Source organism: Altericroceibacterium endophyticum (genome assembly GCF_009827595.1).
GTDB lineage: Bacteria > Pseudomonadota > Alphaproteobacteria > Sphingomonadales > Sphingomonadaceae > Altericroceibacterium > Altericroceibacterium endophyticum.
Genome location: NZ_WTYT01000003.1, coordinates 1 through 115,343, shown reverse-complemented (window position 1 = coordinate 115,343; position 115,343 = coordinate 1). Strand labels below are relative to the sequence as shown.

Sequence of the window (115,343 nt, the reverse complement as noted above, 5' to 3'; positions counted from 1 at the left end):
CAGCGAAGATGCAGTTTACGTGGGCTCACTCAAGAGCAGCCAGAATGTCGGGCAAATCGTCAAACAGCTGAAGGCAGACCGCGAGACCGAGGCTCTGGCCCGCGAACATCCGACTATTTACCGGCCATGGGGTGGGTACACTTCCATCGTGAAGGGGGAGCGTTTTCAGGCCAAGCGTATTTTCGTGAAGCCGGGCAAGCAGCTTTCGCTGCAAAAACATCATCACCGGGCTGAACACTGGATCATCGTACGCGGATCGGCTGAAGTGACGGTGGATGACACGGTGAAGCTGCTGAGCGAGAATGAATCAGTCTATATCCCCATCGGCGCGACACACAGGCTTAATAACCCGGGCAAGATCGATCTCGAATTGATCGAAATTCAAACCGGGGCCTATCTGGGTGAGGACGATATTGTTCGGTTACAAGACGATTTCGGTCGCAATTGATCAGCAGTAATTCGGCTAACGCAGCGCCGGCTGGCAATTTTCCTCTGCTTGAGGATGATTGCCAGTAAGTCTGATCACCAGCCTGATATGTATAGCAGACACAAAAAAGGCGGCCCGCAGGCCGCCTTTTCCATATTCGCAAGTGATCGTGAGATCAGCGCTTCGAGAACTGGAAGCTACGACGTGCTTTCGCACGGCCATATTTCTTACGTTCAACGACACGGCTGTCACGCGTCAGGAAGCCAGCGGTCTTCACAGTGGAGCGAAGGACCGGCTCAAATTTGCTGAGTGCCTGGCTGATGCCATGCTTTACCGCACCGGCCTGGCCCGAAAGACCACCACCGGTCACGGTGCAGACCACGTCATACTGGCCAACCCGTTCGGTGATTTCGAAGGGCTGGTTGATGATCAGGCGCAGTGTCGGACGTGCGAAATACACTTCCTGGTCACGGCCATTCACAGTCACTTTGCCGGTGCCGGGCTTCAGCCACACGCGGGCACTGGCATCCTTACGGCGGCCAGTGGCATAGGCGCGGCCCTGTGCATCCAGTTCCTGTTCGCGCAGCGGCGCGGTAGGAGCAGCAGGAGCAACGGTTTCGCCGGAAACTTCGTCAGCCGCAGGAGCATCGCCAGCGATGTTCTTCAGATCGGCAAGATCGGAAACGGTGTTATTTTCGTCGGCCATTACGCGGTCGCCTTGTTCTTGCGGTTCATCGAAGCGATGTCGAGCACTTCAGGCTTCTGAGCTTCATGGGGATGCTCGGTGCCAGCAAACAGGTGCAGGGCCTTCATCTGCTGACGGCCAAGCGGGCCGCGCGGAACCATGCGTTCCACAGCCTTTTCAAGCACGCGCTCGGGGAAACGACCGTCGAGCACCTTGTCGGCAGTCACTTCCTTGATGCCGCCAGCATAGCCGGTGTGCTTGTAATAGACCTTTTCATTGCGCTTCTTGCCAGTGAACGACACCTTGTCGGCATTGATCACGATGACGTGATCGCCGCAATCGACATGCGGGGTGAAGCTCGGCTTGGTCTTGCCGCGCAGTATATTGGCGATGATCGAAGCGACACGGCCAACAACGAGGCCTTCGGCGTCAATCAGGTGCCATTTCTTTTCCACCTCGGCCGGTTTGATCGACCGGGTGGTTGTGCTGAGCGCCTTCATGGCTGTTCAATCCTTAGTTTCGTATTTCAATTTCGCCGGGAAGAATCGGTGATCCTTTCGGTCGAAGCGGCCGCCATTTGCGCTGAGATCACGCGCAAGTCAAGCAAATCCGGGCTTTACGCGGAAGGTAAAATAATACCTCTTGTTGTAAGCGGGGCTGCTCAGCCGGCGGATGAGCCCAGCGGATTGGCCAGCCAGCTGCGCGTCGCGGGTGTGGTTTCGTCTGCATTCCAGCCAATAATGGCGGGTGTGTCATAGGGATGAATCTCTTCAAGCCGCGCAATGGCAGTAATCAGGCTGGCCGGTGCGGTCTTGAACAGCGCGCCGCATTCCTGTGCCTCGCCCTGTTCGCCTTCCCAGATATAGAGCGATTGCATGTCGGGCATGATATTGGCGCAGGCGACCAACCCTTCGGATAACAGAATACGCGCCGCCTGACGCGCATCCTGTGCATTTTCGAAAGGGCACCAGATCAAGGCTGCGGGAGGGGAGATGTCCGCCATGTCTGCCCTAGATGCCCGGTCGGCGGCCGATGACATGCGCGGCCCAGACGGTCGCCACCACCAGCAGAGCCCCAACCAATTGATGCAGTACGGCGATCCACAACATCACGCCGGTCAGCACGGTCAGAATGCCCAGCAGGATCTGGGTGCCGAAGGCGCTATGCACCGCAATGGAGGACAGGCGATGGCCCTGCCGTTTGGCATAACGCGCCAGCACAATCAGCACCGCCACAACCACCCAGGCCCACCAGCGATGGACGAAATGCAGCAAAAACGGATCATGGGTGAAGGCCCAAAAGGCGCCGTTCGACCAATTCACCTCCGGAAAAATACGTCCCTGCATCAGCGGCCATGTGTCGGAAGCCAGCCCCGCATTCAGACCCGCGACCCATGCGCCCAACATCAACTGAATGAAAAGGATGACGCCGGCGATTACTGCCAGCGGCCGCAAGCGCGCGGGGCGCGCCGAGGGATCGCGTGCGAGCAGCCGAAGGTCGAGCGACGTCCAGACCAGCCCGGCCAGCGTAAAGAGCGCGGTGAGCAAATGGATGGAGAGCCAGAAATGGCTCACATCGGTCATGCTGGTCGAAAGACCCGAGCGCACCATATACCAGCCAAAGACGCCTTGCAGTCCGCCGAGTGCCAGCAAGGCGACCAGACGCGGTTTGTAGCCCGGCGGGATGGCTTTTTTCGCCCAGAACCAGATCAGCGGCAAGGCAAAGGCCAGACCAATCACGCGGCCCAGCAAGCGGTGGAACCATTCCCAGAAATAGATGAACTTGTAATCACTCAGCGTCATCCCGGCCGGACCGTTGATCTGCTGATATTCGCCAATCTGCTGATAGCCGGCGAATTCGGCCTGCCATTGCGCCTCCGACAAGGGGGGCAGGGCACCGGTGACCGGTTTCCATTCGGTGATCGACAACCCGCTTTCGGTCAGCCGGGTAATGCCCCCCACGGCCACCATCATGGCCACCAGCGCTGCCACAATGAATAACCAGCGAGAGAGGGCGAGAGGGCGCAAAGCTGACAATTGGCCCGGCACCTGATCCGCAGCTGCGCCGCGATGAATAACCGTCTTGCTCATGCGCCTGCCCTGCCCCCGGAGACAAAAAATCTCAAGAGGAACAAGAGACTCTCTTGTCAAATGATATGTTGTCACATAAATGACGCTGCATGAGCGCCCCACATCCTTCATCCTTGCGCACCTGTCTCGACCGGGCTGGCATGTGGCTTTCGGGCCTGTGTGCTGTGCATTGTGTGCTTGGCGTTGTGCTGGTCGCGGTGCTTGGCCTGGGCGGCGGTGTCTTGATGGACCCGTCGATTCACCGCTTTGGGCTGGCCATGGCGGCGGTGATTGCCGGTCTTGCGATCGGCATTGGCATGGTCCGCCATCGGCGCCCGGGACCTCTGCTTATCGCCACTGCGGGCCTGCTCTTTATGGGCGGTGCGCTGGTGGTTGGTCATGGTGTGGAAGAGGCCGTGATGACCGTTATCGGAGTGGCTTTGGTGGCATGGGGTCATCTGTCTAACTTGCGCCACGGATAAGACACGCTATCTCGCTTGCATGACTGCAATCCACACATTGACCGTGAACGGCGAAACCCGCCGGAGTGAAGCCCCCACCATTGCCGCCCTGGTGCGCGAGCTGGACCTGACGCCAGAGAAAGTGGCGGTGGAACATAATGGTGTGGTTGTGCCGCGCTCGACACTGGAAGCCGCCGCGCTGGCGGACGGCGACAACCTTGAAATCGTTCACTTTGTCGGCGGCGGGCAGGGGGATGTACCCGCCGCGTCAGACGATAGCTGGGAAGTGGCAGGACGGCGTTTTCGCTCTCGCCTGATTGTCGGCACCGGGAAATATAAGGATTTCGAACAAAACGCAGCTGCGGTCGAGGCCAGCGGAGCGGATATCGTCACCGTGGCCGTGCGCCGGGTGAATGTATCCGATCCCAAGGCCCCGATGCTGACCGATTATATCGACCCCAAGAAAATCACCTATCTGCCCAACACGGCCGGCTGCTTCACGGCCGATGACGCGATCCGCACTTTGCGTCTGGCCCGCGAAGCCGGTGGCTGGGATCTGGTGAAGCTGGAAGTGCTGGGCGAAGCGCGCACGCTCTATCCCGATATGCGTGAAACGCTGAAAGCGACGGAAGTGCTGGCCAGTGAAGGTTTTAAGCCGATGGTCTATTGCGTCGATGATCCGATTGCCGCGAAACAGCTGGAAGAAGCCGGCGCGGTCGCGGTGATGCCGCTGGGCGCGCCGATCGGTTCGGGGCTTGGTATTCAGAACAAGGTCACCATTCGCCTGATCGTGGAGGGTGCCAATGTGCCGGTGCTGGTTGATGCCGGGGTCGGCACGGCGAGCGAGGCAGCCGTGGCGATGGAGCTGGGCTGTGACGGTGTGCTGATGAACACGGCCATTGCTGAGGCAAAGGACCCGATTCGCATGGCACATGCGATGAAGCTGGCCGTCCAAGCGGGCCGCAATGCCTATCTCGCCGGACGTATGGGAACGCGCAAATATGCCGATCCCTCCAGCCCGCTGGCCGGATTGATCTGACAAATCGGGCCTGTCTGCATATCAGCCAGGCAGGCCTTTACCCAATGCTAACCTGAATGACCGATAAGCGTCCTGTAATCGAAACGGGATGACAGGAATGGCACGGGCCCCAATGGACTCTCTGGCAATTTCGGAATTGCGCGAATTCGCCAGTTTTTCAGAAAGCGAACAGCTTTTTATTCAGCGTCGACTGGCCGCTTTGCGCGCGTCGAGCCGGATGCAGAGCCGCGGCTTGTGGGAACGTCTGGCCGCCTTTGCCGAATCGGAAGACGAGCAAAGCGACCCGGCCCGCTATGCTGACCTGCGCCCGTTGATTCCTCTGGCAACGGAGCGATCCGATTACGGAGAATTCCTGTCCCGCCTGATCGTCATTTCGGTCGAGGATCTGAGCGAAAACGGGCTGGAGAGCTTTTCCGCCTATCGTTTTCTGTATGAGCGGCTGCTGGGCGCGCGGGCGCGACCCTGGCTTCCATCCGCCTTCTGCGCCGCTGCCGCAGCTCCGCAAATGGCGCCTGATCGCCGTAAGGGCCTGCTCCATTCACTCAGCGAATCTGCCGCGACAGCGGTGGCATGGTCCGAGGCCGAGCCGCGCTTCTACCCGGAAGAACTTGACGCTGCCTGACTGCAGCCTCGCTCGATATCAGGAGCGATAAAGGCCGTTCAGCCGGTCACCATAATGATCGCGGATCTTGTGCCGCCGAATCTTCAGGCTGGGCGTCAATTCATGGTTCTCGATGGTGAAACCGTCATCGGCCAAGGTGATCCGCCGTACTTTTTCGGTGACGGAGAGGTCCTCATTCACTCTGTCGACCGCTTTGCGCAAGCTGGCCCGAAACGCCTCATTATCACGCAAGCTTTGCAGATTCGGCACTATGCCCTGACCCGCTGACAGGCCCTGCGCGGCGGCCCATTCCGCCATCCATTCCGCATCGGGGACGATGAGCGCGACGATATAAGGACGCTGTTCACCATGCACCATCGCCTGCCCGATTTCGGGCTGCAGCGTCAGCATGCTTTCGATTTTCTGCGGGGCGATATTGTCGCCCTTGTCATTGACGATCATGTCCTTTTTCCGGTCCGTAATCACGATCCGTCCGGCGCTATCCAGATGGCCGATATCGCCCGTATGCAGCCATCCATCCTGCAGCGAGGCGGCGGTTGCGCTGGGGTTGCGCCAATATTCATGCATCACCAGCTCGCCGCGCACCAGAATCTCACCGTCTTTTGCAATGGCAACTTCGACCCCGTCCAGCGGCGGGCCAACCGTTTTCATATCGATCCCGGCACTGGGATAATTGCAACTGACCACGGGCGCGGCCTCTGTCTGACCATAGCCCTGCAGCATCACCATACCCAGTGCCTGAAAGAAATGCCCGACCTCAGGGTTGAGCGGGGCCCCGCCTGAGACCAGCGCCTTCAACCGGCCCCCAAATCTAGCCCGAATCTTTGGACGTAAAGTGTGATTGAGGATTAGGTTTTTGACTCCGTCGCTCAGCCTCTCATCGCCGTTTGTCTGCCGTTCTTCGAGATCGAGCGCCATCTCCATCAGTCTTTCGGCCAGTTTGCCCTGCTGACGGACCTGTTTGATTATTTTGGTTCGCAGCACTTCGAACAGGCGCGGGACGACAACCATCAGCGTGGGTTGAGCTTCCTCGATATTGCCCGAAAGCTTGTCCAGACCTTCACTATACCAGATTTCCGCCCCCATCCCGATGGGCAAGAACTGGCCAGCCGTATGTTCATAGGAATGGCTGAGAGGCAAAAAGGACAGGAACCGCTCCTTATCCCAACCAAAATCATGCTCCAGCACCTTGGCTGCGCCGTAAACATTGCACAGAATCGCACCATGATGCTGCTTCACCCCGCGCGGCGCTCCGCCCGTACCGCTGGTATAGATGATACAGGCCGTGTCCCGGCGGCGCAGGGACTGCACCCGGCTTTCAGTGGCATGTCGAGCGATGCCGATGTTGCCTTGAACCAGATCGCCCCATTGGTGGAAGGTGACATCACCCTTCTGGCCAGCGCGCAGTTCTTCGATGCCAATAAGATGCTCCGCCACCCCGGCATGCGCCATTGCGCTGATCAGCGGCTGGGCCAGCTTGTTATTGGACACGATAACAGCCCGGGCCCCGGAATCGTCCAGAATATGCACATGGTCGCGTCTGGTATTGGTGGTGTAGGTCGGCGTGGTGATGCAGCCTGCCGCCATAATGGCCAGATCGGCCAGACACCATTCTGGCCGGTTTTCCGAAACCAGCATCACCCGGTCGCCATCCTGCAGGCCCATATCCCGCAGCGCCTCAGCCAGCAGGCAGACTTGCCGCGCGGCTTCTGTCCAGCTGATCGCGGTCCAGACGCCCTCTTTTTTCGCGCTTAGAAAAGCAGCGTCGCCAAGTTCATCTGCGCGGTCCAGAAACAGCCGCACCAGATTATCGGCGGATTGAAAATCCGACAGCTGCAAACCACTGATCCTCTTCCCCTCAGCCCCGAAAGGCCCCTAGATACAGCAGGATTAGAGTGCGGAGAGCCTCCGGGCAACCCGTGGAGATATATGTTGGTCAGGCGGCGGTCATCGCGCCGTCACGGATGCGCCACGGCGCCTTCGCTGCGCGGATCGGCCGCGCCCACCCACTCGCCATCGACACGCTGCGCGGCATTGGCCTTGAAGGGCATGGACCGGGCGGCAACCGTATGCCCCATCGCCTCCAGATCAGCCTGCATTGCGGTGAGCGCCGTGCCCGGTTCAATATAGACAGTGTCGCCGGGGGCATAGAGGCCGGGCAGGGCGATGGCGCTTTCCACCGACAGATTGAAATCGATCACCCCGATAATGGCCTTGGCCACTTGCACCGGAATCGTCCCGCCACCAGCGGCGCCAACCACCAGCACCATCTTGCCTTGCGGATCGTATACCACGCTGGGTGACATCGAACTGCGCGGGCGTTTGCCGCCTTCCACACGATTGGCGACGCTCTTACCGTCTTTTTCCGGCGAAAAGCTGAAGTCGGTCAGTTCATTATTGAGGAAGAAGCCGCCAAACATGTGGCCGGAGCCGAAGGGCCCTTCGACCGTGGAGGTGTAGCTGACCGCATTGCCATCATCGTCGATAACCACGAAATGCGACGTCCCGTTCTCCACCGGTTCGTCACCATCGGCCCGACTGATTGCTGCGCCTGCGGGATGTCCGGCTTCGACTTTGGTCAAGGCATGCTTCGGATCGATCAACAGGCCGCGCCGGGTCAGATAATTCGCATCGGTCAGGCCGGCGACAGGCACATCGACAAAGTCGCTATCGGCGAGATAAAGCTCGCGATCAGCATAGGCGATCCGCTGGCTGTCGGCAAAGACATGCCAGAACACCGGAGAATTCGGCCCCATCGCGGCAAGATCAAAGCGTTCGAGCTGTTTCAGAACGGCATAAACCGTCGTCGCGCCAGAGGAAGGCGGGCCCATCCCGCAAATGCGATAGAGGCGATAGGTGCCGCAGACAGGTGTGCGCGCTTTGGCTTCGTAACCGGCAATATCTGCCGCGACCATCGCCCCGCTCTCAGCTCCGGCCTCGCCTAACCGGCGCGGTGTGACGGAGGCGATTTTTTCGGCCAGCGCCTGCCCGTGCGGACCTTCATAGAAACTGTCCGCCCCTGCTTGTGCAATCCGCGTCAGCGTTTCTGCCAAGTCGGGATTGCGCAGGGTCGATCCGGCCGGAATCGCGCTGCCATCAGCCTGATAATAAAGGGCAACGCCGGCGGGGTCATTGGCGGCGCGGTCCTTCACCCGTTCCAGATAGCCGTGGAGCCGCGGCGTTACCGTGAAACCGTCACGCGCCAGCGTGATCGCCGGGGCGAACAGATCCGCCCAGGGGAGCTGCCCATGCTTTTCATGCGCCAGCGCCGCCAGCCTTAAATTGCCGGGGACACCGATGCTCAGGCCCGTGAGCACAGCCTCTGGAAAAGGCAGCGGAGTGCCGCTTTCGTCAAGGAACCATTGCGGATCGGCCCCGGCAGGCGCCGTTTCGCGGCCATCGATCGTTTCAACTTCGCCCTCTGCAGTGCCGCGAACATAAAATCCGCCCCCGCCAATGCCCGAGCTTTGCGGCTCAACGACATTGAGCGCCAGCATCGTCGCAATGGCGGCGTCCGTGGCACTGCCCCCGGCGCGCAGGATTGCGGCCCCGGCCTCGGCCGCACGCGGATCCGCGGCGGATACCACCGCCTGTCCGGCGTCAGAAACGTCAGGCGCCGTGCTGGACGGATCACCGGCCGAGGCGGTCGCGGGCGGGGTGAGGGGAGCCGTGCTGCACGCGCTGAGCAGGAGCGGGATGGCCAACGAAGAAAGGATGCGGCGTAACATGACTGGGATATCTATTCGCTTCCGACAGCTTCAGCAATGGATGCGAATCCATCACGCGCCAGGCGTTGGTCCAGGCCGCGGCAAATCACGCGGGCGATTGCCGGTCCTTCATAAATCATCGCGCTGTAAAGCTGCACCAGACAGGCTCCGGCCCTGATCCGCGCCCAGGCATCATCGGCACTGGCAATACCGCCGACCCCGATCAGGGCGAGCGCCCCGCCGGTTGCACGGCGAAAATCGCGCAGCCGCGTCAGCGCCATATCGCGCAAAGGGGCCCCGGAAAGACCGCCGGTTTCCGCCGCCTTGGCTGATTTCAGCGCTGGACGTTCAATCGTCGTATTGCTGATGATCAAGGCGTTCAGCCCGCGATCCATCGCGATGCGCGAAATGGCATCGACGTCCGCCGGTTGCAGATCAGGTGCCACTTTCAGAAAGATCGGCGGTCCAGATGGCCCGACAGCTTCAACAATTGCATCCAGCAATGCCCCTAGGGCACCTTCATCCTGCAAGGCGCGCAGGCCCGGTGTGTTGGGGCTGGAAATATTGACCGCCAGATAGGATGCCAGAGGCGCCATGATACGCGCCATGGTCGCATAATCCGCGACCCTGTCGGGGGAATCCTTATTGGCGCCGATATTGATCCCGACAATGCCGCCGCGCTGTTGGCGGCTGGCCAATCGCGCCGCAGCGTCTTTGGCACCGCCATTGTTGAACCCCATACGATTGATCACCGCGCGGTCTTCGCTTAGCCGAAAGAGGCGCGGCTTGGGATTGCCCGGCTGGGGCAGCGGAGTGATTGATCCCACTTCTGCAAAGCCAAAGCCGAGGCCCAGCAGGGCGTCAGGCACCTCGCCATCCTTGTCGAAACCTGCCGCCATGCCCACCGGATTGGGAAAATCGAGTCCGGCCACATTGCTGGCTAACCGTGGGGATGCGGGAGCTGCAGCCTTCTGCGGAAGGTATTTCAGTGCGTTCAGCGCGAGGCCGTGGGCACGTTCCGGGTCGATTTGGAAAATGGCGGGACGAAGCAGGCGATAGATCATGCGCGGAGCTATGGCAGAGCCTCCTTAGCCTGTCACGCCGCACGGCGGCCGCGCATTTCAAGATTCTACGTAACACACCGTGTTAGGCCATTGCTGCACAAACTTTTGCAAATATGTCGTTTTCTTACAATAGACGAATCAACAATCCCGCTATTCCAACATATGCGACCCGAAGGGCTCGAAGCAGGAATGCAACGAGTTCTCGACTTTTAGGGCGGTTCCGACAAAGGGACCGCCCTTTTTTTATGATTTGTCCCGGCGGTTCCAGATCTGTCGCTTTATGGGGCGAAAGCCCTTCTGATTTGAAAAAGCCCCGCAGAATCCCTAGATGCACAAACAAGACTGATTCGGTCCGATTTTAATCGGATGCGATGAAGGCAGGCAAAACGGGATGACCAATGCGACTAAGTTCCATGGCCGATTATGCGATTATCACGATGAGCGCTGCTGCGCGTCATTGTGGCGGTGTGCGCGTGTCGGCGGCGGAACTGGCGCAGGAAACCGGGCTGCCCGTGCCGACCGTGCAAAAGGTGGTCAGCCGCCTGACATCCGCCGGTTTGCTGCGGTCGCATCGCGGTATTGGCGGGGGATTGCAGCTGGCCCGACCGGCCGCCGCAATCACCGTCGCCGATATTGTCGAGGCGATTGAAGGGCCGATAGCGCTGACGTCCTGCGTTGAGCCTGCCAAGCATGATTGCCTGCTTGAAAACCAATGTTCGGTGAAACCGCATTGGCCAATGATCAATGAGGCTGTACGCGGCGCGCTGGCCGATGTTCCGCTCACCCGCCTTGCCCAGATGAAAGTTCCCGCATGACTGACCAGATCGACACCAAAACCATGGCGGAACAGCCGCAAATGGACCAGGAGGCGCGCGATGCTGCCAAGCGTCTGGAAACCTATGAATTCGGCTTCCATTCCGACATTGAGCAGGAATTCGCGCCCAAGGGCCTGAATGAAGACATCGTGCGCTTCATCTCGGCGAAGAAGAACGAACCCCAATGGATGCTGGACTGGCGGCTGAAGGCCTTCCGCCTTTGGCAGACTATGGAGGAGCCGGATTGGGCGAAGGTCGGCTATCCTGAAATCGATTATCAGGATGCCTATTATTATGCCGCGCCCAAGCAGAAGGAAACGCTGAAAAGTCTGGACGAGGTCGATCCGGAAATTCTCTCTGTCTATAACAAGCTGGGCATTCCGATTGCAGAACAGGAAGTGCTCGCCGGCGTCGAAGGCGCGCGCAAGGTCGCCGTGGATGCGGTGTTCGATTCCGTATCGGTGGCCACGACGTTCCGCGAAGAGTTGAAGAAGGCCGGCGTGATCTTCCTCTCGATCAGCGAAGCGATCCGCGAATATCCCGATCTGGTGAAGAAATATCTCGGCAAAGTGGTGCCGCAGCAGGATAATTTCTTCGCCACGCTGAATTGCGCGGTCTTTTCCGACGGGACCTTCGTCTACATTCCCGAAGGCGTGCGCTGCCCGATGGAGCTGTCCACCTATTTCCGCATCAATGCGGAAAACACGGGTCAGTTTGAACGGACTTTGATCGTCGCGGAGAAGGGCTCCTATGTGTCCTATCTCGAAGGCTGCACCGCGCCGATGCGTGACGAGAACCAGCTGCATGCCGCCGTGGTCGAGCTGGTCGCCATGGAAAATGCGGAAATCAAATATTCGACCGTCCAGAATTGGTATCCCGGCGATTCCGAAGGCAAGGGCGGGATTTACAATTTCGTGACCAAGCGCGGTCTGTGCCAGGGCGCGCGTTCGAAGATCAGCTGGACACAGGTTGAAACCGGCAGCGCCGTCACCTGGAAATATCCCAGCTGCGTGCTGAATGGAGAGGATTCGGTCGGCGAATTCTACTCGGTCGCCGTCACCAACAACCGCCAGCAGGCCGACACCGGCACCAAGATGATCCATAATGGCAAGGGCACCCGCTCCACCATCATCTCCAAGGGTATTTCCGCCGGGCGCAGTGACAACACCTATCGCGGGCTGGTCCGCATTGGTCCCAATGCGGAAAACACCCGCAATTTCACGCAGTGCGATTCATTGCTGCTGGGTGACGAATGCGGGGCGCATACGGTCCCCTATATTGAAGTGAAGAACCCCACCGCGCAGATCGAGCATGAGGCAACCACCTCCAAGATCAGCGATGATCAGCTGTTTTACGCGATGCAGCGCGGTCTGGATGAAGAACAGGCCGTGGCGCTGATCGTGAACGGCTTCGCCAAAGAAGTCTTGAAGGAATTACCCATGGAATTCGCGGTTGAGGCGCAGAAGCTGCTCGCCATTTCGCTCGAAGGGAGTGTCGGGTAATGACCGAGCGTAAAACTCTGCAACTGCGCGATGCTGATGCCGGCGGCGAACCCGCGATCAAGAAACGGGGGCGCGGCTGGGAAATTTCGGACAAGCGGCTCGATGTGCTGCATGACCGTGCGCGTGAAATGAAGCGTGATCCCTCCGAAGCGCATAGCGCGCTGGCGGAACGGTTTTCCAAGGCCGATTTCGGTCGTTATTCCTTCAAACGCTTTGCCGTTATCGGATCGGCGATTGTCGATTTCTCCTGCCACCAGCTGGGCATGGCGATCGTGATTGATGAAGATGACGCGCCTGAAGCCCTTGCCCGCCGGCGGGATAAGAGCCTTGAAGCGGTGGGGGTGCGCGTGATGCATATCGCGGCGCAGGATATTCTCGAAAATATGGATGAGGTGCTGGTCCGCATCACCGCGGGTATGCGTCTGCGCATAGCTGACAAGCAGGAAGCGCGGGCCGCGCATCGTGAACAGAAGGACAGGGCGCGGTCCGGCCGTTACCCGCATTCCAGGACATAATCATGCTGAAAATTGAAAATCTCCACGCCGAAATTGACGGCAAGAAAATCCTCAACGGCCTCTCGCTCGAGGTGAATGCGGGCGAAATCCATGCCATCATGGGCCCCAATGGTGCGGGCAAGAGCACGCTGGCCTATGTCTTGGGTGGCCGTCCGGGCTATGAAGTTACCGAAGGTTCCGTGACGTTCGACGGGCAGGATCTGCTCGATCTGGCTCCGCATGAACGCGCCTCTGCCGGCATGTTTCTGGGCTTCCAATATCCGGTCGAAATTCCCGGTGTCTCCAACGTCCAGTTCCTGCGCGAGGCACTGAACTCTCAGCGCAAATATCGCGGTGAAGAACCGCTGAGCGGCGGCGAATTTCTGAAGCTTGCCAAGGAAAAGGCCGGTTTGCTCAAACTCGACATGGAAATGTTGAAGCGCAATGTGAATGTCGGCTTTTCGGGCGGCGAGAAAAAGCGCGCCGAAATGGTCCAGATGGGCATTCTCGATCCCCAATTTGCCGTGCTGGATGAAACCGATTCCGGGCTCGATATCGATGCGCTGCGCACCGTGGGCGAAGGGATCAATTCGATCATGCGCACGCCCGAAAAATCCGTGTTGCTGATCACCCATTATCAGCGCCTGCTGGACTATGTGAAGCCGGATAAGGTGCATGTGCTGGCCAAGGGCCGGATCGTCACCAGCGGCGGGCCGGAACTGGCCTTGCAACTTGAAAATGAAGGTTATGAAACGGTGGCCGCCTGATGGCAGACACAGCAAACTATCCCACGCGCAAGGCGGAGGAATGGCGTTATTCCGATGTGGACGCGCTGCAGACGCTCGACCTTGCGGCAATCAATGACTGGCGCAGTGTCACTGTGGCAGCGGGTGAAACCTACCGCGAATTCTTCCATCTGGATAAGACGGATGATGTCGAACTCCACCGCCTGCGGGTGCAGGTTGGTGACGGCGCGCGGTGTGAATTATTCGCCGTCAATGCCGGCAGTCAGCTCGGCCGCGTCGAAGTGGAAGTCACGCTGGGCAAAGGCGCGCATTTTGAATTTGGCGGGGTAACACTGGGCGGTGAACAGACCACCCGCGAATTCGTTACCCGCACGATTCACGCCGAGCCGGAGGCGACCTCCAACCAGACCATCCGCGCGGTCCATTGGGGCCGCGGTGTGGGCAATTTCCTTGGCCGGATTGATGTTGCACGTCACGCGCAGAAAACCGATGCGGCGCAGGATTTCAAAGGCCTGCTGCTCGAACGCGGGGCAGCGGCCAATGCTGTGCCGCAGCTGGAAATCTTCGCCGATGATGTGAAATGCGCCCATGGTGCCACCGTCGGTCAGCTTGATGAGCAGGCTCGGTTTTACATGGCGGCACGCGGTCTTTCACCGGAGGAATCGCGCAAATTGCTGGTCCGCGCATTTCTGGCCGATGCCTTCGCGGCGCTGGATGACGAGGACAAGCAGGGCGAATTGCTCGACCAGGCGCTGAGCGCGGTTGGAGAGAAATTGTGAGCGACACGGCCACCATTTCCCGCAAGGCTGACTTCCCCGGCATGGTGACGGCATCGGGCGCGCCGTGGCACTATCTCGATACCGGCGCCACCGCGCAAAAACCGCAAGCGGTGATCGATGCGGTGACGCAGGCGATCGGCGTGGATTACGCCACCGTCCATCGCGGAGTTTATGGTCGTTCGGCGGAAATGACGCTGGGATATGAAGCCGCGCGCCGCCGCGTGGCGGAATTCATTGGCGGCAAAGAGGCTGAAATCGTCTTCACTCGCGGTGCGACCGAGGCGATTAATCTGGTCGCCTATAGCTGGGGTGAGATGCATCTGAAAGCGGGCGACCGGGTGCTCCTGTCGCAATTGGAGCATCATTCCAACATCGTGCCCTGGCAATTGCTGCGCGACCGGATCGGTATTGAGATCGATGTCTGTCCGCTGACCGCCGATGGCGTGATTGATCTCGACGCGATGGAGCAGATGCTCACCCCGCAGCACAAGCTGGTGGCGCTCGCGCATGTCTCCAATGTGCTGGGCTCCATGCTGGATGTGAAGCGTGCAGCCGGTCTGGCGCATTGTGTCGGCGCGAAGCTGCTGCTGGATGGTTGTCAGGCCGTTCCGCGTCTGCCGGTTGATGTCGCATCGCTGGATTGCGATTTCTACGTCTTTTCCGGTCATAAGCTCTATGGCCCCACCGGTATCGGTGCACTGTGGGCCAAGGCTGAGAGTCTGGATAGCATGAAGCCGTGGCAGGGCGGCGGGGCGATGATCGACAAGGTCACCTTCGCCAAGACCACCTATGCCCCCGCGCCGCAGCGTTTTGAAGCGGGCACCCCGGCGATTGTCGAGGCAATCGGACTGGCTGCGGCCTGCGATTATGTGTCGCATATCGGTCTGGAGCAGATCCACGCGCATGAGACGCGGCTGGTGAATCAGGCGCGAGACGCTTTGCGCGGCATGAACGATTTGACGCTGTTCGGGCCCGAGGAATCGGCGGGGATTATCAGTTTCGCGATGGACGGGGTTCATCCGCATGATCTGGGCACCATATTGGATGAAGAAAATGTCGCCATCCGGGCCGGGCATCATTGTGCTCAGCCATTGATGGAACATCTTGGCGTGACCGCCACGGCCCGCGCCAGTTTTGGCCTCTATAGCGATGAAGAAGATGTGGCGGCGCTGATCCGCGGCATCGAACGGACGAAAAGGATTTTCGGATGAGCGAGACGAGCGAAAAGAAGGATTATGTCGCCGCGCCGCCGCCCAATGAGGAAGTGGCTGCCGTGACCAAGCCGCCCCGTGCGCGGGTAGAGGACATTGCCGAAAGCGCCGACGTCCGATTGCCGCCAGCCGAGGAAGCCGCGTCCGACAAGCTCAACCGCAAGAAAGACTATCTCGAAGGCTTTCTGTCCAAGACGCCTGAAACGGCGAGTGCGGGCGAACCCGGCGGTGCACTTTACGATGCGGTGATCGAAGCGCTGAAAGATATTTATGACCCGGAAATCCCGGTGAATATCTATGATCTGGGTCTGATCTACGGCGTCGATGTCGCTGAAGAGGCCGATGTGGTCGTGACCATGACGCTCACCACGCCGCATTGTCCGGTGGCTGAAACCATGCCGGGTGAGATCGAATTGCGGATCGGCAATCTGCCGGGTGTCCGCGATGCGCAGGTCAATGTGACGTGGGATCCGCCTTGGGACCCCTCCAAGATGAGCGACGAAGCGCGTCTTGAACTGGGGATGCTGTGATGAGCGAGACCAAAACCCGCCAGATTCCGGCTGCGGTCACGTTGACCAGCGCCGCGGAACAACGCGTGGCCGATTTGATGGCCAAGGCTCCTGAAGGCGCCATCGGGGTGAAATTGTCCACTCCGCGCCGAGGCTGTTCGGGGCTCGCCTATTCGGTCGATTATGTGGATGAAGAGCAGGGCTTTGACGAGAAAATCGAAACGCCCGGCGGCACATTCTATATCGATGGTGCCTCGGTGCTTTACCTGGTCGGGTCGGTGATGGATTGGCGCGAGGACGATTTCACCGCAGGCTTCGTGTTCGATAATCCCAATGCGAAAGGGGCCTGTGGCTGCGGCGAAAGCTTCATGGTCTGACGGCTTCGCTCCTACGCTAACGCATGAAAAACCCCGCCTCGGAAGTACTCCGGGGCGGGGTTTTGTTTTGGGGGGGGGCTTAATCGATTGGCGGGACGGGTTGCTGCGGAGCATCCGCATCCCGCTCATGCACTTCCATCAAGCCGCGTCCGACATGGCTCTTGCGATAGCCATAGGCGTAATAGACCAGCAGACCGATCCCGCCCCAGATGGGCAGCACCAGCATCGCTTCGATCGGCAGATTCACAAACAAGGCGATGCAGCCGAGCATGGAAAGCGGCGCGATCACCCATACCAATGGTGTCCGGAAAGGGCGTTTGCGGCCCGGATCACGAACGCGCAGCAGCAGCACCGCCAGCGACACCATGAAGAAGGCGAACAGGGTGCCGGAATTGGAAATGTCGGCCAATTGCCCGACCGGCAGCAAAGCGGCGGCAATTGCGACGAAAATCCCGGTCATCAACGTCACCACATAGGGCGTCTTATATTTGGGATGGATGGTTGCCAGCCTTTCGGGCAGCAGGCCGTCACGCGCCATCACGAAGAAGATGCGTGTCTGGCCGTAGAGCATCATCAGGATCACCGATGGCAATGCCAGATTGGCGGCCAGGCCAACCAGATCACCTGCCCAGCTATAATTGATGGCGCGCAGTACATGGGCCAGCGCTTCGTCCGAACAGACCAGCGGGTTCTGCCCCTGCGCCGCCAGAGCCGCGCATTCCTTGGCAAATTCGGCGGAACCGGGCTGAACGCCCAGCGCGGTCGGCTGCGCACCGATGGTGCCGATGGCGCCAGCGGCGACCAGCAGATAGAACACGGTGCAGATGGCGAGGCTTCCGATCAGGCCGATCGGCACGTTACGCTGCGGATCGCGGGTTTCCTCTGCTGCGGTCGATACGGCATCGAAACCGACATAGGCAAAGAAGATTGACGCGGCAGCGCCGACGATTCCGAGCCCGGAAGTGCCTTCGGGACCGAACCAGCCATTGGGTGCGAAAGGTTGAAAATGCGGCGCGTCGGCTTTCGGCAGAGCCAGCACGATAAACAGGGTGAGCGCCACGACCTTGATCGCCACCAGAACGGCGTTGGCAAAAGCGGATTCCTTGGTGCCACGGATCAGGAGTGCGGTCACCGCCATGGCGACCACGATGGCTGGCAGGTTGATAATCCCGTGGCTGAAATCGGGGCCGGACATCGACCATGCCGGGCCGGATGCGAGCGAGGGGGGTATGGTCAGCCCGGTCCAGCTTTCCACCAGTCCCATGAAATAGCCAGACCAGCCCACCGAAACCGCCGAAGCGGCCACGGCATATTCAAGGATCAGCGCCCAACCGACCATCCAGGCCAGCAATTCGCCGACCACGGCATAGCTGTAGGTATAGGCAGAGCCGGAAACCGGCACCATTGAAGCAATTTCGGAGTAACACAGGGCGGCGATGGCACAGACTGTGCCTGCGATAATGAAACTGACAATCATACCCGGCCCGGCCTTTTGCGCCGCGGCGGAGGTAAGAACGAAAATGCCGGTGCCGATAATGGCACCAACGCCGAGCAAGGTAAGTTGCACGGGGCCGAGCGTACGCTCGAGCGATTTTTTGCCGGCTGTCGCCAATATGGCGTCGAGCGGCTTTACGCGTTTGAACATGGGCGGTCCTTCAGCAGGCCAGATTGGCTGTTGCGGAACATGACGGGTTCTGGGGAGAATATTCTATGCGCGCGGGTGATGCATGCTGGGCAAGCCGGCCAGATCGGGCCGCATGTGTCAGAAGCGATCAGAAGATTGCCGCGCAATTATGAATTCCGTCGAAAGCGATTGCTATTGCCCACCGGAAGCGGTGGTCTGGACAGGAATTTATACCCATTTGGGCGCTTTGCCTAATCAAATATGATGCGAGGAAACATTATATATGCATTCACCGCATCATTATATCTCGCTCAGGTTTGAAATTGTTCGGTCGCCAGAAAATCAAGCAAGGCCTGATCATAAGGATCAATACGTCCGTTGGCGTCGATATGCCGGGTGAGCCACGATTGATCCGTATTGCCGCGGGCTGAAATGCCCGGTTCCGGTTCCGATTGTGGTGCCGCTTCGTCAGCTTTGCCCGCGGCTGGCTTGCGGGCGAAAAGGAGGTTGAGACTCTGGGGGGCCTCCTGCGCCGCACGGGTCAGAAAACCGCCGATACCGCGTGATCCCGAAGTCATGAATTGCTGCAATTGCGCGGCTCTTTCACGGTCCATCTGCGCATCTCTGGGAACATAGGTCATCAAATAATTGCCGACACCCTGGACGAACAGGGTCTGCCAATCTTCGGCATTATCCCCTTCGATACAGGCATCCTTGACCCTGAAGAGCATTTCCGCCTCACGCTTGCTGACGGCGGCCGGGCGGTCGCTGGCGGGGGCGAAAATAATGCGCCGAATCATCCGGCACTCTTCCTGCGTGACATGGCAGGGCACGGGTTCTGCCGCGCTGAGCGAACGCCCGCTACCAAGGAGTACGGCATCTTCCAGAGATTTCAGGACATAGGTTTTCAGCGTTTCGGGGACATTTTCCGCCCGTTCGATCAGCCGGGTCAGCAGCTCCAGCTCGGTCATGGTCGCGGCCGTGCTGCTGCTGCGGATCTGCTCGATCAGCCAATCCGCCTGTTCATCCGCGACAAAGCCGCGCGGTTCCAGCGTTTCGAGCACGTAATGGCTGATCGCCTCGACAAAAAAGGCGGCCCATTCCGGGCTGCTGCTCTGCAGGGCATTCTCCAGATCGAAGAGCGCCTCCGCCTCCGCGCGCGAAATCACGCCATCGGCCCAGCTTGCGGCGCGCAACGCAGCCAGCTGATCCGCGTCGATATGCCCGCTGGTGGCGGCATGCCGGATGATGTCGGCAATCTCGGTCATAATTAAGCACCCCTGTTGGCCACCTCAAGATAACCGCAAGGGGTTTAAGGCAATGTTACGATGCTACCTACGCAATGCCGAAACACAGGCGGCGCGGTCCACTTCGCGCCCGTCACTGGCGCGGCGGGATTCGACATAGGTTGCCACTGGCTCTGCGCCGGGCCGCAGGGGGTAGAGGAATATATCCAGCACGCATGCTTGCCCCGCAAATTGCAATTTGCGCATATCGCCTTCCGTCACGTCCAGCCGGGGCGATCCGAATTGGCGGATCAAGGCGGAGCGGTCCTGCTGGATAACACCCTCCAGCCCGGGCGCGCGCAGAATTTCGGGCACGCGGAACTCGCCGGTGGGCGGCGGTGTAGGAATGCGCGTTGGGGGGACATAGCCGGGGGAGGGCCGCGCGGGGGCTGATGAAGGCGGCACGATGCCGCCTGACGCGCAGGCCGCCAGCAGCGGCAGCAAGATAAGCGCTGGGTTAAACCTCATCAATCGGGCCTTTCATGCGGTGCAGAAGGTGGGTTGCCGCCGCCGCGCCAAGCAGCGGGGCAAGAAAGCTGACAAAGGGCACGATGAGCATCCCGGCAATGATCAGGCCAAGCATCGTGGCCTGCATAGTTGAAATCGGGGAAGGGATGCCGGGGGCACTGCGATGACGCAGCCAGACCATTTCGGGCAATTCGCGGCCGATCAGCCAGCCATTGACCAGCCATAACAGGATCGCGCTGCCTACGCCCGTTACCAGCAGTAAAATGACGAAGGGCAGGGCCAGCAAATTAACCAGCAAGGCCCGCGCTGTGGATTTGAGGGCGGACCGGATTTCTTCGGCCAATGGCACGTTGCGTGCCGTAGCAGCGGCGGTGGGATAATGCCGTTTTTCCACCAGCACCACGACATCGTCGGCAAAGAACTGAATGACCGCCATTGCGATCAGCCTCCAGCCCAGCCACAATCCCGCGAAGGTCAGCAACAGCGAAACCAGTCCGCGCATTTCGGCAGATCCGGAAAAACGCGCATCGCTCACCCCTGCCAGAGCAAGGATACGGTCGAAAGCAAACCAGCCGCCAATTGCCAGCAGGATGAAGGAAATGAGCGTTATGGCCACGCTCTTCAGCAGGATGCGCAGCATTGCCGGGTCGGTAAATTGCCCCAGAGCGCGCGCCAGACTGTTGATTATGCTTGCCATGTAGGGTTGCGATTAGGTGCGATTAGCTTCAAGTCAACGACGCCTTACCCGCAAGAGAGGAAATTCATGACTGAACCCAGATACGATGTCGTCGCCATCGGCAATGCTATTGTCGATGTGATGTCCCCCTGTGAAGACGAACTGATCGAAGAGCTTGGCCTTGAACGTGGAGGCATGACGCTGGTCGATACGGATCGTGCGCGGGAGCTTTATGCAGCAATGGGACCGGCCCAGGAAATTTCGGGTGGTTCAGCTGCCAACACTCTGGCCGGCCTGTCCTCGCTCGGCGCGCAATGTGCCTTTATCGGTCAGGTGGCGCAGGACCAGCTCGGCGAAGTGTTCGCGCATGACATTCGCGCCGTCGGGATCGATTTTGATACGCCCTCCCGCGAAGGGGAGCCGCCGACCGCACGCTGCCTCATTTTCGTGACGCCTGACGGGCAGCGTACGATGAACACCTATCTGGGCGCGACGCAGTTTCTCCCGCCTGAAACCATTGATCCCGAGCTGATTGCTGCGGGCAAAGTGCTGTTTCTTGAAGGCTATCTGTGGGACCCGGAAGAACCGCGTGCGGCCATGCGCCGGGCGATCGAAGCCTCCAAGAATGCCGGGCGTGAAGTTGCTTTCACCCTGTCGGACCCCTTCGTCATCAGCCGGCATGGCGATGATTTCCGCGAACTGATTGATCAGGGGCTGATCGATATCCTGTTCGCCAATCATCATGAACTGGCCGCTTTGACGGGCAAGGATGATTTTGATGACGGGCTGGCCGAGCTGGCGAAGAAAGTCCCCACGGTGGTTGTCACCCGCAGTGCCGAAGGTGCGGTTGCGGTCAAAAACGGCGAACGGGCTGAAGTCCCGGCCGAACCGATTGCCAAGGTCGTGGATACGACCGGAGCGGGCGATTTGTTCGCCGCTGGTTTCCTTAAAGGCCATGTGAAGGGTGATGATCTCGGCACATGTCTGCGGATGGGCGCCATTGCGGCTGCCGAAATCATCTCGCATTACGGTGCACGCTCCGAACAGGATCTGGCCGCGCTGATGACCAAAAAGCTCGGCTGAGATAGCGACCACAGCTGAATGCCATAAGGGGGAGCAGGGCTTGGCCAGGCTCCCCCTTATTTTATGCGACGATAAGGTCCATTTTGGCCATCAGCCCTGTTCGCGTTCCACTTCGCGCCAGCCAATGTCGCGGCGACAGAAACCGCTCGGGAAATCGATCAGATCCACGGCCCGATAGGCTTCCTGCTGTGCCTCCTGAACGGTTTCGCCGAGTGCTGTGACGGTCAGAACGCGGCCACCATTGGCCATCAGCACGCCGCCATCGGCCGCTTTCGTTCCGGCATGGAAGATTTTGGCCCCATGCGCCTCGGCTTCGGCCAACTGGCCAATCTGGCCGCCTTTTTCCGGCGTATCGGGATAGCCATTAGCCGCCATCACGACCGTTAGCGCGGTCTTCTTGGCGAAGCGTGGCCGCTCCATCTGGGCCAGACTGCTTTCGGCGCAGGCCAGCATATAGTCGCCCAGATCGGCCTGCAGGCGCATCATCAGAACCTGGCATTCAGGATCACCGAAACGGCAGTTATATTCGACCAGTTTCGGGCCATCTTCCGTCAGCATCAGCCCGGCATAGAGCACGCCGGAATAGGGTGTGCCGTCTTCGGCCAGAGTGTGCACGGTGGGGGCAATGATGCGCTGCATTGCCTGGGCGCGCAATTCCGGCGTCAGCACCGGGGCCGGGCTGTAAGCGCCCATGCCACCGGTATTGGGGCCGGTATCGCCTTCGCCTACGCGTTTGTGGTCCTGCGCGCTGCCAAAGGCGAGGATGGTGGCCCCATCCGTGATGGCGAAGAAGCTGACTTCCTCACCCTCCATGAATTCCTCGATCACCACTTCGGCGCCGGCTTCGCCAAAGCGGCCGTCGAACATGTCGGCCAGTGCGGCTTCGGCATCGGCGCGGTTTTCGGCAATGACCACACCCTTGCCTGCGGCGAGGCCATCAGCCTTGAGCACATAAGGGGCGGCAAAGCGGTCCAGCGCGGATAGCGCCTGTTCCAGCGATGTGGTGCGGACATATCCGGCGGTCGGGATGCCGGCTCTTTCGCACAAATCCTTGGTAAAGCCCTTGCTGCCCTCCAATTGCGCTGCCGCGCGGGAGGGGCCGAAGACTGCCACCCCTTCTGCCCGCAGCGAATCGGCCAGGCCATCCACCAGCGGAGCCTCCGGGCCGACCACCACCAGGCCGATGCCCTTGTCGGCGCAGAATGCCGCAACCTGTGCATGGTCGGTTACATCGAGCTTGACGCTTTCGGCATGCTCGGCGATGCCCGGATTTCCCGGTGCGGCAAAGAGGGTGCCCGCACCATCGGCCACCAGCCGGGATTGCGCCAGCTTCCAGCTAAGCGCATGTTCGCGTCCTCCCGATCCCAGCAAAAGGATATTCATGGCCGGCTCTTCCTTCGACAGTGATAATTTCGCTGGCGGGCTCGTAGCCAAGGGCGCGCCCGGCGACAACGCTGCTCCGCTATCCATCACCGAAATTTCGACTCTGCTCAAGCGGACTGTGGAGGATCGCTTTGGCCATGTGAAGCTGCGTGGGGAGCTTTCCGGGGTCAAACGCGCGGCGTCAGGCCACCTCTATTGCGCCTTGAAGGATGATAAGGCGGTGATCGACGGCGTGATGTGGCGCGGCAGCACGCAGCGCCTGTCATTTGTGCCCGAAGACGGCATCGAAGTCGTCGCCACAGGCAAGCTGACCACCTATGCCGGACGTTCCAAATATCAGGTGGTGATCGAGAGTCTGGAGATTGCCGGTGAAGGCGCCCTGCTGGCGCTGCTCGAACGCAATCGGAAACGATTTGAGGCAGAGGGTCTGTTCGCGCAGGAGCGCAAGCGGCCACTGCCTTATATCCCGCAGGTGATCGGCGTCGTGACGTCGCCAACCGGCGCGGTGATTCGCGATATTCTCCACCGTCTGGCTGACCGGTTTCCAAGCCAGGTGCTGCTGTGGCCGGTCATGGTGCAAGGGCAGGGTTCGGCTGAGCAGGTGGCAGCGGCAATCCGCGGATTCGGTGCAATCACAGCGGGCGGCGCGGTACCGCGCCCCGATTTGCTGATCATTGCGCGCGGCGGCGGTTCGATCGAGGATCTGTGGAGCTTTAATGAAGAGGTGGTGGTGCGCGCCATTGCCGAAAGCCCCATCCCCACCATCAGTGCCGTTGGCCATGAAACCGATAACACGCTGGCCGATTTTGCCGCCGATCGGCGCGCGCCCACGCCTACTGCGGCCGCGGAAATTGCCGTGCCGGTGCTGCGTGATCTGGCGGCGACGCTGACTGAATTCGGTCTGCGACAGCAACGTTGCGCCTTGCGCCCGGTTCAGCTGGGACAGGAGCGGCTTGATGCGCGCATTGCTCGCCTGCCGCGTCCGGATATGCTGGCTCAGCCGTCGGAACAGAAACTCGATGATTTGCGCGAAAGGCTCCGCCGCGGCCTGTCTGACCGTGCGGCACGGGCCGAACGCGACCTTAACCAGAAGGCTGGCGGTCTGCGTCCTGCGGTCGTGCAACGGCGTGTTGCGGAGGAAAAACGCCGGTTGGAACGGGTGGGGCTGACACCCGCCTTGTTGCAGCGCCGGCTTGGCAAATGGCGCGATGATCTTGAAAAGCTGGCCCGCGTCCTGCCGCAACTCGATCCCAAATTGCCTTTGGAACGCGGCTTTGCCCGCGTTGTTGCGCCCGATGGCCAGACCATTGGCAGCCGCTCAGCCGCCGTGGCGCAAAGCAGCCTTACACTGGAATTTCGCGACGGTGAATTGCAGGTGCGCACAGATACCGCCGACACTTCCGCGCCCCCTGCCTCCGGTCCGAAGCCCGCGCCCGCTCCGAAAACCACGAAAAAGGCGCGTGCCGATGCTAAGCCGTCAACCACTCCATCCGCCGCGCCGCCGAAGCAGGGCGACTTGTTCTGAGTGCAACTGGCGGCAGGGTGCTTGCCCGATGCGCGCTCGTTTCCTACATGGCTGGGCATGTTGATGTCTTCAGATGATCGCCCCGCAACGCTGATTTATGGCCCCAGTGCCTTCCGCATGGTCAAGCCCGGCCAGTTCGTAACCTGTGCCGTCACCGGCGAACGGATCGATGTGGAAGAGCTGACATATTGGAGTGTGGAGCGTCAGGAACCCTACGCTTCGGCTCAGATCGCCACTCGCCGTATTCTCGACGGGGAGTGATCAAGATGCGGGGTGAAGGCTGTTTGCTGTTGAGCGGGGCCATTGCCCTTGCTGCATGTGTCCCTCAGGCGAGCGAACCCGCCGATACGCCGGCACCTCAGGCAGCCGCTGCGGCGCAACCCGTCACACACGCACCTGCCCCGGCACCCACACCAGCTCCCGCTCCCGCCAAACCGGCCGTGTTCTCCTATTCTGGCGAATTGACGCAAGGCGGCTGGATTCGTGGTGAAGCTCCGGCTGGCACGACAGAGGCCTGGCTCGGGGAACAGAAGCTTGATCTCGACGCGGATGGGTCCTTCTTTGCGGCCTTTGACCGCGATGCAGACCCCAGTGCGATGCTGAAGGCTGTGCTTGCCGATGGGCGCGAAATCACCCGTCAGATCATCGTCTCGCCCCGCGACTGGCAGATCGAACATGTGAATGTGGCGCGCCGCTCGGGGGGGGCGAGCGAATCCTTCATGCGTATTCGGCGCCCTGAGCTGGAACAGATCTGGAAGGCGCGCGCCGTCCATGCGCAAAGCGATGGCTGGTCGCAGGATTTCATCTGGCCGGTCACTGGCCGCATATCCGGCCGTTTCGGCTCGCAGCGGATCTATCGCGGTGAACCGGGCAGTTATCACACCGGTCTGGACATCGCGACGGGTGAGAGCGGAACACCGATCGTCGCTCCAGCCGATGGTGTCGTTGTGTTGGCGACCAAGAAACCTTTCAGTCTTGAAGGCAATTTGCTGATCATTGACCATGGCAAGGGTCTCAACAGTGCATTTCTGCACCTGTCCCGGATGGATGTTGCGCAGGGTTCGCAAGTAAAACAGGGGCAATTGATTGGCGCAATTGGTTCCTCCGGTCGCGCAACGGGCCCTCACCTCCATTGGAGCATAAAGTGGAATGACGCGCGGCTGGACCCGCTCCTGTTCCTGCCAGAAAAAGGCGGTTGATATTTTATTTCAATTGAGGCGATCTGAGTAACCATAATGCAACTTTTTCGCTGGTTTCTCATGTAATCAAGTTGCTTATGGGTGAGAAACTCTTGAGCTTCCAACCAATTTTGGCCGCGCTGAAGCACTGTGGCAAATTGGTTACATTCGTAAGTCAATGTAATCTGGCGTTCATAAACATTTTGCTCACAACCCAAAAAATGGGTTGATTGGGCCCCATCATCTTCTCGACTGGATTCGAGCGCTTCGGGTGCCGGATCATCTTTCTGCGCAAGGCAGATCGGTCGGGTAAGTGTTTGGGGGATCGCCACAGTTCCGATGGCGATTCAAAATAAAGGGACTGGAACGTTGAAAACACTCCTCAAGAAATCAGCTCTTCGCAGTGCAAGTTGCCTGCAAGCGCTCGCACTGGTCGGCGCCGGCGTCGGCATGGTCGCCGTTGCGGCGCCTGCTGCGGCACAGGATTACACCGCTGGCGCACTGACGGGCACCGTAGTGGACGAAACCGGGAATGCGGTTGCCGGTGCCACTGTCACCATCACATCGCAGGCACAGGGTTTTAACCGTACAGCGACCAGCGGACAGAACGGTAATTTCCGTTTCACCGGTCTTTCCTCTGGTGCCTACAATGTTGAAGTTTCGGCACCGGGTCTCGCCAATTACCGCGCTGAAGGTCTGGCGATCGGATCTTCCCAGACCACCAATCTTAGCGTCACCCTTTCCACGGGCGGCGAAATCGTCGTTACCGGTGCGCAAATCGTCACAGACTTTGAAGGCACAACGACGGGCTTGAACGTCGATCTGGAAGATCTGAGCAGCCGCGTTCCGGTTCAGCGTGACCTTACCTCGGTCATCCTGCTTGCTCCAGGCACCACCATGGGTGACGATGGTTTTACTACCGGCGGGCGCAATGCGCTTGCTTCCATCGGTGGCTCGTCTGTAGCCGAAAACGCTTACTACGTTAACGGCCTCAACGTCACCAACTTCGACAATTATCTTGGTTCGGCGCAGGTGCCATTTGAGTTCCTGAAATCGGTTGAAGTTAAAAGTGGCGGATATTCGGCCGAATTCGGCCGTGCGACTGGTGGTATTGTCAACCAGGTAACCAAATCTGGCTCCAATTCGTTTGAAGCGGGAATGCATCTTAACTGGGAGCCCAAATGGGGGCGCTCGGATGCGAAAGATCTGACCGAATGCGATGAAGCTGGCTGCTACCCGTCGACTTCTCGAGCAACCGACTACACCACCGAATATTCAGCTATCGTAGAAGCCTCCGGGCCTATTATTGAAGACAGGCTGTTTATTTATGGCTTGGCGGAGTTCCGGAATCAGGAATCTCGCCGCGTTTCCGTTCCAGCAAATACCGCTGTTGAACGTAAGAATGACGATCCCTTCTGGGGTCTTAAAATCGACGCCTATCCGATCGATAGTCAGCATCTCGAATTCACGATCTTCGACACGCGAAACACTACGGTCCGTAATGACCGCAGCTTCACGAGCGCCGAGGGTCTTGGTCTTTCCAAATCAACCACAAACTATAGCTACGGCGGTGTAAATTTTGTCGGGAAATATACCGGCAATTTCACTGATTGGCTCACTGTTTCCGCAGCTTATGGACGGATGCGGGATCGTAGTGAGGTCGTCGGCGTGGCAGGGGCTGCGGGTCTTCCTTTTGTGAGGAATGATAGTGGCTCCACTGTTGACGGCGTTTTGCCGGGCGGTTTCTTTAACGATCAGACGATCTCCAGCGCTGAGGTTCCCTACCGCTTGGAACGCGAATTCTATCGCGGTGATGTAGATCTCTATTTCAATGCTTTCGGCGAACATCATATTCGTGCTGGATTTGACGTTGAAAATAACACATTGGAAAAAACGTCGGTTCGCACAGGTGGTGCATTCCTGTTCTCCAATGGTTATTTGAGTGAAGAGGCATATGGCGGGAATGCAGGTGCGCTTTACTTAATTCAGCCGAATGGCCAGGTTCAGGTAAACTACTATAACAGTGGCGGTGTTTTTGACGCTGAGAACAAAGCGTTTTACATCCAGGACGAATGGAGTGTCACTGATCGTCTCACTTTGAATCTGGGCTTGCGCCGCGATGACTTTAAGGTGAATCGTGCCGATGGGGAGCCTCTCGTCATCCAAGACGAAAATTATGCTCCTCGCCTCGGTTTTACTTACGATCTGTTCGACGATAATTCCGGCCGGATTTACGGTTCGTACTCTCAGTATTACTTACCATTTGCCAGCAACACAGCTTTCCGCAACACCGGTTCCGAATTCTACTTCCGTGAACTTTGGACTTATGATGGCTTTGATGCCAACGGTATTCCTCAGCTGGGTCAGCAGGTCACTAACAATGCTACCTATCAAGGGAATTGCCCGGTCGGTCTAACTCCAACGTCGAGCGGAGAAAATTGCCTTGTGACGGGCGATGGCTCGGTTCCGCCGAGTGATTCCACGATTGCCCGTGGCCTTGATGCTACCAAGAGTAGCGAATGGATTATCGGATACGAACAGCGTTTGGGGCAATTCAAGGTTGGTATCAACTACACTCACCGTTCGCTTGATGAGGCCTCTGAAGACGTCGCGGTCGATGCAGCCGTCCTTAACTATTGCGATGAGAATGGCATCGCAGGCTGTGACGATATCTGGACTGGCTTCCATCAATACACCTTTGTCAATCCGGGCGAAGATGCGACATTCAACTTGTACGGCTTGGATGGGCGAGAAGTTACATTTACCGCGGAACAGTTAGGTTATCCGAAGCCGAAGCGTACCTATGATGGCGTCACATTCTCGTTTGACCGGGAATGGGACGGCATCTGGAGTGTCGGTGGTAGCTACACCTGGTCTGAATCCAAGGGTAACTATGAAGGCTTTGTGTCGTCTGACTTCGAACAAGACGACGCCGGGGCGACACAAGACTTCGATCAGCCTGCTCTGACGGAATATGCCTATGGTTATCTCCCGAACCATCGACGTCACCGCTTCAAGCTCTTTGGTGCGGTTTCACCATGGGAAGGTTTGCTGCTTGGGGCAAATGCCTATATTGATTCGCCACGCAAGTTGAGCTGCCTGGGCTGGCATCCGACAGATGCATTCGCGGGTGCGTATGAGGACTCTTCCCACTATTGTGGGGGCGAACCATCCCCACGCGGAACTGCGCAGGAAACCGACTGGGTAAGTCGCTTCGACGTACGTGCAGCCTACACAGTTGAAGCTCCGACCGGACAGATGTTCACGTTCCGTGTCGACGTCTACAATCTACTGAATGCGCAAGCTGTTACGGGCCGTGACGAATTTGGCGATCAGAATGTGGAATACGATGATGATCAGAACATCATCGGTTATGTTCCTAACCCAAGCTATGGATTGGCGACAGGTTACCAGACGCCGCGTTATGTGCGATTCGGTATGGATATCGCCTTCTAAGAAAGGTGGTCACAAATTGAAGAAAGAGGCGGGCAAAGTCCCGCCTCTTTTTTTACGCATTCGCCAATTGCTGTGGCGCTGCTATGTCATGCATCATGATGAAGCAGAGTGCCCCGACACAGCGGCGGATCGCCTTTTTTGTAGACAAACTGAAGCGTAAAGACCGAAAGGGTGTACGCCAGGCCGTGGTTGCCATGGTCGAGGCGGAAGATGCGCTAGGGCGTCAGTGGCAATCGATCGCACAGGCGATGCTCAATGATGGCGAATTCGAACTCGCGCGCCGAGCGGCAGAATTGTTACGCGGACAGCTTGGCGGTGATGAAGCAAGTTTCCTGGCGGCCTCCATCCTTGCAAAAGCGGGCTATCTGGAGCGCGCTGGAGCAATTATCGGTTCCATCCCGATCACCGTGCCAACTATCGCCGAGAATGCCTATTTCAGGGGCACTCTGGCTCTTGATTCCGGAGATCTCGATGCCGCACGGCAACACCTGCGGCGCTGTCTAGCAGAACGACCGGAAACTGGTGAAGCCTGGCTTGCACTTGCCATGGCAGGCGGAGTTTCAGATGCCGAACGCATGCGCTTGGAGCAGATAAGAGCGCGGACTGTTCAGCGAGGGCAGGATCACTCACCAGCGTTGCTGGCAGCTCTGGGGCGCATATATGAACAGAACGAAGATCATGACGCTGCCTTTATAGCCTATCGTGATGCCGGCCGCGCTTTGAGCGAAAAACGGGCGTATGATCCCGAGCGGGATAAGGCGGATGTGCGCAAGCTTATCGCTGACTGGCGAGGGCAGAAGCAGACCGAGACTGCAACGGCAACGCAGGACGCACCAATCTTCGTCACCGGCCTTCCTCGTTCCGGTACCACGCTTGTGGAACAGATTCTGGCCAGTCACCCGGCAGTGGCCGGGGGCGGAGAGATGGAATTGTTGCCGCAAATGGCGCGGATTATGGGTGGCAAGGCGCCCGCCGATATTTCTGCCTTCACGGCGCGCGGGGGATCGCTCGCGCAGGTGGCGGGGGAATATCAGCGCATGGCGCAGGAGCGCTTCGGTGATGGGCGGATCGTTGATAAATCGCTCAGCACGCCGCGCATGGTGGGACTGGCCATCACCCTGTTTCCGCAAGCGCGTTTCATCTGGCTGCGCCGAAATCTGGAAGATTGCGCCTGGTCCGCCTTCCGCAGTCACTTCGCGCGTGGGCTTGCCTGGAGCCAGGATCTCGGCTCCATCGGCACGCATTTTGCCCTGGAAGAAGCGCTCTTCGCCATGTGGAAGGATGTGCTGGGTGAGCGGATGATGGTTGTCGATTATGGCGAGCTGGTTGATCAGCCCGAACGCCTGATACCGGATATTGCAAATCATTGCGGCCTGGATTTCGACCCCGCCATGCTTACCCCGCATCGCACGGAGCGCGTTGTGACCACCACCAGCGCTGCGCAGGTGCGTCAGCCGATCAATCGCAAGGGCCTGCAGGTGGCAAGGCCCTATCGTGATCGGATGGAACCCTTTCATCGCCAGTTTGACGCCGAGATGCAGGCATTATCGGTATGAAGCTGACGGGGCGAGCGCTGATAGCTTGCTTTCCCTTAGTGATGCTGGTGGCGCTTCTGGTGCTGACAGGACAATGGACAGGGGCACCTCTGCCCCTGTCCAAGACACCGCATCGTGTCACGGTCCGTCAGCTGGACGGGGAGCGGGTGTTACAGAGCAGTGGTGACGCGAAGCTGACCCTGGTGGGCCAGTGGGCATTAACCGGCGACGGGCAGGAGTTTGGCGGCTTCTCTGCACTGGTCGTGCCGCACAGGGACAGGCTGATCCTGTTCAGTGACCGTGGCTGGTGGCTGGGGATCGGAACTCCCGACACTACGCTGGAGCCCGTCTGGTGGAATCGCCAACCGAAGCCTGCCGAGATGAAAAGATGGAGCTTCGACACGGAAAGCGCGACTCTCGACCGCGAGAGCGGACAAATCTGGCTTTCCTATGAGATAACCAACACCATCTATCGTTTGCCCATGCTGACTGGCGAGGCGGATGATGCCTTTGCGCAGCCAGCGGCAATGGCAGACTGGCCGTCGAATAGCGGTCCGGAATCGCTCCTCCGCCTGCATGACGGCCGGTTCATTGTGCTGGAAGAAGGCCAGGCCTTATGGGGGATTGCACCGAGCGAAGGACTGCTGTTCCCCAAAGATCCGGTTGAGGCCAGCAAGATGGAAGAGGCCGACCCCAACGAAGCCGAGCGCGTTGGACCAGCCAAACCCTCGCCGAAGGAGGGCGGGCAGGAGGCCGAGCAAGATTTGCCGGTCAGCTTTCGCTTCATCCCCCCGGCCAATTACCGGCCCACGGACATGGCCCTGCTGCCGGATGGCCGGGTTCTGATCCTTTTGCGATCGCTGCATTTGCCGCCGCCGCTTTTCGGCGCGCGGATAGTGGTGGCTGATCCGTCGGCCATCGGGCGGGGCGGAACATGGCCATGGTGTCCGCTGGTGAATTTCGCGGATCAGATCAGGATGGATAATTATGAGGGATTGGCAGTCGCGCCTGCCGCCAAAGGGGAGGCGGTGGATCTATGGATGGTCTCAGACGATAATCGTGCATCGTTTCAGCAGACATTGCTGGTGAAAATACGCCTTACCTTGCCATCCGGTCCACTATGCCGGCTGGATCAAATCGATCCAAAACCATAGCAGATACAGGAAAAGGCGCGCGGACAAGCCACACGCCGTGATTCCCGGTCAGAAAGATGATGTCAGCGGCGCGTTGCAGCGCCGACCGAACCAATCAGGCTGCTGTGGCAGCTTTCTGCAATTCACGCTTCACCTTGACGGCGCGCGCGGACAGCTTGGCATCGGTGGTTTTAAGCAACCAATTGTCCAAACCGCCATTATGTTCAACCGAGCGAAGGCCCTGCGTCGAAACGCGGAACTTGAAGCTGCGGTCGAGCTTGTCGGACAGCAGTGTCACGTTCTGCAAATTCGGCAGAAAAATGCGCTTGGTCTTGTTATTGGCGTGGCTCACATTGTGGCCGGTCTGGCGGCCCTTGCCGGTCAGTTCGCAAATGCGCGACATGGTCTATCTCTCGTAATAAATACAGGCTTTATCGGAAAGGCGCGCGCTTAACGCGCCTCATCCGAATCGTCAAGGTTTCCCTGAGGCATTGCAGGCCGTCATGCAAGGCTTTAGCGCTGGTGACATGTCTCGCTGGCCTCTTCCTGAACCCATGCAACGTGCATTGAAACTGGCGCATCAGGCGGCTTTGGCCGGTGAAGTGCCGATCGCGGCGGTGTTGACGCAGCAGGGACGAATTGTCGCCGAGGCGCATAATAGCCCGCGCCTGTCGCATGATCCAACGGCCCATGCTGAAATCAATGTGATTCGTGCCGCGGCGAGTCAGTTACGCCAGGAAAGGCTTGAGGATTGTGATCTGTGGGTCACGCTGGAGCCATGCGCTATGTGCGCGGGCGCGATTGCCCATGCCCGGATCGCGCGGCTCTATTATGCGGCATCGGACCCAAAGGGCGGTGCGGTGGAGCACGGCGCGCGGGTGTTTGATCAGAAGCAATGCCTCCACGTGCCAGAAATCTATGCCGGTCTGGGCGAGGAAGAGGCGGCCGGATTGCTGCGCAGCTTCTTTGCCCAGCGGCGCTAGGCCGTAAACTCACAAACAGCACCGTCGGGGCGCCCAAATGGCGAACATATCGGGGCAAAGCGCCCGCCGGGAAGGCTGTTTGCCTTTCCAAGGGCGATTTGTTTCGAGAGGGAAGCCATTTGGGCGTCGCAAAGCGATTTGGCCAAAATGGCCCATCGCTGCGTCAAGAAGCCTTGAAATATCGAGATATCCCCATGCCTTCTTTCCTTGCGCTGAGCCATTTTGTCTCAAACCTCGATGGTGCTGTTTGTGAGTTTACGGCCTAGAGCCCGCGCCAGATTTTCGCAGCTTTATCATCAGGCGGGCCGAAGCTTCCGCTATCGCAATGGGTCGGCATGTAATCGAGGCCGTAGCAAAGCCGCATTTCCTCCAGCCATCCCTTTTCGTTCAGCTTGAGCCCGATATGGTCCGGCTCCCAATACGGGTTTGCGGCGGCGAATGTTTGGCGGATCATCCCAGCCGTCAGGCCATCGCGGCGTGAAAGGTGGTCAAAATCTGGCCAGCGCAGGCTGTTCCACAAGATGCGGGTAATCTTGAAATATGTCGCCGGACGCTTGGCCATGCAGCTTCCATGTCTGGCCCATTCATGCGCCAGCAGCCGTACTGATGGGATGACGCACAGGTTTTTGGCGATGTCGTGTGATGTGGGCGCGGCCGGTTTGCGGCAATATTGCGGGTCACCGCGCGGGTTTTGCGGCCATAACCCGTGGACGATAAAGCCGAAGCGCCCGGCCCGGCCCGAACATTGCCGCCAATGCTGTTTGTCATCCTTGCGGAAATGGCAGAATTCCGGCGACCAGCTCAAGGCCAGAACATAGGACGTTGCGGGTACATTCCGCGGCGGTCCTGTCGGCGTGATGTGCGGTGCGGCTGTGGGCACCTGCCCGATGCGGCACTGATAAGCCTGCGCCTGAGCCGATATGGGGGCCAGAGCGATCAGACAGGCGCATGCGGCGAAGAGGGCGAGGCGAAGCATAGGGATTACTCCCAAGCCGCCTCGTCTTGCGCAAGCGGTTTATATCAGGGCTGCAGTTCCAACCATCACAAGGGGGTGAAATCCAGCCCGATATCCGCAGCGGGTGCGCTTTGCGTCAATCGTCCGACCGACACATAATCGACGCCGCTGGCCGCAATCGCGCCAATTGTCTGCAAGGTGACACCGCCTGACGCCTCCGTCCGCGCACGCGAGCCAATCATGGCAACCGCCTCTCGCAGAGTGTCCGGACCCATATTGTCGAGCAATATATGCGTCGCGCCAGCCGATAGTGCCGGTTCGATCTGATCCAGCCGGTCCACTTCGCAGATGATCTGTTGCACCCCGGCGTCACGTGCGCGGCGCACGGCTTCACCAACGGAGCCGGCCACCAGAATGTGATTATCCTTGATCATCGCGGCATCCCACAGACCCATGCGATGGTTCTGCGCACCGCCCATCCGGGTGGCGTATTTTTCCAGCAGGCGAAGCCCCGGAATAGTCTTGCGCGTATCGAGCAGCACGGCGCTGGCAGATCCGATTGCCGCGACATAATCATGGGTCATGCTGGCAATACCGGCGAGATGCTGCACGCTGTTGAGAGCGCTGCGTTCGGCAGTCAGCAAGGCGCGCGCATTTCCGGTAAGCCGCATCAGCGCCGTACCGGGGGTAACCGACGCACCTTCATCAACCAGAATCTCAATCTCCATCGCCGGGTCGAGATGGTGAAAAAAGGCCGCAGCCAGCGGCAGGCCGGCGATGACGGCTTCATCCCGGCTATCCATAATGCCCGCAAAGCGTGCATCGGCAGGGATGACATTTTCCGCCGTCACGTCGCGGCCGCCGCCGGGCCACCCCTCGCCGAGATCTTCGGCCAGGGTGGCGCGCACAAATTGCTGCGTATCAAACCCGTGGAGCGACCAGTCCTGCATATCTTTCCTTCCTGTCAGAGACAGCGCCTCTGCCGGAGGAGGACGCGATCCGTCAACGCTGGCATCCCATTTCCAGGAACGCGCTTATCAATGGACGAAGCGTGCCACCACATCGCGGTACGACCGGCTGACTTTCACTTCTGCACCGGATTCCAGCACCAGGAAGCATTCGCCATTCGTGTGTGGGCGCACCTGACGCACCTGATTGAGATTGACGATGGTGGAACGGTGCACACGCTGGAAGATACGCGGGTCGAGCCGCCGCTCGAGATCCTTCATCGTTTCACGCAGGATCAGCGAATTGTCGCCCGTATAGATGCACATATAGTCGCCGGCAGCTTCAATATGCTCGATCGTATCGATATCCACGCGGAAGATCTGCCCGCGATCCTTGATGTTGATCAGCTTCTCGTAACGGCCGGAACTGGCTTCCTCTTCGTCACCGAGATTATCCATCGCATCGGGGGCGACTTCTGCCAGAACATCCTTCAGCTTAACCGCTTCTTCGGCGGAGCGCTTTTCTGAAATCCGTTGCCGCACGCGTTCAAGCGTGTCGGCCAGCTTGTCTTCATCGACCGGCTTCATCAAATAATTGACGGCATTCGCTTCAAAGGCGCGAATGGCATGTTCCTGAAATGCGGTGACGAAGACAAAGAGCGGGGGATCGAGTTCCATCACGCCCTTCACAACCGAGAATCCGTCAAAGCCGGGCATCTGGATGTCCAGAAATACAAGGTCCGGCTTTTCGGTCTTGATCATGCGGATGGCCTCGCGCCCATTGGCGCAAGTGCCGATGATCTCGACATCGGAACAGGATTCCAGCCGCAGCTGGAGGCCCTGAATAGCCAGTTTCTCGTCATCGACGATGATCGTTCGAATGGTCATATATTTATCCCAAAGCCTGTGTTTCAGGCATGGTTTCAACTGTCGAGGCGGCGGCAGGTTTCGCGTTGGGCTTTTTAATGCCCGCCTGCTCCGCTTCTTCGAATGGAATTTCCACGATCACAGTAAAGCCACCCTCGGGCGGCGACTGGATCTCAAAACGATGGTCACTGCCATAAGCCTGAACAAGCCGATCCCTGATATTTGTAAGACCCACATGGGTAGACACGGATTTGTCATCTCCCTTTCTGGTTCGGGCCCAGTTCGGCTCATGAGCGCTGTTTTGCAATCCCGGCCCGGTGTCGGAAACGGTCATGCGAAGCCTGCGCCCGATGAGCTGCGCGGTCAGTCTGATCCGCGCGCCTTCCTCTTGGGTGGAGACGGCATATTTGATGGCATTTTCGACCAGAGGCTGAAGCAAAAGCGAGGGTAGGCATGCATTTGCCGCTTGCGGATCGATCCTGAAATCGGTGCGCAGACGTTCTTCAAAACGCATGCGTTCTATGTCGAGATAAAGTTTGAGCGTTTTGACTTCCTGCTCGACCGTTACCTTACCGGCTGGTTCCGTGATCAGGGTGTGACGCAGGAAACTCGATAGCCGCGTCAGCATCGCATTGGCCGGCTCCGTCTGTTTCAGCAGCACCAGCGTTGAAATCGAATTGAGCGTGTTGAACAGGAAATGGGGGTTGAGCTGATAGCGCAGCATGGCGAGCTGCGCGGCGGTTGCCTGCGCCTCGAGCCGCTCCAGCCGGTCCGATTGTTCTTCCACCTGGAGGAAGAAATTGATCGCATAATAGAGCCCCGACCACGCGCCGAGCAGCATCATGTCGATATAGAATACGCCCAGCACCAATTGCGCGAAGCTGGCCTCGCTGCCGGATTGGTAAAGGCTGATCGTCCAGGCGTTGATGATGGCCGAAACACCCACCGCGACCGGCAGCACCAGCGTGGTAACGCCCCAGGTCAACAAGGGCCGGCATCGAATAAGCCGGCCATAGATTACCGAAAGTATCAGGCTGATAGAGAAGCCGGTGATCGTCGCGATCAGCACCAGAACCAGAAAGGACAGGGGCTTTTCATTGACGATGCTGGTCATCGCCCGCAGCAGCATCGCGCCGCCCCAGCCGAAAAACTGCAGCCGCCAGAACGCGCGATTCTTGTTGCGGAAAAACGGAGAGGGACTGATGGGCAAAACGGCCATATAGCGGCTTTTAGCGGAATTTCTGCTTAATCGTGAGCATTTTTCGACCGGCACCACCGCTGCTGGCACGTTTTGGGCACAGCGCGTCCCGCCGGTTGCCCTTCACCAGTTCCGGGCTCAGTTTCGTTAACTGTTCTCTTGGCTGGCGGCGATCGCCTCAGCCAGCTTTTCCTTGCCTTGTGCACCCGAGAGAACCTGATCACCCACGACCCAGCTGGGCGTTCCCTGGAAGCCGAGCGAACTGGCCATTTCGATATTGGCCTGCAGGCGCTGATCATATTGACCATTCGCCATATCCTGACTGGCCTGATCAAAATCTATTCCGGCCTCGCGGGCCGCGGCGGCGATGGTTTTTTCATTGGGCGAGCCCATGGCGAACATGGCGTCGTGGAATGCGGCAAATTTACCCTGTTCGGCCGCGGCCAATGCCATCCGTGCAGCGGCGGCACTCTCCGGGGAAAGAATTGGCATTTCGTGAATCACGACGCGCAAATCCGGATTCTCCGCGATCACGGCTTTCACATCATCGACACTCTTGCGGCAATAACCGCAGGCATAATCGGTGAATTCAACGAGCGTGACCGTACCATCTGGGTTGCCCAGCACGGCACCAGGAAAGGGCGTTTCCAGTTTGGTCCGCATGGGATCAAGCTGGGCCTGCTGTTCGCTGCTCCGGAGCACTTCCATCGCTTCGGGCAGTATTTCCGGATGGGCCAAAAGATAGTCACGCATGGCGTCATCGGCAAATCCGGTACGGTCATACAATGCTGCACCGCCAAAACCGGCCAGGGCCGAAACGAATGCGATCAGCAGCCAGCAAGACGGCGCAGAGGAGGTATCTCGTTTCATAGCCTTTGACGCTACTTCCGCTTTGAGCGTTGTTCAAGCTCCGCGCGTGCCTGCATTGCAATATCTTGCGCCCTCAACCAATCGGGTGAGCCTGTCGGCAACCCCTGCTCGGCGACTTCCGCGCTTTGCAGCGCCTGCGCCGGGCGATTGCTCATGATCTGTTGTTCGGCGCTTGCGAGCCGTGCGCGGGGCATATCTCCCTCGCTCGCATAGACAATGCCCAGCTGATACCATGCAAAGGGATTTTCCCGGTCGCGTGCCACTGCGGCGCGCAGCACTTGTTCGGCTTCGCTGAAATTGGCCCGGTCCTCGGTCGCGATCAGCGCGTGACCGAAAGTGGAGGCAATCAACGGAGTATTACCCGTGAGATGGGTCGCCTCACGCAGCGGGGCGAGTGCTTCTTTCGGACGGCCCGATTCCAGCAGCACCTGACCCTCCAGTTCCAGAAAATAAGGATCATCAGGATTTTTTTGCAGCAGCGCCTTGGTTTCAGCCAGCGCCTTATCGATCTGAGCATCCTTGTGATACGCATAGGCGCGCGCATAACGGGCGGGAACACTGTCCATATATTCGGGATAGCTGCGCAAGGTGGCGGAAGGTTCGGCCAGATAACCGTAAAGCTTGGCCTTGATCCGTTCAAAGCGGCGCTGCAAATCCGGATCGGGCGCGGTATTCCATGCCGGATCCTTTTCGTAATCCTGGCGCAGCCGGGTTATCCGATCGCCCGATAGCGGGTGTGTCCGCGCGAAACCGGCCTCGTCGTTCTGGCTATAGCCATAACGGAATTCCCGGTTCTGCAATTTCTTGAAGAATTCCAGCGATCCTTTGCCCGTAATATGGGCCTTGGACAGATATTCTGCGCCCGCGGCATCGGCGCTGGCCTCCTGCGTCCGGCTGAAGGCGAGGAAGGACCCCATTGCCGCCTGTTGCCCCATCATCATCATGCCCATGCCCGCTTCGCCGGATCCGGCCAGTGCGGCCGCTGCGCCCAGCAGCATGGAAAGGATGGTGATGTTGCTGGCTTTGCTGATCCCGTCGCGCGTGCTGATGATATGACCGCCCATGATGTGGCCCAGCTCATGGGCCATCACGCCCTGCACCTGATTGGCGCTATCGGCTGCATTGATCAGCCCGCTATGAATATAGATCCGCTGTCCGCCCGCGACGAAGGCATTGATTGAAGGATCGTTGATCAAGACGATTTCCACCGCGCCGGGCTGTAAACCTGCGGCTTCTGCCAGCGGATCGATCATGTCCTGAAACAGGGCTTCACTCTCAGCATCGCGGAGAATGGACTGCGCAGTGGCGGGTGTCGCAGCGAGCGACAGGGCGGCCATGAAGGCAATGATTCTGGCGAAAATACGCATGCTGCCCAAGACTAAGCCCTTTTGGGGTGAACAGGCAATGAAGCTGAAACGCCGCCAGCTATTTCCCGGCGCAGCGCGAGCCAGTCTTACTCCTCATGTTCGACAGCGCGAATTATCTGTTCTGTCTCGCCACCCGGCGTAAATCCGGCGGCATTCAGGAATTGCTGACCGACGGAATAGTCCTTCGCGAGCCAAAGCGGAACGCTGGCCGCCTGGATGATGGATTTCGCAGCATGTTCCTGAGGCGAAAGCTGGTCAGGGGCGAGCGTGCGGATAAAAACCGCGGCGATGCGGCCCGGATTTTGCTCCACCACTTCGGCATAGGCTGGCAGGTCGGCCTGTGTGTCATCACCGATCAGGGCAAAGCGTATGCCGGGATACATGTCGCAAATCTTGTGAATTGCGTCTCTTTTATGCGCGCCATGGCTGGATTTGCCGAATGTGGAGCGATTGAAGCCCCAATCGCGCAGAAGCAACGGTCCGAGCGGAAGCCCCTTGGCTCGCATGAAGGCAATCAGATAGGAATACAGATTCCAGGGGGAGGAAGAGATGTAGAAAAAGGGGCGCCGCGTTGCGGGGATTTTCTCCGAGGGTTCATATTTGTTCGCCGGGAACAATTTGCCGCCACTCAGCGAGTGATAGAAATCATCGGCACCAGGGGCGGCAATGCGTTCGCAAGGCATTTCAGCCAGCAACCTGCGCCAATTGCGTAGTACGGACCTCACGCCCCCGGTTACGCCCGTTTCAATAATCGTATCGTCAATATCCGAAATCACGCCCAGACGATTGCTGCGTCCGGGGGACAAAACATGGCCCTCCACACATTGCGGGCCATTCTTGTTGGTCCAGTGAAGGGTCACCACTTCCCACACAGGTGCAGGCGGAAGATCCCATTCGGGAATCAAGGCCACATCAAAAGTGACGAAACCTTCCCGATCGGTTTTTCCGTTATATTTGACGCATTTCCCGTCAGGCAGTGACAGTTCGAGCGTAACAGAGAGATTTTCCACTTCGTGAGAGATGAACTGCGACAGCATCAGGCGCAGGTTTTTGACCATGCCCCCTTTTTCGAACAGCGGCACAGAAGCACGCAACGCGCGCGCTGAAAGCACGAGACGGGTGTCATTCCGATAGCCGATATAAGGTTGAACGCGCGTTGGCGGCCGGTTGAATATCATTATTCTTGTTCTGTCACAGAACCAGACCGAACTTGCTTATTGCAGCAGCTAGTTGCTGGTAAGTTTGCATGCGGCCTGTCGTAAAAGGACCTTGTCCTCAGGTATCTCACCTAGAAACTCGATATTGTTGTCGGTGCCGCGCCGCATCATCGCCAACGAAAATTCCGCACCGATAGAGGACATAGATGATAGTGGCTGGCTTTCCATCGCTCGCAACTGGTCGAACATCGCATCTTCATCCAGCCCGTCGTATTTCCATGGCGCATCGGCCCATTCCGTACAGGGCGCCAGCGCCCGGCGCGGTATGGGCTGGGCGGCTTGCTCTTGCGTAGCGCGGCCCGCCACCATGGTTCCTGCTGGCGCTTCTTTCCAGCTGATTACGCCGTACAGATAATCGATCGAATCCTCTTTATCGGCAAAGGGCAGCAGGATTCCGCGATAGAGGATGGATTTACCCGCTTCATTGGTGAATTCGGCGGCGAAACCGACCGGTGCGTGATTGTCGACTATTTGCAGGCAATGCGCTGTCAGGTGGCTGAGTAGGGATTTTTCGGGAATATCGGCCACGGAATGGAGATCATCAGGCGTCAGACCGCATTCGGCGCACAATTTTTGCCCGACGCGCCAGATTGCCGGATTATCCATACCTGCACGCAGGTCGAGCAATATCGATATATCGTCCCAATCCGCCAGCCGGCCATGGTCCAGTGCAGAGATATGCGGCACCGGAGCATCGGTCAGCAAATCAACCCAGAGATTATACGCGCGAATCTGCAGCCGTTTTTCATCTTCGCCAGCGAAGGAAATTGTCGTTCCATTGTTCGGCCGGCCACCGCCGTGAGTATCTGCCGAATTGTCATCTTCGGCATAGTCGCTTAGCTGACTATCCATCACATGCTCCCTTTGACGCACTGCAGTGCACCATTATGCACGACCATGGTAAATCAAACGTAAACGACGCACGGGGCCTTTGAACTTATAAGATATACCGTGTTTTTATGGTTTGTTTTACGGGCGTTTTCCCCACGGTGAAGGCGGCTTCTTCGAATTTGGGCGGGCCCATTTTAATCTTGGCGTCCTGGGAAAAACCAAAACCTTCCCGCGGAATCACCAGCATTCGGTCCATTTTTCCATTGGAATTTTCATCATGCAGCAAAGCCACGGCGTAACGGCCAGCTTTTACCTTGGTGAATTGCAGTTTTACGTCTCCGCTGGCCGAAACCGTCATGCGATAGGCGTCCTCGCTTTTGCCGGGACAATCCGGGAATTCATCCGGATGGGACGTCATGCAGGCCTGAACCAGTCCATCATGTGAGCGAAGGCCCGTTACAATAATGGTCACCTGCGTGTTGGAGAGGCTATCTGTTCCGGTTTGACCGGGCTGCGGTGCAGCGCCGATCAGGCAGACTCCGGCAAGGGTAGATATCAGGCTTCGGACAAGCCACGATCGGTTTTGCATAAATGATCCCAGAAACGGAAATATAGTCCGTAATTACAACGGTAATTGTCGTGGTGACGCTGGTGATGGCTGGCGGTAATCAGCCAGTGGCCCAAGCGGGAATGCACCAGAGCGCGGGGGAAGATTTCCCACCCCATGTGATTGGTAACGCCCATGATTGTCATGATGGCCAAAACCATACCCAGCATCGCGATATGGATGGGGATGATGAACAGCAGCGCCGGAATTATGACGGCGCCGGTCACGGCCTCCACCGGGTGAAAACTCATCGCGGCCCAGGCCGTGGGCGGGCGGCTGGCATGGTGAACGGCATGCGCGACACGGAAAACACGCGGCCAGTGCATCCAGCGATGTGTCCAGTAAAACCACGTGTCATGGAGGAAGAGATAGGCGAATAGCGATAGCGGCAAATACCATAATGGGTATTCGCCCCAATCGCTGTAGATCCGGGTCCAGCCACGTTCCTGCCATCCCCAGGCAACGACGCCAGCGGGCACGCCATAAATCAGTGCGGATATCAGCGACCAATATATCTCGCGCCGGATCTGCGGGCCCAGATTGCGATAATGGCCCGGGCGCACCCGCGCCGTGGCCCAGGCAAATATTCCGCTCGCCACAATATAGCGTGTGCCCACAATCAGGCTCATCGCGAGGGAGGAAAGCAAAATAGCCCAGAAAGTAACCATGGCCGGGCTTATGCCTGCTGTCAGTGGGTAGCGGCAAGGCGCAAGCGTGCCCGCTGCGATAAAAACCCGTCTGTTTGCGCCCGAATGCCTGTTTTATGCGACTTTTTAGTCGAGACGCTGGCCCCAGATGCTGCATTCCGGATCATTGGCGACCAATTGCCGGCGCAAAGCGGTGCGGGCAAGCCGTTCCAGTTCGGCCCGGCGGCGTGCGGGCGGCAGCGACTGGCTGGGCGCGGGACGGGTTATCTCCGCATCATAGCCGTCCGCCACGATAACTCCGCAGCATGACGGCTGATATTCGGGAAGTTCCAATGGCGCCCGGTCAAGCTCGGGCGGAACGCCCCAATAAAACCGATCGCAAAAATCGAGATAATCCGGCCATTTCGTATCGCCCAGCAAATCACCGCGGGCGGTCTTGATTTCCACGATCACGATCCGCCCCTTGGCATCGACGCCCATCAAATCCGCCCTTCGCCCATTGCGCAATGGCATCTCGGGTAGGCACCACACATCATTGCGGGCGAACAGGCGGCAGATTCCACGTGCGACAGCCAGGGCATTACGCGTGTCGGGCAGGGTCGGGGACAATGATTCGCTCATCAAGCGAATAAGGAACATAATAAGAACAAGGTCAAGCCGTAATGGTACTTATAAGGCTCGGATCGGTTCGCCTTCCGGTGACTTCATGCTCGATTGTTCGGGGATCAGCGCCAGTATCGCGCGGCGCCCGGTTACAAATTCATTCCACAGAGCGCGTGCTGCCGGAGTGGGATTCCCGCCGCACCGAATCACGCCGAGCAAGGCCTCGATCCCCGCTTCCATAACGACACGCAGATCTTCAATCGCACGTTCAGCCAGTTCGCGCCGCCAGCGGCCCGTTTCGGCGATTCGTGTGGGAAAATCATAGGAGTCGATCAACAGCGATTTGCCCGGCAGATCCGCCATTGCGGCAACGACTTCCGCACTGTCCTGCAAAGCTGCCCATTTCAGAGCTGCAGGATAGACGTTGACCTGCCCGGGAACGGCCAGATCATCGGCAATATCGCGAAAAGACTCGGAAAGGGCGTTCATAACACGCAAACTAGTATCATTAAGGTTGACAAAAGATTAGCAAAATTTACCTGAATCAGGCGAGCACAACCGTCTGAAGATGATAAAATCAGCTGCTTTTTGCTCCGGCAGCGCTTTTGGCTTGGCGCAGAGCCAAGCTATTGCTAACCGGCACCCAGCGCACCCGTAGCTCAGCTGGATAGAGCGCTGCCCTCCGAAGGCAGAGGCCACAGGTTCGAATCCTGTCGGGTGCACCATTATCTTCTCATGTTTTATTATTCTGTGCGCAGTGCCATGGGAAAGATCGCGTCCCGGGTTCGGGCCATATTGCATTGCGGACTTACAGCCCTAGCAGAACGCCAAGCGCCAGATTCTATCCCGATCACAGGTGATCAGGACGATATGCGCTGTTGGCGTGTCTGGATCTTTCGCGCGGGGCGAGAAGCGGCAGTACGGGCTTAGCGGGATCGTCCGCCAGCAAGGCGCCACAACGACGTCTTAAAAACGCGTAGCCTCAAGTGGCTGGCAGCAAATTGCGGCCATGGCGCGTTTTAAGATCGATCATCCCGCGGAAGACGGGGCGGTGGGCGTCTGGCTTGTCCGCGCAGGACTGGTATCAAGACCTGCCAGGCGGCGTTTGAAGAGCCGTTTGACGAGCTTGGCTTCAAGAATGCGGCCCACAGCATAGAGCACGCAGAAAATGCCGGCGAAGACATAGGCTGGCGTCGGCGAGGGGCCGCTATTGCCTTCTCCCTCCTCGTCATCGGTCGGTGCCTCAATTTCAGGGGCGGGAGCGCCGAGAAATTTGTCTATCGCATTTTGCGGCAGATCGATGGTTTCATCGGCTTCATCAGGCTTTTCGCTGTCCTGGCTGACTTCGTGACTTGCCTGATATTCGCCGATTAAAATATTCATCTGCGCAAAGGCGAGGAAAAACAACGGGGCCAGAAAGCAGAACAGGAAGGCCCGGCTGACCATATTATAACGGAGCTGGTTACCGCTCGCAGCCTGTTCAATGTAGAGTTCACCGCGATCATAGACAGACATTCTGTCCTGCGCCGGCTGTCCTTTCTTGTCGAACGTCAGCCGGTTGCGGTTGCGTTGATAATTGGTGCCCCGTTCATGGAACAGCGGTTCGAGCCGGTCCATGGCTTCTTCAGGAGATTGTCCGGCGGGCAGCTCCACGCTGTCACGCACATGCCAGATCCAGTCGATATAATGTTTGCTCACATGATCACCATAATATCGGGTTTAACAATCACTCTGCGGGGACGGCGGGCGCCGGATTCCGGCGGAACCGTTCCTTGAGCGACTTCCAGCCTTCCGTGAAAGGATAGACCATGGTTTCTCGGATCGGCATGGGACGTCCGCCTTCCATGCCGAGCAGTTCGGCTTCCCCGTCGACACAGGTGCCGAACATCCGGTCGATGATGATCCAGGTGGCGGAATAATTGCTGCGGCTGGCTTCAAAATCCTGCGAGTGATGGACGCTGTGATGTTCGGTCGTGTTGAACACATAGCGCCACCAGTTTGGCGTGTTGAAGCGCACATTGATATGTTGATAGATTGACACGGCCAGACCCAGTGAACCGGCGAGCAAAGCCGCACGGGGCAGGAAGTCGAAAAACCCGCCAATACCCAGACCGATCAGGAACAGCTCGATCGGATTGCCGACGGCCCCCTTATTGATGTTCAGCTGCGTGATGTAATGATGCGGCGCATGGGTCAGCCACAAGGGGTGCCAATTATGCATCCCGCGATGCATCCAATATTGCCCGAAATCGAAAATGAATGAGATCAGGAAAGCTTGCAAAAGCAGGGGCAGGCCCAGGAACCAGACGAATTTGTCCCATTCAAAGGCGCCTTGAACGGCCCCAGTCATGAAGTCGCTGCCGATATAGCTGCCGATCAGCCGGACCACAGTGTAGCCCATGCCGACATAGAAAAGGTCGACCGCGAATTCTTTCCAGGTGAGCCGCCAGCTGGTGAAGCGCGGGCTTACCCATTCGAGACCTAGCAACAGGATCTTGAAGGCGATGCCCAGCGTGATGGCGGTGGTTGCCGTGGCGATGGAATTAGGGGCGTAATACCAGAAGCCGATCAGCGCGACGAGCATAACCGGCTGGAACCAGGTGAAGACAAATTGCTTCACCGGTCCGCCTTCGACTTTGGGGACGTTTTCCCAGCCGATCGTAACCGGAGCTTCCGCCCCGATAATCCGTTTGCCTACGCGAACTCCGTTCATATGCCCACCCAACTCACATTACGTGTGAAATTCGATCAGCCGCGCTTTTGTGGGCGGCCATAGCGAGTAAAGCGGATGGTAAGTCAGTCAGCAGCGCTCTGGTAAGTGTCCAAACGACGTAGTTTTGCACGAAACCGCCTGTAAAAGTGGCATTTTTACTTTTGCGAAATCATTCCGCAATGACCCGCACAGCCAATGCGGCGGCGGCGGCGCGTGTTTCCACGCCCAGTTTGGCAAATATCTGCTGTAAATGCTTGTTCACTGTTCGCGGGCTGATGCCCAGAATCTCGCTGATCGTGCGATTGGGTTTGCCATAACTGATCCAGAGCAGGACTTCGGCCTCTCGCTGGGTGAGCCCGATCTGTGTTTGCAGCAGAGCCACATCAGCTTCTTCCCGAATTTCTCGTATCCGGAACAGCGTTTCTTCTGGTCGCTCGCTTCTGACGGGCACCAATTCCACTTCACTATTGCCGATTTCAATGCGGGTGGCGCTTCCGGGACGGGGTGCCTCGGCCATCAGGCGCCGCGCGACATCGAGCAGTGGCGCGGGCAGGTGCTGTGCATTTGTACCCCGGTCAGGGTCGATCTGGTTCAGCAATTCGTCTGCCTGCGGGGTGCACCACAGCAGCGCACCGTCTGGATCAAGCGCCACAATCCTGCGGCCGGCACCGTCGAGAGCTATGCGGGAGCGATGCGATATGCGCGCATTGGTCAGATGCACTCGTATACGGGCCAGCATTTCCTCGATCACGATGGGTTTGCGAATATAGTCGACACCACCCGATTCCAGCGCTGCAACCGCGTGTTCCGCGTCGGTCAGTCCGGTCATGAAAATCACCGGGACATGAGCCAGATCGGGGTCGCGCTTTATCTGACGTGTCGTTTCAAACCCGGTCATACCGGGCATGACCGCATCCATCAGGATCAGATCGGGTCGGACATGGGACAGCAGTTCAATCGCGGCCTGTCCACTGGTGGCGACGAGCGCGCCCATACCGCCATGTTCCAGCGTATCGACGATGAAGCGGAGCGAATCGGGTTGATCATCGACCACCAGAATCCGGTCTTTGACCTGTGCTTCATCCGGCATCGCGCAGCGCCCCCTTTGCCAAAGTGACGAGGCCCTGAAGATCGAAGCAATCAAGACAATTGCGCATGTCGTCAATCAGCGGAACCGACCCGCTCTGTAGTCTGGCGATCGCATCGATCTCATTTTCGATTCCACGGACATCGCCCATGCGGACCAGTCGCTCAATCTCGTTCAGATGGGGACGCGCCTCGGCCCACGGCGGCGGGCCGTGTGGGGGAGACGCTTTTGTAGCGGCTTCGCTATCATCCTCGATCTTCGTCCACTGGAGGCGCAATTGCGCGGATATCACGTCCAGTAGAACGCTGAATTCGAATGGTTTGGCGACGAACATATCATTTCCGGCTGCGTCATCGGCGCGCCGTTCATGTGCATCGGCGGAAAGCATGACGATGCGCAGGTCCGAACCATGGATATCCCGCAATCCCCGAGCGGTTTCCCAGCCAGAGCGGCCGGGCATCGTAATGTCGAGAAAGATCAGATCGGGCAGGTCGCGCGCTGCCTGCGCAATGGCGCTGTCACCATCGCTGACTTCACAGATTTCAAAGCCCAGCGGTTCCAGCAAACTGCGGAGCATGGCGCGCTGTGCCGGGTCGTCATCCACCACCATGATCCGGCGCCGGGGGCCGACATATCCGCTGACCGTGGCTGCCGGCGTTCTGTCGGCCGGCTGTGTCATGGGTTGCGACAGCATCAGGCGGACAGAGAAACATGTCCCCTTCCCGGGGCTGCTCTGCACGGATATTTCGCCGCCCATGATGCTGACCAGCGCCTGCGTGATCGACAGGCCCAGCCCGACGCCGGCGGCACCATTGGCCGCACCTTCAGCGCCCTGTTCAAACGGATCAAAAATACGTTCAAGATCGTCTGCGGCGATGCCGATCCCGCTATCGTCTATCTCGAAAGTGGCCAGTTCGCTGCGATAATGGACGCGCAGCGTGACATGACCCTGTGCGGTAAACTTCACGGCATTGGCGATCAGATTGATCAGCACCTGACGCAGCCGTTTCTGGTCGCCGCGCACGAATTCGGGCAGATTGTCCGGCCTCTCAAGATGAAACTGCAGACCTCGGGCGCGGGCCTGCGGCTCAAACATGTCCACCATCTGACTCAGCAGTGCGGGAAAGCGGATGACATCGCGGCTGAGCCGCAAGATCCCGCTTTCAACCTGCGAAAGATCAAGCAAACCTTCGACCAGATTGGTGAGATGTTCGGAACTGCGCCGGATAATCTTTGCCGCATGCACGGCATCGCGCCCATCCTGCCGCTCCAGCAGCTGGGCGTAGCCATAGATGGAATTGAGCGGCGAGCGGATTTCGTGGCTCACATTGGCGAGAAAGCGGCTTTTCGCTTCATTCGCGGCTTCAGCGGCGGCTTTTTCATGCGTCAGTTTTGCCTGCGCGGCCTCAAGCTCGGCAATCCGAGCCTTCAGGGCCGCAATAGACTCGCTGGCGCGCGCGCTGTTCATCCGACTTCCCGATCAGGTGCGGCAGAGTGCGCCGAAAGCGGGTGCTCCACGCATCCCGGTCGGGGACTGAATACAAGCCGCTTCACATTTCGTAATCCGCTTGTCCAATTTCCGACCGAGGTCATTTCATCCCCCTTCAGCCGTTCTCGATAAAGGCGCGCCAGCCACCCAGATGGGTGATGTCCTTTGCGCCATCGAGCGCGCGCGGTTCAGAAACGAACCCTTTGACGCTGCTGCCATCTTCCAGAACCACCGTGCCGATCGCCAGCGGAGCGGGGACTTCTGCCACGAAGCTGCCAAAAGCGGCGGCATCCAGTTCATAGATTTCCACCGGGATGGCGGCACCGTCTTCACTCCAGGCCAGTGCCGGTTTGGGCGGCGTGCTGTCCGCCATGGCATAGAGGCGGTAATTGGGAGCAGTGTGAAACGCGCCCACGAATTCCGCATCGCGCGAGGTGAGCTGCCAGTGGAGCGGCATATCCTTGAGATGCGCACCAACCACGGCGAGTTTTACACGTTCCATTTTTCCCTCCAGATCGAGCGGTGGCGGCGCCGGTAATTCGGCCACATCCAGATAGGCCTCTGCGGCATGCATCAGGCCATGATCGGTATCGGCCGGGCCGATCAGCGTTATGCCAAAGCCCGTACCATTGTCGCGTGTGCCCGCCGGGATGGCGATGGCTGCCATATCCAGCAAATTGACGAAATTGGTGTAGAAGCCGAGATTGCTGTTAAGCGCGACAGGTGCCGCCTGCAATTCCCGTACCCGGTAGGTGGTCGGTGTGGTGGGAAAGGCCAGCATATCGACACCGTCCCACATCGCATCGGCGTTCCGCTTCAGCTCAGCCAGACGGTAAATACCATTCCAAAGGGACACTGCGGTCATATCCTGACCGCCGGCCACAACTTCACGCACCGTGGGGTCGATGGCATCCGGATTGTTGGTCAGCAAGTATTCGATCGCGGCCGTGCGTTCGGCCACCCAGGGTCCACCATAGAGCAGCCGCGCAGCTTCGAGCAGCGGGTCGATATCAAACTCCACGATCTCGGCGCTTTGCGCCAGACGGTCGATCGCGCGATCATAGAGATATTCGGCCTGTACATCGCCAAACCAGACCCGCTGATCCTTGCGCGGGACGCCGATCCGCTTTGGTGTGACGGCACGCTGCGCCAGCGGCTTGGACCACGGATCAGCCGGATCGAAACCCGCGGCAACATCGTCAACCAGCCGTGCGTCCGATATTGTGTCGGCAAAGACGGTGATGCAATCAATGCTGCGACAAGCGGGGACCAGCCCGCGCGTGCTCCAGCGGCCTTTGGTTGGTTTGAAGCCGATCAGATGGTTGAAAGCCGCAGGCACACGGCCCGACCCTGCCGTATCGGTGCCCAGCGCGAAGGGCACCAATCCGGCGGCGACTGAAATCGCTGAGCCTGAGCTCGACCCGCCGCTGACGTAAGCCCGGTTATAGGCGTTACGCGGAATGCCATAGGGGCTGCGCGTACCGACCAGTCCGGTGGCGAACTGGTCGAGATTGGTCTTGCCCACGCAGATCGCACCGGCCGCTTCAAGCTGTTCCACAACCCCGGACGACCGTTCCGGATTATAGGCGAATTCGGGGCAGGCGGCGGTCGTTTCAAAGCCAGCGACATCGATATTGTCTTTCACCGCGAAGGGAACGCCGGCGAGCGCCAGCTTTTCCCCCGCCGCGATGCGGGCATCCACTTTGCGCGCGGCCTCCTTCAATTGGGAAGGGGAGGCTTTGCTGATCCAGATTTGCGGCTGCACCGCATCGTAATCGGCAATACGGGCGAGCGTTTCTTCAGCAATATCAACAGCGCTGGTCTGCTGTCTGTTCACTGCATCGGCAATGGCGGCGACGCTGGTGCGATCCGGCCCGCTCATGCGCTGGGCCTCAGGGCCAGCATGGGCGCACCGGGCTGCAGAGCCTGTGCTTCGCGGATATAGAGCGCCTCTACCGTGCCGCTTGCGGGACTTTCGAAGGGACATTCCATCTTCATCGCCTCGATAATCGCAATGGTATCACCGGCGGTGACCGTATCGCCGGGTTCCACCATCAATTTCCACACGCTGCCACCAAAGGGGGCCTCGATCAGCTGGGTGCCGTCGGGGGCTTCGATGGCTTCAACTTCACCGCCGCCAAGGTCGCCTTCCTCGATCAGATCGGAGACGCGGTCGAACTCGCCGGAGCGTTCCCACTGTGCGCGTTCTTCGTCAAAAGCGGTCTGCCGCGTTTCTTCAAATTCGGAGATCGAGGCGGCATTTTCGGCCAGAAAGGCGCGGTGATCGGCCAGACGGAATTCGGAATGTTCCACCTCGATCGACCGGCGTCCATTGGGGAAATCCCGCCGCCATTCGGCCAGTTCCTCTGCCGTGACTTCGAAAAAACGGATTTGATCGAAAAAGCGCAGGAGCCATGGCTTGCCATCGACAAAGGCATCGGTCTGGCGGTGGGTGTTCCATACCTGGATCGTGCGGCCGAACAGCTGGTATCCGCCGGGCCCTTCCATGCCATAAATGCACATGTAGGCCCCGCCAATGCCCACGACATTGGGCGGCGTCCAGGTGCGGGCCGGATTGTATTTCGTCGTCACCAGCCGGTGGCGTGGGTCAACCGGTGTGGCGACCGGCGCGCCGAGATAGACATCGCCCAGACCCATGACGAGATAGCTGGCATCGAAAATGACGCTTTCGACTGCATCGGTATCGGGCAGGCCATTAATTCGGCGGATGAATTCGATATTGTCGGGGCACCACGGCGCGTCATCGCGCACGGTAGCCATGTATTTCTCTGTCGTTTCGATGGTTGCCGGATCGCGCCAGCTGAGCGGGAGATGCACAATGCGCGAGGGAACGGTGAAATCTTCCAGATCGCCCAAGGCATCTTCCGCCTGCATCAAAGCATCGAGCGCGCGCTGCTGATTTAGCACCTTGCCATCAAAATGGAGCTGAAGAGACCGAATGCCCGGCACGATGTCGATCACGCCGGGCAAGGCCAGACGTTCAAGCTCTGTCATCAGGGCATGAACGCGGATGCGCAATTCGATATCGAGCACGATCGGCCCATATTCGACCAATATGTTGCGGTCGCCCTGCTGGCGATAGAATGTCCGCGGGCGGTTGCCCTGTTGCGGGGTCTCGGCCAGAATCGGCGAAAGCTGTGCGATGGAACGCGCTTCAACAGACGGCGCCGGCGGTTCGAGTATGATTTGCTCTGCGGCCAAAGCATCCTCGGCATTGACCGGGATGAAACGCAGGCGGTCGTCCGGGGCGAGTTGCCCGATCTTCCAGCGATCAGCTGCGATGATGGTGAAAGGACAGACAAAGCCGCCGAGAGAGGGGCCATCCGGTCCCAGAATGATCGGCATATCACCGGTGAAATCCACCGCGCCCACGGCATAGGGATTGTCGTGGATGTTGGAGGGGTGAAGCCCGGCCTCGCCCCCATCCTTGCGCGCCCATTCGGGCTTTGGTCCAACCAGCCGGACACCGGTGCGGTTGCTGTTATAATGGACCTGCCATTCGGCATCGAGAATCTGGTCGATATCGGCGGGCGTGAAGAAATCGGGCGCGCCATGCGGGCCATACATCACGCGCAGAGACCAGCTCTTGCCGAAATCCTCCGCCGGCTGAGCTGGCGTAGGGGCCGTTTCATCCGGGTGGCCGAGATGGAGCGTGTCGCCGGCCAGCAACCGCCGCGCGGCATGTCCGCCAAATTGCCCCAGTTCAAAGGTGCTGCGGCTTCCGAGATAAGGCGCAATGTCGAGCCCGCCGGCAAGCAGGATATAGCCGCGCACGCCCCCGCAAGATGCTCGACCAAGTGCCAATGTCTGCCCGGATTTTACGGATATAACCGTGTTGCGTGTGACAGGCGCACCATCGAGCGTGGCACCAAAATCGGCGCCGGTCAGGCAAATCTGGGTCTGATCCGTAAAGGTCAGGGTCGGGCCACTGGCGGTGACTTCCAGCCCGGCCGTACCCTCGGCATTGCCCAGCATCAGATTGCCGATGCGGAAAGAACGGTCATCCATCGGCCCCGAAGGCGGAACGCCGATCGCCCAATAGCCCTGGCGGCCCGGCCAATCCTGCACCGTGGTCGCCGTACCGCCGCTGACCACCCGGATGCAGCGCGGATTATAGCGGACATTTTCCAGCAGGCGGGTGGATACCTCGCCGCTGGTAAAGCCATCCGCACGCACGACATCACGCAGCCAGCGCAGATTGGTTTCGATGCCGTCGATCCGGCTTTCATCCAGGGCATCCTGCATGGCGGTGATCGCGGCATCGCGCGTCGGCGCATGCACGATCAGCTTGGCCAGCATCGGATCGTAAAAGGCGCTGATTTCGCTGCCCGCCATGCACCATGTTTCGGCGCGTATCGTATCGGGAAAGCTCAAGGCCGTCAGCGTGCCGACCGTGGGCCGGTAATCCAGCGCCGGATCTTCGGCATAGAGGCGAACCTGTATGGCATGGCCTTGTGGCTGGGGCGGTTCAGCGTCGAGGAAGGCGAAGTCATTGGCCGCGCCGCGGACCATCCATTCGACGAGGTCAACGCCCATGACTTCTTCAGTGACACCGTGTTCAACCTGAAGCCTTGTGTTCATTTCCAGAAAGAAGAATTCCTGGCGCTGCGCATCGAACAGGAATTCGACCGTTCCGGCAGACAGATATTTTGCCGCCTCGCCCAGCCGTACAGCGGCGGCGATCAATTCCGCCCGCTTGCTTTCCTCAAGCATCGGGGCGGGCGCTTCCTCCACGACCTTCTGGTTGCGGCGCTGCAAGGAACAGTCACGTTCGCCCAGCGGCATGACGCGGCCTTGACCATCACCGAAGATCTGCACTTCGATATGGCGGGCCTGGCCGATATAGCGTTCCAGAAACACGCCAGCATCGCCAAAATTGCCCTGACCCAGACGGGCGACAGCGGCAAGTCCCTCGCGCACAGCGGCTTCGTCTTCGCAGATGCGCATGCCGATGCCGCCACCGCCGGCAGTGGCCTTGACGATGACGGGGAAGCCAATGTCCTTCGCCGCCTGCGCGGCTTCGTCTTCGCTGGTCAGCAGACCTGTGCCGGGGGCGAGCGGTACGCCATGTTCCTCGGCCAAAGCGCGGGCGCTGTGCTTCAGGCCAAAGGTGCGGATATTATCCGGGGTCGGCCCGATAAAGACGATATCATTGGCAGCACATGCCTCGGCAAAATCGGTGTTTTCAGCAAGAAAGCCATAGCCGGGATGGATCGCCCCGGCGCCTGTTTCCTGCGCCGCGGCCAGAATGGCATCGCTGTCGAGATAGCTTTCCGTAGCCGGGGCTGCGCCGATGCAGATAGCGACATCGGCCTGCGACACATGGAGAGAGCCTGCATCCGCTTCCGAATATACCGCGACGGAGCGCAGCCCCATGCGGCGCAGCGTGCGAATGATCCGCGTTGCAATGGCACCGCGGTTCGCAACCAGAACTGTGTCGAAGCTCATGCGGCAACAATCATGCGGACAGGTGTGGGGTTGAAGGCGTTACAGGGATTGTTGATCTGCGGGCAGTTGGACACCACGACGATCACATCCATCTCGGCGCGCAGATCAACCGTCAGGCCGGGGGCGGAAATACCGTCCACAATGCCCAGCGAACCGTCTTCAAGCACCGGTACATTCATAAAGAAATTGATGTTGGAAACCATATCGCGCTTGCCGCGCGCTTCGGTCAGATTGGCTTCCAGAAAATTCTCGACACAGGCGTGCTGGGCCTTGGTGTGGTGGCCATAGCGCAGCGTGTTGGATTCGCAGGAGCACGCCCCACCGATCGTATCGTGATATTCGACCGCCGTATCCGTGATCGTCATCATCGGTCGGCCTTCATTGGAACGCAGAATCGTCCCTTTGCGCAAAAACAGATTGCCCTGTGCCGCCACGGTATCCTGCGCGCTGTAACGTTCGGTATCGTCAGCTTCGGAATAAAGCAGGAAGTCGACCGCCTGATTACCTTCAACATCGACGATGCGCAGCGTCTGGCCTGCTGCGATATGATGCAGCCATGGCGCGCGCGCAGCGACGATCTCGTCATGTATAATCGTGCCGGACAGGCCTGAGAGATCCCGATCGTTGCTCATAGTGGCGCAGGGTCCTTTTTATCTACGGTAGTAATCTTCGACGTTTTCGAACGCGCGCAATCCTTCCGGACTGGCAGTGCGAACAGGATCGTCTGGCGTCGTGATGTCACCGCGCCATGCGGTGGCGCGCAGACGAGTCACCTCGTAACTATCCCGGGGGTCGAGCACGTGGGGGCAGTTCGCAATCACCAGGATCACATCCATTTCCGCGCGCAGCGTGACCGACCGGCCCGGATCATAGGGACCGATCAGCGGGGTAATCGCACCGTCCGCTTCGATCCGCGCACCTTTGAACAGATTGACACAAGGGTGCACATCACGGCGCTGCAACCCATGTTTGGCGGAACCTAGCAGCAAACGATCCCGGCCATTGGGGCAATGGCCGCTATTGCGTCCTTCGCCATATTTTGCCGCATTGGTGTGGGCATTGGAGGTGCCGCAAAACGCATCATGCGTCCCGGCATCATCGGCGATAATGCTCATCATCACGCGGCCCATATCGGACAACAGCAGCTTGCCTTCACCCAGATAGCCGTTCCACTGGATCTTGACGGTGTCAGCGACATTCAGCCGCTCGGTCGGCATTTCGGCATTGTAAAGCAGCAGCGAAGCACAGGCATCGCCTTCAAGATCGATCAGCCGAACCCGTGACCCGCGGGCGATCTTACGGCTGGAATAGCCGCCTGCCGCAATCGTTTCTTCCCAGATGAGGTCGTCTGAATCGACGCCCTTGGGGAGATCCGCTGCTACCGGTGGCAGCACGGGCATAGCATCGGCAACGGTTCCGGCCATTGCGCGAGCATGGTCGCGCGCAGCCATGGGATCGGCGAGATTTGCTGTCATGCGGCAGCCTCTTCCTTCGCGGGATTTTGGGTGGATTCCTTTTCCCCGTCCTCCGTATCGTGCAACGGCGGAAGCAGGGCGGTGGTGGTAACCAGCTGAAGCTGTTGAACGCCGCGAATACCGCGCAGCGCATCGCATAATTCTTCCAGCCGTTTCGCTGGGCCCTGCACCAGCAGGACTTCGAGCGATTGATCATCTTCCAGAAAGACGTGCTGCGAGGAAATAACCTCTTTCAGATAATCGATCTGGGTTTCGGCAAGCTGTTGGCGCACGCGGCCGCGATCACCCTTGTAAACCAGCGTGATTGTGGCGGCGAGCATGTCGTCGGGCCGAAAGCGAGCCTCATGATCGGCCAGCGCATGCCGGATCAATTCCGCGATCAACTGGGAGCGCGACGGCAGGCCGCGTTCTTCGACCATAACGTCGAGCTGCCGGAACAATTCGGCCGGCAAGCTCATGCTCAAACGGGCAAGACTGGTGGTGTCGGAAGCCATGTCCCTATCCTCTCAAGTATTATTATATGTGTCAATCGTAATACTGGTGTTTATGTCGTTGGAAATCCGGCGGACATATCCTCTGTATCGTCACGAGTGGCGTCTGCCCGCGCATTCCTGGTCAGTTCAAGATCGTAAACGGTTGTCGCGCCATAACGATGCGGCGCGTGGGGGTCGTGGCGGCGCTTATCGAGAGTAAGCACGCGTGTTCCCAGCGAGAACGCTTCCTTGATATCATGCGTCACCATGATCACGGTCAAAGCGTAATCCTGCCAAAGCTTGGTCACCAACGCATGCATGTCCGAGCGGATGCCGGGATCAAGCGCGCCGAAAGGTTCATCCAGCAGCAGGATGCGCGGGCGTTTGATCAGCGCCTGAGCAATGGCCAGACGCTGCTGCATGCCGCCCGACATTTCTGACGGATACAGATGCATGCTGTCGCCCAGACCGACTGCAACCAGCATTTCCTCCGCCCGCTCCCTCGCCGCCTGACGTTTGGTTCCGAACAAGCGAGCGGCAAAGGGCGCCTGCGCGCATTCAAGGCCGAACATCGTATTGCCCAGAACCGATAAATGGGAAAACACTGAATAGCGCTGGAAGACCACGCCCCGGTCCGGGCCGCATTCGGGCGGCAAGGCTTCGCCGTCCAGCAGGATGGTGCCGCGAGAGGGCACTTCCTGCCCCAATATCACGCGCAGCAGGCTGCTCTTGCCGGCGCCCGATGGGCCGATGATCGAGACGAAAGAGCGATCTTCGATGTCGAGAGAAACACCCTCGAGCACGATTTTCTCGCCATATTCGACCCATACATTGCGGAGGCTTAGCGTGCTCATCGGTTCGACCTGTGCGCCCAGGGAAACATGGAATGGCTGCTCTTTGTCAGAAGGAAGTCGATGACGACCGCGAGGAGCGCGATCCATGCGACATAGGGCAGGATGACATCCATCGCGAGATAACGCCGAACGAGGAAGATGCGGTAGCCGAGGCCGATGTCGGCGGCGATGGCCTCGGCCGAGATCAGGAATACCCATGCCGGACCGAGCGAGAGCCGCAAGGCCTGAATCAGGCGGGGCATCGCCTGCGGCAGGGCGACGCGGATCATCACTTGCCAGCTGCTGGCGCCGAGGGTTTGCGCCTTGATGATCTGTTCTCGTGGCAAAGCACCGATATGGGCTGCGATGTCTCTGATCATGAAGGGGGCAATACCGATCACGATCAGGGCAACCTTGGCGGTTTCACCCAGACCGAAGGCGATAAACAGGATCGGCAACAGGGCAATTGGCGGGATCACGGCAATGCCGGTTACCAGCGGGCCGAAAACCGCCCGAACCGGCGGGAGAATCCCCAGCACCAGCCCGACAAGCAGCGCCGACAGGGTGGAGATGCCGAGGCCGATACCAAGGCGCGAGAGACTCGCCAGAGTATCGGCCCAGAACAGATATTGTCCCGACAAACGGTCAGGCTGGAGCACCAGCATCGACATTGCTTCCACCATTTGTGACGGCAAAGGCAGAATTTTATCGGCTGGATTGATCGCGTGGCGATTGGCGGCCACGAACAGGTAAAGCAGAATGAGCAGCACGATCGGTATCGCGCCGAGTATTATGGCATTACCGCGCCGGACATTGTGATTTACCCATCTCATGAATTCGGATCCCCCTCAGACCGCATGCCCTCAAAGAGACCCGTCGGCAGCCATCTGCATGTATCGATCGTCAAACCGCAGCGTCACATTCTCAGGATTACCCAGCGTCTTGCCGCCGGGGAAGGACATGCCAACCGCATCGGCCAATTGCGCACCCTGACCAAACAGGCCCTGCGCAAAGCTGAAGTCCCGCACCCGGGTCATCGTGTCGATAAGGTCAGGTGACCGGGCCTCTGCAACGGCCTCTGCGGGGTCAGCGTAGAGATGGGTGGTGGCCAGTTGCTGTTCGAACAATTCGGGCGTTGTGCCCGCCAGCTGCGCCATCGCCGCACGGGCTTCTGCACCCTCGGGGCTGTCCTGCTGGATGATCGACATGGTTTCGTACCAGATGCCTGCCAGCGCCTTGCCCAGATCGGGATTGGCCTCCAGCGTGGCGGTGTCGACGACCAGCAGATCGAGAATTTCACCCGGAATTTGCGCGGAACTGAACACGAGGTTGGCGTCGGGCTCGGCCATCATGGTCGAAAGCTGCGGGTTCCATGCAACCACTGCCGAAATATCGGGCGAAGTGAACGCACCTGCAATATCCGCATCGGCGGTGTTGATCGTGCTCACTGCCGTCATCGGCAGGTCGACTGACTCCAGTCCGCGTGCCAGCAGATAATGTGACACCGAAAGCTCAACCAGGTAGACATCCCGGCCGCGGATTGCGGACAGATCATCCGTGCCTTTAAGCAATATGCCATCATTCCCGTCGGAATAATCCCCGATGATGATAGCGCTGGTGTCCTTGCCCCCGGCGGCTGGAATGGTCAGCGCATCCATATTCGCCACGGTCACGCCATCCAGCTTGCCAGCCGTATATTGGTTGACCGACTCTACATAGTCATTGACCTGAACAAAGTTGATCTCGAGCCCGTATTTATCGGCCCATTTGTCGACGATGCCGGCCTGCTGAGCATAGGGCCATGGCATCCAGCCGGCATAGATTGACCAGCCAATGTTAAACTCGGTTTTCGGCTTGGCCGCTTCGTCAGTGGAAGGTGAACAGGACGCTAAGAGCATAGCGCAGGCGAACAGTGCGGTTCGTCCCAAGTTGCGGAACCCGTTGAGCATAATTCGACTCCTTTCGCCCGATGATCATCGCCGCGAATAGCGGGATTGTCCATCGAAATTATTACTGTTGATCTATTCCGTAATATCCATATGCTGTTCGTCAGGTGGGGCGATTAAGACATAATCGAACACAAAGCGCCATCACGGGATTGGATTGCTTTCAGGCCAGTCATTCTGGGCCGCAATTGCGGCGTTTGGGAGCCTGCCGATGCCACAAGATCTAGCCGCCACGAAACTAACACCCAAACCGAAAACGCCAAAGCGGCGGTATTATCCGAATGGGAACCCGGAGCATGGGTATAATCCCGAGGGTGTGCGTAACACGGACAGCGCCTTGCCACCCGAGCCGCGGCGGCCGGTTATGCATGATTATGCGTGCGATGGTCCCGCGCCGGGCCGCATTGCGTTTCGCTGGATCCACGGTTCCACCGTCGCTGCGACCAACACCGATCCGCGCATCCAGATCATACAGTATAATGAAGACACCTTCGTGCTGCGGCAGAATGTCTGCGTGCATTGGGAGGCGCCGTTCACCTATCTGCTATTCGGCAATAAGGGCGCGCTGTTGATCGATAGCGGGGCGACCGCCAATGCCGACCATTACCCGCTGCGCGACACGGTGGATGCCATCATCAAGCGCTGGGCAAAGATCCGTGGCCGCACCAAAGTGCCGCTTACGGTCGCGCTGACGTCAGGCGAGGATGTCGCGCAGAATCAGGGTATGCGGCAGTTCGCCGGACGGCCCGACACGGTCATTGTTCCCAAGCCGCTGGCGGCGATGAAGAGCTTTTACGGTCTGCTGGGCAACTGGCCCCAGGGCACGGGCCGCATTGATCTGGGCGACCGGGTTATCAGCGTGATCCCCACCCCGGGCGCGCATATTGATGGGGTGAGCTTTTACGATCCCTATTGCGACTTCCTGTTTACCGGTGATCTGCTGTTCCCCGGCAGGATCAGCATCGGCAATGATCGTGACTTCGTCGCTTCGCTTGAAAGGCTGAAGGCCTTTGCCAGCGCCAATCCGGTGACCTCAGTCATGGGCGGTCATATTGATATGATGTTTGCGCCAGGTCAGTTCTATCCCCGCTTCCGCAACTTCAAACCCTATGAACGGACGCTGGAAATGGGGCCGGAACTGATTGAGGAAGCGCTCATCTATGCCCGCGAGATACAGGGGCAGGACAAGATGCTGATCCGGCCCGATTTCGTTCTCTTTAACGGGGTCAGTCCGGACCAGCGCACGCGCGAATGGCCCGAAGGTGTGCCGCGCATCAGCGTTCCTCGTCCGTTTTAAAGCGCTCGCTGCTTTTCAAGCTTCCACGCCCTAATTGAAGAAAGCGAAGTCTCATGGATCGTCGCACATTTCTTGCTTATAATGCCGCCGCCGCCGTCACAGTTTCTGGCGCCGTTGCAGCGCATGCGGAATCGCCCGACAGCCAAGGCCGGCCCATCGATTTCAAGAATAACCTGCCCGCCAAGGGCACCTTCCCTGAAAAGTGGATCTGCGGATCGCCATCCTGCATGGATAACACCGATCCGCCCTGGCAGGTGCATTGGTACAATGAACACAGCGCTATTCTGCGGCAGAACAAAGCCTATAGTTATGAAGCGCCTTTCGCGCCGCTCTATTTCGGCAATGACCGGATTCTGTTGCTCGATGAAGGCTATGTGTCCCTGCGGACCAATTGCGATTTGCGCGGTATCGTCGATGACACGATCGAACAATGGTGCCGCCGCAATGATCGTGATCCTGCCAGCATGGAATTGCTGGTCGCGTTCAGCCATCTGCATTCTGACCATTATGCGGCTGTGAACCAGTTCGCCGATCGTCCGAACACGCGCTATATGGGGCTGACCCATGAAGAAATGGTCGGTTTCTGGGGGATGACCAATTTCCCGGAAGAACGGGTTACGCTTGATCTGGGTGGACGCGATATTCTGATCTGGGGGTCACCCGGTCATGTCATTTCGGAATTCGCGTATTACGACAGCTATACCCAGATCCTTTATACTGGCGACATGTTCTACCGCGGGCGCTGTTACATCAGTTTCTGGGAGCCGTGGTTCGACAGCATGAAACGGCTGATCGAGTTTTGCGACACCCATCCGGTGACCCATGTGATGGGGTGCCATGTTGAAATCAGCAATACAGGCCAGGATTATCCTTACGGCCTGACCTATCAGCCTGACGAAGCGCCAGTGCAGATGACGGTCGAGCAGCTGCGTGACGCGTTTGAATATGCCAAGACGGTCACCGGACCGGGCATTTATTTCACCGGCACGGTGTTCCTCTGCAACCAGACGCGCAGCACGACCACCATCGACCAATATCCCTATCGTTACGGCTGACATGAGCTGGTCTGCAACAGGAGTAAGCGTATGAAGAAACTGGTATTGGCCTTACTATCGGCTTCCGTGTGCGCTTGCACCATGGCGACAGCCGAAGAACCGGTGCAGGCGGGGAATATGCTGGTTGAAAAGCCGCTGCCCGTCCCCGGCTTTGCAGACTTTCTGGCCGTGGATGGCGACACTGTCTGGGTCACCAATGTCGGCCGGGTTGAACAATGGGGCGTGGATGGCAAATTGGCATCCACCGACATGCCGCGCCCGTGCGGCACGATGTCGGTTGCAAATTATTCCCTGTGGGTGGCCAATTGCACCGGCGGCAATCTCTACCGTATCGATGTCGGCACAGCTGAGATCAGCAACATTATCGAAACCGGCATTGCCAATCCCAAGGGGGAGACGAATGTCGTCGCCGGCGCGGGCTCTATCTGGGTGCCGAGCGCCAGCGAAGGTCAAATCGCACGGGTTGATCCTGCCACCAATGCGGTGATCGCCACGGTGTCGGTCGATCCCGATACATTCTATCTTGCATACGGGTTTGATGCGCTGTGGGCGGTAAGTAGCGAACAGCGAAGCTTGCAAAAAATCGATCCGGCAACGAACAGCGTCGTCGCTACGGTTTCACTTGGCCAGCAGCCGGGCTTTCTTGCTGCTGGTGCCGGCGGCGTCTGGGTGCAGGAACAGGGTGATGGCACGGTCGCCCGGGTCAATCCGGACAATGTGGAAGTGACGGGCCGCGTGAAAGTGGGCGAATCCCTTGTCTATGGCGATATCGACACAGGCGGCGGATCGGTGTGGTTGCGCACCACGGAAGATCAGGTTTTTGCCGTGATCGATCCTGCGACGATGGAGGTTACGGCGCGGCTAGGTACACCTGCCGGAAGCGGGGCAATCCGTTACACAGATGCGGGCGTATGGACTTCCGCCCATGACGATCAGACCATTTCCTGGTGGTCGCACTGATCATTTGAACGGCACGGGGCGGGGCGACATGCCTGCCCCGTGACTCGCCCCTGTCCGGTCGCGCGATGATCAGGTCGGGCGGTTGTACCGCGACCAATATTCCAGTCCTCACACCCCGGTTTCAGCACGGCTTCGGGACCGTCGGCTTTTGCGCGCGATTCGTTTTATTTCGCAGAAGCGCGGCAAAAAGTAAGATAAATTTAGCTTCGCAAGCTCTTTCGAAACTTCGAAATTAAATCCGCCAAAAAGGTGTCAATTAATACGCTTGACGCATTTGGTAATATCTGTACCTTTCCCTGTATTCGCCGATAGAGCGACTTGACGGACTGATGAGAGGATTTTCGCAATTGGGCTGGAGACAGCCCGAGAGGGAGATTTTCTATGGATCAACCCCAGTCCGAAACAGGCACCTCGCCAGTGCAGGGAAATGTGTTGGCAAATCCAGCCGGCGCAGCTCGCCAGGACGAGGCACCGTCTTTCTTCGCAAAAATTGCTGATTACCTGCCGCTGGCAACGGTTGTGGCCATCTGTCTCTTCTGGGGATTTGCACCGGATGATGTCACGACAAGCCCGGTCTCGCTTCTGGCCGCTGCTATCGTTGTCATGGCCTGGACACAGGGTCTGGAACTGGTGTTTGAACGCCATGAAAGCTGGCGCATCAATCGCCGCGAACTGGCGACCGACATCTTCTATGTGGTGCTGACCTATACGGTGATCGGCTGGGCGACCGTCACTTTCGCTGAAGCACCGCTGCTTTCTTTAAAACAGGCGCTGGGCATCGCGACACCCGGATTGATGGAGCTGCCCTTCATCGTGCAGGCTGCGATGGTCCTGTTCCTGATCGAGTTCGGACAATATTGGATGCATCGCCTGATGCATAATTTCTATCCGCTCTGGCTCACCCATGCACCGCATCACCATCTTACGCAGCTGAACGCGCTCAAAGGTGCGGTGGGTAATCCGATAGAGCTGTTTCTGATCAGTCTCAGCGTGGTTGCCCTGTTCGATTTCTCTCCGGCGGCGGTGTTCTGCGCGATCAATGTGCTCGGTGTGATTTCGGGCTTTGCACATGCCAATGTCCGCGCTGATCCGCCGGCGCTCTACGGCTTTTTCTTCACCACCATACGCCACCACAGTCTGCATCATACGGCGCTCAGCTATGAAGACACGCGCTGTAATTATGCCAATTCCCTGATCGTGCTTGACCGGATCTTTGGCACTTATCGCGAGGGCGAATCCGCCATCGTCGGACAGGATGAACGCCGGCGCCTGTCCATTTACGAACAGTTTATGTTTCCTTTTCAGCCAGTGATCGATGCCATCGGCACACGGCGCAGCAATGCGCATTCCCGCGGGCGTTTGCAATCTGGCGAAATGCAGGAGTGACACCGGATCTCACCGCCCGATGTTTCTCTTAATTTCGGGCAATAGCGGGCATCTGACCATAAGCCGAAATACGGCAGCAGGCCACGCGCAGATCCACACAATTCAAAACTCGTACTCCTTCGGCCGTCGCGCCGGAGAGCGGGTAGATCATGACCTTTACTGGGGGGTAAAAGATGAAAAATTCCGCGAAACTTCGACTGGGTTTGCTTTCCGCAACGATACTCACGGGCTGCCTCGCTGCACAGGCATCGGCGCAGGATGTTGCGCTGACGCCAACAGCCGTCTCCCCGACGAGCGATCCATTGATGGATGCTATTATCGTAACCGGCACGCGCCGCAGTACGACTATTCAGGACACCCCCATCAACATCACGGCCGTTAGTGCCGAGGAACTGGCGCAGCAGCGGATCGACGATGTACGCGATATTGCCGATTTCACGCCGGGTATGACAATTCTCGACACCGGGTCGGGGTCATCGGGTAATATCGTCCTGCGCGGGTTGAATGCATCGGGTGTGAATGACAGCGGCACCAGCTATGACGATGCGCTGGGCATCTATATGGGCGAAGTTCCGCTCTATTACGATTTCAAGCTGATCGATCTGGAACGTGTCGAAACGCTGCTTGGTCCGCAGGGGACGCTATACGGCCTTGGCACGCTGGCCGGCGCGATCCGCTACATTCCCAATCGTCCCAATACGAACAAAGTGGAAGCTGCCGGTCATCTGCGCGCCTATACAATGTCGCATAGTGATGACGTTGGATATCAGGGCGATGCGATGGTGAATGTGCCGATCGTTCAGGATCACATCGCGTTTCGTTCGGCCACTGGCTATTATTTCGACGCCGGCTTCATCGATTATCCGCTGCTGGTGCAGCAGCCCGGCATCTCCCTGCCGCAGCCAGGCGGAACTGATGGTGTAGAACCCGGCGATTATGCGGACAATCTGTATGGCCGCAAAGATCTGAACTTTGAACGGACATTTACGACCCGCAATCAGCTGCTGATGCAGACCAGCGAAGATCTGAAGCTGATTCTGACCTACGCCTATCAGAAAACCAAAACGGATGGCGCCCAGTCAAATGGCGCCGGCGTGCTGGGCACCGGGCGATATGAAAATGCCAGTCGGTATGCAGAGCCCATTTCGCGCAATGCGCATCTGGCCAGCGCCGAAGTGAATGCGAATATCGCCGATATCGTCGATGTCGTTGCCACGGGTGCCTATACAGAAGTCAGCGTTGCGTCTCAGTCCGATGTGACCGATCTGCTGCTTGATCTCGATTACGGCTATGAATCCTATCCCGCATTCTCCGGTTATACGGATGGGGATACCAAGCGTAAGCAGGTCAATGGAGAGATCCGCTTCGTTTCGCGCCATGGCGGACCTTTCAACTGGGTCCTGGGCGGATTTTACAACGAAAACAAATATCAGAGTGACTACGCGGAATTCATCCCCAATCATCCATGGGTCGACCCGGAAACCAACCCGGAAGCGCGGGAATATGTCAGCTATGTCACGTCGAAAGTGACCGAGAAGGCGATTTTCGGCGAAGGCACGCTGGAAATTACGCCGCAATGGCAGGTGACCGCCGGTGCGCGTTACTTCGATTATGATTCCGAGATTTCCGGGGCTGCCGCCCTCCCGGTTCTGGGCGATCCGCTCAGCCCGTATGATCTGCCAGCCAATGGCGGTGAGGCTGGACAGGATGGCTGGGTCTGGAAATTCAATACGTCTTATGAATTTTCACCCGACTTCATGCTCTATGGTACTTACAGCAAGGGCTATCGCATCGGGGGGCCGAACCGCGTTGCCCCATGTCCGGCAGATATCGAACCGGGGCAGCAGATCATCTGCGCCCTGCCGGAAGAACTGCAATATGGACCGGACAAGACCAAGAATATCGACGTGGGTATCCGCAGCCAGCTTTTCGATCGCAAGCTGAGCTTCAATTTCAATGTCTTCCTGATCAAATGGAACGGTATTCAGGTTAATTCTGCCACTCTTTATGGCGCGACCGGGATCACCGTGAATGGTGGTTCGGCTGAATCGAAGGGCTTTGAAACCTCGTTCCAATTGCGGCCAACGCCTGAGCTTTCGATCCAGGGGACCTATTCCTATACGGATGCGAAGCTGACGGAAGACGTACCTGGCATTCTGACCATTCGTGAAACGCCGGGGGATTATTCCAACCGTTTTGTGCAGCTTGACGCACTTGATGGCGATCGGCTGCCGGGTTCGACCAAGAATTCGGGCAGTCTTGGTGTGACCTACACCACGCCCGTGCGTGATGGTGATATCGTTGCCAACTGGACTGCGGTCTATCGCGGCAAGGTCGCATCGCGGCTGGGCTGGGAACGTGCCTATGGCGAATTACTGCCAAGCTTTGTCACCCATCGGGCATCGCTGACCTATGAAATGGAAAACTATAGTGTCAGCCTGTTCGCCAATAATATTTTCGACAAATACGCTGTCGTCTCGGTCGCCAATGACCGGTCGCGTATCGGCGTGAATGATGGTGTTGCGGTACGGTATTACCGCCAGGTCGTGATGAACCCGCGCAGTGTGGGTCTTGAAGGCCGCGTAAAGTTCTGATCATTTGATCGGATAATCAGCGGGACGCCTGTTCATAGAGGACAGGCGTCCCGTTTGCGTTTCAGACGTTGAAGCCTTGTGCCTCCAGCCAGGCGCGCACGGGTTCGAGCGCCTGTTCATGCGTGCGCCATTTGCCAACTCCATCGGCATTGAGCGGGCGGCGGACCTGTGCGGCGCTGGGCGTGGCAACAGCAGCGCTGTTCTTGTGAAATGACAGGCAGGCCGCATCCCATTCCAGACCGCAATGATCCAGTAGGCGGCGGGTCTGCGCTTCCTGATCCGAGACCAATTTTTCGTAAGATAATTGCAGCACCCGCCCCGGCAGAAGCCGGTCCCACAATTGCATCAGCCGCATGAAGCGCGCGTAATAGCGGGCCGTGTCCATCAGATCATAGGAATAGGCGTAATAGGCGGATTGGGTGGCGAACAAATTCTTGTAATTGCTCCACACCGTATCCATCGCGCCGCGCTGCAGACAGACGATCCGCGCATGTGGCAGGGCTCTGGCGATATGTCCGATATAGAGGAAATTGGCCGGCAATTTATCCGTAAAGCGGATATCATCAGCTGGTAAATGATGCCGTGCCTGCGCCATATAGGCGGCGCCCAGAGCGGATGGATCAATGCTGGCGCTGGCCCGGACGGTATCAGGATCAATGATCGTGCGTGACCGTGTGCCTGACAGCTGTTTTACCGCCAGCGGCATCGCCTGCAATTCTCCGGCAGAGCAAATGTCCGGATGGGACGACAGGATCCGGTCCACCAGCGTGGTGCCCGTGCGCGGCATGCCGACCACGAAAACGGGGCCGCTGGCATCATTGGCGGGGGCCGCAGATGGGGCCTGCTGTTCGAACACGTCCTCAAGCGTGTCGAAAATCGCCGCATCGTGGTCGAAATTATAGGCAATGCTGCGCTTATGCTCTTCATTCGCGGCGGAAAGATGGTCGAATGCTTCTGCATCGCCAATATCTTCCATTTCCTTGGCCAGAGCGTAGCGAATGCGCAACGCATCACCGCCATCCTGTGCGTTGGCGAGGGCGTCTTTCAGACGGGCAACATGGTTTTTACCCTGAGTCTGGCGAGATAAAATGGCCAGCGCGTAATGTGTGCGTGCATGACCCGGATCGGCCGCCAAAATCGCTTCGTAATGCGACCGGGCATCGTCGCTGTGGCCGGTAAAGCCGCAGGCGGCGGCAAGATTATAGCGATAATCGAGATTGTCCGGCTCGATTGAAACCGCTGCTTCAAAGGGTTTCAAAGCTGCCAGATGATCGCCCAGCCGCACCAGCACGCAGCCGATCGTATCCAGCGTCAGAGCGTCGGATGAATCAAGTTCCAGCGCCCGGCGCGCGGCTTGGGCGGCTTCACCATCCTGTTTCAGCAGAATGAGCAAGCGGGCAAGATGGGCGAGATATTCGGCCTCTTCCCCTCGTTCCAGCGCAGCGCGGATCAGCGGCACGGCCTTGCTGATCTGTCCGGTTTCTGCGGCAATAATACCCATGAGGAAATAGCCCGAAGGCTGATCCCCGGCGCTATGCACCAATTGTCTGGCTGCGTCTGCCGCTGCCGGAAAATCTCCCCGCGCCAAGGCGCGTCTCGCTTGCGCTTCAAGCGTCACTGCTACGGTAAAATCCGGAAGGGTGGCACATGCGGTCGGGCCAGTGGAAATGACGCGGCGTTCATGGCGCCAGCATATGCGGTGTCACCCGGCGAAGCAAACCTGTCTTCGCCGGTTTTACCTCCGGAATGTATTGCCGTTCCGCTGGGCGGAACTCAGCCGCTGTGTGACTTAGCGGCTGGAGGCAAATTGCGCGGTTTGTGACTTTTTCGCCAATTGCTGACTGATCTGACTGCGCACATCGGCAATGACGTCCGCTCTGCATTCGCGCGCTTTCTTGGCAGTCGCCAAATGCACGCTTGCCAGACGGTCACCGCAAATTGTGTGCGCGACATTATCCAGCCGAATAGCCAGCCGGTTCTGTCCCTCAGCAGTATCGAAATCGATACCGTCGAGGCGAAGTTCGGCGGATTCATGTCCGAAAGAATTGGGCGCTGACGCCATTGCGGGGCTTGCCACGGCACACGCAGCCACAGCCAAAAAGGCTCTTACCATCATCATCGTCTCCTGCATTTTTTTAGCACCGCTCTCCGGCGGTCATGGATCAAGATAGGCGTTCCGGGGCCAAGAGACAATAATATGCGCGTTTTCGGCCGTGTCGGGTGTATCTTCGGTACTGCCAATTGCCCTGCAGAACGCCCGTCAGGCTCCTCAGCGTGACGGGTTTGCAACCAGCGTGCGAACAAGATCCAGATCGGCCGGTTTATCGACATCGACTGCGGCGAGACCGTAATCGCTGGGAACTATTTGCGCCGAAATACCCGCCGTTTTGCCAAGCTTCCCCAGCGCGTCGGCCAGCGACAGACGGCCCGCTATATAACGCAGCAAGGTTGCAGCGCCCAACCTGCGTACCAGCCGCCAGGGGCGTTTGCGATCCGCCTCTATCTGTTGCCACAGAGATATTGCCGCGCGCGCCTTTGGCGTGGCGAGATAGAACATGTTGCAGCCTGACCATGCACCATCGGCAAAGCGCAGATAGGTGCGCTGTGTCTCCGGCACTGCTGCTTCGATCACCTCCTGACGTGCCAGCAATGCGCATACATCGGCGTCATCCGGTGCGTCGGCCAGAAACTGGCGCACCCATTCGGGTCGCAGCAAAGCATGGTCCGCCGTTGTCACCAGTAAGGGCGCACCCAGCTTTTCAAACGCAGCCATAGTGCTGAGGCTGGGGCCGCTTTCGGCAATGAGCGCTTCTGCGCCCAGCGCTGCAGCATGATCGCGCACGGCCTGTGTCGAGCCGGACACTGCGATGCGGTCCGCCCCGGCGTCGCGCAGTGCCTGAACCACTCGCGCCAGCATGGTTGCGCCGCCAATCTCGATCAGCGCCTTTTCCGGCACCCCGGCATAGCGTGCAACACGGTCCGCTTCGCCGCGCGAGCCCGCCAGAACAAGAGCGGTAAAACTCATTTTTGCTTGCCGCTCTGGCGCCATACTTTCCACATCACGCCGGGCGCGGCGAGTACGGGATGACGCTCTTTCCAGGGGGTGAGGGCAATATCGATGCCAGTGTGACGTTTTATCTTCCACAGGCCGTAACGTGCGGCGCCATCCAGCATGAAGGCTGCCTTCACCAGCCGGGCAGTGTTCAGCACCTTGCCCATGCGCCGGCGTGTGCGCCAGATTTTGGCTACGCGTCGCGCCAATGTGGCGGATATTTCGGGTTCAAGAACGCCCTGATTGTCGTCAAATTCCAAGGCATCGGCCTGCCATGCAAGCCGCAGCAAAGTTTCATATCGTTCGGGATTATAGGCCAGTATCTGGCTTTCGCGCCCCGGCCGTTCGACCCGCAATTCGGTGGCATAGGTCTGCCGGAACAAGGCCGTCCAGTAATCGCTGGCACTCCCGCGCTGAGGCCCAAGCACTGCGGCAAAACGGGCTGCTGTCCGGCTTGCCGCTGCGACCGCATCGGTCACGCGCTGCGTCACCATGTCACTGGCTGACCAGACCAGCGCGCTTGGCTGGACGAAACGGGTCCAGATGGTCGTATCCAGCAAATCGCCGCTGGCCGCTGCGGCAAAACGATCAAGCGGCATGGTCGCAACCTTGGCCCGCAATAGCGTGTCGCCAACGCGCGTTTCTTCAAAACTGATATCGGGCCAGAGATGCTGTGAGACGGTCCCGCGCAAGCCGCCATGCTGCACACCCTCGGTCAAGACGTAGAAATCAAGCAAGCCGGTCAGGTCGTTCGTACGCAGAACCGATCCATAAAATAGCACGGCCACCCCGCCAAGCCGTTCGCCGATGATCTGCGCAGCCTGCTGGATCTCGGCCGACACGGGCTGTGTCAGGCCTTCTTTCACGAAATCGTGAAGCGACGTGGTCACGGGACGAGAAATTCCAGTTCCTTGCCGCGGCGGATGGTGACATCGCCGCCGGCATAAAGCTCACCATCCAGAATGAAGCCGCCTTCCATGGAGAGCGTGAATTCATCGGCCTGACCGCGATGATAGCCGAGGCGTTCGAGCCAGGATGCCTCTGAGCCAGCCAGCAAGGCGGGCGCTGCGATCGGCAGGCGGCGCGGCGGAGCGTCAACGGCGAGCACTTTCAACCCATCGCGCGGTTTGCCGAAGGGTTTGAGCCTCAAGGGAAGCCTGCGCATGGTTGAGCCGCATAACAGATAAAAATCGCGGTCAACATCTACGCCAGGTGCCGTGATCTTCATTCGGTCGCCCGAACGCCAGACATTGGAACTCCCGCCAAAGGCGGTTTGGGCGAGGGCCCAGCCAACAGACAGGCCGACGGCCAGCGAGCTGAACGCGCCGGCTTGATGCGTGCGTTGAGCCAGTCCGGTTGCGCGGACGAATGCGCCTGCGCCAAACAGGAAGCCGCGTAAATCCGGAAGTTCGGATCCCGGGCGAAAGATTTCGATGGGGGAGCGGCACCGGATATGGCCGGCTTCAGCCGCGGCCAGCGCGTCCGCGATTTTCCAGTTCAGCGGAATGTCGAGATCCAGCGCCAGAGCATTGGTCTTGCCGGTGGGGATGAGGGCAAGGCGCGGCATGCCATCCGCAAAAGCTGTGCTGGCGCAGGTTATGACATCGCGCAGCGTGCCGTCGCCGCCGCATACTATCAGCAGCTCGATACCTGCCTCGGCAAACTCCTCCAAGGTGCGCGACAATTCGGGCAGGGAGCGGGGTGAGCGATACAGAACGCCTTTGACTTGTGGGCTGTCCGTAACCGGCTCCTCGCCGTTAACATGGTTGCGATGGGCGCGTGAATTGCTGATGATTCCCACCCGATGGGGCGGAACGGGGGTTTTGCTGCGCTGCAAACCGCCTGCTTCATCGGCATGCTGTGCGCCAGCCGCCGCACCCACGTCGCGCTGCACTACCAGACCGTGCACGAGCCGTGAGGTCTCCGGTTCGGCCACTCCAGCTTGAAGCATGTTTTTCAAAGCGGCCCTCATCAACAAATGGAATAAACTTGATTATCGCTCGCTTGCAGGAGCGATATGACACTCTACCCTTTAATCCTTAATGGTTGCCGCATCCTGAAGAAACAAGTCTCAGGCAGGGGCAGGGCACAGCATCGCCGTGTTTTTCAGCCTGAAAAAGGCAGCGTCGATCCATGCAAGCATGGTCTCCAGGCTGCTCTAGCGGCCCGTGAAGGGGTTGTCAGCCCCTGACGGCGGCAGGCCGCTCAGTTCCAGTCGACCACGTTCCACCCCTCCTGCTCTGCCCGAACACGCAGGGGAGCGCTGGGATTAACGGCGAAGGCTTCATCCGCAAAATCAAGGCAAGCGGCATCGGTAACATGGTCGGAATAGAAGCGGATATGCACATCATCGCGGCTATATCCGTGCCCTGTCAGCCAGCTTTGCACTGCGGCATATTTGGCCGGGCCGTATATGTTCTTGTCAGCGAGGCGGTGCGTGATCAGCCTTTCAGACTGAACAGCCTTGGTCGCGATCACGTCATCCATATTCAGACGCCGGGCAATGGGTTCGGCATAAAAATGATGCGCGGCCGTGGCCATCACAAGCATGCCCCCCTGCGCACGGTCTTGCGCCATGCTGGTCAACGCGCCCGGGCGAATGTTTTTGGCCAGACAATAATCGGCAAAGCTATTGGCCCATTCCTCCATGGTCGCCTTTGGCACGCTGCGTCCCAACATCAATCCGTGCATCACTTCTTTCAGGCGGTCGCGCGACAATCTGCCACCGGACTTGAGTGCCGCAGCGATACCGACGGCGGGTATCAAACCCAATCGCCAGGGACGCGCGTGCATAGCGCTGCGCAATAAAAACAGGCTCCATGTCGGCTTGCTGGTGATCGTGCGATCAAGGTCATAGAAGCAAATCAATGGTTTGCCCGGCGTGAGCGGTGATTTTCCGCTAACCGCATTGTCCATAATCAGCGGCCCGTCCCCTTGCGCAATACCCGTGGGCCCGGGTTTAGATGGCAAAGACAGAAATGGTCAATCCAGCTTCCATGCGCAGCGGAAAAACGCCCGCGCCAGTGGGGGATAACACTGGCAGAACCCATAATCGCAGAACTGGTCAGCGGCTGCGGGCCTGGCCCCAACCGTCGGTCAGAAATTTCTCCGCGCAGCCGGCGAGAAAGGCGGTGCCGCGGGGCAATACGCTTTCATCCACCATCATCCGGCTGGAATGGATGCCGCAGCAATGGCGCCAGTCGGCTCCATCCTTGGCCACGCCCAGAAAGAACATGGCGCCCGGCACTTTTTCGAGCACATAGGAGAAATCCTCAGCCCCCATGATCGGCGCGTCCATCGTTTCGAACGCTCCATTCGGGGCTGCGCAGGCGACGCTTTCGCCGAGCGCGACGGCTCTGCTGTCATTCACAGTGACCGGGAAGCCGGGCGTTACCGTTACCTTCGCCAGCATATCGTGGGCGGCGGCAATGTGGTGTGCCAAATGCTCGATTGCCTGATGCAAAGCGCTGCGATTTTCCGCCGACAGCACGCGCATCGTGCCTTTCATAGTGGCCATATCAGGGATGACATTATGCGCGCTGCCTGCGCTGAGCTGCGTAATGGTGAGCACGACGGCATCGGCGGCATTGAAACGGCGGGTGATCAGAGCTTGCAGAGCGGTGACTATTTCGCAGGCCACCGGCACTGGATCGCGCGTGTCATGCGGCATGGAGGCATGGCCGCCGCGTCCTTCTACGGTAATTTCAAGCTGATCGGCGGCTGCCATCATAGGCCCTGACCGGCCGGCAATGACGCCATGCGGTGAATTGGGCATGATGTGCAAGGCAAAGGCCGCGTCAGGCAGCGGCGAGAGCAATCCGTCCTCGATCATGAAGCGGGCGCCGTGATGCCCCTCTTCCCCCGGTTGAAACATGAACATGACATCGCCCGGCAAGTCCGCCTGCCTTTCGCACAGGATATGCGCGGCACCCGCCAGCATGGCAGTATGTGTATCATGCCCACAGGCATGCATCCGGCCTGCTATATTGGAGGCGAAATCCAGCCCGGTTTCTTCATCCATCGGCAGGGCATCCATATCACCGCGCAGCAATACGGTTCTGCCCTCCATCCCGCCCTTCAGGCGCGCAACGGCACCGGTGGTGGAGGGGCCTTCACGCCATTCCAGCGGCAGGTGAGCCAGATCCTCGCGCACTTTGGCCAGTGTCTTGGGCGTGTGCAGTCCCAGTTCCGGCTCAGCATGAATCGCGCGGCGCAGTGCGATGATGCGGTTGGAAAAGGATTCGGCCCGGTCGAGTAGAATGCTGTCCATGTCCCAAATGTACCCCGCTATTCAAATCAGGGCCAGACACCATGCCGCCGTCGGACATGAAAAAGCCCCGTCTGACCTGCAGACGGGGCTGTGCGACCCGATCGGGCAATTGCGATCAGGGGTATTTCATGGTGATGCGCGTGGTCAGTCCCGTCTTGGGAACTGCAATGCGCACGGAGCTGAACGTCGGCAGCCCGGCAATTGTCGACGGGTTGTTGCTGAAGCCATACCCTTCCGCCGGCAGGCCCAGCCCGGTGCGATCGAATTTACGGTTGCCATTTTCATCATGATACAAGGCAATCACGTAAACGCCGGGTTTCGGCAGGAAGACACAGCCACGGGTTGTCCCCTTCTGTGCCTTGATCCGGCCGACATCCAGCGATCCACCCTTGGCGAGGAATTCGCTGGATTTATCGGGATAGACCGTCATCGCCAGCAAGCCGTCGCTGGAGCGCATGCCTTCGGCGACCACATTGAGCCAAGTCCCGGTTTTTTCGTCACCGGTGCATCCTGCGGGCGGTGATTTTGCCTGTGCCGCTGCTGGCAGTGCGAAGGGGAGAGTCGCAGCTGCCGCGAGTGTAAGCACCTTGGCTGCTTTGCGGAAAGCTGTGTTCATAGATCCATCCTTAAATTCTCTAACAGGGCTTAGTTCAGACAGGGGCCGTTTTACCGGTCAAGCTGCTCGTAAAGCCATAATGTGCCATCTCAATGGCAGTTTTGCCGTGAACCGCCTGTGAATTGGCCGCTCAGCATGAATACAGGCCATTTGGCCGCATTCCGCTTTTTATGTCCAATTTTGGTCATTTATCATCAGCGAACAACGCAATGCATGTGGAAAATAGGCAGGGTTGCGCTTGCCGCGCGTATCGCCTGCGGATAATCGCGAGGGTGATATGGTCCAGTCTTTAATCTCTCCCTCCATCCTGTCCGCTGATTTCGCCCGTCTGGGTGAAGAGGTTCGCGCAATTGACGCAGCCGGTGCGGACTGGATTCATATTGACGTTATGGATGGCCATTTTGTGCCCAATATAACCATCGGCCCGGCCGTGGTGAAGGCTTTGCGTCCGCATACGGAAAAGCCTTTTGACGTCCATCTGATGATTTCACCGGTCGACGCCTATCTGGAAGCCTTTGCTGAGGCAGGGGCGGATATCATCACCATTCATCCCGAAGCGGGTCCGCATACGCACCGCACGGTGCAGGCGATTCGCGGATTGGGCAAGAAAGCCGGCATATCGCTCAATCCGGCAACGCCGGCCAAAATGCTCGATTATCTGATCGACGAGATTGATCTGGTACTGGTGATGAGCGTTAATCCCGGCTTTGGCGGGCAGAGCTTCATCTCCAGCCAGCTGCGCAAGATTGAAGCGATCCGCAAGCTGATCGATCGTACGGGCCGCGATATCCATCTGGAAGTGGATGGCGGCGTGAATGCTGAAACCGCACAATTGTGCCGCGATGCTGGCGCGGATGTACTGGTCGCCGGTTCTGCCACATTCAAAGGCGGAGCAGATCATTATGCCGCCAATATCGCCGCCTTGAAGGGCGGTTCCGAATGAATCAAGCCGTCACCCGGCAGCGCGAAACGCGTGATCGGGAGACGGCGCAGCAGCCTCTGACATCGGGGGTGGAGGAAGGCGATCAATCGATGGTCGATTATCCCACACCTGATGATGAGGGGGAGCCCTTTGCCGCGCTTGATCCTTCGCGGTCGCTTGCCTTGGCGCATTTTTCCGCCCCGCCAGCCAATATTGCCGAACGTTTCATGCGGCTGGCCTATCAGATGGGCGTGCCCGGGCCGGTTATTAGCGCGCCCTTCCGCAAAGCCGTGCGCCCGCGCCTGACGGCAACGGTGTCCAGCCCGCTGGAGGGCAATCGCATGGCTGGCACCGCCCTGCGCGCCGGACATTTCCTCATCTTCGGGGTGAAGATGCGGATCGCGCAGGCCGATTTTTCGCCCAGTGCCAAATTGACCCCGCCGGTGGAAAAATGCCTGCACGGATTCGCCTGGCTGCGCGATCTGGCTGCATCGGCCCCGCGCGATCAATGCGCCCCCACGGCGGAGCGCATTACCGCGGCATGGCTGGCCGCGAACCCCGCACCGGGCAAAGGTGCGCCCTGGAAGGTGGCCCATGCCGCGCATCGCCTGCTTAATCTGCTGATCTATGCGCCATGGATCATGTCGGGTGCGGAGCGGGATCTGCGCGACAAGGTGCTGGATACAGCCGATGAGACCGCGCGCTGGCTGGACCGTCATGTAGCACGGGCGGAAGACGGTTTAGCCGCGCTTGCTGGTTGGTGTGCGATTACGGCCGCCGGGCTTTTGCTGACAGATGGGCGTCCGCGCCGTCTCTATGGCGAAGCCGGTCTGGTGCGGATGCTGGGTGATTTCGTGGGCGAGGATGGCGGCGTTCTGTCGCGCAGCCCGCTGGACCAGATCGAAGCGCTGGAGCTGCTGATCGAATTGCGCAGCTGTTATGAAGCAGTCGGGCAGACCGTGCCCGAAATGATCGATTCGATGCTGCATTTGCTGGTGCCGCCTTTGCTGGGTGTTGTGCATTCCGATGGCGGGCTGGCCAATTGGCAAGGTTCCGGAGCGATCGCGCCGGATGATATTGCCGCGCTGGTGACGGCCAGCGGCGTGCGCACAAGGCCGCTGCGTGATGCAAGCCATTGGGGCTATCAAAGAGTGTCCGCGCGCAATTCCGTGCTGCAGATGGATGCCGCGCCGCCACCGCTCGCCAAACATGCCCGCCATGGCTGCGCTTCGACACTGGCTTTTGAATTTTCCCATGCGGGTGAACGCCTGATCGTCAATTGCGGCGGCGCTGCTTTTGCTGGCGGACAGGTGCCGGTGCGGATCGAGCAGGGATTGCGCGCCACGGCAGCGCATTCGACCGTCATTCTGGACGATGCCAATTCCACCAGCGTGCTGATCAATGGCAAGCTGGGCAAAGGGGTGAATGCGGTTGAAATTGACCGCCGCCCGCTGGAACAGGATGGCACGGTCATCGCGACCCGTATTGAGGCCAGCCATGATGGCTATTCATCGCGCTTCGGCCTGATCCATAAGCGGGTGCTGATCCTGCGCGATGATGGCGAGGAATTGCGCGGCGAAGATAGTCTGCTTCCGTCCGGACGAAATGGCCAAAAGGGGAAGGTGCCCTTTGCCATTCGTTTCCATCTGGGCCCCGGTGTAGAGGTGAATTTGGCCGAAAATGGCCGAGGCGCCGGGCTCGCTCTTGCGGATGGCAGCTATTGGCAGTTCGTTTCCGGGGCTGATGAATTTGCCTTGGAGGAAAGCATGTGGGTAGACGGCGACGGCAGGGCTCACCCGATTCACCAATTGGTGATACAGGGCATGGCCTCTCGAGGTGGCGGCAGCTTTTCCTGGCTGCTCAAGAAAATGGGATGATTTTTACGTGAGCGAAGTGACGATCAAACGGGCGCTACTTTCCGTGTCCGACAAAAGCGGTCTGGCAGAGCTGGGCAAGGCACTGGCGGCGCGCGGGGTGGAACTGGTTTCCACCGGCGGAACGGCCAAGACGCTGCGCGAGGCGGGCCTCGAAGTGAAAGATATTTCGGAGCTGACCAGCTTTCCTGAAATGATGGATGGCCGGGTCAAGACGCTGCACCCGGTGGTACATGGCGGCTTGCTGGCTGTCCGCGACAACCCTGAACATGCCGCCGCGATGGCAGAACATGCCATTGGCGCAATCGATCTGGTGGTCGTCAATCTATATCCCTTCGAAGCGACCGTTGCACGCGGCGCAGAACGCGATGAAGTGATTGAGAATATCGACATTGGTGGCCCCTCCATGGTCCGCTCCTCCGCCAAAAATCACGCATATGTGACGATTGTGACGGATTCCGCCGACTATGATGCGCTCCTTTCCGAACTGGAAAGCCACGATGGCAGCACATCGATGGAATTTCGCAAGCAGATGGCGGCCAAGGCCTTTTCCGCGACCGCGCGTTATGATGCCGCGATCAGCCAGTGGTTCCTCGGCACCGATCAGCAGCAGGCTCTGCCCGATCAGTTTTCGCTCAGCGCGAAGAAGCTGTCCGAACTGCGTTATGGTGAAAACCCGCATCAATCCGCCGCAATTTATGTCCCCTATGGCGCCAAGGAAAAGGGCCTGGCGCAGGCGGAACAGATTCAGGGCAAGGCGCTCAGCTATAACAATTATAACGACGCCGATGCCGCGCTGGAATTATGCGCTGAATTCAAGGGTGAAAGCCCGGCGATCGTGATCGTTAAACACGCCAACCCCTGCGGCGTGGCTCAGGCCGGCAGCTTGCTCGACGCGTGGAATGATGCGCTGGCCTGCGACAGTGTTTCCGCATTTGGCGGGATCGTGGCATCGAACCAGCCGCTTGATGGCCCGACGGCAGAGGCAATCTGCGAAATCTTCACCGAAGTGGTGGTGGCGCCGGGGGCAGATGATGCCGCGCGTGCGGCTTTTGCCCGCAAGAAGAACCTGCGCCTGTTGCTGATCGACGAATTGCCCGAACCCAAGCGCAGCGGTTTGATGACCACGCCCATTACGGGTGGTTTGCTGGTCCAGTCACGCGACAATGGCCTGATCCAGCGGGACGCTCTGAAATGCGTGACGCAGCGCGAACCCACCGCGCAGGAACTGGAAGATTGCATCTTCGCCTGGACCGTGGCGCGGCATGTCAAATCCAATGCCATCGTCTATGCTCGTAACGGATCGACTGCCGGTATTGGTGCCGGACAGATGAACCGCCGGGACTCCGCGCGCATCGCGGCAATCAAGGCGCAGGAAGCAGCCGAGAAATATGGCTGGGACGAAGCGCGGACCAACGGCAGTGCCGTGGCGTCCGATGCCTTCTTCCCCTTTGCCGATGGCCTGCTGGCCGCTGTGGAGGCGGGGGCAAGCGCGGTTATCCAACCGGGTGGTTCGATGCGTGATGATGAAGTCATCAAGGCAGCGGATGAAGCCGGAATCGCCATGCTCTTCACCGGTATGCGCCACTTCCGCCATTGATTTTGACGCATGACATTTTGGGCGGGGTGCGGTCCATCGTGACTGTGCCCCGCCTGATCGTCTCTGGACCTGCGACGCGGCCCAATTAAGCTCTGGTCAAGCTATGCTCCTGTAATCTCCGTTCAAATCATTGAGATCAGGAGGTTTTTATGGGCCTTTTCAAAGCAGAAACTTATCGCGCCTTTTTCGCCGGTTTTGGCCTGACGGCAATCGCGCTGACCCTGGGCATGGTACCGCAGCTTTCGCTGCTGTCATAATGCGCCTTCCCATCCCCCTCTTGGCTGCGGCGCTGGCTCTGGGTGCGTGCCAGAACAGCGCGCAGGCGGCAGAGAATATCAAGCACGCCCCCGCAGCCAGCATCGTGATTGATGAAGGTAAGGGCCTGCAAACCGCCATTTTTGCCGGGGGATGTTTCTGGGGTGTCGAAGGCGTCTTCAGCCATATGAAAGGCGTGAAAAGCGCAATTGCCGGATATCATGGCGGCAGCCGGGCGAATGCCAGCTATCGCGCCGTTTCCTCCGGCAAGACTGCGCATGCAGAAGCCGTGAAAGTCACCTATGATCCCGCTGTCGTGCGCTATGATCAATTGCTGCGCGTATTCTTCTCCGTCATTGCCGATCCGACATTGAAAGACCGGCAGGGGCCGGATGTAGGCTCCCAATATCGCGCCGCCCTGATTCCCTTGGGCGCGGATCAGCGCCGCGTAGCGACTGCCTATCTCAAACAGATGGAACGTAGCGGCATTTGGTCCAGGCCGATCGTCACGCGAATCGAAGCCCCGCGGACCTTTTACAAAGCGGAATCCAGCCATCAGGATTTCATGCGGCTGAATCCGAATAATCCCTATATTCGCCGCTGGGACCGCCCAAAGGTCGATGCGCTGCACCGTCTCTACCCGGATCTGTACCAGACACGTTTCGTCCGCGATTGATTGCCCTTTTGGGCGGTGCTGCCTATATCATGGCAATGACTGGCCATGCTCACAAAGAACATTCCGGCGAACAGCTTTTGTCCGCGGCGCAAAATGTGCTCACCAATGCAGGCGAGCAATGGACCGCTATGCGGGCCGATGTCTTTGAGACTCTGTCGGAACAGGAACGTCCCAGCTCAGCCTATGATATTGCTGATGCCTTGAGCACAAGACGCGGGAAGAGGGTGGCCGCAAACAGTGTTTACCGAATTCTCGACCTGTTCGTTCGCAACAATCTGGCCAACCGGATTGAAAGCGCCAACGCGTATCTCGTGAACACCCACCCGGGGTGTCAGCATGATTGCATTTTCCTGATTTGCGACGAATGCGGGAAGACGGTGCATATCGATAATGACCAGCTGACGGGGGCGCTGCGCAAGGCGGGGAATGCCAAGGGTTTTGCCAATGTCCGCCCCGTGGTTGAACTGCGCGGCGTATGCGATGACTGCGCTGCGCGCTGAAGGCGCACATTACATCGACATGAACAGAATACGAGTGTAGATCCCAAGGATGACCACGCAATTGGCCACGCCACTACTCGACCAAGTTACGACGCCTGACGATCTGCGCCAGTTGGCGCCCGAAAATCTGCGCCAACTCTCCGACGAACTTCGCAGCGAAATGATCGATGCTGTGGGGTCCACCGGCGGCCATCTCGGCTCCGGGCTGGGCGTTGTCGAATTGACCGTGGCCCTGCATTATATTTTCAATACGCCCGATGACCGGCTGATCTGGGATGTCGGGCATCAGGCCTATCCGCACAAGATCCTGACGGGGCGCCGCGACCGCATTCGCACTCTGAGACAGGAAGGCGGCTTGTCCGGCTTTACCAAGCGGTCTGAAAGTGAATATGATCCCTTTGGCGCAGCGCATAGCTCCACCTCCATTTCGGCCGGTCTGGGCTTTGCTGTTGCCAACAAGCTGGCGGGCAAACCGGGCAAGGCGATCGCGGTAATCGGCGATGGCGCGATGAGCGCTGGCATGGCCTATGAGGCGATGAACAATGCCGAACAGGCGGGCAATCGTCTGGTCGTTATCCTGAATGACAACGACATGTCGATTGCACCGCCGGTGGGTGGGCTGTCGGGCTATCTCGCACGGCTCGTCTCTTCGGGGCAGTTCCTTGGCTTGCGCAATCTGGCCAAGAAATTTGCCAAACGTTTGCCCGCGCCATTGCAGGATGCGGCGCGTAAAACCGATGAATATGCCCGCGGCATGGCCATGGGCGGCACGTTGTTTGAAGAATTGGGCTTCTATTATGTCGGCCCGATTGATGGGCACGATCTTGATCAATTGCTGCCGGTGCTGGAAAATGTCCGTGATGCGGCTGACGGCCCGTGCCTGATCCATGTCGTGACGCAAAAGGGTAAGGGATATGCCCCGGCCGAAGAATCCGCCGACAAATATCATGGCGTCCAGAAGTTCGACGTCATCACCGGCGAACAGAAAAAGAGCAGCGGCGGCGCGCCGAGCTACACCAATGTCTTTGCCAAGGCCTTGCTGGCCGAGGCTGAACGGGATGAGCGGATTTGCGCCATCACCGCAGCCATGCCCTCTGGCACCGGGCTGGATAAATTTGCGCAGGCTTTCCCCGCGCGCACGTTTGATGTCGGGATTGCTGAACAGCATGGCGTCACCTTTGCAGCAGGCCTTGCCGCGCAGGGGATGAAGCCTTTCTGCGCGATCTATTCCACCTTTCTTCAGCGCGCCTTTGACCAGGTAGTGCATGATGTGGCGATCCAGAACCTGCCCGTCCGTTTCGCGATCGACCGCGCAGGGCTGGTGGGCGCAGATGGTGCGACCCATGCGGGCAGTTTCGATGTCACCTATCTGGCGACCTTGCCCAATATGGTGGTGATGGCCGCTGCGGATGAGGCGGAACTGGTCCATATGGTCCATACGGCAGCCGAATATGATGCCGGACCGATAGCCTTCCGCTATCCGCGCGGATCGGGCACCGGCGTAGCTATGCCGGACACGCCGCAAAAGCTGGAAATCGGCAAGGGGCGCATGGTGCGCGGCGATGAAAAATCCGCCCGCAAAGTCGCGATCCTTTCACTCGGCACAAGGCTGGGAGAGGCGCTCAAGGCAGCCGATCAGCTGGAGGCCAAGGGATTGTCCACCAGCGTGGCCGATCTGCGCTTCGTCAAGCCGCTCGATAATGATCTGATCCGCAAATTGATGGCAACGCATGAAGTTGTGGTCACTGTGGAGGAAGGCAGCATTGGCGGGCTGGGCGCGCATGTGCTGACCATGGCCAGCGATGAAGGTGTGTTGGATAGCGGTCTCAAGATCCGTACGATGCGTCTGCCTGATCTGTTTCAGGATCAGGGCGCGCCGGAAAAGCAATATGACGAAGCACGGCTGAACGCTCCGCAAATCGTCGATACTGTTTTGTCCGCCTTGCGGCATAACAGCGCAGGCGTGGCCGAAGCCCGCGCCTGACCGCATCCGAGTTTACGGCACCTAGTTATCTAAGAAAGTCAGGCGATGTCGTTTGAGACATGGTGGCTGTTTCTTGGCACCGTTTTTCTTCTCTCCGGCACGCCGGGGCCAACGATGATTTTCATCCTCGGGCGCGGCGTGGAGCTGGGCATCGTGCGGACGATGGCTGCGATGGCGGGCTGCTTTTCATCGCTTTTGCTTGTTCTGGGCGCATCGGCGGCCGGTCTTACTGCTTTGTTGACGGCGCTGCCCGGTGTCTTCGATGTGCTGCGTTATTGCGGTGCGGCCTATCTCATCTATCTCGGCATTCGGGCATGGATGACGCGCAGCACGTCCACTGACAATATCGAGGATGAAATTCCGGCCTCAGGCAATGCGCGTGATGGCAAGGCCCGCTTGTTTCGCACGGGGTTTATCATCGGCATCAGTAACCCGAAATTGCTCGTTTTCGCGGCGGCATTCCTGCCGCAATTCATCGATTCAGCGCATCCGCAGGGGCCGCAATTCGCCATTATGGTGGCGACCTTCGCCGCTACCGAAAGCTTCTGGTATTTCACCTATGCAACCGGCGGAAAATCGCTGGCCCATCTGCTCGATCGCGGTACCGTCCGGCGCTGGATCAACCGGCTCGTCGGCAGCGTGTTCATCGGTTTTGGCGCCGCCTTGCTGAACGCCAAAAAGGCGATTTAGGCGAGGCGCGCTCCATTGGGCACGGCTGCGGCTGGTTCGCTCAGCACGATATGGCCGTGATCATCCGCGAAGCCAAGCAGCAGCGTCTCCGACCGGGCCGGGCCGATTTGGCGGCTGGGAAAATTGACCACCGCCATTACCCGTTTGCCCGGAAGATCCTCCAGCGCGTAATTCTCGGTAATGCGGGCAATGCTCTTTTTCGTGCCGACACCGGGCCCCAGATCTATGATCAGCCGGTAGCTTGGGTTGCGCGCCTCGGGAAAGGCATCTGCGGACAGGATCGTGCCCGCGCGGATGTCTGCCGCGAGAAAGGTGTCGAAGGTTGTTTCAGGCGCAGGAGCAGCGGCAGGGTCGTGAATCAAATGCATGGCGGTGCCTTAGGGGATTAGCCGATCCAGCGCCAGATTCCGGCCGGAATACCTGCACGGCCATGCGCCCAGGTGATCCCCAGCCACAGGATCAGCGCGGCGGTCCATATCAGCCAGCCCGCCGCAGGCAGAGCCTGCCAGCGGGGCCAGAAGCTGGTCTGGTTCTCCCACGCTTTCCATTTCAGGCCCATCAGGCGCTCTTTCTTCATATCCTGCAGAGCCGACCCCAGCAGCGCCAGGATCAGGATCGTTCCGCCCACGATGACCGTACGCATGCTCCACCACAGCGTGATATGGGCGATGGCCCAAAGCGCGAAGCCCCACATCATGGGATGCCGGGTAATACGGAAAACACCCTTGGTCTGGCTCGGCATTTTGGGTTCACCTGACGGATCAGGCAACGCCGGATTGCCGGTAAAGGAGCCCAGCAGCAGAACCAGCGCGAGGATCGTGAGCAGGCTGGCAATGATCCAGCCTGCTATGCCGCTACCGCCCAGATCCATCGGCGGGAGTTTGCGGAAACTAACCGCGATCCAGCCGATCGCGCCAAATGCGATCAAGGAATAGAGCGCCAGAAAAATCCTCTCACCAAGCAGCGAGACAAGGGCTTTGCGCAAGGGATGGGAAAGCAGAAAATGCGTTCCCAGCAATGTGCCGCAGGCGCTCAACAGGGGAATGAATGACATGTGATGATCCATGGCGCCCTCTCCTTACCGTTGCAGATGACGTGCTAAGGACAATTACCAATCATGCGCCGGGGGCAGACCACCGTCTTCCAGCGAGCGATAACGGTCCCGCAAACGTGTCTGATGATTGTCGAGCGGTTCGTCCACGCCGTCAACAAAGACCTTAACCGGCACGCTGCCCAGTTCCAGCGGGTCACCGTCCCAGATGACGACATCGCCAAAAGCGCCGGGTTTCAAGACGCCCATCTTCCCATCCATGCCGGCTATGGCGGCGGGGACGGAACTGATCGCGGCAAAGGCCTCATCCCAGCTGAGGCCGGAGGCACCAGGCATCTTCTCCAGTGCGACCAGATTACCGGCCTGTTCACCCGCCCAGCGCGGCTGATTCATACCGGCATAAAGACCCAGCGCCACTTGCACCCCGGCATCGACCATGCGGCCGATATTGCTTTGTGTCGCCGCCAACTGTTCGAAGCTGACGGGAAGGTCGCTCAAAGCCAGAGCGATAACCGGCACATCGGCGGCGGCAATATCGGGTGCGACCATCCAGCCTTCAGCAGCACCGACGAGCACCAGATCAAGCGCAGGAAATTCGCTCTTCAGCGCGAGCACCGACCGAATATCGGCCGCGCGCTCGACATGCACATAGAGCGGCTGCTCACCTGCAGCTACGGGCGCCAGCGCCACAATATCGGCGCGGCTGATATGTGTGCCATTGCCTTCAAACTGACGGGCTGCATCGCCTTTTTCTGCTTCGGTCAGCAAGGTGCGGAGCAGGGTATAAGCGGCGGCGCGGCTGCCCCCGGCCAGATTGGCGCCCCATTCCCCCAGCTCGACATATTGGAAGGCGCGCGGCTGCATGACCGCGTCGGGATCCTGGCCCAGATCGATCAATGCCCCCTGACCGGCAAACAGACCGGATGAGGCCGAAGGGGCGACGCTGGCGCGCGTTACGCCGCCGGCGCGGCTGATGGCGATATGTTCGGATGCAGGATTGATGGCCGGGGCAATGTCGAGCGCGGCGCTGAAAGCAGCCTCGCCAGCGCTAACATCATTACTGCCATCCACGGCGCCGACATCCCACAGGCCCAGATCCGTCAGCGAAGCTACCAAGCCGGGCGTGACCCAGCGTCCTTCTGCATCCAGAACGGGATATCCCTGAGGTGCGGCCGCTCCAGCACCGGCGGCGCTGATCCGGCCATTGTGAATGACGACCGTGCCCTGATCAATCGGCGCGCTGCCATCGCCGATGACAAGGCGCGCATTGGTGATCACCAGATCTTGCGCCGCGGCAGTGACGGGCAGGGAAAAGGTGACACAGGCGGCGGAAATCGCGGTCAGCAGGCGGCGGGCGATCATTTCACGTCTCCTTCGCCGGGTTGGCCGAGTTCGAAATCGCTGACGGGTCGACGCTTGGGATCAAGCGCATCATACAGCAATGCGCCATCGATCCAGACCTTTTCCGGGCGGGAATAGACGGATAGCGGGTCACCATTCCACAGCACGATATCGGCCATCTTGCCGGGCTTCAGGCTGCCGGTCTGGTCTTCGATGCCCATCGACCGGGCGGGGTTGTAGGTAAGCCAGCGAATGACTTCGGCATCAGGGATTTCAATTCCTATGCGCCGTCCGGCGGCCTGAGCCTTGGCGGCGGCCTGATTGAGCCGCTGGATGCCGTCCTGATCGTCCGAATGGATAATCACGCAGGCGCCCTCTTTGGCCAGCAATGCGGCATTTTCTGGGATGGCGTCATAGGCTTCCATCTTGAAGCCGTACCAATCGGCCCACACGGCCGAGCAGATATCGTTTTCGCGCAGAAGATCGGCGATCTTGTAACTTTCCACTGCATGGTGGAAGGCAGTGACCTTATAGCCAAATTCCTTGGCCATATCGATCACGAGCGCCATCTCATCGGCGCGGTAGCAGTGATTATGGACGAGGATCTCCCCGTCCAGCACGCCCTCAAGCGTTTCCAGACCCAGATCGCGGGAGGAATGATCACCGGCGGCATAGTCTTGCGCTTCAATCCAATTGGCGCGATCGACCGCGAAATTGCCCATGCGGGTGGAGGGCATCTGGCCGCGGCTGCCATAAACACGCTTGGGGTTTTCGCCGCAGGCCATCTTGAAGCCATAGGGCGCGCCGGGGAACTTCATTCCCTGTACGGTGCGCGAGGGCACATTTTTGAGGGTCGCCGACCGGCCGCCCATCAGGTTGGCCGATCCCGGAAGGATTTGCAGGCTGGTCACGCCGCCATTGGCAAGCGCGCGTGAGAAGCCCGGATCTTGCGGCCAGACTGAATGTTCGGCCCAAACTTCGGGTGTGGTCGGTGCGGTGGCTTCATTGCCATCGCTATTCGCCTCAACCCCCGGCGACGCATAATCGCCAAGATGTGAGTGGGCATCGATAATGCCCGGCGTCACGAATTTTCCGGTGCCATCAATGCGCGTGTAACCGGCAGGAATGGCCAGATCGGGCCCGCCCACAGCCACCACATCACCATTGGCGAAGAGCAGCGTCCCGTTTTCGGTCAGCTGGCCCTCACCATCAAAGATAGTGGCCCCAATCAGCGCGGTAGGCTCACCGGGATAGGGGGAGTAAGTGGAAGGATAAGGGTTTTTATTCGCTGTGGCCGGTGTACCGGCAGACGCGACTTTCTCGCCCTCAGCGCTGCAGGCGGCAAGCGCCAGAGCGCCCGCCGCGAGCCCGATCAATCCAATTCTCATATGCCCCCATTACTCCCTTTGATCTGACATTTCGGATGATTACCGTGATTACCGCTTCGTATCGGGATGCACCCCTGCTTCCTGTGCTTCCAGACCGGCTTCGGACTGGCCCAGCAGATCATCGTCGACATTGTCATCGCGCAAAGTGTCGAGATGCATCAGTTTCTTGACGAAGGGTGAAAGCACCAGAACGCCCACACCAACGGCAATGCCAAACCAGCCGATGGAGTTGTAAACCGACAAGGTCAGTTCGCGGCTCATTTCACCTTCTTCGCCGCCTGTCGCGGCGCCGATCAATCCGGCAACGTAATTGCCGCCAGCGGTGGCAAAGAACCATGCGCCCATGATCAGGCTGGCCAGATGAACGGGAGAGAGCCGGTTCATCGCGGACAGGCCCACTGGTGAGAGGCACAATTCCCCGGATGTGTGCAGGAAGTATATGGCGAATACCAGGATCACGGGGACCAGCGCAGTCGGCCCCGCGGCATTCGCCCCCCATACGAAGACGAGGAAGCCAAGGCCCACCTGCAACAGCGCCAGGCCGAATTTGAAGGGAGTGGATGGTTCCCAGCCACGCTTGGCGAGGAATACCCACAATGCCGCGAAAATCGGGCCAAGGGTGATAATGAAAATCGAATTGATCGACTGGAACAGGGATGCCGGGACACCCTGACGGTCAACATAACGATCCGTGAACAGATTAAGCGAGCCACCGGCTTGTTCGAACAGGCCCCAGAAAACCGGCTGCAACAACAGCAGGAAAATGATGGCAAACAACCGATCGCGCGCGTGTTTATCCTGTTTGAACGCTTCGAACAGCACATAGGCCAGCAAGGCCAGGCCAAAGACCGCCATCAAGCCGCCGACAACGGACTGGAACTGAATGAGAACCCACATGAAGCCCACGGCAAGAATGCCGATGAGGTAGAGCAGCCATTCAAGTTTGATGCCGCCTACGGATTTGGCGAGAGCTGCAGGTTCAGGCGGTTCGCCCTGCCCGAGCAGGAGCGGCTTGCCGATTACGAAAACGATTAGCCCGAGCAGCATTCCGATACCGGCTGCACCGAAGCCATAGGACCAGCCGACCGTCTGGCCGAGATAGCCTGCGAGCAAGACACCGAGTGCCGCGCCAACATTGATGCCGATATAGAAAATTGTGTAAGCGCCGTCGCGGCGAATATCGGTACGCGGATAGAGCTGGCCGACGATCACCGAAATATTGGCTTTCAGGAAGCCTGACCCGACAATGATGAAGGAAAGCGCAAGCCAGAAGAAGTTGATTGTTGCGTCACTCTGGCCACCATTGCCTTCCACCGCCATTAGACCGTGGCCGATTGCGAGCAGCACGCCGCCGAACAGCACAGCTTTACGCTGGCCAAGATAGCGGTCTGCCAGATAGCCACCGAGTACCGGGGTGATGTAAACCAGACTGACATAGGCACCGTAAATCAGGTTTGATCGGCTATCGCTGAAAAGCCAGTGCTGGGTCAGATAGAAGATCAGCAAAGCCCGCATGCCGTAATAGGAGAAACGCTCCCACATTTCGGCAAAGAACAGAATATAAAGTCCCTTGGGATGGTTGGCCACTTCCGGTCGGGGCCGGGTAACAGCCCAGGCACCAGCCGCCAGAAACAGGATCAATACGGCCGAAGCGATGGCTGCAATCCAATCCGCCTCAGCCCACAGGGAAATATCTTTCATGCAAGGCCCTCATAACTTTTTAGTCTGCCTCAGCAGATCAGGCGAGGAAGACTAACTGTCTTGCCGCGCATGTGAAGTAAATTGTTGCATTGGAAACGGATTTTTTGGGGGAGGCTATTCAGCCGCCCTGCTTGACCCGACGCGCTGTATTATGGCACTGCATCACCTGTGATGAAGGACAATTCCCGCCCCGTCTATCTCCGGCTGCGTGATCTGATCGCGGCGGCCATTCTCGACGGGCGTTATGGCGAGGGGGAAATGCTGCCATCCGTGCGCGCTTTTGCGGCCCAGCAGGGGACCAATCCACTGACCGTGGCCAAGGCCTATCAACAATTCCAGATTGATGGATTGGTGGAAGTGCGCCGGGGGGTGGGCATGTTTGTCAGCGCCGGTGCAGCAGAGCGTTTACGCCGGTTTGAAAAGCAGGAGTTTCTGGAGCGGGAATGGCCATCCATTCTTAGCCGAATGGAACGTTTGGGCATCGATCCCGCGCGTTTACTGGCGGATCGCGTCTAAAATTTACAAAGCGCGGGCTAACAAAGGTTACAAATAGCACATTGCGCCGCAGCGGCACCTCTGGCAAAGGGCGCCCGGAGGGGTCGCTAACTCACTGTGGTGTTTCAGTGCGATACTGCCTGTCTTTCGCGTGAGACAGATGCAAGGTCGCCTTAGGAGAACATAGATGATCAGGTCCGAACTGCTTCAGGCCCTACTCGAAGACAATCCCGAGTTGCGTCCGGAAGAGGTCGAACAAGTGGTCGATATCTTTTTCGACGAGATTTCAGGACGCTTGGCAGAAGGTGGCCGGGTGGAATTGCGCGGCTTTGGTGCATTTTCCACGCGTGAGCGGGAGGCCCGTATTGGCCGCAATCCGCGCACCGGGGAATCTGTGGAAGTTCCGTCCAAGCGCGTTCCCTATTTCAAACCTGGCAAGGAAATGCGTGAGCGGCTCAATACCAATTGAGTCTTCATTTCCCGCATAGGGTTTTCAGGCAGCATGCCTGTCAGACGGCTTGGGTTTCATTATAAAAAGGGGGCAACGTCCTGCTGGACACTGCCCCCTTTTGTCGTGCGCGTTTCAATCAGAAATCACGTTTTACAGTCACGGCCCATGTGCGTGGCAGGGCAGGATCGCCTGAAATAGACCCGGGTGATGCGAACTGCTCATAATAAGACGTGAAGTAATATTTATCGAACAGGTTCTGCACCTCGAGCGAAATGGACCAGTCATCCGCCTCACTCTTCCAGGTCAGCCGGGCATTGCCGATGAAATAACCGTCAATACGGTTGCTGGCGACCTGGGTGTCGAGTGCGCCGCCCCCGGCATTGGCGGTAACTCCGCCGACAAAGGGATCGGTTGCCGGCGGAGTTCCAAGGGGTGAGGTGTCAACGACGACAGCATCGTAATTGATCGCCTCGGTGTAAATATGGCTTTGATAAGAGCCGTCCACACGCGCTGAGAGAATGCCGCCCAGCACGTTTTCGAAATCATACTGGATGCCAAAGCTGGCTTTCCATTCCGGCGTGTAGGGTGTGACCATATCCAGTGAAACCGCCGTGCCTGCGCCGATTTCGGTATATTGGAAGTCGAGATAGCTGACGGTGCCATCCAGCGTGAGGCCATCAACAGGATTGATCAGCGTTTCAAGTTCGAAACCCTTCACTTCCGCGGTCCCGACATTGTTCGGCTGCAAACAGGGCGAGCCCGGGCAGGCCGACAGCGTCAGGATGATATTGCGGTAATCATTATAGAATGCCGCACCGTTCAGCCGCACACGCCGGTCAAACAGATCCGCCTTGAAGCCCACTTCATAAGCGGTGAGTTCTTCTGGATCGAACTTCTTGATCTGGTTGCAGGGCGCAATGACACCAGCTGGAAGATCCGAGCATTCGCCGGCTGAAGGGCCGTAATAAGGCCGGGGGTTAAATCCGCCGGCACGATAGCCGGTGGAAACCTGCGCATAGGTCATGAAAGCGGGTGAGAAGCGGTAATCCGCAGCAATTCGCCAATCCAGGCGATTGTCCTTGAAGGGTTCCGGGCTCACATCGTTAAGGCCAACGAGCAGGCAATTGGGATCATTGCCAATAGCTGTCGGCCCGGCAACCGGCGCACCTCCGAAGAAGGCGCAGGATTCCGGCACGGTCAGATCGGGATTGCGGCGGAAGAAGGTGTAGCGCTTTTCGTCCCAGGACTGACGTAAGCCGGCGGTGACGTTGAAATCATCCGTCACATGGACAATCGCATTACCGAATACGGCATAATTCTTGGCCGGGGTCGGGTCGGGGCCATGCAGGAAGTCCAGCCCCGCATAATTGAGATCAATCCGCCCGGTCAGCGTGCCATCGCGTTTGAAGTAGAAACCACCCAGCGTATATTCGAGGGCATCGTTGAAGGCCGAACCGAGCAGCCGCAATTCGGTGCTGTATTGTTCATTGTCCAGCCGTTGATAGAGCTGCTGATTGGCGATGGGTGAATTGTCGACATCATGCGCCCATTCGGACTGATATTCACGCCAGGCATTGATCGATTTGAGCGCCAGAGTGTCGCTGAGCTCAATATCGATCGTGGCTGAAACGCCGTAATTGGTCAGATGCTGGATCGGGTCGAAGACCACGGGCTTGTAGGGCGCCTGGCTGGTCGCCTCCTTCGCATCGATGAAGGTCGCGTAGCTGACATAGCGCCCGTCATAGCCCTGCAGCGTGTCGCAGCTGTTGCGGCCCGCAGGTACGAACTGGCAATTGTAACGCACCGGAGAGCCATCGGCCTTGGCCAGCCAGGGCAGACCGTCAGGCGTGACGGAGGCATTATTGGCGTAAAGCAGGACCGATGCGCCCGCTTCGGAGCGATCACGCAGATAATCGCCCGATATGTTCACTTCCATCGTATCGCTGGGCACCCACCGCAGTGATACACGTCCCGCAGCATAGGAAATGCCGCCGAGAGTGCCGAGCAGCGGATCATCGCTCACCGCAAAGCTGGGGACGTCGGAGCCGGGATGGCTGAGCGCATAATCGAGCCGTTTCACATGCCCGTTACGATTCTTGGAGACCGCGGCGATGCGGGCAAACAGCTTGTCATTGACGGCGAAATCCGCAAAGCCGCGCGCTTCGAGCCGCTCATACGACCCATAGGTCAACTGAACGCTGCCGCGCCCGTCGCCCTGCGGCTTGGTTGAAAACAGCTTGATCGCGCCGCCCAGCGAATTGCGGCCGGCAAGCGTCCCCTGCGGACCGCGCAACACTTCGATCCGGTCCAGATCCATCAGGTCGAGCAAGGCGCCGGTCAGCGTGGGAATATAGACATCATCGACATAGATGCCGACGCCGGGTTCCAGCGCGAAGTTGAAATCGGTCTGGCCGACACCGCGAATGAAGGCGATCAGGCCCGAACCATTCTGCTGCCCCTGCGGAGCCAGTGTCACATTTGGCGCCTGCTGGGCGACCTGCGCGACGCTGGTCTGGCTGCGGGCATCGAGCAATTCGGAATTGATCGCCGTAATAGCGAGCGGTGTGTCCTGCAGATTTTGTTCGCGGAATTGTGCGGTGACGACGATCTCCGCGACACCGGGATATTGCGTTGTTTCAGTTTGCGCCGCTGTTTCATCTGCTTCTTGGGCCTGCGCGGGCATGGCCAGGAATGCGCTCATAGCAATAAGCGACACGGAAACGCGTTTCAGGTGGGTCATTTGGCATCCTCCCCCAAGCGGACCCCTTCACAGGGTGCCCGACTGTTGCACTGATCGGCAGATGCGGCTTGGCCGTCTTTTCTGCCGAGTGATCAGCCGGGGAGCTTCATGGAATGACGGCTCCTCATAAACCGTCGAAATACTCCCCGTTTCATTTTTGTAGCGTGCAACATTCTTTTCGCAATCAGAAATAGTGCGCTAAATTGGTTAGCTGACGAATGATCCTATCGAGGGGCTGGAAAGCAGCCTTGCTGCACGCTAGAGGCATTTTGAGAGTGCGGGCGTGGCGGAATGGTAGACGCCGGGGACTTAAAATCCCCTGAGCTTTGCTCGTGCGGGTTCGAGTCCCGCCGCCCGCACCATATTTTTCAACAGATTAGCCATTTGGCACTCAGCGCGGGCGAGGCCTCGGCAACCACAGAGCAACCATCGTGTATGCTACTATGGAGCACTCCATAGTGCCGGTTTGCGCGCGCGTCCGACAGAGTGGGCAGACTCTACCCGGCCAAGTCCAGAATTTAACATATCAGTTGATATTCGGATTTCAGGCACTATCTTAATCTTATAAGGTCGTCACGTTCAACACGGCCAGATGACAGATAACGGAGCCTCTCATGACCCATGGCACACACTCCGGCCTTTACGGCAATTCCACTGCTCCGGACGGTTTCGAGCACGAACCTGACGCTACTGCAGGTTATTGGAGCCACCGGGCGAAGAACACCTTGCCGCCCCCCGATTTCGTTGGGGCCTATGCCCGGCACCGCCCTCTCCCCACGCCTGGAGTTGAAGACCGGAAAGCCTGGATTGTCGGCGGCGGGATTGGCGGGCTCGCCGCTGCATTTTACCTGATCCGTGACGGCCATATGCCGCCCGCCAATATCACCATTCTCGAAGAGATGGATGTTGAGGGCGGCTCAATGGACGGCTCCGGCAACCCCGAAGACGGCTACCTTATCCGGGGCGGAAGGGAGATGAACTGGAACTATGACACCCTGTGGGACATGTTCCAGGATGTCCCCGCCGTGGAACTGCCTGAAGGCTATTCGGTGCTGGATGAATACCGTCTTCTGAATGACAACGACCCCAATTATTCCAAGGCGCGCCTGATGCGCAATCAGGGGGAAATCGCCGATTTCACCGATATGGGGCTGACCAAATCCCAGCAATGGGAAATGATCAGTCTGATGCTGAAGAGGAAAGAAGACCTCGATGATATAACCATTGAGGAATACTTCTCCCCAAGCTTTCTGAGCAGCAACTTCTGGGCGCTGTTCCGCTCCATGTTCGCTTTCAAGAACTGTCACAGCCTGCTGGAAACCAAGCTGTACATGCACCGCTTCCTGGATTCGGTTGACGGGTTCGGGGACTTGTCAGCCCTCGTTTTTCCGAAATACAATCAATATGATACCTTCATCAAACCGCTGGCGGACATGCTGCGCGAAAAAGGCGTCCGTTTCCAGTTTGCCACGCGCGTGCAGGATCTGGAACTGAGCGAGACCGGCGCCCAAAAAACCGTGACCGGTATTGTCTGCACCGTCTCAGGTCAGCCGCGCCGACTGGAGGTTGGGGACCGCGATCTCGTCTTTGCGCTGACAGGCTCGATGACCGAGAACACCGCCTATGGCGATCTGGATACCGTGCCGCAACTTACGGTCGGACGACATGAGCCTGGCGAAAACAGCGGCTGGACGCTCTGGCAAAATCTGGCGAAAAAGTCTGATGTCTTCGGCCATCCCGAAAAATTCTATGGCGACACCGACCAGTCGATCTGGGAGTCCGCCACCCTGACCTGCAAACCTTCGCCTCTGGTCGACAAGCTCAAGACACTTTCGGTCAATGACCCCTATTCGGGACGCACAGTGACCGGCGGCATCATCACCTTCACGGATTCGAACTGGCTGCTGAACGTAACGTGCAACCGGCAGCCCCATTTCCCTGATCAACCCGACGACACCCTTGTCTTGTGGGTCTATGGCTTGCTGATGGACCAGCCGGGCAATCGTGTCGCCAAGACCATGCCGGAGTGCACGGGGCGGGAGATTCTCACCGAACTGTGCTATCATCTGGGGATTGAAGACCAGATCGAGGCCGTGGTTGCCAACACCAAGGCGCGCATCGCGCTGATGCCCTATATCACGGCGCAATTCATGAAGCGCGCCGCCGGTGACCGGCCCCGGGTCGTGCCGGAAGGGTGCACGAATCTGGGCCTGATCGGGCAATTCGTGGAAACCCGCAATGACATCATCTTCACGATGGAAGCGTCTATTCGCACGGCCCGGATCGGGGTCTACAAATTGCTGAATATTCCCAAGCAGGCACCCGATATCAGCCCGACGCAATATGACATCCGCAATCTGCTCCGGGGCGCGCGCGCGCTGAATAGCGGGAAGCCGTTCCTGGGGGAAAGATTGCTGCACCGGCTGCTGGACAAGACCTATTATGCGCATATCCTGCCGCCCCTTCCTGAACCCGAGACCCAGCGTCGTGAAGCCTTCGAGGCCGAAATCGAGAGTCTGGCCGCCAAAGGTGGCAGCGCGCTGAAGGCGCTGGGGACATGGATCAGCAACGTCCGCAAAGGGTTTTCGAGCGAATGACCGTTAACCCCGGAGCCACAGCCAGAAGAGCCTCGCGATGACGGATGTGCCCCGCCGACTGTCGCGGCAGGAACAGCAACAGCGCACGCGCGAGCGCCTTCTGGATGCGGCCGAAAGCCTGTTCGCCGAAGGCGGGGTCAATGCGACCTCGCTTCGGAATGTGTGCGAGAAGGCCGGGTTCTCCCAGGGGGCTTTCTATTCCAACTTCGCGACCAAACAGGACCTTTTGCTTTCGGTTCTCCAACGTCATATCGAACGCGAAGCGGTCCTGTTGCAGTCTCTGGTGAAATCCGCGTCGAGCGATACGCTCGATCATGCTCTGGAAGGGTTTGCAGAGCATCTCACGGCGATCGCGGAGCAAACGCAGTGGTCCTTGCTGGCGATCGAAATGCAATTACAGGCGCAGCGGGACCCCGATTTCGCCGCGCAGAGCGCTCACGCGCGCAACACCAGCTATGATGCCCTGGCCTTGGTTCTGGACACACTGAAAACGCGCTTCGAGCTCAGCTATCAGCTTCCGACCCGGCAGTTTGCGATCAGCCTTTACGCGCTTTGGTCCGGACTCGTTCTGTTTCGGGCGGGAGATGAGGCGACATCGCGTGCGGACGTCCTTCTGACCTATCTCAGAGGACTGATTGCGTCACCAAAGCCTTTGAAGGGTTGAGACTTGGACTGCGAGCACCATCATCGCCGGGCTGGTCCCTCTGCAACGCGCCGGCGTAAGCGCAGCCCGCGCCGAAATTGAGAGCGCGGACTTCCGGCCCAATCCCTTACGTACGGCCGAGCCAGAGTGCCATCAGGGCTGTCCGGCTGGAGACACCATATTTGCGATATATGCTCTTGATGTGGTCATGTGTCGTGTGCGGGCTCTGGTCGTTGGCTATCGCCACTTCCTTCTCCGACATGCCCTGCAACACCCCGCCAAGCACGGCATGTTCCGTCGGGGTCAGGGGCGCGGAGGCAATGCCGATTCCTTCACCCAGCATCTGCAGGCGATAGAACCACTTCAGCCCGCGCACTGTTTGCGACACGATTTGCATATCGCGGGCCGAAAATGCTTCCTGCTCCGGCCCGCGATGCAAACCGATCTGCACCTCGACCTCATCATTGATCGGGATGCCCGCCCAGATGGAATCCTTGCGCCCCAGATCCAGATAGAAGCGCTTGTAATTCTCGCTTTCAAACCAGTCAGGCGTGGCGAGATCTTTCAGATGGAGAACGCGGTATTGCCCCGCCTGCGCCACATTGCGCAAAGTGGTGATGTCTGGTTCGCCCTGTTCCATTTCATCAAAGGCCTGTTTCATCGCCTGCCGCGCATCAGGCCGATGATTGTGCGCTGAAACGCTGCGGGGGCGCCAGCCGCGCATGGGGTCTTTATCCACGTCGGTGGCAAAGCGGACCACGCCGATCCAGTCCGCCTGCTCGGCATCGATCAGATCACATAATGTGCGCAAAAGATGATCGCGCGATTCCTGGAATTGCGAGGCCGAAAAATCAGCAAGCTCGTCCCATAGCCGCGTGATGCGGGCGAGGGTCTCCGGATCGGTGGGCGTCGCGGGTTCAAGGGAGGAAAATTGCACGGTGCGCTGCTGTGATTTTACTCAGGGAACCTGCGCGATAGCTTGACCCCGTAGCGAGAGGAACCCCGCAAGACAGGATATCCCCCCTGAATAGGGGATTCACCGCAAGCGATGACTTCGCAATAGCACGTAGTGATTGAGTGCGCGCCATAGGGGGTAGCACTGTCTTCGGTCCGGCACAGATCCGGATATCCATTCAAAAAGGGCAGAATACCATGCTTCCTCTCATGAACCGTCCTGATGTCCAGCGGTCGCACGCCCTGAAACAGCGCCGGATGGTCGCGGCAGTCGGGGTCAGCCTGCTGGCCCTGTCGGCCAGTCCGGCACTGGCAACTCCAGGCTCGGGTGGTCTCGGAGTGGGCGAAGAAGCGGACGGCGTTCCTGGCGAGTACGGCCAGATTATTTCCGGGACAATCACGGAGGATATCCTTGGCGGTGATGGCGGCGATGGCCCTGATTATGAGAGTGACTCCACGCCCGGCAGTTCTTTTCCTGCGCTGTCAGGTCAGGCTGGTGTGAATGGCGGCGGCAAAGGCGGCGATAGCGGTGTCGCAATTTCTTCCATGTCCGGTGGCGGCGGTGGCGGTGGTGAAGGCGCGCGGTTGGATGGCGACGATGTCATCATTCTTGCTGGCGTGACGGTTGCTGGTGGATATGGCGGCACCGGCGGTGGCGGTTGGAACCCGGGTGGCGGCGGCGGCGGCGGTGACGCGATTGATGGTGACGCCCTGACTGAGGGGAATGGCAGCACGCTGACCAATTACGGCACAATCCTGGGCGGCAACGGCGGCGATGGCGGAGAAAACTACGACAGGTGGATTGGCGGTAACGGAGGCTATGCTGGCGAAGGCATCCGTACGGCCCATCTCACCATCGTGAACCATGGCGCAATCATTGGCGGCGATGGTGGCAACGGCGGCAACAATGCCACGACCGATTCCTGGGCCGGGAACGGCGGCTATGGAGTCTGGGCCTCGAATTCGAGCATCGTGAACACGGGCACAATCACCGGTGGTGATGGAGGTGACGGCAGAATGGGCGATGGTGCGGCAGCCATTTTTGGGGGCAATCTGGTTGTTAAGAACGCAGGCTATCTGAACGCAGGCGCCAATGGTGCACCGGGGCCAATTGAAGAAGGCGGTTCAAACGAATTCGCGATTTTCTTCGCGGCCGGCGAAAATCGCCTTGTGCTCGGGTCTGATATGCCCACAGACGGAATCAACGGGGTGGCCTACGCTGCGGGCGCTTCCACCGATACGCTGGTGCTGGGCGGCGCGCTGAATGGTGGCTCCACCACTTCCAGCTTCGACGTGTCGGACATTGGCGATGCCGAGCAATATCGGGGCTTCGAATATTTCGAAAAGACGGGCGATTCCGTCTGGACGCTGACCGGCACGGGCGATCAGGACTGGCTGGTGACGGCGGGGGAGCTGCGAGGTGATACGGAGAGCCTGCAAGGCGATCTGACCAACAATTCCATCATCACTTTCGATCAGGATTTTGACGGCAGCTATTCCGGCAGCATGAGCGGCAGCGGTGTGCTGGTGAAGGACGGTTCTGGCAGGGTCGAATTGACCGGTTCCAACAATCAGGCGGGCGGCATCCGGCTGGAGGCGGGCACGCTTGATATCGCCAATAACAACGCTTTTTCCAGCAACGCCCCCTTGGTGGTGAATGGCGGGACGTTGCAGCTGAATGATCTGGGAGTCACCGTATCCTCTCTGTCAGGAACCGGCGGAACAGTGGACCTGGGGCCGGGCAACTATAGTTTTGGCGGCGGCCTGACTGTGGACCAGGGCGCTGACACGAGCTTCGCCGGGAACATCGCGGGCGGACCAGAGGGCATGGATAGCCTGACCAAGCGGGGTGAAGGCATGCTGACGCTGACCGGCACCAACACCTATGCCGGCAACACGGTCCTTCGCGGCGGCACCCTGTCCGTGAGCTCTGATGCGAATCTGGGTGGGGCCACCAGTCATCTGACCTTCAATGCAGATCCACAGACGTTGCTGCCGCCGACATTGGCGGTGACGCAAAGCTTCACGACCGGGCGCGACATTCAGAGCATAATCGGCATTGGCGCCATCTCCGTGGCGGAGGATGTCACCTTCACCATGGACAGCAATGTCGGGAATGGCTGGTTGCAGAAGGTAGGGGCTGGCACCTGGCGCCTGACAGGTGAGGGCGACTATAATCTGGGTGTATTGGAAATCTACGATGGCCGGGTGGAAGTTGCCGCCAATATGGAGTGGGGCACTGACTACACTGTCGGGGCATATTCCTATGATGGCCGTGGCGGTGACTTGGCGGAATTGTTCGTTACCAATGGCGCATGGCTTTCCACAGATTCTCTGACCATCGGGAACGACGACAGCACTTCTCGCGTGCTGGTGGATGGGGCGGATACCTGGATTCAGGCGCAAACAATCGATTTTGCTTTCGGCCAGCAGGGAACAACCGCCTACCTCACGTTGGCCAATGGCGGTAAGGCGACGGCCTATCGCGGCGGCATCGATCTGGGCGGTTTCTTTGAAGGTAGCACGGGTATTATTACCATTGGCGCGGAGGTCAGCGATCCCGCCAATCCGGAAGCAGCCGCTGGCGCTGGCTATCTGGATGTGCCTTCCGTCCGCTTCATGTCCCGCTCCAGCCGTGTGGTCTTCAACCATACGGATCAGGATTACGAATTTGGCGCTGCGCTATCAAGCTACAGTCAGGGCCAGCAAGGCGGACGATCGGCCGGCGGCAATATCGACCATTTCGCCGGCGTGACCAGACTGACGGGCGACAGTTCCGGCTTTGACGGGCAGACCAATATTCTGGGCGGCACATTGCGGGTGGAAAATGTGCTGGGCGGCACGATCATGATTGATGGGGGAACGCTGGGCGGGTCCGGCCGGATTCTCGGCGATGTCACCGTCGATACCGGATCTCTCGCACCTGGCAATTCGCCGGGAACGCTGAATTTTGGCGGCGATTTGACTTTGGGCTCAGGCTCGAGCCTTGATTTTGAACTTGGTTCCCCCAGCGGCACGCCGGGCGTGGATAGCGATCTGATCGAAGTGGCGGGCGATCTTGTTCTGGACGGCACACTCAATGTCAGCGACGCGGGTGGTTTTGGTGAAGGGCTTTATCGCCTGATCAATTACGGCGGATCACTGACCGATAACGGTCTGGAGATCGGTAGCGCGCCGGGCGCCTACACTTCGGATTGGATGCAGGTACAGACTGCGATCAACGGCGAAGTGAATCTGTTGGTCAGCGAAGTGGAATATTACCTGTGGGATGGTGCCAACTATTCGGCCGATGGTACAATCTTTGGGGGCAATGGCATCTGGACTGCGCAGGACACCAACTGGACCATCCCCACTGGCGATTACAACGGAGTCTATGCGCAAGGTTTGCTGCTGATCTTTGCCGGAGATGCCGGCACGGTCGCTGTCGATAACAGCGATGATGCTGTGAAGCTGACAAATGGAGTGCAATTTGCCGTGGACGGCTACCAACTGACCGGCGATGCCGTGACGCTGGAGGGTGCCAACATTATCCGCGTGGGCGATGGCACGCAGGGCGGCGCGAGCTTCGTCGCCAGCATTGGCAATGAACTCACCGGCAGCGGTTCGCTGGAAAAGACCGACCTCGGCACTTTGGTGCTGACTGGGAAAAATAGCTATAGCGGTGGCACAAAGGTGACTCATGGCACCCTTGTGGCGGATATGGGAAGCCTCGGCAGCGGCGATGTGGAACTGGGGAGCGATGGCACTCTGCGGATCGACCAGCAGGAAGACGGAACATCCAGCCACAGCTTCTCGGGCACCGGCCTTTTTCATAAACTTGGTGACCGCGTGGTCACTGTCACCGGTGACAGCTCTGCTTTTGCGGGCAGTGGTGTGGTCGAGGAAGGCGGCCTGATTGTGGATGGCAATCTGGGCGGCGCGCTGGCGATGCAGGATGGCGCATGGCTGGGCGGCTCCGGCACTGCGGGCGAGGTGACGCTGGCGAATGGCGCGGCGGTAAGGCCGGGCAACTCCGTCGGCACGCTGAATGCCGCGAACATGACCTTCGAAGCTGGCTCCACCTATCTGATCGAGCTGAATGACGGTGGCTATGCCGCCGGCGTCAATAACGACCTGATCTCTCTGACCGGCGGGGCTACCATCAATGGCGGTACTCTTCATGTGACGCCGGAAAACGGAACCGATGATGGCACGACCTATCTGCCCGGCGGCACCTATACGGTGCTGACCGCCGATGGCGGCGTGACGGGTGAGTTTGACGCTCTCGTGGACGATTTCGCCTTTCTGGATTTCACGGACAGCTATGACGCGAATAATGTCTATCTGACGTCCAGCATCTCCGTGCCCGGCTTCTGCCTGGATGGCATGACGGCGAATCAATGTGCCGCGGGCAATGGCGTATATTCTCTGGAGCAGGGCGATCTGCTGGCTGCCGTGCTCCAGCTTTCGGAAGCGGAAGCGCCTGATGCGATGGACCAGCTTTCGGGCGAAATCCATGTCTCTGCCGCAAGTGCCTTGCTGGATGATAGCCGCTATCCGCGCGAAGCGATTCTGTCGCGCGAGCTGCCGGCCAGCGAAGACGGAGTGACACTTTGGTCCCAGGCTTTTGGCGCCTGGGGCCATTGGAATGCCACGGATAACACGGCGCGGCTGAAGCGTTCCAAAGGAGGAGGTTTCATCGGTGTCGATGCGCCTGTCGGCAGCTCCGCACATCTCGGTATCATGGCTGGGTACAGCGATGACGACATGACCATGGAAGCCCGCAATTCCAGCGCCGATTCTGAAAGCTGGCATCTTGGCCTGTATGGCGGCGCGCAAATCGGCTCCGTCGCCTTGCGGCTGGGCGGTATCTATAGCTGGCACGCGCTGGATACGCAGCGGAACATCGCCTTTACCGGTTTCGCGGATAGCCTCTCATCCTCCTATGATGCGCGGACCGCGCAGATATTTGGCGAAGTGGCTTATGCCATGGGATTCGGGAGCGGCTCGGTCGAACCCTTTGCCAATCTGGTCTGGGCGAATGTGGATGTTGACGGCTTTACCGAACAGGGCGGCGCAGCGGCTCTCTCAGGGAAGAAGACCAAACTGGACCGCGCATGGTCGACGCTGGGTCTGCGCGGCAAATTCCGGATCGGAGCAGCGGAGGATGTCCCGGTCCTGTCCGCGTCGCTGGGGTGGATGCACGGCTTTGGAGGGGATGTGGATCCGGGGCAATACAGCTTTGCCGGTGGTGAAAGTTTCAGCATTTCCGGTATCGGGCTGCCGCAGGACAGCGCCTTGCTGGAAGCTGGTCTGACCTTCACCGTCAGCGGCAGGACAGCGTTTCGTCTGGCCTATGATGGCCGGCTGGGCTCGGGCTTTGAAGATCACGCAGTCAAAGCATCTTTGACCGTCAGCTTCCGTTGAGCACAGTTTTGCGCACGCGCTTCACGAATCGCTTGAGTTTCCCGTGCGAAGCGATTATGCGCGCCGCTTCACCGACACGTATTTCATGGGCTGGTCTGGCGACAAGGGCTGCCAGGGCTGGTCAAACGTGTCTCAGATGAGGAGACGAAAATGCCCAAGCTGAAAACCAAAAGCGGTGTGAAGAAGCGTTTCAAGCTCACCGCAACAGGCAAGGTCAAGCACGGCGTTGCCGGCAAGCGCCACCGGCTGATCAGCCACAACGCCAAGTATATCCGCCAGAACCGTGGCACCACCGTGATCTCTGACGCTGATGCGAAGACGATCAAGAAATGGGCCCCCTACGGCCTCGATTGAGCCGGGTTCAAGGACAGGAGATTTAGACCATGCCACGTATTAAACGCGGTGTTACAACGCGCCAGAAGCACAAGCGGCTTTTAGATCAGGCGAAGGGCTATCGCGGCCGTCGCAAGAATACGATCCGCGTTGCTCGTCAGGCCGTCGAAAAGGCCGGCCAGTATGCCTATCGCGACCGTAAGGTTAAGAAGCGCAACTTCCGCGCCCTGTGGATCCAGCGTATCAACGCTGCGGTGCGCGCTGAAGGCCTCACCTATTCGCAGTTCATGCATGGCGTTAAGCTCGCCGGCATCGAACTCGATCGCAAAGTCATGGCCGACCTCGCCATGAATGAAGGCGAAACCTTTGGTGTGATCATCAAGCAGGCTAAGGACGCGCTCCCCGCCTGATCGGTATCATACCGTTTCATTGCACAAAGGGCGCGGCGGGTTTCAACCTTCCGCGCCCTTTTGTTTACCACCCCGCGGCCCATCGGCTCGCCAATTAGGGGGTTGGGCTGGCGCGCCGCCGGGGCTAACAGGCCGCCAGACCTTCTTTGCAGCAAAGACATCATGGCGGAACTGGAACACATCGAAACACAAGCCCGTACGCGGATTGCCGAGGCGCAGGATCTTGCCGCGCTCGAACAATTGCGGGTCGAATATCTGGGCAAGCAGGGCAGCGTTTCCGCGCTGCTCAAGACGCTTGGCAAGATGACGCCCGAGGAACGGCAGGAACAGGGCCCGAAAATTCAGGGGCTGCGCCAGAGCGTCACCGACGCGCTGGCCGCACGCAAGAGCGCGATGGAAGAGGCCGCGCTGGAACAGCGCATGGCCGCCGAAACGCTCGACCTGTCATTGCCCGCACCAGATGAGGCGCGCGGTTCGGTTCACCCCGTTTCGCAAGTGATGGATGAAATGGCGGAAATCTTCGCCGATCTCGGCTTCGCGGTCGCCACCGGCCCGGAAATCGAGGATGACTGGTACAATTTCACCGCGCTCAACATGCCGGAAAGTCACCCGGCGCGCGCGATGCATGACACGTTCTATTTCCCCGACACGGCCCCCAAAGGCGGACGGATGCTGCTGCGCACGCATACCTCTCCGGTTCAGGTCCGCACGATGCTGGCCGATGGGGCGCCGCTGCGCATTATCGCGCCCGGCCGGGTCTATCGATCGGACAGTGATGCCACGCACACGCCCATGTTCCACCAGATCGAAGGACTGGTGATCGATAAGGGCATTCACCTTGGCCATCTCAAATGGACGCTGGAAACCTTCCTCAAGGCCTATTTTGAGCGCGAAGATATCGTGCTGCGCCTGCGCCCGTCTTATTTCCCCTTCACCGAACCTTCGGTGGAAGTGGATGTGGGCTATCGCAATGAAAAGGGCCGGCGCATCGTTGGCGGCAATGGCGATGATGCAGGTCATGCGTGGATGGAACTGCTGGGTTCAGGGATGGTCAATCCGCGCGTGCTCGAAATGGGCGGGCTCGATCCGCAGGAATATCAGGGCTTTGCCTGGGGGCTGGGCGTCGATCGCCTGGCCATGCTGAAATATGGGATGGATGATTTGCGCGCCTTTTTCGATGGTGACCATCGCTGGCTGTCGCATTACGGATTTTCGGCTTTCGACCAGCCGACGCTGTCGGCTGGCGTAGGAGCACGGGCATGAAATTCTCGCTGAACTGGCTCAAGACCTATCTTGAAACCGACGCAACGGCTGAAGACATCGCGGCCAAGCTCAATGCCATCGGGCTGGAGCTGGAGGGGCTCGATGATCCGGCGGAGAAGCTGGACGGTTTCCGCATCGCCCATGTGCTCACCGCAGCGCCGCATCCCGATGCGGACCGGTTGCAGGTGCTGTCAGTCGACACCGGTGAGGGCGATCCGCTGCAGGTCGTCTGCGGTGCGCCCAACGCGCGCGCTGGCATGAAGGGCGTTCTCGGCCTGCCCGGAGCAGTGGTGCCCACCAACGATATGAAGCTGCGCAAGAGCGCCATTCGCGGCGTCGAATCCAACGGCATGATGTGCTCGGCGCGCGAGCTTGATCTGGGTGAAGATCATGACGGGATCATCGAATTGCCCGAAGACGCGCCCACCGGCACGCCATTCGCGCAATATCGCGGTTCCTCGCCGGTCTTCGACGTGGCGATCACACCTAACCGCCCCGATTGCATGGGCGTCTATGGCGTGGCACGCGATCTCGCCGCTGCGGGCCTCGGCACGCTGAAGCCGCTCGAAATAGCGCAGGCCCCCGGTGCTTTCGCCTGCCCGGTGGAAATCCGCACGGATGATGCAGAGGGCTGCCCGGCCTTTTACGCCCGTGTGATCCGCGGCGTAAAAAATGGCGTCTCGCCGGAATGGATGCAGGACGCACTGCGCGATGCAGGACAGCGGCCGATTTCGGCGCTGGTCGACATTACCAATTATCTGATGCTGGGGCTTGGCCGTCCGGCGCATGTCTATGACCTCGCAAAGCTCAGCGGAGCAGTGGTTCCCCGTCGCGCGCGCGACGGGGAAGAGGTGCAGGCGCTCAACGAAAAGACCTATCGCCTTGATTCCAGCATGACGGTGATTGCCGATGATGCCGGGGTGCATGACATTGCCGGTATCATGGGCGGCGAACATTCGGGCGTGTCCGAAGGCACGAGCGATGTTCTGCTCGAAATCGCCTATTTCAATCCTGAACAGATTGGCGTCACCGGTCGGACGCTCGGGCTGGCGAGCGACTCCCGCACGCGGTTCGAACGCGGGGTCGATCCCGCATTTCTCGATGACGGGCTCGATCTGCTGACGCAGCTGGTGCTCGAAATCTGCGGCGGTGAAGCCTCCGAAGTGGTGCGCGCTGGCGCAGCGCCGCTGGACACCAAGACGGTGGCCTTCGATCCCACGCTCGTATCTCGTCTTGGCGGGGTCGAGGTGAGTGAGAGTGAACAGCGCGCCATTCTGGCCCGGCTGGGGTTCAGCGTTGATGAGGACTGGCAAGTGGGCGTGCCCACATGGCGCCCGGATGTCGAAGGCGCTGCGGATCTGGTGGAAGAAGTCGTCCGTATTTACGGGCTCGACAAGGTCGCCAGCGTGCCGTTGCCGCGTGTCCCCGGTGTTGCGCGCCCCACCGCTACGCAGCAGCAACAGCTGGAGCGGCGTCTGCGCCGCGCCGCCGCCGCGCGCGGTTTGCATGAAGCGCTGACCTGGTCCTTCATCCCCGTGTCCGAAGCCGAACATTTCGCGGTGGAGGGGCAGGCATTGTGGCTGCTGGACAATCCGATCAGCGAAGACATGAAAGCGATGCGCCCGTCGCTGCTGCCGGGAATGCTCGCTGCGGCCAAACGCAATCTGGATCGCGGCGCCGCAGGCATAAGCCTGTTTGAAATCGGTCGCCGCTATCTGCGCGGTAAATCCGGTGAGAGTGATGAACGCGCGACGCTGGGCGTGCTGCTGGCGGGGGAAAAGACCCCGCGTAGCTGGGCTGGCGGAAAGGCCGTGCCTTTCGATGCGTTCGATGCCAAGGCGCAGGCCATGGCGTTGCTCGCCGAAGCGGGAGCCCCGGTGGAAAAGCTGCAAGTAATGGGCGGGGCGGGGAGCCAGTTTCATCCGGGACAGAGCGCCACCTTGCGGCTTGGTCCCAAGAATGTGCTCGCACGCTTTGGTGCGCTGCATCCCAAAACGCTGGAGGCTTTCGATGTTGAAGGGCCGGTGGTGGCAGTGGAAATCTTCCTCGATGCGATCCCGGCGAAGAAGGGCGCGGCTGATTTCGCCCGTTCTGCTTACGCGCCGCCAGCCTTGCAAAGCGTGATGCGCGATTTCGCCTTCCTGGTCGATGCCGCGATGCCGGCTGGCGATCTGCTGCGCAGCGTGAAAGGGGCGGACAAGGCGAATATCGTCGATGCGCGGATCTTTGACGATTTTCGCGGGGCAGGCGTGGCTGAAGGCAAGAAATCTCTTGCCGTGGAAGTTACACTTCAGCCGGGTGATGCCAGCTATACCGAAGAACAGCTGAAAGCGATTTCGGATAAAATCGTCCAGGCTGCGGCTAAACAGGGGGCGGAATTGCGGGGATAGGGACCGCGGATTTCATCCGCTCCTTTCCCGATCCAATCCCGAGGCTTCTCATGACATCCAATCGCCGCACCTTCGCCATTATTTCCCACCCTGACGCGGGTAAGACCACGCTGACGGAAAAGCTGCTGCTGCAAGGCGGCGCAATCCATCTGGCGGGGGAAGTGAAGGCGCGCGGACAGGCCCGCCGTGCCCGTTCGGACTGGATGAAGATTGAGCAGCAACGCGGTATTTCGGTCACCAGCTCGGTGATGACCTTTGAACGCAATGGGGTGACCTTCAACCTGCTCGACACGCCGGGGCATGAGGATTTCTCCGAGGATACCTATCGCACTCTGACAGCGGTCGATTCCGCGATCATGGTGATCGACGCGGCCAAGGGGATCGAGCCGCAGACGCGCAAATTGTTTGAAGTCTGCCGCCTGCGTTCGGTGCCGATCATCACCTTCATCAACAAGGTGGACCGTGAAGGGCGCCCGACGTTCGAACTGCTCGACGAAGTGGCCGATATGCTGGCGCTGGATGTCAGCCCGCAAGGCTGGCCGGTCGGTATGGGTGGGCAATTCCAGGGCGTGCTCGATTTTGCGAGCAACACGGTCAGCCGCCCTGAAGGCCCGAGCCGCGAATTTTTGGGCAAGCGTGACGAAAATCTGGATCTGCCGGAAGACATTGCCGAAGAGGCTGAACTGGCACAGGTCGGCTATCCCGAATTTGATCTGGAAGCCTATCGCAATGGCGATCTGACGCCGGTCTATTTCGGTTCGGCGCTGAAGAATTTCGGCGTTACCGAATTGATTGAAGCCATCGCAGAAATCGCGCCCCCGCCGCGGCCCCAACCGGCAGGCGAAGAGGAAATCACGCCTGAGCGCGATGAAGTCTCCGGCTTCATCTTCAAGGTGCAGGCCAATATGGACCCGCAGCACCGCGACCGGATCGCTTTCATGCGGATGGTGTCGGGCACTTTTAAACGCGGGATGAAGCTCACGCCCTCGGGGCTGGGCAAACCGATCGCGATCCATTCCCCGATCATGTTCTTTGCGCAGGACCGCGAAATTGCGGATACGGCGGAAGCGGGCGATATCATCGGCATCCCCAACCACGGCACTTTGCGCGTGGGCGATACCTTGTCGGAAAAGAACCAGATCCGTTTCACCGGGCTGCCCAATTTTGCGCCGGAAATTCTTCGCCGCGTACAATTGCGCGATCCGACCAAGACCAAGCAGCTGCGCAAGGCGCTGGACGATCTTTCCGAAGAAGGCGTGATTCAGGTGTTCTATCCTGAAATCGGCGCGCAATGGATTATTGGCGTGGTGGGCCAGCTTCAGCTGGAAGTGCTGATCGCGCGGCTTGAGGCGGAATATAAGGTGGAAGCCGGGCTGGAAGCTTCACCCTTTTCCACCGCACGCTGGATTTCCGGCAGCGCGGAAGACGTGCAGACATTCGAACAGTTCAATCGTGCCAATTTGGCCAAGGATCGCGAAGGTGACTGGGTGTTCATGGCCAAATCCCCCTGGGATGTGAATTACCAGCAGGAAAAGAACCCCAGCCTCACCTTCAGCGCAACCAAGGAGCGCTGAGCAGGCGGGGGCCTCTCTCCCGCTATTGGGAAACTCATGCCATGGCTTGAGAGTAGAGGTTCCATGCAGCTTACTTTTGCCAGCTATAATATTCACAAGGGTATCGGCCTTGATCGGCGCCGTGACCCGGAACGCATCATCAATGTCCTGAACGAACTTGGCGCTGATATAATCGCCTTGCAGGAGGCTGACCGCAGGCTGGGACGCCGCGCCGCGGTGATCCCGCGGCAGATGCTGGCCGAACATCACTGGCAATTGGTGCCGCTGGCGGCGCGCAGTGAAAGCATGGGGTGGCATGGCAATGCCATTCTGGTGCGGCGCGGCGTAGATATTCTGGATGCCGAACCCATCACATTGCCAACGCTGGAACCACGCGGGGCCGTTTGCGCGCGGCTGCGTGTCGATGGCCGCATCATGCGCGTGGTGGGCATGCATCTCGATCTGTCCGGCCTGCGCCGGCGGCATCAGATCGAGGCCATCTGTTCGCATATGGCCAGGGGCGCGGAGCCCTCGATCTTGATGGGGGATCTGAATGAATGGTCCAATCGGAAAGGGGCGCTGCGCGCATTTGGCCCGGAGTGGAATGTTCTGGCACCGGGAAAGAGCTTCCCCAGCCGGCGACCGCTCGCCCGGCTTGACCGTATTGTCATCTCGCCCGAGTGGCGCTGCGTGTCGCAACAGGTGCATCATAGCGCGCTGGCCGCCATCGCCTCCGACCACCTCCCGGTTAGCGCTGCGCTGCAATTGCCTGCCTAAAAAATAGGCAATTGCACAAGATTCGGGCGCTGACTTCGACAATGCCCGAACTGTATTGTTCGTTTCTGCGCGCAAATTAGCACGAAACGGAAACTGGCATACCTTTTGCTTAGTAGTCTTGGCCGGGAGATTGACCGGTAAGCAAGAGGGGGTCAGTGATGAAGTTCATCATCGCTATCATCAAACCATTCAAGCTCGACGAAGTGCGCGAAGCCCTGAGCGGCATCGGCATTGCGGGCATGACTGTGTCTGAAGTTAAGGGTTTCGGCAGGCAGAAGGGGCAGACCGAGATTTACCGCGGCGCAGAATATTCGACGAATATGCTGCCGAAGGTGAAGATCGAAGTCGCCGCTACCGACGCAATTGCGCCGCAGGTCGTTGAAGCCATCCAGCAAACGGCCAGCACCGACAGTATCGGTGACGGGAAGATCTTCGTTCTCGACCTGGCATCGACCACGCGGATTCGCACTGGCGAAACCGGCGACACCGCGCTGTGATCAGGGGGATATTTCAATGAAACGCAATTTCGTGAAATTTGCAGCAGCGGCGCTTGGTGCGCTGGCTGTGTCCGGCCCGGCTTTTGCCGCGCCGGCTGACGCTGCGACGGCGGCAGCCGAAGCTGTGGGCGGTGGCACTGCCTATATCCTGAACACCTTGCTGTTCCTGATCGGTGGCTTTCTGGTCATGTGGATGGCGGCCGGGTTCGCCATGCTCGAAGCTGGCCTCGTACGCTCCAAGAACGTCTCGCTTCAGTGCCTGAAGAACATTGGCCTCTATTCCATCGCTGGCATCATGTTCTGGGTGATGGGCTACAACATTGCCTATCCCGGCTTTGACGGCACCGGCTTCATCGGCGGCCTGATTGGTCCCTATGCCATGCAGGGCGTGGGCGAAGCGGACACCGCCACCGGTTATTCGGTGGCATCCGACTGGTTCTTCCAGATGGTTTTCTGCGCCACCACGGCCTCGATTGTTTCGGGCACGCTGGCTGAGCGTATCAAGATCTGGCCGTTCTTCATCTTCACCGTTGTTCTCACCGGCTTCATCTATCCGGTCGTGGTCAGCTGGGAATGGGGTGCAGGCTGGCTCGATGGCATGGGCTTCTCGGACTTTGCCGGTTCCACTCTGGTGCACTCCACCGGTGGCTGGGCGGCACTTGCTGGCGCTCTTATCCTCGGTCCGCGTCTTGGCCGCTATGTGAATGGCAAGGTCAATGTCTTCCCGGCATCGAACATTCCGCTCGCTACTCTGGGTACGTTTATCCTGTGGCTCGGCTGGTTCGGCTTTAACGGTGCGTCGCAGCTTGCCATGGGCACGATTGGTGACGTTTCTGACGTGTCGAAGATTTTCGTGAACACGAATATGGCGGCAGCTGCCGGCGTGGTTGTGGCGATCATCCTGACGCAGATCCTCTATCGGAAGATCGACGTCACCATGGCGCTCAACGGTGCACTGGCGGGCCTGGTGTCCATCACTGCCGAACCGCTTACGCCCAGCGTACCGGCGGCCCTGTTCATCGGCGCAGTGGGTGCAGCCATCGTGGTCTTCACCGTTCCGCTGCTCGACAAGCTGAAAATTGACGATGTTGTCGGGGCCATCCCGGTCCACCTTATGTGCGGCATCTGGGGCACGCTGATCGTGCCGCTGACCAATACGGAAGTGCCGTTCATGGCGCAGCTGACTGGCGTTGTTGCCGTAGGTGTCTGGACATTCGTTCTCAGCGCAATCCTCTGGTTCATTCTGAAGCTGGTGATGGGCCTGCGCCCAACCGAAGAAGAAGAATTGGCCGGGCTGGACCGCGTAGAGGTCGGGGTCGAAGCCTATCCTGAATTCGTCAACCAGTGACAAGATTGGCCGGGGCGAAGCAGTTGCTCTTTTCTCCGGCCTCACCACGTTCCTCCTGCGAACGTTAGACTTAATGGCCGGGACCTTCGGGTTCCGGCCTTTTTTTGCATTTTGCGCCATTTTGGCAACAAGATTACGAAAACGACGGTTTTTCTAGAAATTATTAAATATTTCACCGCGTCTAACTGGACAGGCTGCTTTAGGGAAACTACTGACGGGCTGTTCATGAGCCGGATTCTGCCGCGCTTTGACAAAGATTTCGCGCCTCTTAGCGGCGCAATGTGAGGGAGTTACACGGATGAATCGCAATATGCGCCGTATATTAGCGGCTGGCGTATCGCTTGGAGCGCTGACCGCGTCACCGGCTTTCGCCGATCACGTACCAGCCACCGATGGTACTGTAGCGGGGAGTGTCGAGGAAGATAACACTTCCGCTTCGATCACCGAAACGCTGGACATTACCACCGCTGATGGTTTTTCGGGTGACGTGGATCGCACGGCTGGGCTTCCTGCTACAGCTGTTTCAGTGACCAGCGAAGCAAGCGGTCAGTTTGGTCAGGCGTATGATGCGGCAGGCGGAACGGCGACGGATGCGACCGTCGATGCGACGATCACCGCTGGTGAAGACGTCAACATCCTCGCTTATGCTGCGGTGACAACGTCTGGGGCGGCGAATGCTATTATTTCAGCAGGCGTCTTTCAGGATCTGACCGGCGACGACGGTGCGACCGGTTCGATCACGAACAGCGCAGCGATGGGCATTTATGCCACGGCGATTGCCAATCCTGCTTCTGCGACGACACTGCCGAATAACGTGACAGCGGATGCAAACATCGTCTCTGGCGTGTCGCAAGTGGTTTCCGCTAGTGATGGCGCGGCAAGTGCATCTTTCGCCAATGCTGAAGATGCAAGCCTGCTGATTACCGCGAACGCTGAAGCCCGGGCTAACACCCAAGCCACTGCGGAAGCTTTGGTGGGTACCGCTATTTTGCAGACGGTTGTCGGCGACAGTGCTTCGGCCGACCTGGCTAATGCGGGTGCTATCGAGATTTCCGCTGGTGCGGTTGCGGCTGCTGCTTCTGCGACTGCTACTGCTACTGATATTGCTAACGCCAATGCTCAGATTAATAATGGCATTCGTCTGTCAGCTAATGCGATGGCTGGTTCTGGCCCAGCTGCGGCGAGCTTCGCCAATGACGGTTCGGTTTCCGTGCTTGCGTCGGCTGATGCGGAAGCAGACGAAGCGACGGCAACTGCCGGCAGTAGCTATGCGGCATCTCTTATGGCTATGGGTGAAGCGGCCACGGCTACCTTCGCCAATAATGCCGATGCTACTTTTGCAGCAGCCGTCAATGCAAATGCAACCGGCAGCGATGCTGGCGTCACCGGTAATTTGCAAGATGTATTCGGCGTGTTGGCGCAGGCCGGTAGTGATGATGCGGTGGCTTCGCTGACCAATGATGGCGCGATTTCACTGACAGTCGCCGCAGGTGCGGATAGTACCGCTGAATCGGGTGCAGGTGCCAACGCTACCGGTGGTGTAGCACGCGCGGTAAACGTCACTGCGGGTGCAAATGGCGATGGTAATGCTGCTGCGGCTTCATTCTCGAATGCTGGCAGCTTCACTGTCGACATCGATTCTGTGGCCGAAGCCGATGAAGCGAATGCTGTAGCGAACGCTAACTCATTTGATAATCTTGTGAGTGTTTCTGGCACAGGCAACGCCGGTGCGGACGCGAATGCCAGCGTGACGAATGACGGCACATTCACATTGACCCTGGATGCCAAGGCAACGGGAACATCGACAGCTGAAGCGAATGCCTCTGGGCCCGCGGCTGCATTCTATGTTGACTCCGGCAGCACGAATGGCGACGCCGTCGCGGCGCTGACCAACAATGGTTCGCTCACCTTCGCATATGCGGCTGATGCTGCGGCCAACTCGGCTGAAGCTACTGCTGCTGCCGGAGAGGCATTCATTGTTTCTGCAACAGGCAGTGTTTCGGGCATCGATCTGGCCGATGCGTCGGCTTCGGTTGTTAATGCCGCTTCTGCGACGATGGGTGTTGATGCAAAGGCATCTGCAGCTGGTGAAGCGGGCGCGGACGCCGATGCTCGAGCCTTTGGCGGCATGGTCTCTGCAAACTCAGACAATGGCGATGCCATTGCCACTCTGCAGAACGATGGCGCTTTGAGCCTGACGGCAGTGGCAACCGCAATGTCCACCAATGCTGAAGGCACCGCTAATGATGCTGCGGCTAATGCGTCCATTGGGACTCTTGGTTATTCGTTTGACGTAGATGCGCAGGCAACAGACGAAGGCAACGGCACCGCGACCTTTGCGAATAGCGGTTCGGTAGATGTTTCGGCTTCGGCTTCGGCAGTCGCTGACGATGCAGCCCAGGCAAACGCTACTGCAAGGGGTGCCCGGGTTAATGCGACGGCCAATGACGATCCTGACAAACTGGCTCTGGCATCGTTCGACAATGCCGGAACGATCACCGTTTCCGGTGATGCCGCGGCGGAAGGTGACTCAGCCGAGGCCACGGCACGTGGCTTCTCTCTGGCTGCCATGAATGCTTCGGCTGTTGCTGTTTCAGACCCGAGCGGCGGTGCGACGGCTGAATTTGTGAATGGCAGTGATGCAGAAGCGACCTATACGCTCAACGCGGCCGCTGATGCGGCTGATGGCAATGCTGCCGCCAATGCCAATATTGCAAGCACCCCGCTGGGCGTCATCGTCGCCACTGCCGATGCTGACGATAACAATGCATTGTCGAACGTTCAGAACGACGGTGCCATTGATGTTGTCGTTACTGGCACGGCAAACGCTGTCGAAGGCAATGCAGATGCCAATGCTCGTATCAATTCGGTCGTCTATCAGTCTGCCAATCTTGATGTGAATGCGGATGATGATTTCTCTTCGACCGTATCGCTGAGCAATGGCGGAACCATCTCTGCCGACATCAGCGCAGTGGCAACCGCTGCAGATGATGACAGCACAGCAAATGAAACCGCGATGGCAATGGCTGCGCTCGGCGGTACCGGCAACCAGGCCGGTATCTTCCAGACAGCCCAGGGCTCGACCGTAACGCTGGACAATGCCGGCACGATCGACTTCGCTGTATCGGCTAATGCCACCGGCGAAGAAGCGGCTCAGGCTTTCACGGTGGCTGATGGTATCGACCAGTTTGCTGGCGGTGAAGAAGCATCCGTATCGCTGAACAATGCTGAAAACGCAGTGATCTCGGTCACTGGTGCTGCAGTCGCTACCGCAGACGAAGCTAACGCAGCGACCTTCACGCGCGGCGTGGGGCAGAGTGCGTCAGCTACGACGGCTAGCGTTGCCTTCAGCAATGCCGGTACGTTTACGGCTGCAGGTACGGCTACCGCCAATGGTGCGGCAACCAACACCGGCACTGGCCTGGGCGCCTTCGCTTATGCCGATGTGGAAGGTGTCAACCAGTCGCTGAACGGGGATGAACAAACCGCGGTCTTCGCCAATAGCGGCACGTTCAACGTTACGGCTCTGGCCAATGCGACCAACACTGACACTGAAGCAACCGCTGGCGCAGCTTTCGCTGTGGCAGAAGGCTACACGGTAGAAGACGACTTCGCACTCGACGTTACCAACTCGGGTACGATGAACGTTTCGGCTGAAGCGAATGGTGTCGCGGCAGGCCGCGCCCGTGCAACGGCCATCCAGGCTGTCGCCACCGGCGATGCCGCAACCGGAACGATCGTCAACGACGGTACGATTTCGGCTATGGCAACGGTCACCGGCGGTCTCGGGCAGGAAGTCGGAACCGGCACTACGGTACAGAACGTAGGCGTCGATACGGCTATCGCTCGCGGCATCCACGTGAACGGCGCTGAAAACACGGCAACCGTGACCAACAATGGCACGATTTCTGTGGTCGCCACGAACGATGGTGCTGGCACGACCGATGCTATCATCACCGAAGCGGCAAACAGCTTCCCGTTTGACGGCCCGGCTTACGCACCGGCAGCAGCAACGGGTATCCTGTTCACGGGTGGTACGGGTACAACCGGTACGGCTCCGACGGGCACGGCTGTGATCAACAACTCGGGCGTTATTACGGCTCAGTTGGTGAATGACGGCGTGATCGAATTCGGCACGGCGATCAATGTCGAGAATGCTCCCAATGCAGTGCAGGTCAACCTGCTCGGCGGCGGTAACATCTACGGCAATATCGAACTGTCGGATGATGATGCGATCACCGTTTCTGGCGGCGAAACCTCGTTCGAGGGCATCGTGAACTCGGATGGCGTGCTCGACGGGTCGCTGACGATCGCCGAAGACGGCACGCTCTACCTGCGTGACAACCGCGAAACGGCGACCGACGTTCCAGCAGCACTGGTTAATGTTGAAGACTTCACGGTTGACGCTGGCGGTACGCTGGCACTCGACCTGGTAGACGGAGATGCTGACCCTGCTTATCCGCAGGTGGTGGCCGATACGGCTGACATCACGGATGGCGTGCTGGAAGTTCGCGTTGCAGATCCTGATAGTCTGCTCGCCAACTCCTACAGCTATGACAACATCATCGATGCGAACACTCTGACGGGTACCTTCGCAGATGTCGTCACACCGAACCTGTTCCTGGATGCCACTGCAGTTTATGACACGGATGACAACGTCGATCTGACGGTCGCTCGCGTCGCCTTTGACGACAGTGGATTTGCTCTTGGCACCAACCCGGCTTCGGTCGCTGGTGGTCTTGAAACCATCTACGATCCGACGGGCAATGGCGATATGGATGACCTCTATATTGCTCTGTTCGGGGTCGACAATGTGGCCGATTATTCGGACGCACTGTCGCAGCTTTCCGGCTCGCAATATGCGACTTACCTTCAGTCGCTGAGCTGGATGGGTAACCGCTTCAACGGCATTCTGGCAGACATGGGTGAGTGCGCCGCACTGAACACCGATGCTGGCATGCTGACCTGTAAGCGTCACGGCCCGGGTATCTGGGGTACGGTGAACTACGGTGCCGAGAATATCGATGCCGATAGCAGCATCGGAGCTCCCGGTTACGACAGCGACCAGTGGTACGCCGCTTTGGGTGCGGATATGCCGTTGGGCGAATATGGCGTGATCGGCATTGGTGCCGGTTATGTGAAGAACAAGGGTAACTTCGAAGGTACGGCAGGCAATCTGTCGGCTGACATGGATGCCGATGGCTTCCAGGTCGGTGCTTACGCAGCTTACGATCCCGGCAATTTCTACGCGAAGGCTTCCGGCTCCTATTCCGAAATCAAGGGTGATAGCACGCGCTCGATTTCGATCGGAGATTTCGGTGGTGCACTCACTTCCTCGCCGAAGGCCAGCATCTGGGCTCTTGGTGGTGAAGTTGGCTACCGTCTGCCGGTCGGTAAGGCTGTAACCTTGACCCCTTATGCGGGCCTCGATTACGTCTCTGCCGAATATGACACCTTCACGGAAAGCGGTCTGCCAGGTGCGAACCTGACCGTCGACGGTAAGGACAGCTACGCAACGTCCGAACTGGGTGTGAAGCTGCAGGGCACGATGGGCGCGATCCAGCCGGAACTGAAGGTTGGCTGGCGTCATAGCTTCGAAGAAGATCCCGCTTACATCACAGCAGCCTTTGCTGATGCTCCGGGTACTGCATTCAACATCTACGGTCCCGATAGGAACCAGGATGCGATTGTTGCCGGTGCCAAGGTTGCCGGACAGGTTGGCGAAAGCACCTGGCTGGAACTGGGCTACGAAGGTTGGATGGCCAGTAAGCAGGATGTCCATTCCGGCTTCATCACGCTGCGTCATGAGTTCGGTGCGGCTCCGGCTGCGGTAGCTCCGCCTC

Annotated in this window: 98 protein-coding genes and 2 tRNA genes (1 of these 100 running past the window's edge); 48 read left to right on the top strand and 52 right to left on the bottom strand. The window is 58.9% G+C overall.

What is annotated here, in order from left to right:
• Nucleotides 1-448, top strand: partial view of a mannose-1-phosphate guanylyltransferase/mannose-6-phosphate isomerase gene (locus GRI91_RS07580; RefSeq protein ID WP_160736068.1) — the 3' portion only. It extends 986 nt beyond the left edge of the window; 448 of the gene's 1,434 nt are visible here — the last part of the coding sequence; the start codon falls outside the window, past its left edge; it ends in the stop codon at nt 446-448.
• A 154-nt stretch (nt 449-602) separates the two neighbouring features.
• On the opposite strand, the gene rpsI is transcribed toward GRI91_RS07580, so the two are convergent.
• The 4 genes from rpsI to GRI91_RS07560 all read right to left on the bottom strand — a co-directional run bounded on the left by rpsI (nt 603) and on the right by GRI91_RS07560 (nt 3,202).
• On the bottom strand, nt 603-1,133 hold the full coding sequence (gene rpsI / locus GRI91_RS07575; protein WP_160736067.1) for a 30S ribosomal protein S9: 531 nt from the start codon (nt 1,131-1,133) through the stop codon (nt 603-605).
• A complete protein-coding gene (gene rplM / locus GRI91_RS07570; RefSeq protein ID WP_160736066.1) occupies nt 1,133-1,612 on the bottom strand; it encodes a 50S ribosomal protein L13 in 480 nt (159 codons plus the stop codon). The genes rpsI and rplM overlap by 1 nt, the downstream gene beginning before the upstream one ends.
• Before the next feature lie 161 nt (nt 1,613-1,773).
• Entirely contained in the window at nt 1,774-2,115 is a 342-nt protein-coding gene (gene cutA / locus GRI91_RS07565; protein ID WP_160736065.1) for a divalent-cation tolerance protein CutA, read from the bottom strand.
• Between the two features lie 7 nt (nt 2,116-2,122).
• Nucleotides 2,123-3,202 (bottom strand): COX15/CtaA family protein, encoded by a 1,080-nt coding sequence (locus GRI91_RS07560; RefSeq protein ID WP_160736064.1) that lies wholly within the window; start codon nt 3,200-3,202, stop codon nt 2,123-2,125.
• Between the two features lie 89 nt (nt 3,203-3,291).
• On the opposite strand from GRI91_RS07560, the gene GRI91_RS07555 reads away from it, so the two are divergent.
• From GRI91_RS07555 to GRI91_RS07545, 3 genes are all read left to right on the top strand, one after another.
• Nucleotides 3,292-3,663 (top strand): MerC domain-containing protein, encoded by a 372-nt coding sequence (locus tag GRI91_RS07555; RefSeq protein WP_160736063.1) that lies wholly within the window; start codon nt 3,292-3,294, stop codon nt 3,661-3,663.
• A 19-nt stretch (nt 3,664-3,682) separates the two neighbouring features.
• Nucleotides 3,683-4,681, top strand: a complete 999-nt coding sequence (thiS, locus tag GRI91_RS07550; protein WP_160736062.1) for a sulfur carrier protein ThiS — start codon at nt 3,683-3,685, stop codon at nt 4,679-4,681.
• A 97-nt stretch (nt 4,682-4,778) separates the two neighbouring features.
• Nucleotides 4,779-5,303, top strand: coding sequence for a hypothetical protein (locus tag GRI91_RS07545; RefSeq protein ID WP_160736061.1), 525 nt, complete (start codon nt 4,779-4,781; stop codon nt 5,301-5,303).
• 18 nt (nt 5,304-5,321) lie between these two features.
• Here the strand turns inward: GRI91_RS07545 and GRI91_RS07540 are convergent, their stop codons facing one another.
• The 3 genes from GRI91_RS07540 to GRI91_RS07530 all read right to left on the bottom strand — a co-directional run bounded on the left by GRI91_RS07540 (nt 5,322) and on the right by GRI91_RS07530 (nt 10,074).
• Complete coding sequence (locus GRI91_RS07540) at nt 5,322-7,142, bottom strand: AMP-dependent synthetase/ligase (RefSeq protein ID WP_160736060.1); 1,821 nt, start codon at nt 7,140-7,142, stop codon at nt 5,322-5,324.
• Nucleotides 7,143-7,261: 119 nt separating this feature from the next.
• Nucleotides 7,262-9,031: a gamma-glutamyltransferase gene (gene ggt, locus GRI91_RS07535; RefSeq protein ID WP_160736059.1), complete on the bottom strand. Its 1,770-nt coding sequence runs from the start codon at nt 9,029-9,031 to the stop codon at nt 7,262-7,264.
• Between the two features lie 11 nt (nt 9,032-9,042).
• Nucleotides 9,043-10,074, bottom strand: a complete 1,032-nt coding sequence (locus GRI91_RS07530; RefSeq protein ID WP_202385518.1) for a quinone-dependent dihydroorotate dehydrogenase — start codon at nt 10,072-10,074, stop codon at nt 9,043-9,045.
• A 398-nt stretch (nt 10,075-10,472) separates the two neighbouring features.
• Here GRI91_RS07530 and GRI91_RS07525 point away from each other — a divergent pair, with 398 nt between their 5' ends.
• From GRI91_RS07525 to GRI91_RS07490, 8 genes are read left to right on the top strand one after another with little or no spacing between them, the layout of a single operon-like run.
• Entirely contained in the window at nt 10,473-10,889 is a 417-nt protein-coding gene (locus tag GRI91_RS07525) for an SUF system Fe-S cluster assembly regulator (RefSeq protein WP_160736058.1), read from the top strand.
• A complete protein-coding gene (gene sufB / locus GRI91_RS07520; protein ID WP_160736057.1) occupies nt 10,886-12,391 on the top strand; it encodes a Fe-S cluster assembly protein SufB in 1,506 nt (501 codons plus the stop codon). The genes GRI91_RS07525 and sufB overlap by 4 nt, the downstream gene beginning before the upstream one ends.
• On the top strand, nt 12,391-12,906 hold the full coding sequence (locus GRI91_RS07515) for a DUF559 domain-containing protein (RefSeq protein ID WP_160736056.1): 516 nt from the start codon (nt 12,391-12,393) through the stop codon (nt 12,904-12,906). Before sufB ends, GRI91_RS07515 begins: the two co-directional genes overlap by 1 nt.
• 2 nt (nt 12,907-12,908) lie before the next feature.
• Nucleotides 12,909-13,652: a Fe-S cluster assembly ATPase SufC gene (sufC, locus tag GRI91_RS07510; protein WP_160736055.1), complete on the top strand. Its 744-nt coding sequence runs from the start codon at nt 12,909-12,911 to the stop codon at nt 13,650-13,652.
• Complete coding sequence (locus GRI91_RS07505) at nt 13,652-14,410, top strand: SufD family Fe-S cluster assembly protein (RefSeq protein ID WP_160736054.1); 759 nt, start codon at nt 13,652-13,654, stop codon at nt 14,408-14,410. The genes sufC and GRI91_RS07505 overlap by 1 nt, the downstream gene beginning before the upstream one ends.
• Nucleotides 14,407-15,621 carry an aminotransferase class V-fold PLP-dependent enzyme gene (locus tag GRI91_RS07500; protein ID WP_160736053.1) on the top strand — a complete coding sequence of 405 codons (1,215 nt, stop codon included), beginning with the start codon at nt 14,407-14,409 and terminating at the stop codon, nt 15,619-15,621. Before GRI91_RS07505 ends, GRI91_RS07500 begins: the two co-directional genes overlap by 4 nt.
• Entirely contained in the window at nt 15,618-16,151 is a 534-nt protein-coding gene (locus GRI91_RS07495) for an SUF system Fe-S cluster assembly protein (RefSeq protein ID WP_160736052.1), read from the top strand. Before GRI91_RS07500 ends, GRI91_RS07495 begins: the two co-directional genes overlap by 4 nt.
• Nucleotides 16,151-16,507 carry a HesB/IscA family protein gene (locus GRI91_RS07490; RefSeq protein WP_202385517.1) on the top strand — a complete coding sequence of 119 codons (357 nt, stop codon included), beginning with the start codon at nt 16,151-16,153 and terminating at the stop codon, nt 16,505-16,507. Before GRI91_RS07495 ends, GRI91_RS07490 begins: the two co-directional genes overlap by 1 nt.
• Nucleotides 16,508-16,586: 79 nt before the next feature.
• On the opposite strand, the gene GRI91_RS07485 is transcribed toward GRI91_RS07490, so the two are convergent.
• From GRI91_RS07485 to GRI91_RS07470, 4 genes are all read right to left on the bottom strand, one after another.
• Nucleotides 16,587-18,152 (bottom strand): amino acid permease, encoded by a 1,566-nt coding sequence (locus GRI91_RS07485; protein ID WP_160736050.1) that lies wholly within the window; start codon nt 18,150-18,152, stop codon nt 16,587-16,589.
• Between the two features lie 290 nt (nt 18,153-18,442).
• Complete coding sequence (locus GRI91_RS07480; protein ID WP_160736049.1) at nt 18,443-19,399, bottom strand: hypothetical protein; 957 nt, start codon at nt 19,397-19,399, stop codon at nt 18,443-18,445.
• Between the two features lie 63 nt (nt 19,400-19,462).
• Nucleotides 19,463-19,885 carry a hypothetical protein gene (locus GRI91_RS07475; protein WP_160736048.1) on the bottom strand — a complete coding sequence of 141 codons (423 nt, stop codon included), beginning with the start codon at nt 19,883-19,885 and terminating at the stop codon, nt 19,463-19,465.
• A complete protein-coding gene (locus GRI91_RS07470) occupies nt 19,875-20,582 on the bottom strand; it encodes an EI24 domain-containing protein (RefSeq protein ID WP_160736047.1) in 708 nt (235 codons plus the stop codon). The genes GRI91_RS07475 and GRI91_RS07470 overlap by 11 nt, the downstream gene beginning before the upstream one ends.
• 66 nt (nt 20,583-20,648) lie before the next feature.
• Between GRI91_RS07470 and GRI91_RS07465 the strand changes: the two genes are divergently transcribed.
• Nucleotides 20,649-21,644, top strand: coding sequence for an adenosine kinase (locus tag GRI91_RS07465; protein ID WP_160736046.1), 996 nt, complete (start codon nt 20,649-20,651; stop codon nt 21,642-21,644).
• Nucleotides 21,645-21,734: 90 nt separating this feature from the next.
• Here the strand turns inward: GRI91_RS07465 and purD are convergent, their stop codons facing one another.
• Nucleotides 21,735-23,027 (bottom strand): phosphoribosylamine--glycine ligase, encoded by a 1,293-nt coding sequence (gene purD / locus GRI91_RS07460; protein WP_160736045.1) that lies wholly within the window; start codon nt 23,025-23,027, stop codon nt 21,735-21,737.
• On the opposite strand from purD, the gene xseA reads away from it, so the two are divergent.
• From xseA to GRI91_RS07430, 6 genes are all read left to right on the top strand, one after another.
• Nucleotides 23,026-24,552 carry an exodeoxyribonuclease VII large subunit gene (gene xseA, locus GRI91_RS07455; protein ID WP_160736044.1) on the top strand — a complete coding sequence of 509 codons (1,527 nt, stop codon included), beginning with the start codon at nt 23,026-23,028 and terminating at the stop codon, nt 24,550-24,552. The genes purD and xseA overlap by 2 nt on opposite strands.
• A gap of 57 nt (nt 24,553-24,609) precedes the next feature.
• Nucleotides 24,610-24,813 carry a DUF2093 domain-containing protein gene (locus GRI91_RS07450; RefSeq protein WP_160736043.1) on the top strand — a complete coding sequence of 68 codons (204 nt, stop codon included), beginning with the start codon at nt 24,610-24,612 and terminating at the stop codon, nt 24,811-24,813.
• 29 nt (nt 24,814-24,842) lie between these two features.
• Entirely contained in the window at nt 24,843-25,751 is a 909-nt protein-coding gene (locus GRI91_RS07445; protein WP_237437734.1) for a M23 family metallopeptidase, read from the top strand.
• Between the two features lie 318 nt (nt 25,752-26,069).
• Nucleotides 26,070-29,186 (top strand): TonB-dependent receptor, encoded by a 3,117-nt coding sequence (locus GRI91_RS07440; protein ID WP_160736042.1) that lies wholly within the window; start codon nt 26,070-26,072, stop codon nt 29,184-29,186.
• Nucleotides 29,187-29,281: 95 nt separating this feature from the next.
• Nucleotides 29,282-30,742 carry a tetratricopeptide repeat-containing sulfotransferase family protein gene (locus tag GRI91_RS07435; protein ID WP_160736041.1) on the top strand — a complete coding sequence of 487 codons (1,461 nt, stop codon included), beginning with the start codon at nt 29,282-29,284 and terminating at the stop codon, nt 30,740-30,742.
• Entirely contained in the window at nt 30,739-31,875 is a 1,137-nt protein-coding gene (locus GRI91_RS07430) for an esterase-like activity of phytase family protein (protein ID WP_160736040.1), read from the top strand. The genes GRI91_RS07435 and GRI91_RS07430 overlap by 4 nt, the downstream gene beginning before the upstream one ends.
• 94 nt (nt 31,876-31,969) lie before the next feature.
• On the opposite strand, the gene rpmB is transcribed toward GRI91_RS07430, so the two are convergent.
• Entirely contained in the window at nt 31,970-32,257 is a 288-nt protein-coding gene (gene rpmB, locus GRI91_RS07425) for a 50S ribosomal protein L28 (protein ID WP_160736039.1), read from the bottom strand.
• Nucleotides 32,258-32,381: 124 nt separating this feature from the next.
• Here rpmB and GRI91_RS07420 point away from each other — a divergent pair, with 124 nt between their 5' ends.
• A complete protein-coding gene (locus GRI91_RS07420) occupies nt 32,382-32,837 on the top strand; it encodes a nucleoside deaminase (protein ID WP_160736038.1) in 456 nt (151 codons plus the stop codon).
• A 262-nt stretch (nt 32,838-33,099) separates the two neighbouring features.
• Here the strand turns inward: GRI91_RS07420 and GRI91_RS07415 are convergent, their stop codons facing one another.
• From GRI91_RS07415 to GRI91_RS07360, 12 genes are all read right to left on the bottom strand, one after another.
• Entirely contained in the window at nt 33,100-33,813 is a 714-nt protein-coding gene (locus tag GRI91_RS07415; protein WP_160736037.1) for a ribonuclease T2 family protein, read from the bottom strand.
• Nucleotides 33,814-33,878: 65 nt separating this feature from the next.
• Nucleotides 33,879-34,742 (bottom strand): carboxylating nicotinate-nucleotide diphosphorylase, encoded by an 864-nt coding sequence (gene nadC / locus GRI91_RS07410; RefSeq protein WP_160736036.1) that lies wholly within the window; start codon nt 34,740-34,742, stop codon nt 33,879-33,881.
• Nucleotides 34,743-34,829: 87 nt separating this feature from the next.
• Nucleotides 34,830-35,627 carry a LytR/AlgR family response regulator transcription factor gene (locus GRI91_RS07405; protein WP_160736035.1) on the bottom strand — a complete coding sequence of 266 codons (798 nt, stop codon included), beginning with the start codon at nt 35,625-35,627 and terminating at the stop codon, nt 34,830-34,832.
• 4 nt (nt 35,628-35,631) lie between these two features.
• Nucleotides 35,632-36,825 carry a sensor histidine kinase gene (locus GRI91_RS07400; protein ID WP_160736034.1) on the bottom strand — a complete coding sequence of 398 codons (1,194 nt, stop codon included), beginning with the start codon at nt 36,823-36,825 and terminating at the stop codon, nt 35,632-35,634.
• Nucleotides 36,826-36,951: 126 nt separating this feature from the next.
• The gene (locus GRI91_RS07395; protein WP_160736033.1) at nt 36,952-37,674 is read right to left on the bottom strand and encodes a DsbA family protein; all 723 of its coding nucleotides are present in this window, start codon (nt 37,672-37,674) and stop codon (nt 36,952-36,954) included.
• Between the two features lie 11 nt (nt 37,675-37,685).
• Nucleotides 37,686-39,041, bottom strand: a complete 1,356-nt coding sequence (locus GRI91_RS07390) for a M48 family metalloprotease (RefSeq protein WP_202385516.1) — start codon at nt 39,039-39,041, stop codon at nt 37,686-37,688.
• A gap of 86 nt (nt 39,042-39,127) precedes the next feature.
• Entirely contained in the window at nt 39,128-40,219 is a 1,092-nt protein-coding gene (locus GRI91_RS07385) for a phosphatase domain-containing protein (protein WP_160736031.1), read from the bottom strand.
• Between the two features lie 48 nt (nt 40,220-40,267).
• The gene (locus tag GRI91_RS07380; protein ID WP_160736030.1) at nt 40,268-41,110 is read right to left on the bottom strand and encodes a PAS domain-containing protein; all 843 of its coding nucleotides are present in this window, start codon (nt 41,108-41,110) and stop codon (nt 40,268-40,270) included.
• 85 nt (nt 41,111-41,195) lie between these two features.
• Nucleotides 41,196-41,678, bottom strand: coding sequence for a DUF2141 domain-containing protein (locus tag GRI91_RS16270; protein ID WP_160736029.1), 483 nt, complete (start codon nt 41,676-41,678; stop codon nt 41,196-41,198).
• Nucleotides 41,645-42,364, bottom strand: coding sequence for a sterol desaturase family protein (locus GRI91_RS07370; protein WP_237437732.1), 720 nt, complete (start codon nt 42,362-42,364; stop codon nt 41,645-41,647). Before GRI91_RS07370 ends, GRI91_RS16270 begins: the two co-directional genes overlap by 34 nt.
• Before the next feature lie 105 nt (nt 42,365-42,469).
• A complete protein-coding gene (locus GRI91_RS07365; protein ID WP_419866829.1) occupies nt 42,470-42,982 on the bottom strand; it encodes an MmcB family DNA repair protein in 513 nt (170 codons plus the stop codon).
• Between the two features lie 30 nt (nt 42,983-43,012).
• Entirely contained in the window at nt 43,013-43,435 is a 423-nt protein-coding gene (locus tag GRI91_RS07360; RefSeq protein WP_160736027.1) for a hypothetical protein, read from the bottom strand.
• A gap of 159 nt (nt 43,436-43,594) precedes the next feature.
• Here GRI91_RS07360 and GRI91_RS07355 point away from each other — a divergent pair.
• Nucleotides 43,595-43,671: transfer RNA gene (locus GRI91_RS07355), tRNA-Arg, on the top strand.
• Between the two features lie 304 nt (nt 43,672-43,975).
• Here the strand turns inward: GRI91_RS07355 and GRI91_RS07350 are convergent.
• The 12 genes from GRI91_RS07350 to GRI91_RS07295 form a co-directional block, all read right to left on the bottom strand.
• Nucleotides 43,976-44,644, bottom strand: coding sequence for a hypothetical protein (locus GRI91_RS07350; protein WP_160736026.1), 669 nt, complete (start codon nt 44,642-44,644; stop codon nt 43,976-43,978).
• Nucleotides 44,645-44,672: 28 nt separating this feature from the next.
• Entirely contained in the window at nt 44,673-45,659 is a 987-nt protein-coding gene (locus tag GRI91_RS07345; RefSeq protein ID WP_160736025.1) for a sterol desaturase family protein, read from the bottom strand.
• Between the two features lie 169 nt (nt 45,660-45,828).
• Nucleotides 45,829-46,749, bottom strand: coding sequence for a response regulator transcription factor (locus tag GRI91_RS07340; protein ID WP_160736024.1), 921 nt, complete (start codon nt 46,747-46,749; stop codon nt 45,829-45,831).
• Nucleotides 46,739-48,214 (bottom strand): ATP-binding protein, encoded by a 1,476-nt coding sequence (locus GRI91_RS07335; protein ID WP_160736023.1) that lies wholly within the window; start codon nt 48,212-48,214, stop codon nt 46,739-46,741. The genes GRI91_RS07340 and GRI91_RS07335 overlap by 11 nt, the downstream gene beginning before the upstream one ends.
• A gap of 136 nt (nt 48,215-48,350) precedes the next feature.
• Nucleotides 48,351-50,117 (bottom strand): allophanate hydrolase, encoded by a 1,767-nt coding sequence (gene atzF / locus GRI91_RS07330; RefSeq protein WP_160736022.1) that lies wholly within the window; start codon nt 50,115-50,117, stop codon nt 48,351-48,353.
• Nucleotides 50,114-53,704 carry an urea carboxylase gene (gene uca, locus GRI91_RS07325; protein WP_160736021.1) on the bottom strand — a complete coding sequence of 1,197 codons (3,591 nt, stop codon included), beginning with the start codon at nt 53,702-53,704 and terminating at the stop codon, nt 50,114-50,116. The genes atzF and uca overlap by 4 nt, the downstream gene beginning before the upstream one ends.
• A complete protein-coding gene (locus tag GRI91_RS07320; RefSeq protein ID WP_160736020.1) occupies nt 53,701-54,336 on the bottom strand; it encodes an urea amidolyase associated protein UAAP2 in 636 nt (211 codons plus the stop codon). The genes uca and GRI91_RS07320 overlap by 4 nt, the downstream gene beginning before the upstream one ends.
• A gap of 18 nt (nt 54,337-54,354) precedes the next feature.
• Nucleotides 54,355-55,179: an urea amidolyase associated protein UAAP1 gene (locus tag GRI91_RS07315; protein ID WP_160736019.1), complete on the bottom strand. Its 825-nt coding sequence runs from the start codon at nt 55,177-55,179 to the stop codon at nt 54,355-54,357.
• A complete protein-coding gene (locus GRI91_RS07310) occupies nt 55,176-55,673 on the bottom strand; it encodes a CopG family ribbon-helix-helix protein (protein WP_160736018.1) in 498 nt (165 codons plus the stop codon). Before GRI91_RS07310 ends, GRI91_RS07315 begins: the two co-directional genes overlap by 4 nt.
• Before the next feature lie 50 nt (nt 55,674-55,723).
• Nucleotides 55,724-56,506 (bottom strand): ABC transporter ATP-binding protein, encoded by a 783-nt coding sequence (locus GRI91_RS07305; RefSeq protein WP_160736017.1) that lies wholly within the window; start codon nt 56,504-56,506, stop codon nt 55,724-55,726.
• Complete coding sequence (locus tag GRI91_RS07300; protein WP_160736016.1) at nt 56,503-57,318, bottom strand: ABC transporter permease; 816 nt, start codon at nt 57,316-57,318, stop codon at nt 56,503-56,505. The genes GRI91_RS07305 and GRI91_RS07300 overlap by 4 nt, the downstream gene beginning before the upstream one ends.
• A 30-nt stretch (nt 57,319-57,348) precedes the next feature.
• The gene (locus GRI91_RS07295) at nt 57,349-58,434 is read right to left on the bottom strand and encodes a putative urea ABC transporter substrate-binding protein (protein WP_160736015.1); all 1,086 of its coding nucleotides are present in this window, start codon (nt 58,432-58,434) and stop codon (nt 57,349-57,351) included.
• Nucleotides 58,435-58,642: 208 nt separating this feature from the next.
• Between GRI91_RS07295 and GRI91_RS07290 the strand changes: the two genes are divergently transcribed.
• The 5 genes from GRI91_RS07290 (at nt 58,643) to GRI91_RS07270 (ending at nt 65,723) form a co-directional block, all read left to right on the top strand.
• Nucleotides 58,643-59,728 carry an MBL fold metallo-hydrolase gene (locus tag GRI91_RS07290; RefSeq protein WP_160736014.1) on the top strand — a complete coding sequence of 362 codons (1,086 nt, stop codon included), beginning with the start codon at nt 58,643-58,645 and terminating at the stop codon, nt 59,726-59,728.
• Between the two features lie 53 nt (nt 59,729-59,781).
• On the top strand, nt 59,782-60,783 hold the full coding sequence (locus GRI91_RS07285; protein WP_160736013.1) for an MBL fold metallo-hydrolase: 1,002 nt from the start codon (nt 59,782-59,784) through the stop codon (nt 60,781-60,783).
• A 30-nt stretch (nt 60,784-60,813) separates the two neighbouring features.
• Nucleotides 60,814-61,743 carry a Vgb family protein gene (locus tag GRI91_RS07280; protein ID WP_160736012.1) on the top strand — a complete coding sequence of 310 codons (930 nt, stop codon included), beginning with the start codon at nt 60,814-60,816 and terminating at the stop codon, nt 61,741-61,743.
• A 381-nt stretch (nt 61,744-62,124) separates the two neighbouring features.
• The gene (locus tag GRI91_RS07275) at nt 62,125-63,129 is read left to right on the top strand and encodes a sterol desaturase family protein (protein WP_160736011.1); all 1,005 of its coding nucleotides are present in this window, start codon (nt 62,125-62,127) and stop codon (nt 63,127-63,129) included.
• A gap of 173 nt (nt 63,130-63,302) precedes the next feature.
• A complete protein-coding gene (locus GRI91_RS07270) occupies nt 63,303-65,723 on the top strand; it encodes a TonB-dependent receptor (protein WP_160736010.1) in 2,421 nt (806 codons plus the stop codon).
• 61 nt (nt 65,724-65,784) lie between these two features.
• Here the strand turns inward: GRI91_RS07270 and GRI91_RS16330 are convergent, their stop codons facing one another.
• The 8 genes from GRI91_RS16330 to GRI91_RS07230 form a co-directional block, all read right to left on the bottom strand.
• Nucleotides 65,785-67,341 carry a sulfotransferase gene (locus tag GRI91_RS16330; protein ID WP_160736009.1) on the bottom strand — a complete coding sequence of 519 codons (1,557 nt, stop codon included), beginning with the start codon at nt 67,339-67,341 and terminating at the stop codon, nt 65,785-65,787.
• Between the two features lie 171 nt (nt 67,342-67,512).
• Entirely contained in the window at nt 67,513-67,836 is a 324-nt protein-coding gene (locus GRI91_RS07260; RefSeq protein WP_272917845.1) for a UrcA family protein, read from the bottom strand.
• A gap of 156 nt (nt 67,837-67,992) precedes the next feature.
• Entirely contained in the window at nt 67,993-68,748 is a 756-nt protein-coding gene (locus GRI91_RS07255) for a nucleotidyltransferase family protein (protein WP_160736007.1), read from the bottom strand.
• On the bottom strand, nt 68,745-69,665 hold the full coding sequence (locus GRI91_RS07250) for a hypothetical protein (protein WP_160736006.1): 921 nt from the start codon (nt 69,663-69,665) through the stop codon (nt 68,745-68,747). Before GRI91_RS07250 ends, GRI91_RS07255 begins: the two co-directional genes overlap by 4 nt.
• Nucleotides 69,662-70,726: a diacylglycerol/lipid kinase family protein gene (locus GRI91_RS07245; RefSeq protein ID WP_160736005.1), complete on the bottom strand. Its 1,065-nt coding sequence runs from the start codon at nt 70,724-70,726 to the stop codon at nt 69,662-69,664. Before GRI91_RS07245 ends, GRI91_RS07250 begins: the two co-directional genes overlap by 4 nt.
• 254 nt (nt 70,727-70,980) lie before the next feature.
• On the bottom strand, nt 70,981-71,691 hold the full coding sequence (locus tag GRI91_RS07240) for an HAD family hydrolase (protein ID WP_160736004.1): 711 nt from the start codon (nt 71,689-71,691) through the stop codon (nt 70,981-70,983).
• A 148-nt stretch (nt 71,692-71,839) separates the two neighbouring features.
• On the bottom strand, nt 71,840-73,045 hold the full coding sequence (locus tag GRI91_RS07235; RefSeq protein ID WP_160736003.1) for a M20 metallopeptidase family protein: 1,206 nt from the start codon (nt 73,043-73,045) through the stop codon (nt 71,840-71,842).
• A gap of 115 nt (nt 73,046-73,160) precedes the next feature.
• Nucleotides 73,161-73,661 carry a DUF2141 domain-containing protein gene (locus tag GRI91_RS07230; protein ID WP_160736002.1) on the bottom strand — a complete coding sequence of 167 codons (501 nt, stop codon included), beginning with the start codon at nt 73,659-73,661 and terminating at the stop codon, nt 73,161-73,163.
• A gap of 277 nt (nt 73,662-73,938) precedes the next feature.
• Here GRI91_RS07230 and rpe point away from each other — a divergent pair, with 277 nt between their 5' ends.
• The 7 genes from rpe (at nt 73,939) to GRI91_RS07195 (ending at nt 82,162) form a co-directional block, all read left to right on the top strand.
• Nucleotides 73,939-74,604: a ribulose-phosphate 3-epimerase gene (rpe, locus tag GRI91_RS07225; RefSeq protein ID WP_160736001.1), complete on the top strand. Its 666-nt coding sequence runs from the start codon at nt 73,939-73,941 to the stop codon at nt 74,602-74,604.
• Nucleotides 74,601-76,460, top strand: coding sequence for a heparinase II/III family protein (locus GRI91_RS07220; protein ID WP_160736000.1), 1,860 nt, complete (start codon nt 74,601-74,603; stop codon nt 76,458-76,460). Before rpe ends, GRI91_RS07220 begins: the two co-directional genes overlap by 4 nt.
• Before the next feature lie 7 nt (nt 76,461-76,467).
• A complete protein-coding gene (gene purH / locus GRI91_RS07215) occupies nt 76,468-78,057 on the top strand; it encodes a bifunctional phosphoribosylaminoimidazolecarboxamide formyltransferase/IMP cyclohydrolase (protein WP_160735999.1) in 1,590 nt (529 codons plus the stop codon).
• Between the two features lie 256 nt (nt 78,058-78,313).
• Nucleotides 78,314-78,988: a peptide-methionine (S)-S-oxide reductase MsrA gene (gene msrA / locus GRI91_RS07210; protein ID WP_160735998.1), complete on the top strand. Its 675-nt coding sequence runs from the start codon at nt 78,314-78,316 to the stop codon at nt 78,986-78,988.
• Between the two features lie 35 nt (nt 78,989-79,023).
• Nucleotides 79,024-79,488, top strand: coding sequence for a Fur family transcriptional regulator (locus tag GRI91_RS07205; protein WP_160736356.1), 465 nt, complete (start codon nt 79,024-79,026; stop codon nt 79,486-79,488).
• A gap of 49 nt (nt 79,489-79,537) precedes the next feature.
• Entirely contained in the window at nt 79,538-81,472 is a 1,935-nt protein-coding gene (gene dxs / locus GRI91_RS07200; protein WP_160735997.1) for a 1-deoxy-D-xylulose-5-phosphate synthase, read from the top strand.
• Nucleotides 81,473-81,517: 45 nt separating this feature from the next.
• A complete protein-coding gene (locus GRI91_RS07195) occupies nt 81,518-82,162 on the top strand; it encodes a LysE family translocator (RefSeq protein WP_160735996.1) in 645 nt (214 codons plus the stop codon).
• On the opposite strand, the gene GRI91_RS07190 is transcribed toward GRI91_RS07195, so the two are convergent.
• The 5 genes from GRI91_RS07190 to GRI91_RS07170 are packed head-to-tail and all read right to left on the bottom strand — an operon-like array spanning nt 82,159 to nt 87,643.
• Nucleotides 82,159-82,530, bottom strand: coding sequence for a tRNA-binding protein (locus GRI91_RS07190; RefSeq protein WP_160735995.1), 372 nt, complete (start codon nt 82,528-82,530; stop codon nt 82,159-82,161). The genes GRI91_RS07195 and GRI91_RS07190 overlap by 4 nt on opposite strands.
• 17 nt (nt 82,531-82,547) lie before the next feature.
• Entirely contained in the window at nt 82,548-83,216 is a 669-nt protein-coding gene (locus tag GRI91_RS07185) for an NnrU family protein (RefSeq protein ID WP_237437730.1), read from the bottom strand.
• A gap of 54 nt (nt 83,217-83,270) precedes the next feature.
• Nucleotides 83,271-84,575: an amidohydrolase family protein gene (locus GRI91_RS07180; protein ID WP_160735993.1), complete on the bottom strand. Its 1,305-nt coding sequence runs from the start codon at nt 84,573-84,575 to the stop codon at nt 83,271-83,273.
• Entirely contained in the window at nt 84,572-85,942 is a 1,371-nt protein-coding gene (locus tag GRI91_RS07175) for an amidohydrolase (protein ID WP_160735992.1), read from the bottom strand. Before GRI91_RS07175 ends, GRI91_RS07180 begins: the two co-directional genes overlap by 4 nt.
• A gap of 48 nt (nt 85,943-85,990) precedes the next feature.
• A complete protein-coding gene (locus GRI91_RS07170) occupies nt 85,991-87,643 on the bottom strand; it encodes a peptide MFS transporter (protein WP_160735991.1) in 1,653 nt (550 codons plus the stop codon).
• A gap of 171 nt (nt 87,644-87,814) precedes the next feature.
• On the opposite strand from GRI91_RS07170, the gene GRI91_RS07165 reads away from it, so the two are divergent.
• Both GRI91_RS07165 and GRI91_RS07160 read left to right on the top strand, forming a co-directional pair.
• The gene (locus GRI91_RS07165; RefSeq protein ID WP_160735990.1) at nt 87,815-88,159 is read left to right on the top strand and encodes a GntR family transcriptional regulator; all 345 of its coding nucleotides are present in this window, start codon (nt 87,815-87,817) and stop codon (nt 88,157-88,159) included.
• 166 nt (nt 88,160-88,325) lie between these two features.
• On the top strand, nt 88,326-88,607 hold the full coding sequence (locus GRI91_RS07160) for an integration host factor subunit beta (protein ID WP_160735989.1): 282 nt from the start codon (nt 88,326-88,328) through the stop codon (nt 88,605-88,607).
• Between the two features lie 118 nt (nt 88,608-88,725).
• Here GRI91_RS07160 and GRI91_RS07155 read toward each other — a convergent pair whose 3' ends face one another.
• Nucleotides 88,726-91,329 (bottom strand): TonB-dependent receptor, encoded by a 2,604-nt coding sequence (locus GRI91_RS07155; RefSeq protein ID WP_160735988.1) that lies wholly within the window; start codon nt 91,327-91,329, stop codon nt 88,726-88,728.
• A gap of 277 nt (nt 91,330-91,606) precedes the next feature.
• On the opposite strand from GRI91_RS07155, the gene GRI91_RS07150 reads away from it, so the two are divergent.
• The 3 genes from GRI91_RS07150 (at nt 91,607) to GRI91_RS07140 (ending at nt 94,590) form a co-directional block, all read left to right on the top strand.
• A tRNA-Leu gene (locus GRI91_RS07150) sits at nt 91,607-91,691 on the top strand.
• A gap of 252 nt (nt 91,692-91,943) precedes the next feature.
• Entirely contained in the window at nt 91,944-93,926 is a 1,983-nt protein-coding gene (locus GRI91_RS07145; RefSeq protein WP_160735987.1) for an oleate hydratase, read from the top strand.
• 37 nt (nt 93,927-93,963) lie between these two features.
• Complete coding sequence (locus GRI91_RS07140) at nt 93,964-94,590, top strand: TetR/AcrR family transcriptional regulator (protein ID WP_160735986.1); 627 nt, start codon at nt 93,964-93,966, stop codon at nt 94,588-94,590.
• Nucleotides 94,591-94,696: 106 nt separating this feature from the next.
• Here the strand turns inward: GRI91_RS07140 and GRI91_RS16325 are convergent, their stop codons facing one another.
• Nucleotides 94,697-95,506 carry a LuxR C-terminal-related transcriptional regulator gene (locus tag GRI91_RS16325; RefSeq protein WP_160735985.1) on the bottom strand — a complete coding sequence of 270 codons (810 nt, stop codon included), beginning with the start codon at nt 95,504-95,506 and terminating at the stop codon, nt 94,697-94,699.
• A gap of 215 nt (nt 95,507-95,721) precedes the next feature.
• Here GRI91_RS16325 and GRI91_RS07130 point away from each other — a divergent pair, with 215 nt between their 5' ends.
• The 10 genes from GRI91_RS07130 to GRI91_RS07085 form a co-directional block, all read left to right on the top strand.
• A complete protein-coding gene (locus GRI91_RS07130) occupies nt 95,722-100,929 on the top strand; it encodes an autotransporter domain-containing protein (protein ID WP_160735984.1) in 5,208 nt (1,735 codons plus the stop codon).
• Nucleotides 100,930-101,079: 150 nt separating this feature from the next.
• Nucleotides 101,080-101,283 (top strand): 50S ribosomal protein L35, encoded by a 204-nt coding sequence (gene rpmI, locus GRI91_RS07125; RefSeq protein ID WP_160735983.1) that lies wholly within the window; start codon nt 101,080-101,082, stop codon nt 101,281-101,283.
• 29 nt (nt 101,284-101,312) lie between these two features.
• Nucleotides 101,313-101,672 (top strand): 50S ribosomal protein L20, encoded by a 360-nt coding sequence (rplT, locus tag GRI91_RS07120; RefSeq protein ID WP_160735982.1) that lies wholly within the window; start codon nt 101,313-101,315, stop codon nt 101,670-101,672.
• A gap of 162 nt (nt 101,673-101,834) precedes the next feature.
• Entirely contained in the window at nt 101,835-102,935 is a 1,101-nt protein-coding gene (pheS, locus tag GRI91_RS07115) for a phenylalanine--tRNA ligase subunit alpha (protein ID WP_202385515.1), read from the top strand.
• Complete coding sequence (gene pheT, locus GRI91_RS07110; RefSeq protein WP_160735981.1) at nt 102,932-105,325, top strand: phenylalanine--tRNA ligase subunit beta; 2,394 nt, start codon at nt 102,932-102,934, stop codon at nt 105,323-105,325. The genes pheS and pheT overlap by 4 nt, the downstream gene beginning before the upstream one ends.
• A gap of 50 nt (nt 105,326-105,375) precedes the next feature.
• The gene (locus tag GRI91_RS07105) at nt 105,376-106,899 is read left to right on the top strand and encodes a peptide chain release factor 3 (RefSeq protein WP_160735980.1); all 1,524 of its coding nucleotides are present in this window, start codon (nt 105,376-105,378) and stop codon (nt 106,897-106,899) included.
• Nucleotides 106,900-106,962: 63 nt separating this feature from the next.
• Nucleotides 106,963-107,655, top strand: coding sequence for an endonuclease/exonuclease/phosphatase family protein (locus GRI91_RS07100; protein WP_160735979.1), 693 nt, complete (start codon nt 106,963-106,965; stop codon nt 107,653-107,655).
• A 158-nt stretch (nt 107,656-107,813) separates the two neighbouring features.
• On the top strand, nt 107,814-108,152 hold the full coding sequence (locus GRI91_RS07095) for a P-II family nitrogen regulator (protein WP_160735978.1): 339 nt from the start codon (nt 107,814-107,816) through the stop codon (nt 108,150-108,152).
• Between the two features lie 16 nt (nt 108,153-108,168).
• Nucleotides 108,169-109,500, top strand: coding sequence for an ammonium transporter (locus tag GRI91_RS07090; RefSeq protein ID WP_160735977.1), 1,332 nt, complete (start codon nt 108,169-108,171; stop codon nt 109,498-109,500).
• Nucleotides 109,501-109,798: 298 nt separating this feature from the next.
• On the top strand, nt 109,799-115,343 hold a 5,545-nt coding region (locus GRI91_RS07085; protein ID WP_160735976.1), incomplete at its 3' end, for an autotransporter domain-containing protein.

Excerpts from the sequence above, each read along its gene's own strand:
- GRI91_RS07490 (WP_202385517.1), top strand. The coding sequence starts at position 16,151 with ATGAGCGAGACCAAAACCCGCCAGATTCCGGCTGCGGTCACGTTGACC.
- sufB (WP_160736057.1), top strand. The coding sequence starts at position 10,886 with ATGACTGACCAGATCGACACCAAAACCATGGCGGAACAGCCGCAAATG.
- GRI91_RS07090 (WP_160735977.1), top strand. The coding sequence starts at position 108,169 with ATGAAACGCAATTTCGTGAAATTTGCAGCAGCGGCGCTTGGTGCGCTG.
- GRI91_RS07165 (WP_160735990.1), top strand. The coding sequence starts at position 87,815 with ATGAAGGACAATTCCCGCCCCGTCTATCTCCGGCTGCGTGATCTGATC.
- GRI91_RS07155 (WP_160735988.1), bottom strand. The coding sequence starts at position 91,329 with ATGACCCACCTGAAACGCGTTTCCGTGTCGCTTATTGCTATGAGCGCA.
- GRI91_RS07245 (WP_160736005.1), bottom strand. The coding sequence starts at position 70,726 with ATGCTTCAAGCTGGAGTGGCCGAACCGGAGACCTCACGGCTCGTGCAC.
- GRI91_RS07305 (WP_160736017.1), bottom strand. The coding sequence starts at position 56,506 with ATGAGCACGCTAAGCCTCCGCAATGTATGGGTCGAATATGGCGAGAAA.
- GRI91_RS07095 (WP_160735978.1), top strand. The coding sequence starts at position 107,814 with ATGAAGTTCATCATCGCTATCATCAAACCATTCAAGCTCGACGAAGTG.
- GRI91_RS07275 (WP_160736011.1), top strand. The coding sequence starts at position 62,125 with ATGGATCAACCCCAGTCCGAAACAGGCACCTCGCCAGTGCAGGGAAAT.
- GRI91_RS07370 (WP_237437732.1), bottom strand. The coding sequence starts at position 42,364 with ATGGTTACTTTCTGGGCTATTTTGCTTTCCTCCCTCGCGATGAGCCTG.
- GRI91_RS07515 (WP_160736056.1), top strand. The coding sequence starts at position 12,391 with ATGACCGAGCGTAAAACTCTGCAACTGCGCGATGCTGATGCCGGCGGC.
- GRI91_RS07240 (WP_160736004.1), bottom strand. The coding sequence starts at position 71,691 with ATGGACAATGCGGTTAGCGGAAAATCACCGCTCACGCCGGGCAAACCA.
- GRI91_RS07380 (WP_160736030.1), bottom strand. The coding sequence starts at position 41,110 with ATGGATAGTCAGCTAAGCGACTATGCCGAAGATGACAATTCGGCAGAT.
- pheS (WP_202385515.1), top strand. The coding sequence starts at position 101,835 with ATGGCGGAACTGGAACACATCGAAACACAAGCCCGTACGCGGATTGCC.
- GRI91_RS07185 (WP_237437730.1), bottom strand. The coding sequence starts at position 83,216 with ATGTCATTCATTCCCCTGTTGAGCGCCTGCGGCACATTGCTGGGAACG.
- GRI91_RS16270 (WP_160736029.1), bottom strand. The coding sequence starts at position 41,678 with ATGCAAAACCGATCGTGGCTTGTCCGAAGCCTGATATCTACCCTTGCC.
- atzF (WP_160736022.1), bottom strand. The coding sequence starts at position 50,117 with ATGAGCGGGCCGGATCGCACCAGCGTCGCCGCCATTGCCGATGCAGTG.
- GRI91_RS07310 (WP_160736018.1), bottom strand. The coding sequence starts at position 55,673 with ATGGCTTCCGACACCACCAGTCTTGCCCGTTTGAGCATGAGCTTGCCG.
- thiS (WP_160736062.1), top strand. The coding sequence starts at position 3,683 with ATGACTGCAATCCACACATTGACCGTGAACGGCGAAACCCGCCGGAGT.
- GRI91_RS07175 (WP_160735992.1), bottom strand. The coding sequence starts at position 85,942 with ATGAGAATTGGATTGATCGGGCTCGCGGCGGGCGCTCTGGCGCTTGCC.
- GRI91_RS07260 (WP_272917845.1), bottom strand. The coding sequence starts at position 67,836 with ATGGTAAGAGCCTTTTTGGCTGTGGCTGCGTGTGCCGTGGCAAGCCCC.
- GRI91_RS07160 (WP_160735989.1), top strand. The coding sequence starts at position 88,326 with ATGATCAGGTCCGAACTGCTTCAGGCCCTACTCGAAGACAATCCCGAG.
- GRI91_RS07385 (WP_160736031.1), bottom strand. The coding sequence starts at position 40,219 with ATGATATTCAACCGGCCGCCAACGCGCGTTCAACCTTATATCGGCTAT.
- GRI91_RS07475 (WP_160736048.1), bottom strand. The coding sequence starts at position 19,885 with ATGAGGTTTAACCCAGCGCTTATCTTGCTGCCGCTGCTGGCGGCCTGC.
- GRI91_RS07435 (WP_160736041.1), top strand. The coding sequence starts at position 29,282 with ATGATGAAGCAGAGTGCCCCGACACAGCGGCGGATCGCCTTTTTTGTA.
- GRI91_RS07285 (WP_160736013.1), top strand. The coding sequence starts at position 59,782 with ATGGATCGTCGCACATTTCTTGCTTATAATGCCGCCGCCGCCGTCACA.
- GRI91_RS07320 (WP_160736020.1), bottom strand. The coding sequence starts at position 54,336 with ATGAGCAACGATCGGGATCTCTCAGGCCTGTCCGGCACGATTATACAT.
- GRI91_RS07395 (WP_160736033.1), bottom strand. The coding sequence starts at position 37,674 with ATGAAACGAGATACCTCCTCTGCGCCGTCTTGCTGGCTGCTGATCGCA.
- GRI91_RS07190 (WP_160735995.1), bottom strand. The coding sequence starts at position 82,530 with ATGCATTTGATTCACGACCCTGCCGCTGCTCCTGCGCCTGAAACAACC.
- xseA (WP_160736044.1), top strand. The coding sequence starts at position 23,026 with ATGGCCGGCTCTTCCTTCGACAGTGATAATTTCGCTGGCGGGCTCGTA.
- GRI91_RS07470 (WP_160736047.1), bottom strand. The coding sequence starts at position 20,582 with ATGGCAAGCATAATCAACAGTCTGGCGCGCGCTCTGGGGCAATTTACC.
- GRI91_RS07450 (WP_160736043.1), top strand. The coding sequence starts at position 24,610 with ATGTTGATGTCTTCAGATGATCGCCCCGCAACGCTGATTTATGGCCCC.
- GRI91_RS07415 (WP_160736037.1), bottom strand. The coding sequence starts at position 33,813 with ATGCTTCGCCTCGCCCTCTTCGCCGCATGCGCCTGTCTGATCGCTCTG.
- GRI91_RS07145 (WP_160735987.1), top strand. The coding sequence starts at position 91,944 with ATGACCCATGGCACACACTCCGGCCTTTACGGCAATTCCACTGCTCCG.
- GRI91_RS07390 (WP_202385516.1), bottom strand. The coding sequence starts at position 39,041 with ATGCGTATTTTCGCCAGAATCATTGCCTTCATGGCCGCCCTGTCGCTC.
- GRI91_RS07360 (WP_160736027.1), bottom strand. The coding sequence starts at position 43,435 with ATGAACGCCCTTTCCGAGTCTTTTCGCGATATTGCCGATGATCTGGCC.
- rplT (WP_160735982.1), top strand. The coding sequence starts at position 101,313 with ATGCCACGTATTAAACGCGGTGTTACAACGCGCCAGAAGCACAAGCGG.
- GRI91_RS07430 (WP_160736040.1), top strand. The coding sequence starts at position 30,739 with ATGAAGCTGACGGGGCGAGCGCTGATAGCTTGCTTTCCCTTAGTGATG.
- GRI91_RS07365 (WP_419866829.1), bottom strand. The coding sequence starts at position 42,982 with ATGTTCCTTATTCGCTTGATGAGCGAATCATTGTCCCCGACCCTGCCC.
- GRI91_RS07140 (WP_160735986.1), top strand. The coding sequence starts at position 93,964 with ATGACGGATGTGCCCCGCCGACTGTCGCGGCAGGAACAGCAACAGCGC.
- GRI91_RS07525 (WP_160736058.1), top strand. The coding sequence starts at position 10,473 with ATGCGACTAAGTTCCATGGCCGATTATGCGATTATCACGATGAGCGCT.
- GRI91_RS07315 (WP_160736019.1), bottom strand. The coding sequence starts at position 55,179 with ATGACAGCAAATCTCGCCGATCCCATGGCTGCGCGCGACCATGCTCGC.
- GRI91_RS07495 (WP_160736052.1), top strand. The coding sequence starts at position 15,618 with ATGAGCGAGACGAGCGAAAAGAAGGATTATGTCGCCGCGCCGCCGCCC.
- GRI91_RS07465 (WP_160736046.1), top strand. The coding sequence starts at position 20,649 with ATGACTGAACCCAGATACGATGTCGTCGCCATCGGCAATGCTATTGTC.
- GRI91_RS07230 (WP_160736002.1), bottom strand. The coding sequence starts at position 73,661 with ATGAACACAGCTTTCCGCAAAGCAGCCAAGGTGCTTACACTCGCGGCA.
- GRI91_RS07530 (WP_202385518.1), bottom strand. The coding sequence starts at position 10,074 with ATGATCTATCGCCTGCTTCGTCCCGCCATTTTCCAAATCGACCCGGAA.
- nadC (WP_160736036.1), bottom strand. The coding sequence starts at position 34,742 with ATGCAGGACTGGTCGCTCCACGGGTTTGATACGCAGCAATTTGTGCGC.
- GRI91_RS07545 (WP_160736061.1), top strand. The coding sequence starts at position 4,779 with ATGGCACGGGCCCCAATGGACTCTCTGGCAATTTCGGAATTGCGCGAA.
- GRI91_RS07290 (WP_160736014.1), top strand. The coding sequence starts at position 58,643 with ATGCCACAAGATCTAGCCGCCACGAAACTAACACCCAAACCGAAAACG.
- GRI91_RS07560 (WP_160736064.1), bottom strand. The coding sequence starts at position 3,202 with ATGAGCAAGACGGTTATTCATCGCGGCGCAGCTGCGGATCAGGTGCCG.
- rpsI (WP_160736067.1), bottom strand. The coding sequence starts at position 1,133 with ATGGCCGACGAAAATAACACCGTTTCCGATCTTGCCGATCTGAAGAAC.
- GRI91_RS07335 (WP_160736023.1), bottom strand. The coding sequence starts at position 48,214 with ATGAACAGCGCGCGCGCCAGCGAGTCTATTGCGGCCCTGAAGGCTCGG.
- purD (WP_160736045.1), bottom strand. The coding sequence starts at position 23,027 with ATGAATATCCTTTTGCTGGGATCGGGAGGACGCGAACATGCGCTTAGC.
- msrA (WP_160735998.1), top strand. The coding sequence starts at position 78,314 with ATGCGCCTTCCCATCCCCCTCTTGGCTGCGGCGCTGGCTCTGGGTGCG.
- GRI91_RS07345 (WP_160736025.1), bottom strand. The coding sequence starts at position 45,659 with ATGAACGGAGTTCGCGTAGGCAAACGGATTATCGGGGCGGAAGCTCCG.
- GRI91_RS07555 (WP_160736063.1), top strand. The coding sequence starts at position 3,292 with ATGAGCGCCCCACATCCTTCATCCTTGCGCACCTGTCTCGACCGGGCT.
- GRI91_RS07180 (WP_160735993.1), bottom strand. The coding sequence starts at position 84,575 with ATGATCGCCCGCCGCCTGCTGACCGCGATTTCCGCCGCCTGTGTCACC.
- rplM (WP_160736066.1), bottom strand. The coding sequence starts at position 1,612 with ATGAAGGCGCTCAGCACAACCACCCGGTCGATCAAACCGGCCGAGGTG.
- dxs (WP_160735997.1), top strand. The coding sequence starts at position 79,538 with ATGACCACGCAATTGGCCACGCCACTACTCGACCAAGTTACGACGCCT.
- GRI91_RS07130 (WP_160735984.1), top strand. The coding sequence starts at position 95,722 with ATGCTTCCTCTCATGAACCGTCCTGATGTCCAGCGGTCGCACGCCCTG.
- GRI91_RS07295 (WP_160736015.1), bottom strand. The coding sequence starts at position 58,434 with ATGCTCAACGGGTTCCGCAACTTGGGACGAACCGCACTGTTCGCCTGC.
- GRI91_RS07340 (WP_160736024.1), bottom strand. The coding sequence starts at position 46,749 with ATGCCGGATGAAGCACAGGTCAAAGACCGGATTCTGGTGGTCGATGAT.
- GRI91_RS07505 (WP_160736054.1), top strand. The coding sequence starts at position 13,652 with ATGGCAGACACAGCAAACTATCCCACGCGCAAGGCGGAGGAATGGCGT.
- ggt (WP_160736059.1), bottom strand. The coding sequence starts at position 9,031 with ATGTTACGCCGCATCCTTTCTTCGTTGGCCATCCCGCTCCTGCTCAGC.
- rpmI (WP_160735983.1), top strand. The coding sequence starts at position 101,080 with ATGCCCAAGCTGAAAACCAAAAGCGGTGTGAAGAAGCGTTTCAAGCTC.
- GRI91_RS07205 (WP_160736356.1), top strand. The coding sequence starts at position 79,024 with ATGACTGGCCATGCTCACAAAGAACATTCCGGCGAACAGCTTTTGTCC.
- rpe (WP_160736001.1), top strand. The coding sequence starts at position 73,939 with ATGGTCCAGTCTTTAATCTCTCCCTCCATCCTGTCCGCTGATTTCGCC.
- GRI91_RS07220 (WP_160736000.1), top strand. The coding sequence starts at position 74,601 with ATGAATCAAGCCGTCACCCGGCAGCGCGAAACGCGTGATCGGGAGACG.
- GRI91_RS07440 (WP_160736042.1), top strand. The coding sequence starts at position 26,070 with ATGGCGATTCAAAATAAAGGGACTGGAACGTTGAAAACACTCCTCAAG.
- GRI91_RS07280 (WP_160736012.1), top strand. The coding sequence starts at position 60,814 with ATGAAGAAACTGGTATTGGCCTTACTATCGGCTTCCGTGTGCGCTTGC.
- GRI91_RS07485 (WP_160736050.1), bottom strand. The coding sequence starts at position 18,152 with ATGTTCAAACGCGTAAAGCCGCTCGACGCCATATTGGCGACAGCCGGC.
- GRI91_RS07170 (WP_160735991.1), bottom strand. The coding sequence starts at position 87,643 with ATGAAAGATATTTCCCTGTGGGCTGAGGCGGATTGGATTGCAGCCATC.
- GRI91_RS07235 (WP_160736003.1), bottom strand. The coding sequence starts at position 73,045 with ATGGACAGCATTCTACTCGACCGGGCCGAATCCTTTTCCAACCGCATC.
- GRI91_RS07105 (WP_160735980.1), top strand. The coding sequence starts at position 105,376 with ATGACATCCAATCGCCGCACCTTCGCCATTATTTCCCACCCTGACGCG.
- GRI91_RS07300 (WP_160736016.1), bottom strand. The coding sequence starts at position 57,318 with ATGAGATGGGTAAATCACAATGTCCGGCGCGGTAATGCCATAATACTC.
- pheT (WP_160735981.1), top strand. The coding sequence starts at position 102,932 with ATGAAATTCTCGCTGAACTGGCTCAAGACCTATCTTGAAACCGACGCA.
- sufC (WP_160736055.1), top strand. The coding sequence starts at position 12,909 with ATGCTGAAAATTGAAAATCTCCACGCCGAAATTGACGGCAAGAAAATC.
- GRI91_RS07420 (WP_160736038.1), top strand. The coding sequence starts at position 32,382 with ATGTCTCGCTGGCCTCTTCCTGAACCCATGCAACGTGCATTGAAACTG.
- GRI91_RS07100 (WP_160735979.1), top strand. The coding sequence starts at position 106,963 with ATGCAGCTTACTTTTGCCAGCTATAATATTCACAAGGGTATCGGCCTT.
- GRI91_RS07195 (WP_160735996.1), top strand. The coding sequence starts at position 81,518 with ATGTCGTTTGAGACATGGTGGCTGTTTCTTGGCACCGTTTTTCTTCTC.
- uca (WP_160736021.1), bottom strand. The coding sequence starts at position 53,704 with ATGAGCTTCGACACAGTTCTGGTTGCGAACCGCGGTGCCATTGCAACG.
- GRI91_RS07405 (WP_160736035.1), bottom strand. The coding sequence starts at position 35,627 with ATGACCATTCGAACGATCATCGTCGATGACGAGAAACTGGCTATTCAG.
- GRI91_RS07270 (WP_160736010.1), top strand. The coding sequence starts at position 63,303 with ATGAAAAATTCCGCGAAACTTCGACTGGGTTTGCTTTCCGCAACGATA.
- rpmB (WP_160736039.1), bottom strand. The coding sequence starts at position 32,257 with ATGTCGCGCATTTGCGAACTGACCGGCAAGGGCCGCCAGACCGGCCAC.
- GRI91_RS07480 (WP_160736049.1), bottom strand. The coding sequence starts at position 19,399 with ATGACCGAGATTGCCGACATCATCCGGCATGCCGCCACCAGCGGGCAT.
- GRI91_RS07255 (WP_160736007.1), bottom strand. The coding sequence starts at position 68,748 with ATGAGTTTTACCGCTCTTGTTCTGGCGGGCTCGCGCGGCGAAGCGGAC.
- cutA (WP_160736065.1), bottom strand. The coding sequence starts at position 2,115 with ATGGCGGACATCTCCCCTCCCGCAGCCTTGATCTGGTGCCCTTTCGAA.
- GRI91_RS07400 (WP_160736034.1), bottom strand. The coding sequence starts at position 36,825 with ATGGCCGTTTTGCCCATCAGTCCCTCTCCGTTTTTCCGCAACAAGAAT.